Origin of the sequence: Marinobacter salarius, from assembly GCF_032922745.1 — a bacterium.
In the GTDB taxonomy this organism is placed as follows: domain Bacteria; phylum Pseudomonadota; class Gammaproteobacteria; order Pseudomonadales; family Oleiphilaceae; genus Marinobacter.
On the sequence record NZ_CP136693.1, the window covers coordinates 4,532,907 to 4,632,059 of the forward strand.

At 56.3% G+C, this 99,153-nt stretch carries 99 protein-coding genes, 5 tRNA genes, 1 pseudogene and 1 riboswitch (1 of these 106 cut by a window edge); of the genes and pseudogenes, 22 read left to right on the plus strand and 83 right to left on the minus strand.

Translation table 11 applies throughout. From position 1 onward, the window contains the following. The 7 genes from R1T46_RS21045 to thiC all read right to left on the minus strand — a co-directional run. Nucleotides 1-727 carry the start of a hypothetical protein gene (locus R1T46_RS21045; protein ID WP_036203528.1) on the minus strand. 1,865 nt of this gene lie to the left of the window's left edge, so the window shows 727 of its 2,592 coding nt (coding positions 1-727); the start codon lies at nt 725-727; its stop codon lies off the left edge, out of view. Beyond that, nucleotides 711-1,580 carry a DUF4123 domain-containing protein gene (locus tag R1T46_RS21050; protein WP_317306933.1) on the minus strand — a complete coding sequence of 290 codons (870 nt, stop codon included), beginning with the start codon at nt 1,578-1,580 and terminating at the stop codon, nt 711-713. The genes R1T46_RS21045 and R1T46_RS21050 overlap by 17 nt, the downstream gene beginning before the upstream one ends. After that, nucleotides 1,543-3,651, minus strand: a complete 2,109-nt coding sequence (locus R1T46_RS21055; RefSeq protein WP_317306934.1) for a type VI secretion system Vgr family protein — start codon at nt 3,649-3,651, stop codon at nt 1,543-1,545. Before R1T46_RS21055 ends, R1T46_RS21050 begins: the two co-directional genes overlap by 38 nt. 108 nt (nt 3,652-3,759) lie before the next feature. Next, the gene (cpdA, locus tag R1T46_RS21060; RefSeq protein WP_036203523.1) at nt 3,760-4,566 is read right to left on the minus strand and encodes a 3',5'-cyclic-AMP phosphodiesterase; all 807 of its coding nucleotides are present in this window, start codon (nt 4,564-4,566) and stop codon (nt 3,760-3,762) included. 195 nt (nt 4,567-4,761) lie between these two features. Then, entirely contained in the window at nt 4,762-5,247 is a 486-nt protein-coding gene (locus R1T46_RS21065) for a DUF1249 domain-containing protein (protein WP_036203520.1), read from the minus strand. Nucleotide 5,248: 1 nt separating this feature from the next. After that, a complete protein-coding gene (locus R1T46_RS21070; protein WP_036203517.1) occupies nt 5,249-5,866 on the minus strand; it encodes an NUDIX domain-containing protein in 618 nt (205 codons plus the stop codon). 410 nt (nt 5,867-6,276) lie between these two features. After that, nucleotides 6,277-8,154, minus strand: a complete 1,878-nt coding sequence (gene thiC, locus R1T46_RS21075) for a phosphomethylpyrimidine synthase ThiC (protein WP_317306935.1) — start codon at nt 8,152-8,154, stop codon at nt 6,277-6,279. Nucleotides 8,155-8,228: 74 nt separating this feature from the next. Next, nucleotides 8,229-8,343, minus strand: a riboswitch (TPP riboswitch). 158 nt (nt 8,344-8,501) lie between these two features. On the opposite strand from thiC, the gene R1T46_RS21080 reads away from it, so the two are divergent. Continuing rightward, a complete protein-coding gene (locus R1T46_RS21080) occupies nt 8,502-9,905 on the plus strand; it encodes a TolC family outer membrane protein (protein WP_036203512.1) in 1,404 nt (467 codons plus the stop codon). 62 nt (nt 9,906-9,967) lie between these two features. Here R1T46_RS21080 and waaA read toward each other — a convergent pair whose 3' ends face one another. After that, nucleotides 9,968-11,236, minus strand: coding sequence for a lipid IV(A) 3-deoxy-D-manno-octulosonic acid transferase (gene waaA, locus R1T46_RS21085; RefSeq protein WP_041336137.1), 1,269 nt, complete (start codon nt 11,234-11,236; stop codon nt 9,968-9,970). A gap of 172 nt (nt 11,237-11,408) precedes the next feature. Between waaA and lpxL the strand changes: the two genes are divergently transcribed. The 4 genes from lpxL to R1T46_RS21105 are packed head-to-tail and all read left to right on the plus strand — an operon-like array spanning nt 11,409 to nt 15,474. Beyond that, on the plus strand, nt 11,409-12,359 hold the full coding sequence (gene lpxL, locus R1T46_RS21090; protein ID WP_075195814.1) for an LpxL/LpxP family Kdo(2)-lipid IV(A) lauroyl/palmitoleoyl acyltransferase: 951 nt from the start codon (nt 11,409-11,411) through the stop codon (nt 12,357-12,359). Next, nucleotides 12,360-13,307 carry a mitochondrial fission ELM1 family protein gene (locus tag R1T46_RS21095; protein ID WP_036203502.1) on the plus strand — a complete coding sequence of 316 codons (948 nt, stop codon included), beginning with the start codon at nt 12,360-12,362 and terminating at the stop codon, nt 13,305-13,307. Next, nucleotides 13,304-14,419 (plus strand): glycosyltransferase family 4 protein, encoded by a 1,116-nt coding sequence (locus R1T46_RS21100; RefSeq protein ID WP_136634094.1) that lies wholly within the window; start codon nt 13,304-13,306, stop codon nt 14,417-14,419. The genes R1T46_RS21095 and R1T46_RS21100 overlap by 4 nt, the downstream gene beginning before the upstream one ends. Beyond that, complete coding sequence (locus R1T46_RS21105) at nt 14,416-15,474, plus strand: glycosyltransferase (protein WP_041336132.1); 1,059 nt, start codon at nt 14,416-14,418, stop codon at nt 15,472-15,474. Before R1T46_RS21100 ends, R1T46_RS21105 begins: the two co-directional genes overlap by 4 nt. Here R1T46_RS21105 and R1T46_RS21110 read toward each other — a convergent pair. Beyond that, nucleotides 15,398-16,108, minus strand: a complete 711-nt coding sequence (locus R1T46_RS21110) for an SGNH/GDSL hydrolase family protein (protein WP_041336130.1) — start codon at nt 16,106-16,108, stop codon at nt 15,398-15,400. The two genes, R1T46_RS21105 and R1T46_RS21110, sit on opposite strands and share 77 nt — an antisense overlap. Nucleotides 16,109-16,168: 60 nt before the next feature. Here R1T46_RS21110 and R1T46_RS21115 point away from each other — a divergent pair, with 60 nt between their 5' ends. The 8 genes from R1T46_RS21115 (at nt 16,169) to R1T46_RS21150 (ending at nt 23,273) form a co-directional block, all read left to right on the plus strand. Beyond that, nucleotides 16,169-16,837, plus strand: coding sequence for a YrbL family protein (locus R1T46_RS21115; protein ID WP_317306936.1), 669 nt, complete (start codon nt 16,169-16,171; stop codon nt 16,835-16,837). A 91-nt stretch (nt 16,838-16,928) separates the two neighbouring features. Further along, on the plus strand, nt 16,929-17,837 hold the full coding sequence (locus R1T46_RS21120; RefSeq protein WP_317306937.1) for a lysophospholipid acyltransferase family protein: 909 nt from the start codon (nt 16,929-16,931) through the stop codon (nt 17,835-17,837). Nucleotides 17,838-17,946: 109 nt separating this feature from the next. Next, entirely contained in the window at nt 17,947-18,786 is an 840-nt protein-coding gene (locus R1T46_RS21125) for a glycosyltransferase family 2 protein (protein WP_317306938.1), read from the plus strand. A 36-nt stretch (nt 18,787-18,822) separates the two neighbouring features. After that, entirely contained in the window at nt 18,823-19,641 is an 819-nt protein-coding gene (locus R1T46_RS21130; protein WP_317306939.1) for a glycosyltransferase, read from the plus strand. A 72-nt stretch (nt 19,642-19,713) separates the two neighbouring features. Further along, on the plus strand, nt 19,714-20,469 hold the full coding sequence (locus tag R1T46_RS21135) for a hypothetical protein (protein WP_317306940.1): 756 nt from the start codon (nt 19,714-19,716) through the stop codon (nt 20,467-20,469). A 101-nt stretch (nt 20,470-20,570) separates the two neighbouring features. Beyond that, nucleotides 20,571-21,461 carry a glycosyltransferase family A protein gene (locus R1T46_RS21140; RefSeq protein WP_317306941.1) on the plus strand — a complete coding sequence of 297 codons (891 nt, stop codon included), beginning with the start codon at nt 20,571-20,573 and terminating at the stop codon, nt 21,459-21,461. A gap of 309 nt (nt 21,462-21,770) precedes the next feature. Continuing rightward, a complete protein-coding gene (locus R1T46_RS21145) occupies nt 21,771-22,454 on the plus strand; it encodes a sulfotransferase family 2 domain-containing protein (protein ID WP_317306942.1) in 684 nt (227 codons plus the stop codon). A gap of 30 nt (nt 22,455-22,484) precedes the next feature. Next, a complete protein-coding gene (locus R1T46_RS21150) occupies nt 22,485-23,273 on the plus strand; it encodes a glycosyltransferase family 25 protein (protein ID WP_317306943.1) in 789 nt (262 codons plus the stop codon). A 15-nt stretch (nt 23,274-23,288) separates the two neighbouring features. On the opposite strand, the gene R1T46_RS21155 is transcribed toward R1T46_RS21150, so the two are convergent. From R1T46_RS21155 to R1T46_RS21165, 3 genes are read right to left on the minus strand one after another with little or no spacing between them, the layout of a single operon-like run. Further along, on the minus strand, nt 23,289-24,653 hold the full coding sequence (locus R1T46_RS21155) for an O-antigen ligase family protein (RefSeq protein ID WP_317306944.1): 1,365 nt from the start codon (nt 24,651-24,653) through the stop codon (nt 23,289-23,291). A 52-nt stretch (nt 24,654-24,705) separates the two neighbouring features. After that, a complete protein-coding gene (locus R1T46_RS21160; protein WP_317306945.1) occupies nt 24,706-25,389 on the minus strand; it encodes a hypothetical protein in 684 nt (227 codons plus the stop codon). Between the two features lie 27 nt (nt 25,390-25,416). Continuing rightward, a complete protein-coding gene (locus R1T46_RS21165; protein WP_317306946.1) occupies nt 25,417-26,079 on the minus strand; it encodes a 3-deoxy-D-manno-octulosonic acid kinase in 663 nt (220 codons plus the stop codon). 218 nt (nt 26,080-26,297) lie between these two features. Here R1T46_RS21165 and R1T46_RS21170 point away from each other — a divergent pair, with 218 nt between their 5' ends. Then, nucleotides 26,298-27,326, plus strand: coding sequence for a glycosyltransferase family 9 protein (locus R1T46_RS21170; protein WP_317308348.1), 1,029 nt, complete (start codon nt 26,298-26,300; stop codon nt 27,324-27,326). Nucleotides 27,327-27,391: 65 nt separating this feature from the next. Here R1T46_RS21170 and R1T46_RS21175 read toward each other — a convergent pair whose 3' ends face one another. The 3 genes from R1T46_RS21175 to glnE form a co-directional block, all read right to left on the minus strand. Further along, complete coding sequence (locus R1T46_RS21175) at nt 27,392-27,796, minus strand: DUF6165 family protein (protein WP_317306947.1); 405 nt, start codon at nt 27,794-27,796, stop codon at nt 27,392-27,394. A gap of 37 nt (nt 27,797-27,833) precedes the next feature. Beyond that, nucleotides 27,834-28,760: a branched-chain amino acid transaminase gene (locus R1T46_RS21180; protein WP_317306948.1), complete on the minus strand. Its 927-nt coding sequence runs from the start codon at nt 28,758-28,760 to the stop codon at nt 27,834-27,836. Nucleotides 28,761-28,847: 87 nt separating this feature from the next. Further along, nucleotides 28,848-31,754 carry a bifunctional [glutamate--ammonia ligase]-adenylyl-L-tyrosine phosphorylase/[glutamate--ammonia-ligase] adenylyltransferase gene (gene glnE / locus R1T46_RS21185; RefSeq protein WP_317306949.1) on the minus strand — a complete coding sequence of 969 codons (2,907 nt, stop codon included), beginning with the start codon at nt 31,752-31,754 and terminating at the stop codon, nt 28,848-28,850. An 81-nt stretch (nt 31,755-31,835) separates the two neighbouring features. Between glnE and R1T46_RS21190 the strand changes: the two genes are divergently transcribed. Beyond that, nucleotides 31,836-33,014, plus strand: coding sequence for a potassium channel family protein (locus tag R1T46_RS21190; protein WP_286810606.1), 1,179 nt, complete (start codon nt 31,836-31,838; stop codon nt 33,012-33,014). Nucleotide 33,015: 1 nt separating this feature from the next. On the opposite strand, the gene R1T46_RS21195 is transcribed toward R1T46_RS21190, so the two are convergent. Continuing rightward, the gene (locus R1T46_RS21195; protein ID WP_286810607.1) at nt 33,016-33,873 is read right to left on the minus strand and encodes a CYTH domain-containing protein; all 858 of its coding nucleotides are present in this window, start codon (nt 33,871-33,873) and stop codon (nt 33,016-33,018) included. Nucleotides 33,874-34,260: 387 nt separating this feature from the next. Then, nucleotides 34,261-34,467 (minus strand): annotated as a pseudogene (locus R1T46_RS21200) (group II intron reverse transcriptase/maturase); the annotation flags it as partial. Nucleotides 34,468-34,564: 97 nt separating this feature from the next. Here R1T46_RS21200 and R1T46_RS21205 point away from each other — a divergent pair. Then, a complete protein-coding gene (locus R1T46_RS21205; RefSeq protein ID WP_156105454.1) occupies nt 34,565-34,720 on the plus strand; it encodes a hypothetical protein in 156 nt (51 codons plus the stop codon). A 382-nt stretch (nt 34,721-35,102) separates the two neighbouring features. On the opposite strand, the gene dtd is transcribed toward R1T46_RS21205, so the two are convergent. From dtd to typA, 6 genes are all read right to left on the minus strand, one after another. After that, complete coding sequence (gene dtd, locus R1T46_RS21210) at nt 35,103-35,567, minus strand: D-aminoacyl-tRNA deacylase (RefSeq protein WP_091644475.1); 465 nt, start codon at nt 35,565-35,567, stop codon at nt 35,103-35,105. Nucleotides 35,568-35,648: 81 nt separating this feature from the next. Further along, nucleotides 35,649-36,611, minus strand: coding sequence for a prolyl aminopeptidase (pip, locus tag R1T46_RS21215; RefSeq protein WP_317306950.1), 963 nt, complete (start codon nt 36,609-36,611; stop codon nt 35,649-35,651). 124 nt (nt 36,612-36,735) lie between these two features. Continuing rightward, nucleotides 36,736-37,347 carry a group II intron maturase-specific domain-containing protein gene (locus tag R1T46_RS21220; protein ID WP_317308266.1) on the minus strand — a complete coding sequence of 204 codons (612 nt, stop codon included), beginning with the start codon at nt 37,345-37,347 and terminating at the stop codon, nt 36,736-36,738. Then, complete coding sequence (locus tag R1T46_RS21225; protein ID WP_317306951.1) at nt 37,235-38,014, minus strand: reverse transcriptase domain-containing protein; 780 nt, start codon at nt 38,012-38,014, stop codon at nt 37,235-37,237. Before R1T46_RS21225 ends, R1T46_RS21220 begins: the two co-directional genes overlap by 113 nt. Nucleotides 38,015-38,814: 800 nt before the next feature. After that, nucleotides 38,815-40,206 (minus strand): group II intron reverse transcriptase/maturase, encoded by a 1,392-nt coding sequence (gene ltrA / locus R1T46_RS21230; RefSeq protein WP_127401912.1) that lies wholly within the window; start codon nt 40,204-40,206, stop codon nt 38,815-38,817. 520 nt (nt 40,207-40,726) lie between these two features. Beyond that, entirely contained in the window at nt 40,727-42,538 is a 1,812-nt protein-coding gene (gene typA / locus R1T46_RS21235) for a translational GTPase TypA (RefSeq protein ID WP_317306952.1), read from the minus strand. A gap of 558 nt (nt 42,539-43,096) precedes the next feature. Here typA and glnA point away from each other — a divergent pair. The 4 genes from glnA (at nt 43,097) to ntrC (ending at nt 48,047) form a co-directional block, all read left to right on the plus strand. Then, nucleotides 43,097-44,500, plus strand: coding sequence for a glutamate--ammonia ligase (glnA, locus tag R1T46_RS21240; protein WP_036203429.1), 1,404 nt, complete (start codon nt 43,097-43,099; stop codon nt 44,498-44,500). 175 nt (nt 44,501-44,675) lie between these two features. Further along, nucleotides 44,676-45,206 carry a DUF4124 domain-containing protein gene (locus R1T46_RS21245; RefSeq protein WP_075195668.1) on the plus strand — a complete coding sequence of 177 codons (531 nt, stop codon included), beginning with the start codon at nt 44,676-44,678 and terminating at the stop codon, nt 45,204-45,206. A gap of 328 nt (nt 45,207-45,534) precedes the next feature. Beyond that, nucleotides 45,535-46,617: a nitrogen regulation protein NR(II) gene (gene glnL / locus R1T46_RS21250; protein ID WP_036203423.1), complete on the plus strand. Its 1,083-nt coding sequence runs from the start codon at nt 45,535-45,537 to the stop codon at nt 46,615-46,617. Further along, complete coding sequence (gene ntrC / locus R1T46_RS21255; protein WP_317306953.1) at nt 46,614-48,047, plus strand: nitrogen regulation protein NR(I); 1,434 nt, start codon at nt 46,614-46,616, stop codon at nt 48,045-48,047. Before glnL ends, ntrC begins: the two co-directional genes overlap by 4 nt. Before the next feature lie 7 nt (nt 48,048-48,054). On the opposite strand, the gene R1T46_RS21260 is transcribed toward ntrC, so the two are convergent. The 6 genes from R1T46_RS21260 to R1T46_RS21285 form a co-directional block, all read right to left on the minus strand. Next, entirely contained in the window at nt 48,055-48,717 is a 663-nt protein-coding gene (locus R1T46_RS21260) for a response regulator transcription factor (protein ID WP_317306954.1), read from the minus strand. A 175-nt stretch (nt 48,718-48,892) separates the two neighbouring features. Beyond that, nucleotides 48,893-51,007 (minus strand): TonB-dependent receptor family protein, encoded by a 2,115-nt coding sequence (locus R1T46_RS21265; RefSeq protein WP_317306955.1) that lies wholly within the window; start codon nt 51,005-51,007, stop codon nt 48,893-48,895. Between the two features lie 141 nt (nt 51,008-51,148). Next, the gene (locus R1T46_RS21270) at nt 51,149-51,958 is read right to left on the minus strand and encodes an energy transducer TonB (RefSeq protein WP_317306956.1); all 810 of its coding nucleotides are present in this window, start codon (nt 51,956-51,958) and stop codon (nt 51,149-51,151) included. After that, nucleotides 51,958-52,377 carry an ExbD/TolR family protein gene (locus tag R1T46_RS21275; protein ID WP_286815799.1) on the minus strand — a complete coding sequence of 140 codons (420 nt, stop codon included), beginning with the start codon at nt 52,375-52,377 and terminating at the stop codon, nt 51,958-51,960. Before R1T46_RS21275 ends, R1T46_RS21270 begins: the two co-directional genes overlap by 1 nt. Further along, nucleotides 52,374-52,772 (minus strand): biopolymer transporter ExbD, encoded by a 399-nt coding sequence (locus R1T46_RS21280; protein ID WP_317306957.1) that lies wholly within the window; start codon nt 52,770-52,772, stop codon nt 52,374-52,376. The genes R1T46_RS21275 and R1T46_RS21280 overlap by 4 nt, the downstream gene beginning before the upstream one ends. Then, nucleotides 52,762-53,505 carry a MotA/TolQ/ExbB proton channel family protein gene (locus tag R1T46_RS21285; RefSeq protein ID WP_317306958.1) on the minus strand — a complete coding sequence of 248 codons (744 nt, stop codon included), beginning with the start codon at nt 53,503-53,505 and terminating at the stop codon, nt 52,762-52,764. The genes R1T46_RS21280 and R1T46_RS21285 overlap by 11 nt, the downstream gene beginning before the upstream one ends. Nucleotides 53,506-53,685: 180 nt before the next feature. On the opposite strand from R1T46_RS21285, the gene R1T46_RS21290 reads away from it, so the two are divergent. Next, complete coding sequence (locus R1T46_RS21290; RefSeq protein ID WP_317306959.1) at nt 53,686-54,132, plus strand: hypothetical protein; 447 nt, start codon at nt 53,686-53,688, stop codon at nt 54,130-54,132. 13 nt (nt 54,133-54,145) lie between these two features. On the opposite strand, the gene R1T46_RS21295 is transcribed toward R1T46_RS21290, so the two are convergent. The 5 genes from R1T46_RS21295 to R1T46_RS21315 form a co-directional block, all read right to left on the minus strand. Then, nucleotides 54,146-56,809 carry a DUF6701 domain-containing protein gene (locus tag R1T46_RS21295; RefSeq protein ID WP_317306960.1) on the minus strand — a complete coding sequence of 888 codons (2,664 nt, stop codon included), beginning with the start codon at nt 56,807-56,809 and terminating at the stop codon, nt 54,146-54,148. 35 nt (nt 56,810-56,844) lie between these two features. After that, nucleotides 56,845-57,030: a hypothetical protein gene (locus tag R1T46_RS21300; protein ID WP_317306961.1), complete on the minus strand. Its 186-nt coding sequence runs from the start codon at nt 57,028-57,030 to the stop codon at nt 56,845-56,847. A 566-nt stretch (nt 57,031-57,596) separates the two neighbouring features. After that, nucleotides 57,597-58,964: a group II intron reverse transcriptase/maturase gene (ltrA, locus tag R1T46_RS21305; protein ID WP_317306471.1), complete on the minus strand. Its 1,368-nt coding sequence runs from the start codon at nt 58,962-58,964 to the stop codon at nt 57,597-57,599. A gap of 416 nt (nt 58,965-59,380) precedes the next feature. Continuing rightward, the gene (gene ssb, locus R1T46_RS21310) at nt 59,381-59,923 is read right to left on the minus strand and encodes a single-stranded DNA-binding protein (protein ID WP_022989938.1); all 543 of its coding nucleotides are present in this window, start codon (nt 59,921-59,923) and stop codon (nt 59,381-59,383) included. Between the two features lie 57 nt (nt 59,924-59,980). After that, complete coding sequence (locus tag R1T46_RS21315) at nt 59,981-61,351, minus strand: MFS transporter (RefSeq protein WP_317306962.1); 1,371 nt, start codon at nt 61,349-61,351, stop codon at nt 59,981-59,983. A 212-nt stretch (nt 61,352-61,563) separates the two neighbouring features. On the opposite strand from R1T46_RS21315, the gene uvrA reads away from it, so the two are divergent. Beyond that, nucleotides 61,564-64,386: an excinuclease ABC subunit UvrA gene (uvrA, locus tag R1T46_RS21320; RefSeq protein WP_317306963.1), complete on the plus strand. Its 2,823-nt coding sequence runs from the start codon at nt 61,564-61,566 to the stop codon at nt 64,384-64,386. 72 nt (nt 64,387-64,458) lie between these two features. Here the strand turns inward: uvrA and rplQ are convergent, their stop codons facing one another. From rplQ to R1T46_RS21565, 49 genes are all read right to left on the minus strand, one after another. Then, complete coding sequence (gene rplQ / locus R1T46_RS21325; protein WP_317306964.1) at nt 64,459-64,854, minus strand: 50S ribosomal protein L17; 396 nt, start codon at nt 64,852-64,854, stop codon at nt 64,459-64,461. 33 nt (nt 64,855-64,887) lie between these two features. Next, complete coding sequence (locus tag R1T46_RS21330; protein ID WP_036203352.1) at nt 64,888-65,892, minus strand: DNA-directed RNA polymerase subunit alpha; 1,005 nt, start codon at nt 65,890-65,892, stop codon at nt 64,888-64,890. A gap of 35 nt (nt 65,893-65,927) precedes the next feature. After that, entirely contained in the window at nt 65,928-66,548 is a 621-nt protein-coding gene (gene rpsD / locus R1T46_RS21335; RefSeq protein ID WP_007153991.1) for a 30S ribosomal protein S4, read from the minus strand. 18 nt (nt 66,549-66,566) lie between these two features. Continuing rightward, complete coding sequence (gene rpsK / locus R1T46_RS21340; RefSeq protein WP_007153992.1) at nt 66,567-66,956, minus strand: 30S ribosomal protein S11; 390 nt, start codon at nt 66,954-66,956, stop codon at nt 66,567-66,569. A 13-nt stretch (nt 66,957-66,969) separates the two neighbouring features. After that, entirely contained in the window at nt 66,970-67,326 is a 357-nt protein-coding gene (gene rpsM / locus R1T46_RS21345; RefSeq protein WP_007153993.1) for a 30S ribosomal protein S13, read from the minus strand. Between the two features lie 141 nt (nt 67,327-67,467). Beyond that, the gene (gene rpmJ / locus R1T46_RS21350; RefSeq protein ID WP_008174902.1) at nt 67,468-67,581 is read right to left on the minus strand and encodes a 50S ribosomal protein L36; all 114 of its coding nucleotides are present in this window, start codon (nt 67,579-67,581) and stop codon (nt 67,468-67,470) included. A 30-nt stretch (nt 67,582-67,611) separates the two neighbouring features. After that, the gene (secY, locus tag R1T46_RS21355; RefSeq protein ID WP_007153995.1) at nt 67,612-68,934 is read right to left on the minus strand and encodes a preprotein translocase subunit SecY; all 1,323 of its coding nucleotides are present in this window, start codon (nt 68,932-68,934) and stop codon (nt 67,612-67,614) included. A 17-nt stretch (nt 68,935-68,951) separates the two neighbouring features. Continuing rightward, nucleotides 68,952-69,386, minus strand: a complete 435-nt coding sequence (gene rplO, locus R1T46_RS21360) for a 50S ribosomal protein L15 (RefSeq protein ID WP_273065612.1) — start codon at nt 69,384-69,386, stop codon at nt 68,952-68,954. 1 nt (nt 69,387) lies between these two features. Further along, a complete protein-coding gene (gene rpmD, locus R1T46_RS21365) occupies nt 69,388-69,576 on the minus strand; it encodes a 50S ribosomal protein L30 (protein ID WP_007153997.1) in 189 nt (62 codons plus the stop codon). A gap of 4 nt (nt 69,577-69,580) precedes the next feature. Next, nucleotides 69,581-70,081 carry a 30S ribosomal protein S5 gene (rpsE, locus tag R1T46_RS21370; protein ID WP_007153998.1) on the minus strand — a complete coding sequence of 167 codons (501 nt, stop codon included), beginning with the start codon at nt 70,079-70,081 and terminating at the stop codon, nt 69,581-69,583. Nucleotides 70,082-70,093: 12 nt separating this feature from the next. Next, nucleotides 70,094-70,441 (minus strand): 50S ribosomal protein L18, encoded by a 348-nt coding sequence (gene rplR / locus R1T46_RS21375; protein WP_317306965.1) that lies wholly within the window; start codon nt 70,439-70,441, stop codon nt 70,094-70,096. Nucleotides 70,442-70,450: 9 nt separating this feature from the next. Continuing rightward, nucleotides 70,451-70,984 (minus strand): 50S ribosomal protein L6, encoded by a 534-nt coding sequence (gene rplF, locus R1T46_RS21380; RefSeq protein ID WP_317306966.1) that lies wholly within the window; start codon nt 70,982-70,984, stop codon nt 70,451-70,453. A gap of 9 nt (nt 70,985-70,993) precedes the next feature. After that, nucleotides 70,994-71,386 (minus strand): 30S ribosomal protein S8, encoded by a 393-nt coding sequence (gene rpsH, locus R1T46_RS21385; RefSeq protein ID WP_317306967.1) that lies wholly within the window; start codon nt 71,384-71,386, stop codon nt 70,994-70,996. Between the two features lie 89 nt (nt 71,387-71,475). After that, entirely contained in the window at nt 71,476-71,781 is a 306-nt protein-coding gene (gene rpsN, locus R1T46_RS21390) for a 30S ribosomal protein S14 (protein ID WP_007154002.1), read from the minus strand. A gap of 12 nt (nt 71,782-71,793) precedes the next feature. Then, the gene (gene rplE / locus R1T46_RS21395; protein WP_317306968.1) at nt 71,794-72,333 is read right to left on the minus strand and encodes a 50S ribosomal protein L5; all 540 of its coding nucleotides are present in this window, start codon (nt 72,331-72,333) and stop codon (nt 71,794-71,796) included. A 15-nt stretch (nt 72,334-72,348) separates the two neighbouring features. After that, nucleotides 72,349-72,669, minus strand: a complete 321-nt coding sequence (rplX, locus tag R1T46_RS21400; RefSeq protein ID WP_007154004.1) for a 50S ribosomal protein L24 — start codon at nt 72,667-72,669, stop codon at nt 72,349-72,351. A 16-nt stretch (nt 72,670-72,685) separates the two neighbouring features. Then, the gene (gene rplN / locus R1T46_RS21405; protein ID WP_114335795.1) at nt 72,686-73,054 is read right to left on the minus strand and encodes a 50S ribosomal protein L14; all 369 of its coding nucleotides are present in this window, start codon (nt 73,052-73,054) and stop codon (nt 72,686-72,688) included. 58 nt (nt 73,055-73,112) lie between these two features. Further along, complete coding sequence (gene rpsQ / locus R1T46_RS21410) at nt 73,113-73,379, minus strand: 30S ribosomal protein S17 (RefSeq protein WP_007154006.1); 267 nt, start codon at nt 73,377-73,379, stop codon at nt 73,113-73,115. Nucleotide 73,380: 1 nt separating this feature from the next. Next, nucleotides 73,381-73,572: a 50S ribosomal protein L29 gene (gene rpmC, locus R1T46_RS21415; RefSeq protein ID WP_007154007.1), complete on the minus strand. Its 192-nt coding sequence runs from the start codon at nt 73,570-73,572 to the stop codon at nt 73,381-73,383. Further along, entirely contained in the window at nt 73,572-73,985 is a 414-nt protein-coding gene (rplP, locus tag R1T46_RS21420; RefSeq protein ID WP_007154008.1) for a 50S ribosomal protein L16, read from the minus strand. Before rplP ends, rpmC begins: the two co-directional genes overlap by 1 nt. Before the next feature lie 12 nt (nt 73,986-73,997). Further along, the gene (gene rpsC, locus R1T46_RS21425) at nt 73,998-74,681 is read right to left on the minus strand and encodes a 30S ribosomal protein S3 (RefSeq protein WP_007154009.1); all 684 of its coding nucleotides are present in this window, start codon (nt 74,679-74,681) and stop codon (nt 73,998-74,000) included. Nucleotides 74,682-74,692: 11 nt separating this feature from the next. Then, nucleotides 74,693-75,025 carry a 50S ribosomal protein L22 gene (gene rplV / locus R1T46_RS21430; RefSeq protein WP_007154010.1) on the minus strand — a complete coding sequence of 111 codons (333 nt, stop codon included), beginning with the start codon at nt 75,023-75,025 and terminating at the stop codon, nt 74,693-74,695. A 16-nt stretch (nt 75,026-75,041) separates the two neighbouring features. Continuing rightward, complete coding sequence (rpsS, locus tag R1T46_RS21435; protein WP_007154011.1) at nt 75,042-75,317, minus strand: 30S ribosomal protein S19; 276 nt, start codon at nt 75,315-75,317, stop codon at nt 75,042-75,044. Between the two features lie 23 nt (nt 75,318-75,340). Then, a complete protein-coding gene (gene rplB / locus R1T46_RS21440) occupies nt 75,341-76,168 on the minus strand; it encodes a 50S ribosomal protein L2 (protein WP_007154012.1) in 828 nt (275 codons plus the stop codon). 17 nt (nt 76,169-76,185) lie between these two features. Further along, a complete protein-coding gene (gene rplW, locus R1T46_RS21445) occupies nt 76,186-76,479 on the minus strand; it encodes a 50S ribosomal protein L23 (protein ID WP_007154014.1) in 294 nt (97 codons plus the stop codon). Further along, nucleotides 76,476-77,081 carry a 50S ribosomal protein L4 gene (gene rplD / locus R1T46_RS21450; protein ID WP_007154015.1) on the minus strand — a complete coding sequence of 202 codons (606 nt, stop codon included), beginning with the start codon at nt 77,079-77,081 and terminating at the stop codon, nt 76,476-76,478. The genes rplW and rplD overlap by 4 nt, the downstream gene beginning before the upstream one ends. Before the next feature lie 11 nt (nt 77,082-77,092). Then, nucleotides 77,093-77,731 carry a 50S ribosomal protein L3 gene (rplC, locus tag R1T46_RS21455; RefSeq protein ID WP_007154017.1) on the minus strand — a complete coding sequence of 213 codons (639 nt, stop codon included), beginning with the start codon at nt 77,729-77,731 and terminating at the stop codon, nt 77,093-77,095. A gap of 73 nt (nt 77,732-77,804) precedes the next feature. Continuing rightward, on the minus strand, nt 77,805-78,116 hold the full coding sequence (rpsJ, locus tag R1T46_RS21460; RefSeq protein ID WP_004580743.1) for a 30S ribosomal protein S10: 312 nt from the start codon (nt 78,114-78,116) through the stop codon (nt 77,805-77,807). A 187-nt stretch (nt 78,117-78,303) separates the two neighbouring features. Beyond that, on the minus strand, nt 78,304-79,500 hold the full coding sequence (tuf, locus tag R1T46_RS21465; RefSeq protein WP_007154018.1) for an elongation factor Tu: 1,197 nt from the start codon (nt 79,498-79,500) through the stop codon (nt 78,304-78,306). 35 nt (nt 79,501-79,535) lie between these two features. Continuing rightward, entirely contained in the window at nt 79,536-81,641 is a 2,106-nt protein-coding gene (gene fusA / locus R1T46_RS21470) for an elongation factor G (protein WP_036203343.1), read from the minus strand. Nucleotides 81,642-81,659: 18 nt separating this feature from the next. Then, complete coding sequence (gene rpsG / locus R1T46_RS21475) at nt 81,660-82,130, minus strand: 30S ribosomal protein S7 (protein WP_036203340.1); 471 nt, start codon at nt 82,128-82,130, stop codon at nt 81,660-81,662. 113 nt (nt 82,131-82,243) lie between these two features. Further along, the gene (gene rpsL, locus R1T46_RS21480; RefSeq protein ID WP_007154021.1) at nt 82,244-82,618 is read right to left on the minus strand and encodes a 30S ribosomal protein S12; all 375 of its coding nucleotides are present in this window, start codon (nt 82,616-82,618) and stop codon (nt 82,244-82,246) included. Between the two features lie 168 nt (nt 82,619-82,786). Continuing rightward, nucleotides 82,787-87,001, minus strand: a complete 4,215-nt coding sequence (rpoC, locus tag R1T46_RS21485; protein WP_317306969.1) for a DNA-directed RNA polymerase subunit beta' — start codon at nt 86,999-87,001, stop codon at nt 82,787-82,789. A 77-nt stretch (nt 87,002-87,078) separates the two neighbouring features. Beyond that, complete coding sequence (rpoB, locus tag R1T46_RS21490) at nt 87,079-91,155, minus strand: DNA-directed RNA polymerase subunit beta (protein ID WP_317306970.1); 4,077 nt, start codon at nt 91,153-91,155, stop codon at nt 87,079-87,081. A gap of 242 nt (nt 91,156-91,397) precedes the next feature. Continuing rightward, nucleotides 91,398-91,775 (minus strand): 50S ribosomal protein L7/L12, encoded by a 378-nt coding sequence (gene rplL, locus R1T46_RS21495; protein ID WP_007154024.1) that lies wholly within the window; start codon nt 91,773-91,775, stop codon nt 91,398-91,400. A gap of 39 nt (nt 91,776-91,814) precedes the next feature. Beyond that, nucleotides 91,815-92,345, minus strand: coding sequence for a 50S ribosomal protein L10 (gene rplJ / locus R1T46_RS21500; RefSeq protein WP_007154025.1), 531 nt, complete (start codon nt 92,343-92,345; stop codon nt 91,815-91,817). A gap of 226 nt (nt 92,346-92,571) precedes the next feature. Continuing rightward, complete coding sequence (rplA, locus tag R1T46_RS21505; protein WP_317306971.1) at nt 92,572-93,270, minus strand: 50S ribosomal protein L1; 699 nt, start codon at nt 93,268-93,270, stop codon at nt 92,572-92,574. A gap of 1 nt (nt 93,271) precedes the next feature. Continuing rightward, nucleotides 93,272-93,703, minus strand: a complete 432-nt coding sequence (rplK, locus tag R1T46_RS21510) for a 50S ribosomal protein L11 (RefSeq protein WP_007154027.1) — start codon at nt 93,701-93,703, stop codon at nt 93,272-93,274. A 119-nt stretch (nt 93,704-93,822) separates the two neighbouring features. After that, nucleotides 93,823-94,356 (minus strand): transcription termination/antitermination protein NusG, encoded by a 534-nt coding sequence (gene nusG / locus R1T46_RS21515; protein WP_036203331.1) that lies wholly within the window; start codon nt 94,354-94,356, stop codon nt 93,823-93,825. Between the two features lie 12 nt (nt 94,357-94,368). Further along, nucleotides 94,369-94,737, minus strand: a complete 369-nt coding sequence (gene secE, locus R1T46_RS21520; RefSeq protein ID WP_007154029.1) for a preprotein translocase subunit SecE — start codon at nt 94,735-94,737, stop codon at nt 94,369-94,371. Between the two features lie 33 nt (nt 94,738-94,770). Continuing rightward, a tRNA-Trp gene (locus R1T46_RS21525) sits at nt 94,771-94,846 on the minus strand. Nucleotides 94,847-94,898: 52 nt separating this feature from the next. Then, complete coding sequence (tuf, locus tag R1T46_RS21530) at nt 94,899-96,095, minus strand: elongation factor Tu (protein ID WP_007154018.1); 1,197 nt, start codon at nt 96,093-96,095, stop codon at nt 94,899-94,901. A 50-nt stretch (nt 96,096-96,145) separates the two neighbouring features. Then, nucleotides 96,146-96,221: transfer RNA gene (locus R1T46_RS21535), tRNA-Thr, on the minus strand. Between the two features lie 18 nt (nt 96,222-96,239). Continuing rightward, nucleotides 96,240-96,314 (minus strand) — tRNA-Gly (locus R1T46_RS21540). Nucleotides 96,315-96,324: 10 nt separating this feature from the next. After that, nucleotides 96,325-96,408 (minus strand) — tRNA-Tyr (locus tag R1T46_RS21545). A 40-nt stretch (nt 96,409-96,448) separates the two neighbouring features. Continuing rightward, a tRNA-Thr gene (locus R1T46_RS21550) sits at nt 96,449-96,524 on the minus strand. 31 nt (nt 96,525-96,555) lie between these two features. Then, nucleotides 96,556-97,290: a hypothetical protein gene (locus R1T46_RS21555; protein ID WP_227517803.1), complete on the minus strand. Its 735-nt coding sequence runs from the start codon at nt 97,288-97,290 to the stop codon at nt 96,556-96,558. Continuing rightward, complete coding sequence (locus R1T46_RS21560; RefSeq protein ID WP_041336247.1) at nt 97,287-98,021, minus strand: type III pantothenate kinase; 735 nt, start codon at nt 98,019-98,021, stop codon at nt 97,287-97,289. The genes R1T46_RS21555 and R1T46_RS21560 overlap by 4 nt, the downstream gene beginning before the upstream one ends. Beyond that, nucleotides 98,018-98,980, minus strand: coding sequence for a biotin--[acetyl-CoA-carboxylase] ligase (locus R1T46_RS21565; protein WP_317306972.1), 963 nt, complete (start codon nt 98,978-98,980; stop codon nt 98,018-98,020). Before R1T46_RS21565 ends, R1T46_RS21560 begins: the two co-directional genes overlap by 4 nt. Between the last annotated feature and the right edge of the window lie 173 nt (nt 98,981-99,153).

Genomic DNA, 99,153 nt, shown 5'->3' on the forward strand with positions numbered 1-99,153 from the left:
CATGGGCCAATTGGGCCAGGGTTTCGTCACTAGCGTTACCGGAAGCCCGCTCAACACGGTACGCAATCTCCGCCTCTAGCCCCGCTCGAAGGTATTCCATCCGCTCATCCAGTGTTTCAAAGGCTTGCTGCTGTCTTACAACACTGTTTCGGTGAGCATTCAGAACGGTTTCGATATCCGGCAATGTCCGTTCCAGTTCGTGAGAGAGTCTGATAAACATTCGAAGAGTCAGTTGATCCTTCGGCTCATTCGTTGGGCGCCGATACATCGGGCTCAAGACCTCACGTCGAAGTTGTTCCACCTCTCTGCGGATACGAGCACGTCGGCGCTCCTGCCGATCAAGGCGTTGTTGCGCGTGCTGCCATCGCCCCCGATATTCCTGGAGCAGTTCTCCAGCGGAATTGCTTGTAGACGTCGGCGGCAAGGCATCAAGCTCTTTCAATTCCCGCCAGACTTCTGCCTTGGCTTCGGGAATACGGTTCTGGGATTTACCTTCCGCCTGTTGAAGCTTTTGCAATGGCGCCCGAAGTTCGTTGATCGCATGGCTCAACTCATTGCACTGTCTCTCGGTCAGTGCATGTACCACATCCGCTTCACCAGTAATGTGGAGTAACTCGACAAACTCGACCTGACAATCGGCGCAAGAGGCCTCGGTGGAACTTGAATCATTTGCGGCTCGTGGCGGAGCCAAGTTATTTCCTGGCTGTACGTCATGCTGTTGCGACATAGTCCGACTTCCTTATGCTTTCCATAGCTGTCAGCCTTTCACTAGCTGACCATTGTTCCTGTTTTAGAATTTCCCGGTACTCCCTGATTTCCGGAAAGTCATCACCATGCACTATGGCCAATCGTAACCAGCGTTCCTGGTCCGACACTTTTGTCATCCCTGCCCTATGCGCTTCCAACAACCGGTCCAAAACCCAAACAGAGGGATCTTTGTGCGAAATGAGGTTACTTTCGTAATAGCTGGCGAAATCCTGGGCCTGGGCGGCGAGCCGGTAATGGGATGCTTGTCGAAGCTGATCCTCACTGACAGGGGATAGGGGCTCTTCATTTAGCACAGCATTATCGGTAACTGCCGCTATGTGCGTTCGCCAAACCCCGCCATCGTGCCAGGTCCACTGTTCCCCCGGAGGCACAAACTGATGCCGCTGCGCGTCCCCCATGACGCACAATAGCGGCCCGAGCATCCTGGGTTCATGAAAGCGCAGTAGCCGCGAACTTTCCGAGCCAAGTAACCACTTCTGACAACGATCCCGCAGGTTTGTCGGCTCCAACGATGTATGGATCAGGACACCCAGGGGGCGGGCCTCCATGTCTTCCGTAAGCTGCTGTGTAAGCGAATGGCTGTTTCGCAGGTCCACCAGGATTGGACCACTAGACCAATTTGGTTGCCATTCACTGCCTTCAAACAAACTCCACCACGCAACGGTTTCGTTGGCCATTACATTGTAGAGCTGTTTCAGGAAGTCGTGAGCTATGGCCAGGTCGATAATCGCATAAGAAGCAACCTGAGGTTTGTCACTCTTAGGAGACATCTCCTCAAGTGTGGTTATGTAATATGCAGCGTCCATGCTCATCATACTCACAGTTGGCAATAGCCAGGTTGCCTGAATCCGCAGCCTCCTTCAGCAGGCTAGCTCTTGAAGGATCAGGGCTGGCGTTAGATCTCTGATTCGTGCCGCCCAGCACCGCTTGATCGTTATTTGGCGCAACACCTTCCGATAAAAGCTGAGGTACTTCTGGAACCTGGGCCGAAGCGCCGGCCCCACTTCCAGGCTCACCCCCGGAATTCATCTTCACCATGGGCCCGGACACGGTCACACCGCTGGGGTCCACCTTCACAAAGCTACCACCGGCTTTCAGGGTTACTTCCGCACCCGCTTCGATCACGATTTTCATACCGGCCTTGTGGTGGATTTCGCTGCCGGCTTCAATGAGCTGGTTCTTGCCCTGTTTGCTGTGGTAGCTGCCGTTGACGGTGAGGCTTGAGTCACCGCCGATGGATTCCCGTTTCTCACCATCCACGGTGGCGTGGTCATTGCCCTTGATGTGGGCCTTTCGGTGGTTGTCCACGGTCAGGTGGCTGTCATTTTTGATGACTTCGGTGCGGTTGTTTTCCGTCAGCAGGTCCAGGTCTTTCTGGGCGTGGACGTAGATCTGTTCCTTGTCCGCTTCATCCTCGAATCGCAGTTCGTTGCTGCCCTCACCCTTGTGGGTCTGGGTCTTGAGAGTGGTTCTGGTCTTGTGCTCCGGCAGCGCGTACGGCGGGGTGTTGGTGGCGTGGTAGGTTCTTCCGGTAATGATCGGCTGGTCCGGGTCGCCGTCCAGGAAGCTGACGATGACTTCGTTGCCGATTCTCGGCAGCGCCATGAAGCCATACTGGCCACCGGCCCAGCCTTGGCTGACTCTGAGCCAGGCGCTGCTGTGTTCGTCGTTTTTACTGTAACGGTCCCACGGGAATCGGACTTTGACGCGTCCGTGTTCGTCGCAGTGGATCTCTTCGCCTTTGGGGCCGGTGACAATGGCAACCTGGGGGCCGTCCATCAACGGGCGATGCTCGACCTGGGGCCGCCAGGTGCGGTCCGCGGGGATGGCGTTGAAGGCGTTGTGGTAGGTGGTGGCGCCGTTGTTGCCATCCTCTTCCAGGGCCTGGGGTTGTTCTCCGGTGTGGGTGATGCTGGTGAACAGCCATTCCCGGTTCAGGCGTGGGTTGTCGTGGTCGGTGAGTTCGACTTTGGCACCCACGGTGAAGTCGGGGCGGTTGCTCTGGCCATCGGCGATGGCGGCGTCGTTCCTGAGGGCATCGAGACGGCTTTCGGTAAAGGGCTGGCCGCTGGCATCCTGCTTGAAGCGGCCGGGGTAGTCGTAATGCTGGTAGTCTTCCCGCTGGCCGTCCAGTTTGTCGGCCTGATGTTCGTGCATCAGGGCGTAGGCGGGATTCTTGAAGGTGTAGTCCTTCATGGCCACGGAGGCGGCTTTCACCCGTTCCCGGTAGCGGAACTGGAAGACGGTACTCTGGCGGGTGCTGCCGCCAGCCTTGGCGTTGTATTCCACCGGCTCGAGCCGGGGGGCATCGCCGTGGTGGTCGGCGATGATCAGGGCGGGTTGGTCGTTGCCTTCCACATCGCCGTGGTAATAACGGTAGTGCCAGCCTTCTTCGGCGGCCAAGCGCTCGACAAAGGCCAGGTCGCTTTCCCGGTGCTGGACGCAGTATTCCCGTTCTTCGGGGGTGCGTTTCAAATCAAACACGGTATCGATAAGGCCCCGCTCTTCCAGCAGGGTGCGCACGATGGCGTCGGTGGCCTGGGTCTGGAAGATGCGGCTGTTGTGCATCAGGTCGAGGCGCCACAGGGGTGGCTGGACGATGACGTCGTAACGGGTGCGGCGGTGGCCGGAGTCGCCCCGGACGAATTCGTTGACCACGCCGGTAAAGCGCCGCAGCGGAACGCCATCCTGCCACATCACCAGTTCCACGGGCTGTTCCAGCACGTCTTCGGGGGCAATATCGGGCGAGGTACTGGCCAGTTCCAGCTTGCAATGGCACAGCCTGGAAAGGTGCTCGGTCAGCTCGAAACGGGCGACCACGAACAGGTCTTTGGGGAGTTGGCCAAGGGTGGCCGTGAACTGCAGTCCGGTTGCCTGGGGCATGTCTTCGATCCCTGAAGAAGTGAATGTCTCTTGCTCGTCCTGAGCGAAGCCTGAATTATATACGCAATAAGGTGGCCATTAACAGGCCGCCTACCGATCAGCAACCCGCTAATATCCGGTGCTGTTGCTATCCAGCTCGAACACAAAATCCGTCGCCCGGCTGACTTCAGTGGAAAACTCACCCGACGGCAACAATTCGAACCACCGATAGCCCGGCGCCTTATCCTCCACCGAAAACTCCACGGAGCCGGCTGTAAACTGTATGCAGGTCGACGGCGTCGCCAGCAGGCGCGCACTCTTGCGGGTTTGATCCAGTTCCTGATGGATATGGCCCCAGAGGACGATTTTTACCTGCGGGAAACGATCGATCACCTGCCAGAACGCGTCACGATTGCGAAGCCCGATCGGTGACATCCAGCGGGTATCGATTTCAACCGGATGGTGGTGAAGAGCGACCAGTGCTGGCAGGTCGGGATTCTCACTCAGGGTCTTCTCCAGGAACGCCAGCTCAGGCTCCGAAAGCTCACCGAACACCTTCCCGGGAACCGAGGTGTCCAGCAGCACAAACTGCCACCCACCCTGGATAATATGGCGCTGATTGGCTCCTCGCTCGGCGGCGATACGGGATAGCAGTGGCGAATCGTCATGATTGCCGGCCATCCAGGCCGTGTCACACTGAAAGACCTCCAACTTGTCGCCAAACAGGCGGTAGGCTTCTTCGCTTGCATCCTGGGCAATATCACCCGTGGCGAGGATAAGGTCCGGCTGGCCATGGTCCCGGAAAACCTGAGCAATCACGGCATCCAGGCTGTCCCTCGTATTGACACCCAGCAGCCCACCCGCCGGATCGGCCATCAGGTGCGGGTCAGTCAGTTGTAGCACCCGGAGGGCACGCTGGTTGTCGTTCTCTGTCATGGCACTCGTGGTTCTTGCGTTTGCGCAACACACACCGGTGAAGCAGACCTACTGGCAGGTTATTGAGTTTTTCCGCCTGCATCCAGAATATTCATCACATTCTGCTCAGGCTTTCCCAGGCAATTGCCGGTTTTGACAACTCTCGCACAGTCTACGCGCACTCTATGCCATTGGATGCAGAGCAGACATACAACCTTAGTCCACGCCCTCTCCGGCGGACCAGGCGGCATGTTCCATCGGCAAGTGGCCGAAACGCAGGCAGTAATCCAGCCAGTCGGCCAGGAAACTGTTGACCTGAACTTTTTCGTCAGGGTGGTGCATGAAACGGTTCGGGTAGTCGTTCACCGGCGCAATCTGTCGATCGCGGTAACAACTGATAACCTCGGCCATGGTTGCATCGTGATAGACCCGAACCGTCAACTGGGGATTATTCAGCCAGCGCCCGGAGTTGTGCACCTGTTCAAGCAGCAGGGTTTCCGTAAACTTTGTGGTTTGCAGCACTTCGATGCGAACACGGCCCAGGTACTGGTCCTCACGATGAAGCTCGAATTCACAAATGGGGCGGCCCTTGGCTTCAAGCCTCCGCAGGCGGTGAAGCCGCATGTAATTGCCATCACACAGCGCGCCGAAACGTCTTAGATCCGGTACATAACGCCGGGGTTTCATTACCCACTCTGTCATATCAGCTCCAACCTTCCCGCAAACGCGGGCGATTCAACTGCAACCACTGCAGCGCGATGATCGCGGCAGCGTTATTGATACGTCCATCATAAATCATTGCGATGGCTTCGTCGGCGCTGAATACATGAGCACGGATATCTTCGTGTTCATGCTCCATGCCAAACAAACCGCCGGCGGATTTGGTGCTGATGCGACCGCAGTATAGGTGGATCAGCTCTGTGCTCCCGCCGGGAGACACAAGATAGTCGCAGATTTTGTCCAGCGGTTTAAACGTCAGGCCGGCTTCTTCCTGGCCTTCTCGCTGGGCAACATCTTCGGGCGACTCACCCTCCTCGTTCATGCCAGCCACGAGTTCCAGTAACCAGGGAGACTGCTTCCGACCTAAAGCGCCGAGGCGGAATTGTTCGAGAAGAACAACTTCGTCACGATCGGGATCGTAAGGTAATACGCAGGTAGCGTCGCCGCGGATGAAGAGTTCGCGGGTGAATGTTGGCATTTGCCCGCCGTCAAAGCGCGGGTGCGTCAGCCAGAGCTTGTCCATGCGGAAGAAGCCATGGAACACGGTTTCGCGTTTTTCGATTTTTACGTCACGGTCTTTAAACTGGAACGGTTCGGTCATTACTGGTTTCAGATCCGTTTGTGAGAACGATTCTGAACGATAGCCGGATTTACGGGGCTACTGCAAGCTCGGGCCCCAGCCTTAAATCACGGGGAGGCAGCAATTGGGAACCCCTTTTCCAAAACACGCTCAAGCCCGTCCCTGGGGCGCTTGAGCTCCGCCATCCATGGCTCCGCACAGTTTTGGAAAAGGGGTTCCCAATAACTGCTTCGAGCATTTGTGCAATCCTCAAAAAGCGACCAACGAGGCGATGACTGCCAATACCAGATTGAGCCAGGGTGGTGGCCCCGTTCAGAAACGTGCGGAGCCAGGGATGGCGGAGCCCGAGACGCACAGGGACGTCTCGAGTCGTTTTCTGAACGGGGCCACCACCCTGGCTCACACTCCGAACCAAGCAGTCTTACAAAAGGTCAAACCTTGTCATAAAGCTTGGACCCAGCCTCCACAAACTCCCGGGATTTCTCCTTCATGCCGGCATCCACCGCAGACACCTCGTCTAGGCCATTCTCCTTGGCATACTCCCGAACTTCCTGGGAAATCTGCATGGAACAGAACTTCGGGCCACACATGGAGCAGAAGTGAGCCACCTTCGCGGAGTCCTTGGGCAGGGTTTCGTCGTGGAAGGCACGAGCGGTGTCCGGGTCGAGGCCGAGGTTGAACTGATCTTCCCAGCGGAACTCGAAGCGGGCTTTGGACAGCGCGTTGTCGCGGATCTGGGCACCGGGGTGGCCTTTTGCCAGATCAGCGGCATGAGCTGCGATTTTGTAGGTAATGATGCCGGTCTTTACATCGTCCTTGTTGGGCAGGCCCAGATGCTCCTTCGGGGTAACGTAGCAAAGCATGGCGCAGCCGTACCAGCCGATCATTGCCGCGCCGATACCGGACGTAATGTGGTCGTAGCCAGGGGCAATGTCCGTGGTCAGTGGCCCGAGGGTGTAGAACGGTGCCTCATCACAGCATTCCAGCTGCTTGTCCATGTTTTCCTTGATCAGCTGCATGGGCACATGGCCCGGCCCTTCGATCATTACCTGAACATCGTGCTTCCAGGCAATCTTGGTGAGCTCACCCAGGGTTTCGAGCTCGCCGAACTGGGCTTCGTCGTTGGCATCGGCAATGGAGCCGGGACGCAGGCCGTCGCCGAGACTGAAGGCCACGTCGTAGGCTTTCATAATTTCGCAGATGTCTTCGAAGTGCTCGTATAGGAAGCTTTCCTGATGATGGGCCAAACACCACTTGGCCATGATGGAGCCGCCACGGGACACAATGCCGGTGGTACGCTTGGCCGTCATAGGCACATGATGCAGGCGCACGCCAGCGTGGATGGTGAAGTAGTCGACGCCCTGCTCTGCTTGTTCAATCAGCGTGTCACGGAAAATCTCCCAGGTCAGGTCTTCGGCAGCGCCGCCGACTTTTTCCAATGCCTGGTAGATGGGCACGGTGCCGATGGGAACCGGCGAGTTGCGGATAATCCATTCACGGGTTTCATGGATATTCTTGCCGGTAGACAGATCCATGATGGTGTCAGAGCCCCAACGGGTGCCCCAGGTAAGCTTTTCGACTTCTTCCTCGATGGAAGAGCTGACCGCTGAGTTGCCGATGTTGCCGTTGATCTTCACCAGGAAGTTGCGGCCGATGATCATCGGTTCTGTTTCCGGGTGGTTGATGTTATTGGGAATGATCGCTCGGCCCCGAGCAACTTCGTCCCGTACAAACTCAGGGGTAATTTCCTGCGGCAGAGACGCTCCGAATGACTGGCCCGGATGCTGATCTTTCAGGAGCCCCTGTTCCCGGGCTTCCTGCAGCTTCATATTCTCGCGAATGGCGATGAATTCCATTTCCGGCGTGATGATCCCCTGGCGGGCATAGTGCATCTGGCTGACGTTCTTGCCGAGCTTGGCCTTCAGCGGCTTGCGCTCGTCCATAAAACGGAGTGGGTCCAGCAGGGGGTCTTTCATCCGGCGACGCGTGAATTCAGAGGTGTAATCGGATAGCTGCTCTACATCTCCGCGCTCCTCAATCCAGGCCGAACGGATGGGCTTGAGCCCCTTTCGCAGGTCAATAGTGGCTTCAGGGTCGCTGTACGGACCGGAGGTGTCATAAACGGCGACGGGCGCATTTTTCTCGCCACCCATGTCGGTCGGCGTGTCGCCCACAGTAATTTCCCTCATGGGCACCCGAATATCAGGTCGGCTACCCTGTACGTAGATTTTTCGGGACTGGGGCAGCGGCTTGATGGCTGCAGAATCGACTTTTGCTGAATCGCTAAGATAGGAAGGTATTGTTGTCATAGTGCGTCCCCGGGTTGATTAGGTATACGGGTCGCGCATGACGGGCAGTGATCACAGAACGGTTCTGTGTCGTTGCAGCATATTGTCTCAAATCCCTACGCCGATATTATCCGGATCAGGTTGCGGGTTCTGCATGGCAATCTCAGCCGGCGGTCAGATGTTCTGACGCCAGCACCCCGTCAAGACGCGAAATCAATGTAATTGACACTTACAATCAGTGCCGACTGCAAGTGTAGAGCTCAGGCCGATTATTGTCCATAATGGCGAGCCTGAAACGCTCAATGGTTATCTGAACATATGTGGCCAGGTATTCCAACACGCCGGGTGATTCACTAACAGGAGACATCATGAAGAAACGACTGCTTTCCGGGCTGATTGGACTGCTCGCAGCCCAGCCTGCACTATCCATGGATCTGGTTGAGACGTACGAGAAAGCACTCTCCTATGATTCCGGCATTGCATCGGCTCAGGCTCAGTTCCAGGCGCAGCAAGCTGCCGTTGACGTCAGTAAAAGCTCCCTGCTGCCGCAAATCACGGCAACAGGGTCAGTAAACCACACAGATTTTGAGCCCCATAACGCATTCAGCGGCTCAGGGAACGATGAGTTGGCGCGACAGTTTTTTTCGGGTGACAGCTACAAGGCTTATCGTTACGGCGTTGAGTTGAGCCAACCTATATTCCAGGCCAGCGACTGGTTTACATACGAAGCCAGCCAATTCCAAACAAAGGCTGCTGAAGCCCAATACAACCTGTCCCAACAACAACTGATTCTCGATGCAGCAACCGCCTATTTCAATGTTTTGCGGGCTCAGGATACAGTTACCACCGCGAGAGCAACTGAAGCTGCCATTCAGCGCCAATATGATCAGGCCCAGGAACGCTTTGAAGTGGGCCTTATCGCCATAACCGAAGTATACGAAGCGCGGGCCAGCTATGACGATGCCAGAAGCCAACGCATCGCTGCTGAAAATCAACTGAACATTGCAAAAGAACAACTGGCGCGACTAACCGGCGATTACCCTACCGCTCTGGAAAACCTTCGGCAGAACTTCCCTCTTAGGCGCCCTGAACCGGCAAACCCAGCATCCTGGGAGTCAAGAGCCCTCAAAAACAACTGGTCTCTTCAAACGACCCTTTTCCAGCTTAACGCAAGTCAGTCCGACCTGAAAGCGGCCAAGTCAGGCCATTTGCCAACGCTTGAGCTTACCGCCTCCTATCGTGAAACTCGTCTCGACAACGCCTTATCAACAACGCAAGAAGGCACTGAGGGCGTCATTGGCCTGTCCCTCAATATTCCTCTATATACAGGAGGAGGAACGAAGGCTAGCGTGCGTCAACAGCGCTCGCTGGTGACGGCTGCCGAACATGACCTGAATACAGCGCGCCGCGATGTACGTGTAAACACGCGCAGCCTGTTCCTGACCATTGACAACAACATTGAGGCCGCCAATGCACTTGAACAGACCATCATTTCCCGCCGCAGTGCATTGGATGCCACCCGTGCCGGTTACGAAGTGGGTACACGGAACATCGTGGAAGTGCTGGATGCGGAACGGAACTATTACGTGGCACTGCGTGACTTCGCCAATGCCCGTTACGACTACGTGATTAACACCCTGAACCTGAAACAGGCAGCTGGCACCCTAAGCCCTCAGGATCTGGTTGACCTGAACAATTGGCTGAGCGCATCAGCGCCGGGGATTGAAGCCATGGCTAACGAACAGGAAACCATCGACAACCCCTCTCAGTAAACTGATGCAAACCAGGCCGGGGCACCATGCCCCGGCCAATAACAAAACGCCGGCATCACACCTTAGACCCGCTTAACAATCCCATCGACCACTTTTTCGAGCGCACCACGGTTGGCATTCACAACCGCCAGCGCGTTGTGCCCCGCCTTTTGAGCAGAAGATTTATCCGAAAAGAGATGAACGACGCACTGGGCAAGAGACTCCGCCGAATCCGTAATAAACAGCCCCTGCCCTGAATCAAGGCGGTCGTAAATGGTTTCGAAATTGAATATGTGCGGCCCGGAAACAACAGGTATTCCCCAAGCGGCTGGCTCCAGCGGGTTGTGGCCGCCGCGCTCAATCAGCGAACCGCCCACAAAGGCCACATCGGAGGCGCCGTACAGCATTAACAATTCACCCATAGTGTCACCAAGATACACCTCGCTCCCCACCTTTCCGCCCCCGTCACTTCCTGACTGGGACCGACGGACAAGAGAGAGCCCCATGGCGTCAATGAGCCTGGCCACATCATCAAAACGCTCTGGATGCCGCGGCACAATCATCAGCAATGCGTTCGGGAAATGCTCGAGGATTTGTTGGTGAGCTTCCAATATCTGGCGATCCTCACCGTCGTGGGTACTGGCTGCGATCCAAACCGGACGGTCAGCGCCCAGCGCCGCCCTCAGCCCCGAAGATTCGGCGCGCACTTCGTCCGAGACCTCAACATCAAACTTGATACTGCCGGTCACCGACACCGACTCCGGCGTGGCCCCAATACGCAGGAACCGGCCAGCGTCTTCCTCTGCTTGCGCGGCTATCCAGCTAATACTGCGGAGCAGCGGGCGAACCAGTGACGCCACCCGCTCATATCCCCGCGCGGAACGGCTGGAAAGGCGCGCATTAATGAGAAAAATGGGCACCTCGCGTTGGCGGCTAAGAGCAATCATATTGGGCCAAAGCTCAGTTTCCATAATCACAAGCGCCCGGGGCCTTACGCGGCCAACAAAACGGCGCACCGCACCGGGTGTGTCATAAGGTGAGAAAGCATAGTGGACCCGGTCACCGAACAAAGCCCTGGCTCGGGCCGAGCCGGTCGGTGTCATCGCGGTCATCAATATGGGGATATCAGGATTACGCCTCAGCAAGGCTTTCACCAGGGGGGCTGCGGCAATGGTTTCACCCACCGATACGGCATGAACCCATATGACCGGCTCATCGAAGGCCTCCACGTACCCCAGGCGCTCCTGCCAGCGCACGAACGCTTCAGGATTGGTACGCCCGATCCACCACAACCGCAGCAACACAAACGGCAGCGCGATGCGGAAAAAAAGGGAGTAGAAAAAATGAAGCATGGTAACTCCGGCCGGGTCGATGCGGCGGTCATTCTACATAAAGCGGTGGCCGGCGTCTGCGACCTGGAATTCATGATTTTCCGCAACTTGCGGATATTGCGGCTTTAGCCGGAGATAATGGCCCTGCTAAACTCCGGTTCTTGCCGTTAAAAATCATCAGGGACTGACACGAGTGAAGACCGCTAAACAGAGAACTCGCGACACCCGCTATACCAGCTACCTTCATCCGCGCTGGTGGCCAACCTGGATCGGGGTCGCCGCCATGTGGCTGGGTGCCCAATTGCCACTGAAGTTACAATGGTGGCTGGGCAAACGGGTTGGTGACATAGCCTATCGCTTTGCCGGCCGTCGCAAGCAAATCACCGATGTGAATATTCGCCTGTGCTTTCCAGAGTTATCCGAAACGGAAAAGCAGGCACTGGTGAAGGCGTCTTTCCGCGCCAACGGCATCGGTGTCATGGAGATTGGGCTGGCCTGGTTCCGCAGTCCCACCAGCTTCATGCCCATTACAGAAGTCCACGGCCTTGAACATGTCGACGCTGCCCTTGCCAGAGGCAAGGGCATCCTGTTGCTGGGCGGTCACTACAGCACTCTTGACCTGGGGGGCGCCCTGGTCACCGAATACATCGAGGCCGACGTGATGCAGCGCGACCATAACAACCCATTGATGAACGCGGTGATGACCCGCGCCAGGGAGCGTCGTTATGGGGTGGCACTGGACAGCCGGAACCTGCGCGGCCTGCTCAAACAGCTCAAAAACAACCGTATCGTCTGGTACGCCACAGATCAGGACTACGGCCGCAAAGGCATCGTTTTTGCCCCATTTTTCGGAGTACCTGCGGGGTCCATCACCGCCACCTCGCGCATAGCCGACCGTAGCGGCTGTGCCGTGGTGCCCTTCAGCCATTTCCGACGGGAACACGCTCCAGGGTACGATATCTACTTCCATCCTCCACTGGAGAACTTTCCTTCCGGAGATGACATGGCGGACGCCACATTGGTGAACAAGACCATCGAAAACGAAATCCGAAAACACCCGGACCAGTACCTCTGGATGCATCGCCGCTTCAAGACCCGTCCTTCCAGGGAAGATCCGAACCTGTACAGCAAGGACGCAAACTGAATGCGCTCCCACACCGGCTCCCCCGCCCCGGTTGTCTGGCTACTGACCGATAATAAGCCTGGCCATCACAACCAGCTGAAAGGGTTGGGCAACCGCCTTCGGGTGCTGGCTGGCGCCAGCGTGAGTGAAATCGATGCGACCGAAGCGCCCCCGCCCTTGTGGCGGGCGCTGCTTGGCGTTGCGCCGGCCATGGATAAAGCCCTGGGAAGACCAAACCTGATTATCGCAGCCGGCAGCGGTACCCACCGCCTGTTGCTATCCCTGCGGCGGCTCCGAAAGGTAAAAACCGTGGTTTTAATGAAACCGGGCTTCCCTCTCAACTGGGTCGATGCGGCCATCATTCCAGAACACGATAAGGTCCCCCCAGCCAGACATGTCCTTGCCACCGAAGGTGTCATAAATGCAATCACGCCCCTGGCCAGAATTACCGACAAACCCGAAGGCCTTGTTCTCGTAGGCGGCCCCTCCCCCCATTTCGACTGGGATGACGACGTTATTCTCGGACAGTTATCCCAGCTAATGGGTCGCTACCCGGAATGGCGCTGGACGATCAGCGGCTCTCGCCGTACGCCCGAAAACCTGTTGATGCGACTGAACGACCTGGCAGGCCCGAAGGTCACGGTCGTGGATCCCAGGCGAACGCACGCCAGCTGGCTTCCCCATCAACTCGCCGCCTCCCGCGCGGTGTGGGTCACACCAGACAGCGCCTCCATGGCCTGCGAAGCTGCCACCTCCGGCGTGCCTACGGGTCTGTTTGAGCTCGCGCCCAAGAATAACAGCCGGGTCGCCCGGGGCATGGCCAGCCTGGTAGAGAAAGGGTACGTCGCGCACTGGAGTGACCATGCCTCGGTTATGGCTGGAAAATTGCGCGGATCGCAGGAGCTTTGGGAGGCTGATAGGGCCGCAAGGTGGCTGATTGAACACTTTTTAAGGGGAGGCAAACGTTGAGGATTCTGCAGGCGTTACCCGCGCTATACAGTGGCGGGGTGGAACGAGGCACCGTGGAGTTCGCCGCCGACCTGGTGAAACGTGGGCACGAGTCCTATGTGGTTTCGAAAGGCGGGCCCATGGCGGAGCAGCTTCGCGGGCAAGGCTCTGAACACATATTCATGCCAATACACCGGAAGAACCCGGCGTCGTTCGGGCAAATCCTGCCCATGCGCAAGCTGCTTCTGGAGCTGAAACCGGACATCATACATGTCCGCTCCCGCATGCCCGCCTGGATCATCTTCCTGGCCCTGAAGACCATTCCAGCCAACCAGCGCCCGGCCGTCGTCTCAACCTTTCACGGCATGTATTCCGTGACCCCCTACAGCGCCATCATGACCCGGGCTGATCACATCATCGCCGTGTCCGGTTGTGTTCGGGATTATGTGCTGAACAAATACCCGGTGCCGGAAGAAAAACTGACCGTCATCCAACGGGGCGTGGACGTGAGTGCTTTTCGACAACGGGAGCTCAGCCCACAATGGCTGGACCGCTGGTTCCGACAGTACCCACAATTGGCCCAGAAAAAGATCATCATGATGCCCGGGCGCATTTCCCGCTGGAAAGGCCAACTGGACTTTCTGGCCATGATGGCGCAGCTGGTGCAAAAACGACCGGACTGCCACGGCATCATTGTCGGCGGCGCTGAACCTGGCAAGGAGCAGTTTCTGGAGGAGCTGGAAAAGGAACGTGCCCGCCTGAACCTGACCGACAAGGTTAGTTTCCTCGGCCAGCGCAACGATATGACCACCCTCTACCTTCTGGCGGACGTGGTCTGCCACATGTCCACGAAACCAGAACCTTTCGGCCGCACCGTTACCGAAGCCCTGGCCTCCGGCACACCGGTGGCCGCCTTTGACCGAGGTGGCGCAGCCGAAACACTGCGCGCCTGTTTCTCCGACGGACTGGTACCGCCAGACAATATAGAAGCGTTTGCCCAGACCGCGCTCGCCCTCCTCGACAATCCCCGACCTGAGATAGAGATACCGTGGCGATTCCAACTGGAAGCACAGACCGAAACCACGCTGAAGGTCTATGAGAACCTTCTTGCGCGGAGGCCTGCGCACCAATGAATGCGCAAGGCCCGCTGACAATCGCGCTGATTATCGCCACGCCCGGCACGGGCTGGGGCGGTATGGAAACGCACACAGCCGACCTCGCGAACGCCCTCTCGACAAGAGGCCACACCGTTCACGTTCTGGCACACAGCCACTACAGCGAACGCTTCGCCTCGCCGGTTTGTTTCCATCCACTGCCCGTTCAGCTCGGCCGACGCAACCCATGGCTGCACTACCGCCTGCGGCGACTGCTTCGCTCCATCCACCCGGACATCGTTCATGCCCAGGGTAACAAGGCCGCAAACCTGATCAGTTCAGCCCGTCATCTGAACAGTGCAACAGTGGGCACGCTTCATGGCACCAAGCGCTCCCATAAGGGGTTTGAGCGGCTGGATGGCGTGATTGGTGTCAGCCGTGATATTACCGACACCATTGCCCACGCCAATGCTCGGCTGATCCACAATGGCTTACCGCCTGTGGACACCTCCGGCGAAGAAAAGACGGAGGCCCCGACCTTCGAAATTCCTGCAGATCGCCCTCTCCTGTTAGCCGCAGGCCGTCTGGAACCAGTCAAACAGTTCGACCGGCTGATTCGCGCCTGGGCCAGGGCCGACTGCGGTGGCAGTCTGGTTATCCTGGGTGATGGTAGCCAGCGTGCTCAACTAGGTACCCTGATTCAGGAGCTGGACGTCTCAGACCACGTACTGCTTCCAGGCCATGAGCTCCATATGAAGCCCTGGCTCCAAGCCGCCACCGCCTGCATCATCAGCTCCAGCCGCGAAGGTTTTCCTTATATCATGGTGGAAGCGCTGATGGCGGGTTGCCCGGTACTGTCAACGCCAGTCAGCGGAGTGGGGGAATTTCTGCCAGAACAGAGTATTGCCGCGTCTGACCGCGTTGAGGATATCGCCACACTGGTTCGCACCAATCTCCGCAGCCCGATGGTTATGAGAGATTCCCAAAACGGCAGTTTCCTGTGGGCCCGGGAGCAACTCAGCCTTGAGGCGATGGTATCGAAGACTGAGGCTTTTTATCGGGACCTGTTGGCCAGTATGTCGACAGCGCGCTGATCACCGTATCCGCCAGGAGTCGATGCCCTGTTTCGGTAAGGTGGGTTCCGTCTGCCATCAAGGACTCGGCTTTCCGCTGCCATAATGGGTGGTAGGCATCGGCAAAAAATGCATTTGGCTCTCGTATGGCTAACTCTCGCAGGCCCTCATTGTAGCGCTCAATGCGCGGGTTCCGGGGCTCGTCGAGGTTCGGCGGCGTGGACACCAACGCGAACAGGGTGTCGGGGGCCGAGCGCAACACACGCTCAATATTGCCCAGATACTCATCCAGCGGCACCTGCTCCACCGCGCCCCAACGATCCTGCAGGTGGAGACGCCGGGCCCATTTCTTCAGCTTTTTGACGAGCTTTCGGGCAAGCTTCCTGCGGGGGCTGTCCGGGTAATAAAGCACATAGGGCGCACCACGAAAGGTGAGCCAGGAATCAACGAGCCCGTACTGAATAAACGCCAATTGATAGTTCCTGGGCGGGAAGGCCTCAGCATACTGAAGCAGCTCACGGGTTGTGCTCATGGTATGACCACAATTGGTGAGCGAAAGACCCAATTGCTTCGCAACGATCTGCGGCCAGACCGGTTCATGATAGTCTTTCAGGCCCTCGGTATTACAATCACCGTAGGCAATACAACCGTTCATAACGTGGCTTCCCGAGGCTTCCGTTGCACAAGGCAATAAAACGAGATTCGGATACGATCCATGATTGACCTGTCAGGCATTGAGCCATTCGCCTCTGGCTACAACCGACACTGCTACCGGCATCCGGATGATTCGGCATTGTGTCTCAAAGTACTGCGGCCTGAAAACATCGAAGCACGGTTCCAGCGACAAGCCTGGCCAAAGAAAATGCTCGGCAGAGCGAGGATTGATGACAACCGCCAGGAACTCCGGGCGCATCAACAGCAGGCCATCCGGGCACTGATCAAAGACGGCCACAACGAATTGGTTTGGGCACACCTGCCGCAATTTCATGGCGCGGTGGAAACCTCACTCGGCCTGGCAAACATGAGTGAGCTCCTCATCGACCACGACGGCGTACCGGGCGAAACGCTCGAACACTACCTGAAACACCGAGGGTTTGACCAACCGATTCAGGACGCCGCAGACCGCTTCTGCAACTGGTTGCTCGAAACCGGCATTCTCACCCGGAACCTGCTGCCCCACAACCTGGTTATCGCCGACAGGGGCGGGCAACCGGAGCTATTCCTGGTTGACGGGCTCGGCGCCCCCGCCATCCCGGACAAACTGGCCACTCTTCCCGCTTGGCGACAGCGATACATTGGCCGTCGTATCCGGCGCTTTTACCTGAGGATTGGCTGGGAAACCGGCGACCGAAGCACGAGCTGGGAAGCCTCGCAGAAGCTGTAATCGCCAGCGGTGACATTCACCAACCTTGCCGCCCACGCCGGATGGTGGTAGCTTCCGCTCATCCTGTTTCCTGTTGATAGTCCTCTGGATTATGGCGCTTTCCAAAGCAACGTTTCTGATTACCGCTCTCCGGCTTGCCGGCAAACTCCCCCTGCGTGGCGCCCAGCTTATCGGGCGTTTCCTTGGCATGATCAGTTGGATGTCCAAATCCCAGTACCGCACGGTTACCGACATCAACCTGAAAATCTGCCTGCCGGAGCTGACGGACGACCAGCATGACCGGATGGTGCGCTCCAGCCTGCGGCACACCGGCCAGACCATGATGGAAATCCCCCTGATGTGGGAATGGCCAGTGGAACGCTGCCTGGGCCTGATCCGTGAGATCGAAGGCGAAGAACTGCTCGCAGAGGCGAAAAAGGACGGCCGGGGGCTGTTGCTGCTGGCACCGCATCTCGGCAACTGGGAGCTCACCGGGCTTTATTTTTCCTCGCGATACCGCATGGCGGCCCTCTACAGCCCACCCCATATCCGGGAATTCGAGGATTACATGATCCAGGTTCGCGGGCGCATGGGTTCGGAGCTGGTTCGTGGTGACCGTCGCGGGCTGGCAAGACTGATCACTCTGTTGCGGGAAGGCGAGGTCGCCGGCATCCTCCCGGACCAGAGTCCAAGGGGCAAAGGCAACGCGTACGCGCCTTTCTTCGGCATCGAGGTGCGCACCATGACGTTGGTCTCGAAGCTGCTGCAGAAGTCCGGCGCCAAACCCCTGGTCACCTACTCCGAACGCCTGAAAGATGGCGAAGGTTTCCGGCTGGTGATCCGCGAATGCGAACCAGGCATTGCCGACCCGGACCCGGTGACTGCCACAACCGCGCTGAATAAATCCATCGAGAATGTGGTACGGGAGGTGCCGGAACAGTACCAGTGGGAATACAAACGCTTTCGCCATCGCCCACCGGGCCTGCCCCACCCTTACCGACCCGGCAGAGTGTGTAAGTAAATCCCGCTTACACAGCCGGTGCCCGCCAGGGCCTAAAACTGTATAATCCGGGTACCAAAACAGTTTCCACGACTGTCTGTTTTCCCTGAATAAAGGCCGGGCCGGATCCATGTCACCAAAACGCATTGGCGTTGTCATCACCACCTACAATTCCCCGTTATGGCTAAGCAAGGTTCTGACGGGTTATGAAAACCAGAGCCAGCCGGACTTTCGGGTAATCATTGCTGATGACGGGTCAACCGACGAGACCCGCACCCTGATCGACCAGTTCAGCGAACGCAGCATCCTGCGGATCGATCATGTCTGGCACGAGGACCATGGCTTTCGCAAGTGCCAGATCCTCAACAAGGCCATCCGGGAAACCGACTGCGACTACCTGATCTTCACGGACGGCGACTGCATCCCGGAACCAGACTTCATCGCCACCCATCAACGACTGGCCGAGCCGGGCGTGTTCCTGTCGGGCGGCTACATCAAACTCACCATGCCAGTTTCGGAAGCGATTTCCGACGACGATATCCGCAACGGTGTCATCTTTTACCCCCGGTGGCTGATCAGCAAGGGCCAACCGAAGAACCACAAGCTCTGGAAGCTGTCCAGCTCGTCCCTGAAGAAGACACTCCTGAATGCCGTCACACCCGCAGCCGCCAGCTGGAACGGCATGAACAGCTCCACCTGGACCAAAGACCTGATTGCCGTTAATGGCTTCAACGAAGACATGCAATACGGTGGCCTGGACCGCGAACTTGGCGAGCGCCTCTGGAACTTTGGTCACAAATCCCGGCAGATTCGCTACAGCACCGTTTGCCTGCACCTGGACCACGCTCGGGGTTACTCGAAGCCTGAGATCTGGGCGAAGAATCGGGCCATCCGAAAATCCGTGAAACAGAATGGAACCTTCTGGGCAGTAAATGGCATCGATAAACGAGAGAATACTCAGCCGTCCTGACGTGTTGAACTCTCATTACTGCTGAAGGAGCGAACCATGAAAGTTAAAGAGTATCCGCCGTCACTGGCGCGCATGATATATCTGAACTCCCTGAATACCGCGGGGTTACACGATCCATCCAGAGGTGACGAGCTCCCGGTCATTGTTTCACTCACATCCATTGAGTCACGACTTAAGTGTGTGCATCTGGCCGTTCGCAGTGTGCTGAGGCAATCACAACCGCCGAAGAAGATCATCCTTTGGCTAGGAAATGACTGCGAAAACAAGATCCCGGAAAAGTTGCATCGCCTGCAAGGACAGCGCTTTGAAATAAAATTCAGGCCCGATGTTGGTCCACACACGAAACTGATTTACTGCCTCAAAGAAAACCCCTCGGAAACGATCGTGACCTGTGATGACGACCTTATGTATCCCCAGGGATGGCTGCAATCTCTTTACCATGCCCACACAAAAAATCCGGATGAGATCATAGGCCACCAGTGCCGAAGAATTCGCTACTCGGAAGCAAGATCTCCGGCGCCGTATCGCCAATGGACCTATGAGACCCCAGACAGCTCTGACACATACACTATGCCATTAGGTTACGGTGGCGTGCTCTATCCGCCGGGGTCCCTGTCAGAGATGTCTACGTCGAGTGACTTGTTCTTGAAGCTATCCCCCAAAGCAGATGATCTTTGGTTCAAGGCAATGAGCCTCCTGGCGGGAACTTCTTCTCGAAATACGACGAAAACGGAACGCAAACCCTACCCGATTCCATTCTCGCAAGGCGTTGCTCTGAAGAAGTCCAATGTCAGAGAAGACGCGAACAGAGATCAGTGGATGGAGCTCGCGGAACACTTTGACCTCCATCCTTAACGCCAGCCAAAACTGATGAAATATCTATATCATCCAGATTATCAAGCACTCACTCTCTCGGAGCGGACCGTCTTGTTCGCAAAAGACACGATTGGTGCTGCTTCAGCGTCGGAAAATTCCTGGCAACAGGAAATTTGTCGAATGCTCGACTCCGAAGAACCAAAATTGACAACATCGTTGGCCAGTCATAACCCTCCGCTGTTGCTGAAAACAAACACACTTAAATATTTCAGCCAAAGGGTTCGGGCACGCTTTGGAATTCAGCGACAAGGACGCTTCGAGTGGGCGACTGCAGAACTCGACACTGCCCTTCGCATGCAGGGCAAGCCATACATACCAGAGATCTACGCCTACGGTTGGCGGGTTGATGGTTTTGGGCTTCCCGAGCAGACGTTCTCGGTGACGGAAAACTTGAGTAATACTGTTACTCTGGAAGAGTACATCCTAAAGCAACCTGAGCGCTCCACAGACGCAATGAAGCTGGCGTTCGATACGCTGCTGACTGCAATGAAAGATGGTTTGCTGCACCTTGATCCCTGGGCCGGCAATTTTTTACTTTGCCCAGACCTCAGCCAATGTTGGCTTATCGATCTTGAGTTTTCGAAGATAAATTCTCCCGCTCCTCTGGAGAAACAGCTTGGATTTGCGTTCGGTTTTTTCTACCGCAACAAATTTGAGAAACACTGTTCACGGACAAGTTATCTTTCGTTCGTTGAAGGCTGGCTTTCGGCGTCTGCTCCTGAGCTCAGTTTTGAAGACTTTCAGGAGCATTTTCGGTTTTATCTGGATAACCACGTGAAACGCAAGAAACGCTTTGCAGCTTTCTAGATATATGCTTTCACTTGGGGTTAGGTAGGCAATTATCATGCGGCTAGCATTTACTGGTTGGCCTGTTTTTAGTTCGCACTTGGGCTGAGCATATCTTCACTATGACAACATCGATCGCCGTTATCATTACTACGAAAAACCGCCCCATCTATGTTGCGGAGGCTATTGAGTCTGTCGTCAATCAGACAAAGCCGGCCAGTTCGATCATTATTGTCGATGACGGAAGCGACATCCCCATCGCAGACCAGCTCGACCCAAGGCTTACCGAACGCTGCACCGTAATTCGAAACGAAAATAGCGCTGGAGTATCTGCCGCTCGCAATCAAGGCGTTAAAGCCGCTACTGCAGAGTGGATTGTGTTTCTTGATGACGACGACTGGATAGATCCAAATTTCGTTCAGTCGATTGATCTCACAATTAACGAACAGTGCGCAGCCAGAATCTTCTGGCCTTCCCGTTTGATGGTTAACGAGACGACAGGTGAAACCAAATCCAGAAAAACACCGGCAGTAGCTTCGGGCACTGAAACACTCAGCACGGAGTTAATGGTCAGTCTGATGGAAACCGGCTGTTCCGGCACAACCGTTCGCAAATCTGCCTTTGATAAAGCCGGAGGTTTCGACGAATCACTCGTTGTTTCCGAGGATCGCGATCTGACGTTCCGCCTGCTGGCAGCCGGTTTCCTTGCGCTTCCTGTTCAGCACGCCGTGATCAACATACGAGTGCATGAGGGCCCGCGCCTCAGCAGCCACGAAAAAGGTGAACTTCAGGTCAAATCAGATTTGAAAGCGATTGAAAAGAATTTGGATTTCTTGAAAACGCACCCTGTTCTCGCGGAAAAGTTCATGGGCAGGGCCGCGAAGCGTTTGTGGGAACGCAATCACCAACGCGAAGCGCTATACGTCATCAAACTGTTGGCCAAGATTTGCCCCTACTCCATTCGCGTGCGTCAAAGACAGCTAAAGTGGCTGGTCGCTTCAGCCTTTTCCTAGTAACTGAAGAGCGCGCCAGATACCGTTATATTTGGCTTAAGGACTTGGCAGCTCTGCAACGTTCCTAACAATAGGCATCCTTCGGAAACGAGCCCTCAAGTCTTTCTTTATTCTCATTGAATCGTTTTACAGAAGCCAGACCCCCGATTGACTCCAGACAAGCGCCCAATTCCTTCTCGTCCGTTATGCGAACGAGATACAACCAGAACCAGATGCCCGCCACTATAAATTCTCTGGTGTACGGTATTGTTTTGAAGTGCAGCGGCTGGGATCATTGGCCACGAACTGCCTAAAGCAACGAGAGCCGCCATGTCGCGACAGAAAAGCAAAGCAAAAATTCAGATCAAACACTTTCTTAATCTCAGGTACCACCGGGCGTTACAGAGCTCATATCGCCTAGAAAAATTCAACGAATACAACATGATATTCATTCACATCCCAAAGGCAGCAGGGACGGCCATCAATCAAGGTCTTTTCGGGCGTTTAGCGGGACTGGGCCACGCTTCATGCCAGAAGTACCTACAGATATACGGCAGCGCCAAGTTCAACTCAATGTTCAAGTTCACCTTCACACGCAATCCCTATGATCGCTTTGTTTCAGCCTACGAATACCTGAAAACCGGTGGAAACAATTCCCACGACGCCCTATTTAAAAGAGAATTTATCGATAAATATCGGAGTTTTGATGACTTTGTGCTGAATGGCTTCTCGAAAAACGACGATATACGAAAGCATATTCACTTCAGGAAGCAAGCCGACTTTATTTTTATCGACGACAAACTTGCCGTTGATTTCGTTGGCCGCCACGAGAATATTCAGGATGACTACCAGTATATTGCGAGTATGATTCATGACGCCAAGGATCTTAAAACCAAGAACGCAAGTACTCGGGAGAAAAGCTTCGAAGACTATTTTCAGACTGACTCCATAAGAAGCGTCATCAATGAATTCTACGAACCAGACTTCAGATTGCTGAAGTACGATTTCCAATAATCCAAGACATCTACTGAAGGTCTGAATTTAATGAACCCTGGCACCTATCCGATCTATCTCGTTTCTCTGGATCAGGACTCGGAAAAACGGGAAACGCTCAAGAATCGATTCCCCCGCTACTCAGCCACGATGACAAGAATCAATGCGGTAGATGGCAGAAAACTCCCTGCAAAGGAGTTTTTTGATCATATAGCAACGCCACTGGCACTAGGTCATCGACTGATGCTTCCCGGCGAGGTTGGGTGCAGCTTAAGCCATGTGCACGCACTCGAGTCCTTCCTGAGTTCGGGTGAAAACTACGCATTGATCCTTGAGGATGATGTTATCGGCGGTGATGACGATATAGATGCCATTATGACGTTGGTCTCAGCCCTACCGCCGGAATCATTGCTGATCTGCGGAGGGCAGCAAGGGATGCCTGCGCGAAAATATGTCTTCGGAAAGACAGCCGGCGCAGAAGGATTGTTTCGTCTTGCACGATACTCGAACAACCATATATTTCGCACATGTTGCTACGTGGTTACGCCAGTGAGCGCCAAGCAAATCCTCGACATGCAAAGCGAGTCTCTAACGCTCGCAGACGCTTGGGGAACATTTTTCCGAGGATCAGGAACCAATATCTACTACACAGACAAACTCGCACATCCTAAAGAACTGTCTGGCAGCCACCTCGAACAAGAGCGCTCCAGGTTGGGATATGAATCGATGTTTGGTATCCGTAAAATCATCGCTCTGGCACAGCGACGATTGTCCCGTATTGCACGTAAACTCGGGGCTTTATTGTGTTTACTGCAAGGATACCGCCGGGTGGTCAAATGACCTCCCCGGATTCATTCAGCTCTTCAAGGAATCTGGTGGCAGGCGCTCAACTCTCTGCGCCTGGAGGCCCTTAAAAATAAATGAAACAGGGATTCCCAGCAATAGAGTCATGACGTGCAACCCATATACGTCGTCAAAGAAAAGGCCATAAAAATTTGCGGTAAGCATAAACAGAGCAACCGAAGTGAACGTAAAGTTTCTCAGCTCCTTCGACATGCTCCCCCGCTTACACGCTTGATTAGACTGATACAACACCCAGCCAAACAAAGAGAGCATGATAAAAAGCCCACCGAGCCCATAGCGAACTGTCAATTCGAGATATGAGTTATGTAACTGGCGATAATGTTTAAACTGTTTATTTGTCCTGGACTCTTGCTCAAGAACATATCGTCCAGCCCGATAGCCCCAGCCAGCCAATGGCCTCTCGCTGATCCACTTCACACCGACCACCCAAAACTGCGCTCTCAGCCCCCAACTGCTATTTGGCAGATCCTCCAGATCTCCGTCCAGGATTGTGTCGACCGTTGATAATTCTCGACTAAATTTCTCATAATTCGTACCCGCCAAATCGGTCTGAGCCCCTACAAGCAGCAACAGAAGAAAAGCCAACAAGCTTAGCCCGGCACGAAACTTGTTTCGAAGAAAAATCTTTCGCTTGCGCAATACTCCATACAATCCAAAGACCAGAATAACCAACACCAGACACGCCAGAACGCCTCTCGTCTGCGTCATCAAAAGTGTACCGATGGATAAAAGAAAGAGGGTCATCCAGATCAACGTACCAAAAGACAGGATAGTGTTGATCCCAAAAAAACGTTTTCTGAAGGCGAGAAGACCAAGCACAATGAGCGACAGATACAGGGCTGTTCTGATAGGGTTCAGGCCCAGGCCTTCCCTGCCCCCCCGCAAACCATGAAAGAAATCATCCACCCCGCCTCCCAGAACCCAAGGAATCATGAATATCAGTGCAGCCACTAGGAAAACCAGAGCAGTTAGATTCCTGGACTTTCCCCCAAGGGCAATTGCTACAATCAAAAAGGCAAACTTGTCCAGATAGTCCTCAAGCGAAGGACCACTTCTAGCAATCTCCGGGTGGTCAATTAGCAATGCAATCCAAGTGAACGTCATTTGCACGATCACGAATAACATCAACCAAACCGGATAAGATGACCTGGCAACCGGAGAAAACCGAAACAAAACGAAAGCACCGAAGAGATAAAACGGAATCTTCAATGAGTCAAACCAATCGACAGAAAGCAACGGGGTCGCCACGAAACCCAGTGCGCACAATAGTAGGAGCCACCGATAAAGTACGGGCGCGTTAACCAATGGGTTTTCCACAGCTTTACCTAGCCGCATGATTCTTTCTGGCGGGCTCATTCATGCTCCAAAAACAAATGATATCGTGATTCGAAACCTGACCATTATGTAGTCAATCAAACTGCCTGGGCTGGATATTTCGGCTCGCCCGCTTGGCGTCCAGCATCGACCTCCAGCCTTTGACGCTCGCCCAGAACGCACCTTCATCCCACTCAGAACCTTTCCCGACGAAGGTCATGTCCAGATAGGCGGTCAGCAGAGTTGCGACCATTTCCTCATCTGGCAAACGAGCCGCTACATTAGCCAGGTTGGAGACCGCAACCCCCAGAGGAAGCATTTGAGAGTAGATGCGGATATCGTCCTCATCGACCATGCAAATAGTGTCGTCCGCACCCATCAGAAAGTTGGTCAGATTTCCGTCTGGCTGCTCGATACCTCGCTTGTGTACGTCCGCCATTGTCTGGCCCAACAGGCGAATTATCTGGAGCTGCCTCGAGCGGGATGACTCATCCATCAGAATGGCCCTAAGAGGGCGGAACCCTTCCAGAAACGCAGTGCCATACCCAAAACAGCGCTCCGACGGCAACCACCCTGAAAAGATGATTGGCGGCACAGGCCCACCAGCGCTCCTTATTTTCTTTCCCCGACGAATAGCCCTTATCCAGTGAATCAGTCCGAAAAGCGGTTTTCGATAACACTTGATCGCAACGGGCTGCCCATCAACCTTCCCCCGATAGGTGATTCGGGTTCTACGGGTATTGGAATGGAGTTCTTCCTCAAGTCTGACGATGGTCATCAAGGTTGGCCGGGCATGAAGGTAAGTTTAGCCCGCGGGCTGATGGTGGTATGCCTGCAGCAATTGTTGCCAGAGCTTCTCCCGCTGGGAAGCGGATAAACTCGGACACCTTTTTCTGACAGAACGCTGAAGCCGTTCAAGGTTTCTTCGCTTCCATGCTGAATGCGCTTCATTATTGCTCTCAGATACCAGTTTGCAGCGATCAAAATCGATCAGATAAAGCTGATCCTCTGCCACTAGTATGTTGTCGCAGTTCAAATCAACATGGTCTAACCCATTATCGTGAAAACGGCGAATGACCTGTCCCAGCTGAGCCCAAAGCGCTTCGTCGACCAATCGGGCGCTGTCGCTAAACGTGACAGAATTCGGTATCCGCCGTACCAGTATAGCGGCGCGATACCAGAATAGCCGGTACTTCCAGGCAACGGCTGCTACCGGAACGGGCACCGGCAACCCCAGTGACTTCAGCTTTACCAACAATCGGAATTCCGCCAGAGACCTAGCCTTGTCAAAGCCAATAAACAGATAGGTCTTTTCCGCAAATCGGGCCATAAGGCCACCTCGCCGGTAATGACGAAGTACCATCCCCGACGGTTCCATATCGATAAACCAGGCACCACCGCGACCTCCCGAAGTAACCGGCGTTGCCCGATTTTTCCAGAAGCCAGGGGAAAACCAGGACGAAGTCACCCCTTCATACTCCGGCGAAACTAGGAGTAATGACTTTCCGGAACCTGAATAATCATCCGCAGCCAGTGTCAAAAGATCGGTACCCTCGCCCCGGCATACCTTAAGCCGCCGGGTAAAGACGTTAAAAGCCCAGTAGGCTAGAATGGCGCACAGTTTACCAACGAGCCACGTCAGGCTCCACATCCGGCGATGAAAGATTGGAAACGGACCGTAACTTGATTAACTCCATCTGTATATTGCGTCTGTCCGCCATTGGCGACGTCACTCATGTCATCCCCGTGGTATTAAGCCTTCAGGAACAGTTACCAGGCGTTAAGATCACCTGGGTGATCGGCAAGATTGAAGCCAAGCTGATTGGTGATCTGCCCGGCGTCGAGTTCGTTATCTTCGACAAAAAAGCCGGGCGCAAAGGGTACGCTGATTTGCGCAACACCCTTAAAGCCAGGAAGTTTGATGCGTTGCTCCACATGCAGGTAGCCTTCAGAGCCAATCTGGCAGCAGCGATGATTCCGGCCAGGGTGAAGGTTGGCTATGACAAGGCGCGCAGCAAAGACCTACACAGTTTGTTTATTAACCGGCGGATTGCCCCCGCAGCACAACAACACGTGCGAGATTGCCTGGCAAGCTTCCTGGAGCCACTTGGCCTGGAACCCGCCGCACCAAAATGGGTCATCCCACTGACCTCCGAAGACCATGAGTTCGCTGGGCAACACCTCGTCGCGGACCGCAGGAACCTCGTGATCAGCCCCTGTGCCAGCCACACGCTTCGCAATTGGCCTGCCGAGCGCTATGCGCATCTGGCGGATCACGCCATCCGCACTCACGGCATGAAAGTGATCCTCGTGGGCAGCCCCGCGCCTTTTGAGGCGGAATTTTGCACAGCGATTGAAAGCTCCATGGAGGAGCAAGCGCACAATATCTGTGGCAAGGATACGCTGAAGCAGCTTACCGCCCTGCTGGGCAAGGCCGACCTGGTGGTCGCGCCTGATACCGGCCCCGCGCATATTGCCAGTGCTATGGGGACCGATGTGCTTGGTATTTATGCGGCCAGCAATCCCTACCGTTCCGGGCCCTACAATTCGCTGAAATGGTGTGTGAATCGGTATCCAGAGGCACTGGAGCGGTTTGCTGGGAAAACAGTTGAGGACGCTCGCTGGGGTGCCAAAGCGGAGTTTGAGGGGGCTATGGAAATGGTGACGGTGGAGGAAGTGACGAAAATGCTGGATCGGTGGGTTGAGCAGCACTGATCAATACAGCCCTCTCTCCCGCTAGGGGAGAGGGGATGGAGGCTTCAGCGCCGAAGTAGGCTATTTTACTTGCGGGCGGTGTAATCCTGGTAGGACTTTTCTTCCACAAATCGTGAACCCAGGGCCAGGTTAACGTCCTTCTTGATGGAGGCGCGCTTGTCGTTGGTGACATAAACGGCGCGAGCCAGCTCAATAAACTTTGCGCCGAAATCCTGAGCAGCTTCCTGATCACGAATGTCGTCTTCGATTTCCCAGAGCGCCTCGTTCACTTCTTTAAGCTGCTTGCGCAGATCTGCGATGGCGGCCTGATCCTGAACTGCCTCGTTCCAGGTGGCGCTCAGTTCGTCCAGCTCGAGCCGAACATTTTTGACCTTTTCCGCGTCTGCAATGCGTTCAGACTTGATCTCCAGAATGGTGATCTTGTCCAGCACTTCGCCGAAGGAGACCGGCACTTTGATAACGTCTGCCATTTGCTCTTCCTGCAGGTGTTGTTAGTGGAACACGGCGTTAACCGTTGACCGCTGTCAGCCAGTGTGAATGCGCAGCGCTCTTGCCCTTCACGGCATCGAAATACATACCCTGCAACTTTTCGGTCAGCGGGCCGCGCTTGCCTGCGCCAATCAAACGGCCATCCAGTTCACGGATCGGCAGTACTTCTGCAGCGGTGCCGGTGAAGAAGGCTTCATCCGCGATGTAGACCTCGTCCCGGGTGATACGGCGCTCTTTTACCGGAATGTTCAGCTCTTTCGCGAAATCGAGGATGGTCTGGCGGGTGATGCCTTCCAGGCAGGACGTCAGTTCCGGCGTATGGAGCACACCATCTCGCATAATGAAGATGTTTTCGCCGGAACCCTCAGCCACGTAGCCTTCGTTGTCCAGCAACAGGGCTTCTTCACAGCCACTGGCGATGGCTTCGTTCAGGGCCAGCATGGAGTTGATGTAATTACCGTTGGCCTTGGCCTTACACATGGTGATGTTGACGTGATGCCGCGTGTAGGAAGAGGTGCGAACCTTGATGCCCAACTCTTTCGCTTCCGGTGACATGTAGGATGGCCAGCTCCAGGCGGCGACCATGACATGAACCTTGAGGTTGTCGGCACGCAGCCCCATACCTTCAGAGCCGAGAAATACCATCGGGCGCAGGTAGGCTTCGTCCAGGTTATTCTCCCGTACTGCAGCGATCTGCGCCGCATTCAACTCATCCTTGCTGAACGGCATGGTCATGTTGAGGATATGCGCGGAGCGGAAAAGACGATTGGTGTGATCTTCCAGCCGAAAAATCGCAGCACCCTTTTCAGTGCTGTAGGCGCGGACACCCTCGAAACAACCCAGGCCGTAGTGCAGGGTGTGGGTCAGCACGTGAGTTTTGGCTTCCCGCCAGGGAACCATTTCACCATCCAGCCAGATCAGGCCATCGCGATCAGCCATCGACATTGTTTCTGCTCCTAAAGCACTCTATTCGGGAAACCGGCATTCTAGCAGGAAAACTCGGGGTTACGAAGGGGCGCAATCACTCTTCCATCAACCCAACATAACCCGTTTCCACATACTTTGGATGTAATCACGTTCTTCGGGAAACGCGTCACCCGCCACCTGGCTGTTCAGGTTCTGCAGTGCCCGCCGGTGTATCGTGGAGCGCAGGGTGATGAACGTTTCCCTGAGTTTCTCGGTGTCTTCCACCGGCAAAACCCCCGCCCGGCCCAGCTCCTCCATCTGGCGAATATTATCGGACCACTGCGTCAATTCCGGATGCTCGGAACAACAGGCCAGCATCAGGTACTGCACCATGAACTCGATATCGATAATACCGCCATAGTCGTGTTTGATATGGAAAACCTCAGGCACCTTGCCTTCGATTTGCGGGGTGCCCAGAGCGGTGCGCATTTTCTCGCGCATGCTGATCACTTCTTCTTTTAGCTTGCCCTGGTCCCTTTGTTGGCACAGGATGTCGGCGCGCAGCTTTTCAAACGCTTCCAACGTTTCCCGGCAGCCTGCCACACCACGAGCACGGGCCAGCGCTTGGTGCTCCCAGGTCCAGGCGTCCTTACGCTGGTACTTCTCAAAAGCAGACAGGGTACTGACCAGCAACCCCGAACTCCCTGATGGTCGCAGGCGCATATCCACTTCGTAGAGTTGGCCAGACGGCGTCTGGGTGTTGAGAATGTGTACGATGCGCTGCCCGAGCCGAGTGTAGAAAACGGCGTTATCGATGGGCTTGTCACCATCCGTTGACTGTTCCGGATCGGCATTGTGGATAAAGACCAGGTCGAGGTCCGAGGTATAGCCAAGTTCGATACCGCCCAGCTTGCCGTAGCCAACGACGGCGAAATCGGTGTCACAGGCAGAGCCATCCTTGCGCCGGGGGTAACCATGGCGGCTGACCAGGTTAGCGAACGCCACGTCGACTACATGGTCCAACACCACTTCGGCAATCCACGTCAGGTAGTCACTGACCTTCATTAACGGCAGGGTTTCCCGTATTTCCGAGGCGGCCACCCGCAATATGTGAGCCTTTTTGAAGTGTCGCAGAGTTTCCATCTGCTCCTCGAGATCTTCGTAGGGAATCCGCAGCATTTGCTGGCGCAGGTCATCCTGGAGCTCGGTTTTTGCGGGCGGACTGTACAGGCTCTCTGCGTTCAGCAGCTCATCGAGCAGCAAGGGCGTTTCCGCCAGTTGGCTTGCGATCCAGGGACTCTCACTGCACAGGCGGACCAGTTGGGTCCTGGCTCCCGGATTCTCCAGCAGCAACACCATGTAGGCGGTTCTGCGCAGGATCGCCTCTACCAGTTGGAGAACCCGCGCCAGCGTCTGGGACGGCCTCTCCACGTGAGTAAGCGCTTCCAACAGTACCGGCATGAATTTGTTCAACCGCTGCCGACCTTGAGTTTGCAACGTTTGCAGGGTGCGGGTCCCACGCAGGTCGCTGAGGGCGGAATAGCTGCCTTCGGCGTCCTCAAAACCATGTTCATCGAGCCAGACGGTCGCCGCCTCCTCGTCCATTTCACCCAGCCAAAGTTCCTGCCAGCCGTCATCAAGCGACGCCACCTCGTGCTCTTCATCTTCGATGGCGATGATATCCGCAAAATGCGTGGCCACCCGTCCGCGATGCTTCTCCAGTTCCGCAATGCAGGCCGCCCAATCATCAAACCCCATGATCAGCGCTACACGAGCTCGGGACAGATCGTCTTCCGGCAGCAGTTGGGTTTGCTTGTCTTCCATGCCCTGAAGGGCATGTTCAAGATTGCGAAGGAACACATAGGCCTCCTTCAGCTCCTTCACCACTGCTGACGGCAGCAGCTCCAGCTCTTCCAGCTCCTTCAGGATCACCAGAAGTTCCCGTTGCTGTAATTCCCGCTCCCGGCCGCCCCGGATTAACTGGAAAGCCTGCACCACGAATTCAATCTCGCGGATACCTCCGTTGCCGAGCTTGATATTATTTTCCAGCCCCTTACGGCGCACTTCCCGGCTGATCATGGACTTCATGGCACGCAGGGACTCAAACGCACTGAAGTCGATGTATTTGCGATAAACGAAAGGTTTCAAGCTATCCATCAGGACTTGTCCCGCTTGCTGATCACCAGCCACAACCCGCGCCTTTACCATCGCATAGCGCTCCCAGTCCCGCCCCTGGTCCTGGTAATAGGTTTCCAGCGCAGCAAAACTTAACGCCAGCGCCCCACTCTGGCCATAGGGGCGCAGGCGCATATCCACGCGGAACACAAAGCCGTCTGCGGTGATCTGGTCCAGCGCCTGGATCAGCCTCTGGCCCAGGCGTATGAAAAACTGCTGGTTATCAATCGATCGGCGCCCGCCACGGGTTTCGCCCTTCCCGGGGAACGCGAAGATGAGATCAATGTCTGACGACACGTTGAGCTCGTGCCCGCCCAGTTTCCCCATTCCCAGAACAATCAAGGGTTGCGGGCCTTCCTTTCCCGTCGCCGGATTTACTCCCCACGGCGTTCCTGATTGCTCGCAGGTGTCTTCGTACAACCAGTCCAGGGCACCCTGGATACAGGTGTCGGCGAAGTCACTTGTGGCCGCCATGGTTTCGGCAAGGTCTGCCCAGCGCATCAGGTCCCGCCAGATAATCCGGAACTGTATTTCCGTCCGGAATTGCCGCAACGACGCGTGGAGACTGCCTTCATCAACCACGTCTGACAGGAATTCCTGCCAGCGCTGGCGCAGGTAATCCGCAGTGGTGCGCTCAGTCAGCGGGCGCGAGTGACATAGTGCCGCGACCTGTTCCAGATGGCGTTCAAGGGTGCGCCTGACAAAAGGGCTGCGAGCGACGGCCTGGGCCACATCCTCATCGGATACGCCACCCTGAGTGCCCAGAAAACTGGGCATGCCCTCGGAAAATACCGAAGACCAGGCACCGCCAACCTCATCTGCCAGACTCTTCGGTAAGGAGCGCCACGGCTCGGACATAATGCAAACCCCTGTGTCTCTGTTATATTTCCCGTACTGTATAACGAACTCTCCCCCGACAGAACCGTTGTAAGGACACCGATGCAGAGGAATCGCCGGCCGCTGAACCCGGAACATCAGCTTTCCCACCTGCCTATGTCCGGGATTATCCGGTCACGCATCAAGCGGCTTTTCACCATTCTTGGCGGGCTGCTGGTCACTCAGGTGGTGATCATATGGGCGGCAGAGGACCTCACGCTGTTCGAGTCTGCGTGGATGACCATGACAACGCTGGTTACCGTGGGCTACGGTGATTTTGCGCCGCAGACCATCATCGGACGACTCAGCACCGTTTTGCTGATGTTCATTGCCGCCATCACGCTGTTGACGCTTATCGTCAGTGATTATATTGAATACCGGTTCTACCGCCGGGAACGTATCTTAACCGGACGCTGGATATACGCCATGAAAGACCACATCGTTATCGTCAACACACCGCAGACGGGCGGAGAACAGTATTTTTCTCGCTTTGCCTCCCAAATGCGGGCCGTGCCCGGTTATGAAACCGTTCCCATCATCATATTGACCAGTCAGTTTCCCAACGGGCTTCCGCCCGAACTGGCGGACAATGGCCTGGTTCACTTTCATGGCTCCGGTAGTGACCCGGAAGCTCTCAAGGCGGTGCACGCTGGTTCAGCCCGACATATTGTTGTATTAGCCGCTGACGAATCCGACCCGACCTCCGACAGCCTGACCTTTGATATTGCCCACAGGCTGAGTGAGTCCAACCTTGGCCAGAAAGTTACAGCGGAGTGCGTGCGGGATGAAAATCGTGATCGCTTTACATCAGTTGGTGTCCGTACCGTTATCCGGCCGGTTAGAACCTACCCGGAGATCATGGTGCGCTCGGTCATCGCACCAGGGTCAGAGAAAGTCCTTGAGGATTTGTTTAACTATCAACACGACCACCCCCACCGCTACGAAATTGAACTGGACGACCTGAACTGGGCGGATATCGTCAGTGCGCTGATTCGGCACGGTATCGGCACCGCTCTCGCCTACATTGACAACAGCGACGAAGTCGTTTGCCATCCGCCCACCGATAAGGAAATCGAAGGTAAGGGCCTGATCGTTCTCGTGAAATCCAGTGAGACGCCGGACGTGGAAGTAGTGAAAGAGGCCCTGTCCCACTATCGCGATTTTATTAACAAATGGCACAACCTGCAGAAAAAGGCCTCCCAAGAGGATAGCAGCGCCGCCAAAGCGGCCGACAAGTCGTAAACTATGCCGCCGCGATGGCCAGTTGTAGTTGGCCAAGCTCCCGACTGGCTACCATCTCACCAATGCTCGTCCCCTCTGCCAGCGAACGGAACACGTGCTGATAGAGATCCTGGACTCCGCGCTCGCCAGCCATCCGACCTATCGCCCCAAAATTGTCTCTATCTGCGGGAACGGGCTGCCCGGTGAGCCATGACACGCTGAGGAGAAAGAGGAATTCATTCACCGATAACTCAGTATGCTGCACTGCTTTCGGAACCGGGTTATAAAGCCCCGCGAGGTAATACCCCTGCTCCGCTTTGCTGACAAGGTTCAGAAACACCGGCACTTCATCCGCCAGACGTCGCGCCCACGTTAGTAACAGTGAGGCGTCCCCGGCCTTAAGTTCAAATTCAATTTCACTGAGCGGGCGAGACTGCTCGCCTGCTACAATCTCTCCGGAATCAATGGCCACTTCAACCAGGCTTTCCCCTTGCTCGATCATGACCACACGACGCTGAAAGTTGGTCTCAAATACCGGCTGCAGTTTGGCAAGGTTCACGCTCTGCCCCACAGGTGTGTCGGCAATTAGTCCCATATTGAGCGTGGTACCGATCAGCGGCCACTCCCACTCCTGGCGACGATGAGCACCGTCAACGAACTCACCACGGGTCTTCAGGGTCTGGATGTGTCTGTCACCCACCTTACGGATTCGCAGGGCAATCTTATGGCGGTTGAGATCCCCATCGGGCGTGTCGTAGTAGGTGTTCCCCAGTTGCAGGGTCTCGGACTCATAAGTGTTTGGCTGACCCAACAGCCAGTCAACGGCTCGATCCAGATCAGGCTGCGCCACGCTGAGCTTGATTTCCAGTTCCTGGGCCATCGCCCCTCCTGCCTTGGGAAATTTGATATCAGCATAATCGAGTAGGAGGGGGAGTCACCTCCCCCGCCCTCTCACACCACCGTACATACGGTTCCGTATACGGCGGTTCATGGCTGACTCTGAAGCCGGGCCATCGTATCCAGCAAGCGTACCAGAGACAAGCCGTTGAACACCTTCTTAGGCAGCGCCGCATTCATGTGAGAGGCGCCGCTAGCAGGGGGCGCAGTTTGGCCCTAAAAACCTTCAGGCTCTCGGGTGCAATCCTTAGTTGGACCTGTCATTTATGCCAGCTCACGCTGTAACCCAGAAAGCTCCGACGCCAGGGGCGATCCACAGCGCTCTTCGCCGTGTTTACCGTTAGGCGCAGGTGCGTTTCCAGGTAGTGGCTGATACTGGCATCTGATCGACACCTGCCGCGCCTTTGTTAGACACCACCCGCTGATACGCACGCATCAGGTTCTGGCGCTCAAGCACCTGCTCCATCAGCGTGTTCGGCTCCGCGTTCGTCCACGAGTGAGCCTCCGTGTCTGCCTCGACACGGGCTTCAGTCTCTGCCGGATACCGTCCGGCGCCTCTCTGAATGCCCTGACCCATCCGGGTCGCTTCTGTCTTCATAAGCACACTACGAGAACTCGTCGCCTACTAGCGGCCAACCATGTTCGGTCCTTCAGTGCGCGGTGACGCACCTACTATGACCTCAGCTGAGTTCTGGCTCCCCATCCCCACCCCTCACGAGGTGAGTAGCACCATGGCAGAGAACCAGACTTCCCAGGGTAAGACGCGTGACCTTCACACTTATGCCCGCCGCATCTACGTCCACACCTTCCGTGCAAGTATCGGGCTTTGACGATAGTGGCCGCCTTACCCGGTGTGACCGCCTCATGCGATTCCTGTTCGTCGGGCCAGTGTTTTGCCTGCGGCTTCCTTCAGATTCCACCTCGCGATGGACACCCTTGCCGTCCGGCTAATGGTTCCCCTTACCGGGCCCATAGGGGACTTGCACCCCCAAGTCATCCGGCCAGCACCACCTGCACCGGAACAGCGCCGTCAAGGCGCTACGCGCCATGCCTGGCGCACCATAAAAAAACCGGCAGCCCGAAGGCTGCCGGTTTTCGACTACTTGATAGATTAGCTGGTTAGCTGATCAGAAGTAGTAAACACCACCAACGGCCAGCGCAGCACCAGAAAGGACCACCGACCGTTGCAATGCCTCGCAATAGGGCGACACCTCAACCCCGCCCCGGCACACCTCCAACCTCCAGAAGAAACGTGACCGGCCCATCGTTTACCAAGGCCACCTTCATGTCCGCGCCGAACCGCCCCTGGCCAACCCGAGCTGCGCCCAACTGCGACCCACACGAGGCCACGAATTCATGAAACAGTGTTTCGGCAGATTCCGGGCCCGCTGCTACCGAAAATCCCGGACGGGATCCGGACCGGGTATCAGCAGCAAGCGTAAACTGGGGAACAACGAGGAGGGAGCCGCCCGTATCGAGCAGGCTGCGATTCATCCGTCCCTGGTCGTCGGGAAATACCCGGTAGGCGAGTAATTTTCGACACAGTTCCCGCACCGTGCTGGAGTCGTCTGACTTCTCCACACCGAGCAACAACAAAAGCCCCGAACCAATCTCGGAGATGATCTCATTGTCGACGGTGACGCTGGCGTGGGTAACCCGCTGTATCAGCCCTTTCATCAAGCTCCCTGCGCAAGGACTCAAAATTCGGAAGGAAGTTTATCCACGCACCAGGCTCGCCGCAACCTTCTTCATGTGACTTTACGTATCCCTACCTTCAAGCTTCGCAGCGACCTCATCGACACCACGCATCAGGGCATCAATGATGGCGGGCTCGGACGCCGAGTGCCCTGCATCCCGTATGATCCTCAAGTCTGCTTCCGGCCAGGCCTGGCTCAAAGCCAGAGCATTGTCCAGCGGACAAACCATATCGTAACGGCCATGGACAATGATGCCTGGAATATCCTTGAGCAACGCCGCGTCACGTACGATCTGATCATCTTCCAGAAACGCATTATTCATGAAGTAATGGCATTCGATTCGGGCCAGGGCAATGGCCACATGGGGATGCCCAAAGTGCTCAACCACACGCGGATTCGGGTGCAGGGTCGCACACCGTCCCTCCCAGATGGACCACGCCTTGGCAGCCTGTATCTGTTCCAGTTCGTTGCTGCTCGTCAGGCGACGGTAATAGGCCGCGACGAGATCGCCACGCTCACCCTCCGGAATGGGCGCCAGGAAATCCCGCCAGTAATCGGGAAACACGCGGCTTGCGCCTTCCTGGTAAAACCAGTGAATATCCCTGGGCCGACAAAGAAAAATCCCCCTTAGCACCAGGCCAAGCACCCTGTCCGGGTGCGACTGGGCATACACCAGGCTCAGCGTAGACCCCCAACTGCCGCCAAACAGTATCCATCGGTCCACCCCGAGAAAGGTCCGCACCGTTTCTATATCGTCCACAAGATTTTGCGTAGTGTTTCCAACAAACTCCGCTAGAGGCCTCGAACGGCCTGCACCACGCTGATCCATCAGAATAATCCGGTAGCGCTCGGCATCGAAAAAACGGCGGTGATAGTCCTCGCACCCACCACCCGGCCCACCATGGACGACCAGAACAGGAATGCCATCCGGATTGCCGCTTTCTTCAACAAAAAGCTCATGAGGGGGATCAACTGCGATGCGATGTTGGGCGTTGGGCTTGATATCTGGGAACAGGGTGAGCATGGGGCGCTCCGGAAAGAGGATTTAACCGGAGTTTAGCTGAAGAGAACATCGAGTAGGGTGAGGCGACACCGCCTCATCCCTCTCACAGAACCGTACATACGGGCCACGTATACGGCTCATGCCATTAACTTACCCCGAACTCGGGAACAGTGATGCCGGTTTTGACCTTCGTAAGATCCATCAACTTCAGGTCATTGTGCAAGTAGGTGTTGGGCAGGGCCAGACTGGCCAGTGGGGACGCCGCATTGCGCCAGCTTTGCATCTTGATGTGCCGGAACGGGGGCTTGTAGCCCAACTGTTTCAGCCTCCGATGCAGCCGGCTCGGCTTCTTCCACTGCTTGAGCTGGATGCAGCGCAGTCGCCGCCTTAACCAGCTCATCACCTGCTTCAGCACCCGCGCGCAGTTTGCCACCCGGAAGTAGCTGGCAAAGCCCCGTAGCACCGGGTTCAGCTCGCGGATGATCGCCGCAAGCCCGATGCCCCGGTTTCGCTTCGTCAGCGCTTTCAGCGTCTGCTTGAGCTTCACCACCTTCTTGTCCTGGATGCGGGTGTAGTTCATGTGGATCACCACGCCCAGGAACTTCACCCCCTCATCGCTGTGGGCGATGTGGGTTTTGGTGGCGTTAACCGTCAGCTTCAGCTTCCCTTCCAGGTAGCTTTGGGCCACCCGTAACGCATTCTCCGCGCCCGCTCGTGAACCGCACAGGATCAGGATGTCGTCCGCATAGCGGACGATCCGGTGACCCCGCGCCTTCATGAACTGGTCGAAGGCGTCCAGATAGAACGTTCGCAATCAGCGGACTGATCACGCCGCCCTGCGGGCTTCCCAGCTCCGTGTCTTCAAGGTGGTACCCCACCATCACCCCGCTTTCCAGACACTGGCGCAACAGTGACAGAACACTGCCGTCCGTGATCCGTTGGCGGAACTGGCGGATGATCAGATCGTGGTTTAACGTGTCGAAGCATTTCGACAGGTCCATATCCACAACCCAGTCACGACGGTAGCGGCGGATGAACCGCTCCGCCTTGCCAATGGCATGGTGACCACTGCGTCCCGGACGGTACCCGTAGCTCGACGGGTGGAAGTCCGGCTCGAAGATCGGTTCGATGATGCTGCGCAACGCCTGTTGCACCACCCGGTCCCGAACCGTCGGAATGCCCAGCAGACGCTCACCGCCGTCATCCTTGGCGATGGCTACGCGTCTGACTGGCTGCGCCCGATAGCGCTTTTCCTTCAGCTCGAGCAACAGGCACGACAGCTCCACCTCCAGATCCGCCTCAAACGCACTCAGGCTCTGCCCATCGATTCCGGCCGCGCCCTTGTTGCGTTTGATGTGTCTGAAGGCTTCATACAGGCGCTGTTTTGACAGCAATTGCCCGTACAGACTGTAGTATTTCCTCATGCCTGCTCATCTCTGTGGTGACGGCTTCGAGGATCGGTCTGGCTGCCGGTCTGTTTCAAGCAATCCGTCCGGGTACTAGCACTCTGGCAATCTGCCGCCACGGTATCGCTTTACTCCCTTGCCCGGAGAACACCGAAGCCACTACGTTCCCGCAGCACCTCAATGCACGTCCCTGCCCCGTCGGGCAGCTTGTGAGCGCAGCGTCCACCTGTTCGCTCGTCGTCCGTCACTCTCGTTAATGACTTCCGCCCTTCGCATCCGACCAGAGCTTTTGACCCTGGCCGGTCCGCTGAACCTCCGTCAGCGGTCGTTCCGGTTTTGTCCTCCACGCTGTTACCAGGCTTCTCAGGCCGGAACTTCCTCACTACTACGGCATCATCTGCCACCTCGCACCGACTGCGGCCTCGGCTTTCGCCTTGCGCCACAGCCTCCGGCGTCGCCGGATTCGGTGTCAGGCTTCCCCGGTTACTGCACCGGCTCCCTGTTAACGATGCCACCCTCAAGCACAGCCCAGGTCTGACTGAGTATCGGGCTTCGCGTTATTTTGCACGCTGACCCACCTGGACTGCCGAAACAGGTTCACTTGCGTTGTGTACCGTTAACTTCCTATGGCTTCCTTCAGACCCCACCGTTGGCCAGTGACGCCCTTGCCAGTCGGATTGTCTTCCCCTCAGTCGGGGTGACGCCACCTTCTTTCAGATGGCCGGGTTTGCCGGCTTCGCCGGGCAATCGAGTAGGAGGGGGAGTTACCTCCCCCGTCCTCTCACACCACCGGGCATACGGTTCCGTACCACGGCGGTTCATGGTCGGCTCTGAAGCCGAGTCATCGTATCCAGCAAGCTTACCAGAGACAGACGGTCGAATACCCTCTTAGGCAGGGCCGCGTTCATATGAGTCGCGCCACTGTTCCACCAGGGTCCACGACCATTGGTCGCGCTCCTCCAAGCCCTTATCTCAGTCAAGCCTAGCCGTACCAGGTTGCGGGCCCGCGTGCGGGTCCGCTTCCACTGCTGCCACAGGATCAGGCGAAGCCGCCGTCTTATCCAGCCATCCAGGGCTTCGACCGAACGCTTCGAGGCGGTCAGGCGATAGTAATTTGCCCAGCCTCTCAGCACCGGGTTCAGGTTCCGGATGGTGGTCGTCAACGACTGTCCCCGTGACCGTTTCAGCAGGGGGCGAAGCTTGGCCATGAAGGCCTTCAGGCTTTTGGGCGCGACTCTCAACCGGACCTGACGTTTATGCCAGCTCACGCTGTAACCCAGAAAGCTCCGACGCCAGGGGCGGTCCACGGCGCTTTTCACCGTATTCACCTTCAGGCGCAAGCGCGTTTCCAGGAAGTGGGTAATACTGGCCATCACCCGTTCGCCGGATCTTTTGCTGCTGACGTAAATGTTGCAGTCGTCCGCATAGCGGCAGAACCGGTGTCCCCGCCGCTCCAGCTCCCGATCCAGTTCGGTCAGGAGCACGTTAGAGAGCAAGGGCGACAGGGGGCCGCCTTGCGGCGTGCCTTCCCGTCTCGGGCTGACCAGTCCTCCTTCGAGCATGCCGGCTTGCAGGTAACGCCGGATCAGGGTGAGTATCCGCCGGTCGGCTATGCGACAAGCCAGCAGGCTCATCAGCACATCGTGGTTGACCCGGTCAAAGAACTGGGCCAGATCCAGATCGACCACCCAGCGGTGGCCGTCGTTGATGTGTTGCTGCATCGCCTTGACCGCCTGGTGGGCACTTCGACCGGGGCGGAACCCATAGCTGTGATCCGAGAAGGTCGGTTCCAGCGTCGGGCTCAGCACCTGGTGAAGGGCTTGTTGGATCAGGCGGTCCTGCACCGTTGGGATACCCAGTGTCCGCTCCCCGCCTTGCGGCTTGGGGATACTGACCCGGCGGACCGGTTGAGGATGGTAGTCTCCGGCCAACAGCCGCTCGCGCAGCGTTGGCCAATGCTGTTGCAGGTGGCCCTTCAGGGCCATCACCGGCATCTGATCGACACCGGCGGCACCCTTATTGGATACCACCCGCTGATACGCACGCATCAGGTTCGGGCGCTCAAGCACCTGTTCCATCAGCGTGTTCGGCTCCGCGTTCGTCCACGAGTGAGCCCCCGCGTCTGCCTCGACACGGACTTCAGTCTCTGCCGGATACCGTCCAGCGCCTTCCTGAATGCCCTGCCCCATCCGGGTCGCTTCTGTCTTCATAAGCACACTACGAGAACTCATCGCCTACTAACGGCCAACCATGTTCGGCCCTTCCGTACGCGGTGACGCACCTACTATGGCCTCGGCTGAGTTCTGGCTCCCCATCCCCACCTCTCGCGAAGTGAGTAGCACAGCGGCAGAGAACCAGACTTCCCAGGGTAAGACGCGTGACCTTCACACTTATGCCCGCCGCATTTACGTCCACACCTTCCGTGCAAGTACAGGGCTTTGACGATAGTTGACGCCTTACCCGGTGTGACCGCCTCATATGCGATTTCTGTTCGTCAGGCCAGTGCTTTGCCTGCGGCTTCCTTCAGATTCCATCTCACGATGGACACCCTTGCCGTCCGGCTAGTGGTTCCCCTTGCCGGGTCCACAGGGGACTTGCACCCCCAAGTCATCCGGCCAGCACCACCTGTACCGGAACAGCGCCCGTCAAGGCGCTACGCGCCATGCCTGGCGCACAACAAAAAAGGGGCGGGCCACATTGGCACCGCCCCTTGATATCACTTACTGACGATTACTTCTTATGAGCGCGCTTACGCTCATTCTCAGTCAGAAGCTTCTTGCGCAGCCGGATCGACTTGGGCGTCACTTCCACCAATTCGTCTTCATCGATGAACTCCAGAGCCTGCTCAAGAGTATGCTTGATCGGTGGCACCAGGCCGATAACCTCGTCCTTGCCAGACGCGCGCATGTTGTCCAGCTTTTTCCCCTTGGTGGGGTTAATCACCAGATCGTTGTCGCGGCTGTGAATACCACATAACTGGCCTTCATAGATTTCCTGGCCGGGATCCAGGAACAGCTTGCCTCGGCTCTGCAGTGTTTCCAGCGAGTAAGTCAACGCCGCACCCGTAGCCATTGACACCAGCACACCGTTCTGACGACTGGTCACATCACCGCTCTTGATAGGGCCGTAATGGCTGAAGGTTGAAGTCAAAATACCCGAACCGGAGGTCATGGTCAGGAAGGCGTTACGGAAACCGATCAGCCCGCGCGCCGGAATCGTATACTCAAGACGCATACGGCCCTTTCCGTCCGGCACCATGTTGGTCATTTCACCCTTGCGGAGCCCCATCTGATCCATAAGCGCACCCTGGTGCTGCTCTTCGATGTCGATGATGACGTTTTCGTACGGCTCCTGTTTAACACCATCGATCTCACGGATAACCACTTCCGGACGACCCACGGCGAGCTCAAAGTTCTCGCGACGCATGTTTTCGATCAACACTGAGAGGTGCAGCTCGCCACGGCCGGATACCTTGAACTTATCTGCCGACTCACCTTCTTCAACTCGCAGAGCAACGTTGTGCAGCAGCTCTTTTTCCAAACGCTCTTTGATGTTGCGGCTGGTGACAAACTTACCTTCCTTGCCACAAAACGGTGAGTCGTTGACCTGGAACGTCATGGAAACCGTCGGCTCATCCACCGTCAACGGCGGCAAGGCTTCAACATTGGCCTGGTCACACAAGGTGTCAGAGATGTACAGCTCATCCATGCCGCTGACGCAAATAATGTCGCCCGCCTGCGCTTCGTCGACTTCAACACGCTGCAGCCCGGAATGGCCCATGATCTTGAGAATACGGCCCTGGCGCTTTTTGCCGTTGGCACCAATGGCCGTAACCGGAGAGTTGGTTTTAATCTTGCCGCGCATAATGCGGCCGATGCCAATAACGCCCAGGAAGCTGTTGTAGTCCAACTGAGAAATCTGCATCTGGAACGGACCGTCCCGGTCGACGTTGGGGGCAGGCACGTGATCAACGATGGCCTGGAAAACCGCGTCCATGTTGTCGTCCAGCTTTTCGTGATCCATTCCGGCAATGCCGTTCAGGGCGCTGGCATAGACAATCGGAAAGTCCAGCTGCTCATCGCTGGCTCCAAGGTTGTCGAACAAATCAAACACCTGATCCACCACCCAATCCGGGCGAGCTCCAGGGCGGTCAATTTTGTTCACGACGACAATCGGGTGCAAGCCCGCGTCGAACGCTTTCTGGGTCACGAACCGGGTTTGCGGCATCGGGCCGTCAATGGAGTCAACCACCAGCAACACGCAATCGACCATGCTCATGACACGCTCGACTTCACCGCCGAAATCGGCGTGACCCGGAGTGTCCACGATATTGATGTCGTAGTCGTGCCATTTCAGCGCCGTATTCTTGGCCAGAATGGTAATGCCACGCTCTTTTTCCTGATCATTGGAGTCCATGACACGCTCGTTTTCGAGCTCTTTACGGTCCAGCGTGCCGGACTGACGAAGAAGCTGGTCAACCAGCGTGGTCTTGCCATGGTCGACGTGGGCGATGATGGCGATATTACGAAGTTTATCAATCACAACTATAATCCTGCAGCATGCACCGAATGACCTGAGAGGTCTTCAGTAAGCGCAAAGCCCCTTACATGCCGTCTCAAATCCGTAAAATGAATTTCATTTGTCGGGCCGGGAAGCCCGAATACCCCCTGAAGAAACTCAGCGTCTGTGCTGAATACCTGAGGCAAAAATGAAGTGGCGCGCAGTATATAGCAAACTCACTTGCGTTTATATGAAGAAAAACGCCTATCGAAGCAACAACCCATCTGCATCATTTTGGTGCATTATTTCAGCTATCGCACCGTTTTAACGCACCACGAAAGAGCGATAGGGCCACCCAATCAGCACATATCGCTCCAAAACAGCCCGAACGCCTTGGTATTGCGCACTTGTGGCGCATGCATCAAAAACTGGCAAGGCTATTGCTAAACCTTAAGCAGCCGAATTTGCAGGTAACTCGCAACAGCTTTTGTTAAGCTGCCCTACCTGAAAGAAAGATCGGGAGTCAGCACTGCTGAACGATCCGGCAACAATGTACACAGAAATCGCCCGCACGGCGGGATAACAGACGGAGCATGCACAATGTCCAAGACGATTGATCTGATCAAGGAACACGAAGTCAAATGGATCGACCTGAGATTCACTGACAGCCGTGGCAAAGAACAACACGTAACGCTGCCGGCCACCGAGGTGGACGAGGACTTTTTCAGCGACGGCAAGATGTTCGACGGCTCTTCAATCTCCGGCTGGAAAGGCATCAATGAATCCGACATGATTCTGATGCCGGACGACAGCACCTCCGTGCTGGACCCGTTCACCGAAGAAACCACACTGAACATTACCTGTGACATCGTAGAGCCTTCCACCATGCAGGGCTATGAGCGTGACCCACGCTCCGTTGCCCGCCGTGCGGAAGAGTACCTCAAGTCCACGGGCATCGCTGACGGTGCCCTGTTTGGTCCGGAACCTGAGTTCTTTGTTTTCGATTCTGTTAAATGGAATGTGGATATGCAGGGCGCTTCCTACCACATCCACTCTGAAGAAGCCGCCTGGGTATCCGGCGAAGACTTCGATCGCAACAACATCGGTCACCGCCCGGGTGTTAAAGGTGGTTACTTCCCGGTTCCGCCAGTGGATAGCCTGCACGACCTGCGTGGCGCCATGTGTGCCGCTATGGAATCCATGGGCCTGGAAATTGAGGTTCATCACCACGAAGTCGGCACCGCTGGCCAGTGTGAAATCGGCGTTGGCGCCAACACCCTGACCCGCAAGGCTGACGAAGTGCAGATTCTCAAGTACTGCGTACACAACGTGGCCCACGCCTACGGTAAAACCGCCACCTTCATGCCCAAGCCTGTGGTTGGTGATAACGGCTCCGGCATGCACGTACACATGTCCCTGAGCAAAGACGGCAAGAACCTGTTCGCAGGTGACAGCTATGCCGGCCTGAGCGAAGCAGCGCTTTACTATATCGGTGGTGTCGTCAAGCACGCCAAGGCCATCAACGCCTTTACCAACCCTGCAACCAATAGCTACAAGCGTCTGGTTCCGGGCTACGAAGCACCGGTTATGCTGGCCTACTCCGCCCGTAACCGTTCGGCCTCCATCCGTATTCCATACGTGAACAGCCCGAAAGCACGTCGTATCGAAGTGCGTTTCCCTGACCCGGCGGCCAACCCGTACCTGGCGTTCGCTGCATTGATGATGGCCGGCCTGGATGGTATCCAGAACAAGATCCACCCGGGCGATGCCATGGACAAGGATCTGTACGACCTGCCGAAGGAAGAAGCGCTGAACATTCCGAAGGTTGCTGAAACCCTGTCCGAAGCTCTGGATTGCCTGGCTGAAGATCATGAATTCCTGACCCGCGGCGGCGTGTTCACCGAGGACATGATTGCCGGCTACATCGATCTGAAGCGCGGTGAAGTTGAGAAACTGAACATGACCACGCATCCGGTCGAGTTCCAGCTCTACTACTCCTGCTGATCCGTTCGTAAGGATCAGCAACCCAGAGAAGCCCCGCCTTGCGCGGGGCTTTTTTGTGTACGGCCGCACATTTCGACCAGCCTTAACGGAATGTAACCAAGCTGCCGGGTAATGGCGTTGAAATACTCATGACTGGCGCTGATAATCGGGTAAAACAATCAGACAGGTTGTCTCTATGAACGCACGGCTTGCACTACTCTCTGGCATTGTCGCTCTTGCGGCGCTTCCGGTTTCCGCCGAGGTCTATCGTCAGGTGGATGCTCAGGGCAACGTTACCTATACCGACGAGCCCTCGGAAGGCACCCCTGCTGAGGAGATCAAGGTAAAACCGGTCACCACGGTCACTCTGCCAAAACTCGAAGCGGTTCGGGAGCCAGAGCGGTTGCGGGAAAAAGTGCAACAGGAAGGCTCCGTCTACGACAGCGTCCGCTTCCTCGCGCCGGGTGATGACCAGGCCTTCCACAGTGGCAGCGGCGACGTGGAATTCCGCGTGACCAGTTCACCTGGCCTTCGGGGCAGCCACAAGTACGAAGTAACTCTCGACGGCCAACCGGTTGGCCAGAGCGCTTCCGGGACAGTGATGGTGCGCAATGTGTTTCGCGGCACCCACGATGCAGGCGTCAATATCGTCGACAGCAACGGTGTTACCGTCAAGAGCGGCGAAACCATTACCTTCACCATCCACCGGCCCAGCGTCAACAACTGATGCACCCTTCCGGGGCCCCGACCGTTTCGGGCCGGGGCGCCATACAAACGCAGACCTGTAGCGGTTAGCGAACCACCACGCCATTCCTGCTTGCCCCATTTTAGTGCGGTCGCACCATAAAAAAGCCATACTCTGACCATTCCCAGGGCGGATATCCGCGGGCAGGCTTTACGCAATGATATTTCTGCACTACACCACGCCGTGTTCACAGGCCTGTAACCCGCATGCCCGCTAAATGCGCACTGTCATCGCCACGAACAGCCAATGTGGTTCGTTTTTTGCAAAACTGCCTTAGCAACCCGCAAGGCCCATCAAAAGGGACAAACGAATGGCAATACCGGCCGGATACAAAAGCATACTGGACAGCCTGACCACAGCCGTACTGGTGCTGAGTGACGGGTTAAGAGTCCAGTACCTGAATCCGGCGGCCGAAAGTCTGTTTGAAACCAGCGTAACCAGAAGTAAGGGAGCCCCGATCAACGACATCCTGATCGACTCTGAAGATGCCCTGCAAACACTGTATGCAGCAGCCGAGAATGGCCAGTCGTACACCAGACGCGAAGCGGAATTCATACTGACAAGCGGGTTGCGGCTGACGGTTGATTATTCGGTGTCCCCCATAAGCCTTGAGCCAACGGAACTGTTGATCGAAATCCAGCCCAGGGACCGCTTGCTAAGGATCAGCCGGGAAGAAGACATTATCTCCCAGCAGGAAACCACCCGGATACTGGTCCGGGGCATGGCCCATGAAATCAAAAACCCTCTTGGAGGTATTCGCGGGGCGGCCCAGTTGCTGGACCGCGAACTGCACAACGAAGACCAGAAAGAATACACCCAGGTGATCATTGCAGAAGCGGACCGCCTGCGAACCCTGGTGGACCGCATGCTCGGCCCGAACAAAGCCCCAAAAATGGCGTCCACCAATATTCATGAGGTTCTGGAGCGCGTCAAAACCCTTTTGGAAGCTGAGAGCCGCGGCCGCCTGAACTTCCGGAGAGATTACGATCCCAGCCTGCCCGAGTTCCAGGGCGACAAGGAACAGCTGATTCAGGCTTTCCTTAACATCGCCCGCAACGCCATGGAAGCCGCGTTCGAGAACCAGGCGGAGATGACCGGCGACGAACAGCCGACGATCACCTTCCGCACACGCGCATTGCGACAGTTCACCATCGGCCACAAACGCCATCGCCTGGTGTGCCGTGTGGATGTGATTGATAACGGCCCGGGCATACCACCGGATCTGTTGCAAAATGTTTTCTACCCGATGATCAGTGGGCGAGCCAGCGGCACGGGCCTCGGCCTCTCCATCACCCAAAGCATCATCGGGCAACATCACGGGCTTGTTGAATGCGAGAGCGAGCCCGGAAAAACCGACTTCATCATCTTCCTGCCCCTGGAGGAAAACCAATGAGCCAACCGGCAAACGTCTGGATAATTGACGACGATCGCAGTATACGTTGGGTGCTGGAGCGCGCCCTGAACCAGGCCGGTATGCAGCCCCGGGTGTTTGAAAGTGGCGAAAGCATCATGATGAGGCTGGAGCACGAACAGCCCGATGCCATCATCAGCGACATCCGTATGCCCGGCGTCGACGGCATCACCTTGCTCTCACAGATTGTTGACTCACACCCGGATCTGCCGGTGATCATCATGACCGCCCATTCCGACCTGGAAAGCGCGGTGACCAGCTACCAGACGGGCGCCTTCGAGTATCTTCCGAAACCGTTTGATGTGGATGACGCCGTTGCTTTGGTGAAGCGGGCCGTGGCTCACAGCCACGAACGCCGTGCCACCTCAGAGCCGCAGGCCGAAAGCACACAGAGAAATGCCGAAATCATCGGTGAAGCACCTGCGATGCAGGAAGTGTTCAGGGCCATCGGCCGACTGTCCCACTCCAACATTACCGTACTGATCAACGGTGAAAGCGGTACCGGTAAGGAACTGGTCGCCCAGGCCCTGCACAACCACAGCCCTCGGGCGAGCCACCCCTTCATCGCACTCAATATGGCTGCGATTCCCAAGGACCTGATTGAGTCCGAACTGTTTGGCCATGAAAAAGGCGCATTCACAGGCGCAGCGGCGGCAAGGCAGGGCCGCTTTGAGCAATCCAATGGCGGCACCCTGTTTCTGGACGAAATCGGCGACATGCCCGCCGACACCCAGACCCGACTGCTGCGGGTACTGGCCGATGGCGAATTCTACCGGGTGGGCGGCACCACCCCCATCAAAGTGGATGTGCGCATCATCGCCGCCACGCACCAGGACCTGGAAAAACTGGTGCAGGCCGGCAGCTTCCGCGAAGACTTGTTCCACCGCCTGAACGTAATTCGCGTACACCTGCCCAAACTGGCTGAACGCCGGGAAGACATCCCCAAACTGATGCAGCACTTCCTGAAACGGGCCGCCAAGGAACTGTCGGTAGAAGCGAAAATACTGCGGCCAGATGCCGAAGAATACCTGACCACCCTGCCCTGGCCCGGCAACGTGCGCCAGCTGGAAAACACCTGCCGCTGGCTGACCGTAATGGCCAGCGGCCGGGAAATCCACGTAGACGACCTGCCCCCGGAACTGCTGCACCAGGCGGAAAGTGAGCACAGCGCCACTGGCCAGACCTGGCAGGAAGGCCTGAAAAACTGGGCAGAACAGGAACTGAAGCGCGGCAAGAAGTCGATCCTGGACACCGCCGTACCGGAGTTCGAGAAGATTATGATTGAGGTGGCCCTGAAGCACACCGGCGGGCGCCGCCGGGATGCGTCCGTGCTGCTTGGCTGGGGCAGGAATACGCTGACCCGGAAGATTAACGAACTGAAAATCGATTCTGCTGAGGACGCGGAAGACTAAGCAGCCGTTACTCCTGGGAAACGGATGCCGCTGGCTGCGTGCAGATTTGAACCAGCCCGGCATCAATGGCGAAGAAGACCAGCTTCGCCATCGACTCGATTCCAAGGCTGCTCTTAATGGCGGTCACCGTATTGGCCACGGTTTTCTTTTCGATTGCCAGGGCATGGGCAATTTCATCATTGCTTAACCCGCGAGCCAGCATGGAAAACACTTCAAACTGGCGGCGCGTCAACTGCTGCAATTTTGCGGACTCGGAGGCCTGATCGTTGAACGACGACTTCATAATCAGATCGTACTCGACAAAAATTTCACCTTCGGCAACGCGCTGAACCGCCTTGATCAGGGTATCGGTGTCGCAGGACTTGGTGATATAGCCCATGGCGCCCACCTGAAGGGCACGTTTAACGATAGGCACTTCGTTGTACATACTGAAGAAGAGTATTCGGGCGTCTTTCTGGGCTTCCAGAATTCGGGCCGCTGCTTCTATGCCGCTGATGCCCGGCAAGCCTACGTCCATAATAATCAGATCCGGCTGATGCCTCCTGCTGAAGTCGCAGGCTTCCTCCCCAGATGCCGCCTCCATAATTTCGCAGGGTTCCAAGGCCATCGATAACAGGCTGGCATAACCCTGTCGCACCACCGCATGATCATCCGCAATCAGAATTTTCATCTCGGACTCTTTTGTTGTTGGTATTCACCCGCCAAGATTATCACAACCCCCTCGGGCGTTTGTTCCCCCCTGACACGAAAAAAGCTCCGGCCGCAGAGCGGCCGGAGCATCGGAAGAAAAATGCCGGGAAAAGGAAGGAAACCCGGCCAAGCGATATGACTAACCGAGGGTCATATCAAAACCTCACTGTTGCGCCAGCAACAACCGTTCTCGGAGCGCCGGGGCGGATGCCGTCCTGCACATCCGAGATATACAGCTTGTCTGACAGGTTGCGCCCCTGAACCCACAAGGTTGCATCCGTGGTGGTTGGCAACTTGTAGCTTGCCCGTGCCGAGAACAGGGTACGGCTCGGCACCTTGCCCGCCTCGCCGTCGGAGGTCAGCTCACGGGTATTTTCGATATCACTGTAGAAGGACCCCAGATGGCTGACAGTGGCGCTCAAGTGCCAGCCGGCCATGTGATCCATCCCAACGGTGAAGCTGCCTGCCCGGGTCGGGATTTCAGGTACCCGATTGTCGTCCAGGGGTCCGGTGGTGAAACGGGCATCGGTGTAATTCAGCGCAGCTTCGGCGAACAGGTTGTAATCCGCCAGATAGAAGGCAGAGGAATCGATTCTGGCGCCGACATCGACGCCGGTACTGCGCGAATCCGCTGCGTTTACAAACAACGCATCGCCGAATTCGTCCACATCATCACGAATCAACGTGTCCTTGATGCGATTGTGGAACACAGCTGCATCGAGGCTGACGCCTTTGATTGCGCTGGTACGGACACCCAACTGGCTGTTCACGCCGGTTTCCGGGGTGAGCGGAAACTCATCCGAGCGAGCCGAGGCAGGCGCATAACCGCGATGGATGCCGGCGTAGATCTCTGATTGCGCAAACCCTGTGTAAAGCAGGCTGATCCCAGGCAGGAACAATGAGTTGGAATCCTTTTCCCGAACACCTTCGTCACTGCTACCAGGGCGAAACACCGTGTCTTTGTATTGGTTGTAGGTTTCATAACGAAGGCCCGGGGTCACCGTCCAATCACCAAAGCTCATGCTATTCTGGATATATCCGGAAACCGCCTCGGCATCGTATTCCACCAGGCGCCCGTCACGGGTGTAACCGTCCTCGCCAGAGACCGCCAACAAACGGCCGCGGTTGCCCTCATCCAGCTTCTCACCCGGCAGGCCAACAGGGCGGCGGTCCTCAAAGTTATGGTTTTCGTAGCGTACGCCGGTCTGGATACGATGGGTCAGCCCAAGCGCTTCAATGTTGGCCCACTCCAGTCGGCTCTCAACCCCCAGGTTCTCATAACGGCGATCCCGGCCTTCCATCACGCCGCCGTCTGCAGGTGCCGTGCCGCGAGTCTGGAAACGCGGGCGGTCCAGGTCTGTAAAGAAGACTTTACTGGACACGCTGACATCGTCCGTCACCTGCAGGTTATGGGTCAGGTCGTACTTCAGGTAGTTCACCGAAATGTTGTTATCTTCGCGCCCCTCATCGAAACGGCTCTTGTTGCGGGGCGCGTCACGATACTCCTGCAGGGAAAGGTTCGCTTCGTCGTAACCATCGCTGCGCTCACGCAAGTAGGTCACAGACGCCGCCAGCTGGTTGCGTTCATTAACCTGCCATTCCAGGCCAGTGTAGAAATCGTCGTACTGCTGCTCTTCCACATCAAAGGTTCCGTCAGCACGCTTGCCGGTGTAGGAGAACACCATGCCGACATCGCCTTCAGTGCGGCGATGGTGAATATGCTGCTGGATGGTGTCCTGGTTGCCCACGCCCACTTCGATGACGGTTTCCGGCACCGGGGTAGGTTTCAGGTTACGGAAATTGACGATGCCGTTGTTGTTCAGAGGGCCGTGGACAATCTGCCCTGCGCCCTTGTAAACCTCAACGCGCTCCAGGCGCTCCAACGGTGGGGTGTAATGCGCACCGGAATCGAGGTATGCACTGTTGTTGATCGGCGTGCCGTCTTCGAGCAAGAGCACCTTACGGGAACGGCGCGGAGGTGCACCGCGAACACCAATACCGGAGCGCCGGCCGAGGACATCGTCGTCGATGGTGCGCACGCCCGGCACAAAATCCAGGGCATCATGCAGGGTGTAGGGCTTATACACATCGATCTGGTCACGGGTCAGCACGCTCGCGGCACCCGGCATGCCCTCAACAGACGTGGGCACCAGGCTACGCACATCCAGTGCCGGCAGATACACTGCCTCGCCTGTCTGCTGGGCCATCACAATGCCCGGAACGGAAGCCAGAACGGCGAAACGCACCGCGCGGATTATTGGTTTCAACATCAAACTCATCGTATTCCCCTTAGCACAGGTTTTTATTGCTGTTGGGGTAACCTTAGAGTGGGGAGCGATTCGGGAGAACTGAACGATGGAACCTGAGGAGGCCTACTTTGGGTCGGGACATTTTCCCGTTAAAGCCGGGCGTTACCGCAGGGAGAAGGCGACGGGCAAGGTCACCGTCAACTCGGGCCGGCCATAATCCGCAGGCACTCCGGGTAACGGTACCGCCCTGGACAACATATCCCGCACCTCGTCATCCAGGGGGCGAAAGCCCGCACTCTTTACCACCCGGGCGTCTGCCACCTGGCCTTGCCGGTTAACCGTAAAGGTCACCTCGACCACACCTTCCCGACGCATGCGGCGGGCAGAATCGGGGTAACGTTTATAGCGGTTCAGGTGGCCCAGTAACGCTTGCAGATAACGGGCTTCATCGTTCACCACACCACCGGTATCTGCCTGTGTCGCGGGGGTTGCCGAGGCATCTTCGGCGGGGGCCAAGTTAGGCTCTGCGGTGGGTGCCGGGTCGGCGCCACTGATTTCGGGCACCTCCTGCTCCTCTACGTCCCTATCGGGTTCTGACGTTGTCGATACTGGCTCGACAGGCTCCGGCTCTGGCTCTGGCGTTGGTTGTGGCTTGAGCTCTGGTTCTGGCAGGGGTTCTGGCTTTGTTTCTGGCGACGGCGCGGGCATGGGGGCCTGCAAGGAATCAGGCTTCTGCAGGGGCTCCTCTTTCGGGGTGGCCTGTACCGGCTCCGGATCAGTATCAGAAGGATTTTCAGCAGGCGACATGTCAGCACTCGCCAGCGTCACAAAAACACCATCGGCCCCTTCATCCGCGGCCACATCCAGCACCGGCTGGTGCGCCAATACACCCTGCACGACCAGAAAGGCTCCGGCATGAAACGCCAGTGCACAGAGCGCACCCGCAAACAGATACCGACGCTTCAAGCCCATCACGGGCTCCGCCGCGTGGACAGGTGCACCGATTCAAACCCTGCTTCCGACACCCAGGCCAACACCGGCTGCCATTGCTCTGCCGTTAACGTCTGATCAATCTTGACCAGCACCGGGGATTGGGAGCGCGCCGCTCCCTCCACACCCCAGCCATCCGCCAATGCCCTCGAGAGCTCGTCGTGCTGGACCGGGGTGCCATTGAGAAAAACCTCACCACCTTCCGTCATCAGAATCTCGACCTGCGCTGACACCTCCGGTTCGCCGGAGTCCATGGCTGGCGGAACAAACGGCAAACCATCAGACGCCCGAATCTGACCGGCCAGCATGAAGAAGATCAGCATCAGAAAGACCACGTTGATCAGCGGTATCAGATGATCGTCATTACTGGCCGCCGGAGCGCTGCCACGTTTGATGTTCATTCTGCCGCCCCAGTGTTCACCGAGACGCTGGCTGCACCCAATCCCCCTACCTTATCGAGCAACCAGACCACCTGTTGTATTGAACTCGCTGGATGGGGTGTGAGGATCACGGTTCGGTCGCCTCCTGCGAGCAGGTCACTCAGCTGCCTGTCATCCAGAAACACGAGCGGCTCATCCGGCAGGATTGGTCGGCCATCCGGTGCCATCCCCAGCATCAATGGTGGCTCACCGGAGACCTCTGAGCCCTCGCCCGTCGACATCGTCAAGTCGAGACTCTGCCACTGGATAAACGAGGAGGTCAGCATGAAAAACAGCAGCAGAATGAACACCACATCAATCAGTGGTGTCAGACCAATCAGCTTTCGGGAGGGTGCCGCAGGGCGATCAAGCTGCATGGCCCCGCCGCTCATCACTGGCGTTAAGAGGATTAGCCGCCGGCTCAGACACATTCACCGCGCCGGAAGTATTGCCAACCAAGGGTCCGGTAAATACCGCGGTCAGCGCATCTTCCATATCATCCACCAGGCGGTCCGTTTTACGCTCAAGGTAGCTGTGCAACATGACCACGGGAATGGCCACAATCAGGCCCGCAGCCGTGGTCAGCAGCGCCTGCCAGATCCCTCCCGACAGCACCGACGGGTCCACCTGGTTACCCGCCGCCTCCATCTGCTGGAACGCCAGAATCATCCCCATTACCGTACCCAGAAGGCCCAGCAATGGGCTTAGCGTGGCTATGACTTCCAACGGTTTCAGATAACTCTTGAGCGATGCCGAGTGCCGGGACGCCTGGCGAGCCAGCTCCTCCCGAACCAGCGGCGCGTCACCATGGCGCATCACCGAGGCCATGGCACTGGCCACCAATGCCGGCACCGGCTGTTGGCTGGTCATCAAGAGACTGTGGGCGTCACGCACTTGGCCATCCCGCCACAAAGATAGACTGTTCGAAACTTTTGTTTTGGATTGCCAGGTGACTAAAAGCAACTGCAGGGATTTGCCAACAATCAACGTAACGGCAACCATGGAGAATACCAACAAGATCGCCACCACCGGCCCGCCAATACCCAGCAGTTCCACCAACCCGAGCGTCAACACACCCATTTCCACCAACGGACTCAACCACTCAGACATCACGTCACCCAATCCCGCGCAAATGGCACTGATTCAACCTGAGCGTGACACAATGCCAGGACCGCATGAACCGCCCTTTGGTCGCCACTTCCCCAACTTTGGTCGTACTACGGAAAGACGCTAGGTGTCCCGACTTTTCCGCTGATACTGTCAAGGAAAGTGGATGAGGAGAACGACAAGATGAAACTCTGGATGACGGCACTGGTGGCAGGCATCACCTTGTCATTTCAGGCTCACAGTGAAGGCGACCTGACCAGGCAAATGCCGATCGTAGTGGAAGTCGAACTGGGCACAACTGAGGGTGAGATGCGATTCAGCCCCTCACATCTTGAGTTCGAGACCGGAAAGCTTTACCGGCTGGTACTGAAAAACAACAGCCCCCACCCACACTACTTCTCCTCAATGGGTATGGCGCGCTCGGTGTTTACCCGCAAGGCACAAACCTACACCGCGGATGGCCAGCGCACAGCCGAAATCAAAGGGCACATCCATGAAATTGAGGTGTTTCCGGGACACCAGGCAGACTGGTGGTTTGTGCCCGTGCAAACCGGTGAGTTCAACGACCTGACCTGCCCGGTAGCCGGTCATCAGGAGGCAGGAATGACCGGCAGCATACGCATCTATTGATGATGCCGGAGGCTCAGTTGGCGGGCACTTCCCGCCAGTAGATGATGCGGTCGTTGCCTCGGTAGACGCCGAAGGTGGCGGTGGCGCGGGGGTTCACCAGAGTATCTTCCTGATTCCAGTCATCCTGCAGCCATACCGGAACGTCCCACTCCAGGGTGGCTTCGCCCCGATTACCCGTTGGCACCAGCTCCAGCGGCGTAGCTGAACCCTGTTCGAGCTCACCGGACAAATCCGCCAGCTCAGCCATTACTCCGTCCTGATCGGTCACAGTGATATCGCTGGTGGCCCAGGACGAACAGCTGTCATCGGTGTTGGTTACAAACCGGCTGCCATCCCAGTAGGTGGCGCGGAACGGCATTAACAGGGGGTCGCCGGTTTCAGGGCCGTAGAGGTTTTCTAACTCCAGCCGGCCATAGCGGATTTTGAAACCCGCAGCAGGTTCAGGCGTTAGCGCCAACCCACGGGCCGGTATTCCTTCCACCGGAATGTTGTCCAGGTCAGACAACGGCTTTAACAAAAACTCCAGATCCGGATCAAAAGGTGTAATTCGACTGCCAGGCCACTTCGGATACACAAACTGCTCATCCGGCCGAAGTACATAGCGGGCTACACCTGCTGATTGCTCCTCTACCACCCCCGTCGCCAGAAATTCTGCTGAAGAATCCGTGCGGAAAGGCACCGGAGTTTCTGCTTCATCGTTCCATTTTTCGGTGCCGTCAGCCTCCGGAACCTCAACGATGAAACGCCCGGCAGGCAGCTGGCCCAGAACATCTTCGTGGGTGTAGTTGGCGGTAAGCGCTGGTGTCGCGCTACCATTCCAGGCTTCTACCAGCACGACCGGATTGAAGTCCTGCTGCCAGCCAAAGTTCTGGCCCGTGTATGCAAACCCTGAACACTCCGTAGCGGAATCCAGCACCCCATGCTCTGCAACAGACGCCTCTAGTCTGGCCGGAATCATCCGCGCCGTAGTCGCAGGATCCGATGCGGGAATATCGCGCCCCAGATAGCCTCCCTCAACGGCCTCGGTCTGAATCTCGAAGACACCAACTTCTGTCAACGTCAGGTTTTGTTGGCCTGCACCATAGCTAAGCGTTGATTCCAGTAGAGTGCCTGGCTGGCCGCCCTCGGGAAATAACAATTGGTGAGCGACCGGAACATCGCCCAGAGCAAACGACGGCGCAGGGAGCTTGTTGTTACAACTGAGTGCATCTACGCCTGAGCTATAACGATAGGCTTTGGGCGTAACATCAAAGGGTGTTCCGGCTATGTGCGTGTCAGAACAGGTAAGATCGGCAATTCCACACTGCGCCTCTGAAATCAGGCAAAGACCGTAGGGTGTGGACACGTAGTTTGAAGAGCCCTGAATAATCAAAGTGCCTCCGTCTGGCTGATCTTCCTCAACATAACGGGCGGTTAGGTTGTTTTGACCTGCGTCGTCGTAACGGATGCGTACTCCCTCGGCCATCCCGTTCTCATCAAAGGTGACCTCCACCCTTGTCAGGTTCGTCCCATCCGATGCCACGGGTGTGTTATTGATGACGGTAGAGAAAGACTCGGCCCTGTTCTCGGGGCCGGGAGTAAGGTAGGTAGTGCCGAACTCAATGGTTCGGGTTTCCCCTGCAAAAAGGGCAGCACAGTCGCCGGTTCCCTCCACGGTTTCCACGGCGGCGATAGAGAAGCTATTCTCCTCCCCCGCCACCAAATCCGGCACATCCAATAGCAAGCCTGAATTCCGGAAAGTCATGTCACAACTGCCAGACCCGTCTGGAGCAATGCACTCCAAGCCCGACGACGGGCCGCTCAGACCAAGGGTCACAGTTTCCTCGCTAGAGCGTTGAAACTGCAGATCAGCAGCACCAGAGATCGTTACATTTTGAGACGGAAGCCAACCAGCGGGCTGCAGGTTTAGTGCCACCGGGTCTGAGTAAAGGCTGGAGCACTCCGAATTTGCACAAGCCAGCACCTGCACACTTGCAGGCTGACATGTCAAACCCCAGCCGGGGTGCACGATACGAATGTGATCAAGCTCTGACGCAGGCGGCTCCTCCTGCAAACAGGAGCCGCCGAAGTCGACACTTTCGACTGCCTCTGGGTCATAAGTCACCGGATCCTGGGTATTAGCCCGGTCTAGGATTTGCCCCTTCAAAGCCAGCGCACCAACGACAACCATATTGTTGCCAAAGCTAACGTTTCCGGTAACGTAAATAACCGCGTTAATTTTGACGTTGGGCTTGGAGATAACCAGGTCACCGTCCACGATCAGCACCAAGTCACTCGCGGCACCATCAAGGTTCATCGCAAAATTGGAGGAATCAATTGTCAAATTGCCGTCGACTAGAACCCGGGCCCTGCCAGCCACGGTATAACCGCTCACGTTATTACCAAACGTCTCGCTCTGGTAGACATGACTGCCCGCCGGTATCACATTATTACTCGGCCATTGCTGGGGAGCACGGGGGTCAAAAACACTTAAATCCAACCGTTGCTCGACCGGCACCGACTCTGTAATGCCATCGCTCGGATCGAAAATAGCAGAGCACTGGGGCAGCGGTAACACCTCATACGTCAGGCGGATCTGGCCGTCGCCTCCTGCACCACCGCTTTGGAAGCTTCCACCGCCGCCTCCGCCGCCGCCAGGGATTGCACCGGGCTCTCCATCACCCCCAAAAACAATCAAGGCAGTGCCACCCTCATCACCTCCATCGCCACCGTCTACTGGAGCATCGGCTCCTTGGCCGCCAATGGCGTCCGCGCCGCGCTTATTAGAACCTGCTGAAGATCCACCGCCACCACCTCCAGTGGCAAAAACACCATCAGCACCATTCCCTCCCCGATAACGCACTGCTCCGGCCCCGTCTTGCGCACTTCCACCGTCAGCTCCTGTGCGACCGCTGGCACTATTCCCGCCTTTTGCGAGTATCAGCGAACGGCTACCGAACCAACTATCACCACCGGGGCCATCACTACCCGCCGGTGCTCCGCCCCCCACCTGATACGTGAAGCTGTCTCCAGGGCTCACCTCCAGGGTCTGACGCGAATAAGCGCCACCACCACCTCCTCCTCTGTTAGTACCCTCTCCACTACCACCAGCCCCCCAGGTCTCGACAGTAATTTCATACACTCTCGACGGAACTGTGAAAGTGTTCCCACCCGGCGTAGTAATAGTCTCGACCTCCTGAGCCTTTAGTAGGGCAGGCAGCGAAAGCATCACCAGTAAGAGCGCTCCAAAACACCTTGAAAAAATTGCCAAGTGCAGGCAACAGGCCTGAATGTTCAAAAATTCGGCGAATTTTACACAGCCTTACATGATAGATGAGAAGTTGAACCTAACTCCACGGTTTGCGGAAGATTTCACGGAAATTTTGCAAGTCGGTAAATCGGGATAGGGGGGAACCAGCAGGTTCCGCCCCTCCCACACCACCCGGCAAGCGGGTCCGCACCGGGCGGTTCGAGAAGTTGAGGTATCACGAGAGGCGCGGCACACCCAACCGGTCGAAGTAGGCAGTCGTCAGCACATTGTGAATGGCGGAGCGACTGTTATGCCACCAGCGGTGGCTCAGAGCCGCCACGGATTCCGCCACCCAGGGACTTGCGCCCAAGCGCAACAGCTCCCGGTAGATGGTCTTGCCCCGCCGCCACTGTTTAAGATGCAGGGCTCTCAGGCGACGACGTATCCACTCATCCAGCGATCGCCAGATGCGAGGCGTTTGCGCCAGTCTGAAGTACCCTTTCCATCCGAGCAGGTAGCTGCGGAGCTTTTCCACCACTTGTGAGATGCTGCGACCACCTGACCCTCGGGTCAGTTGCCTGATCCTCAGCTTGAACGCCTGTAACGCTTTTGTTGATACGGCGCGCCGGACGTCTCCATCCTTTGTCTGCCATAGGGCATAACCGAGGAACTTACGGCCGAACACGCTGGTGACTGCACTTTTGGATGCGTTGATCACCAAGTGCAATTTGTCGTAACAACGGTGTAGCAACCGCATCACCCGCTCTCCCGCTTTATGACTGCGAACGTAGACGTTGCAGTCGTCGGCATAACGAGCGAAGCAGTGCCCCCGGCGTTCCAGTTCCCGATCCACCTCATCCAGCAGAACATTCGCCAGCAGTGGCGACAGTGGCCCGCCTTGCGGCGTGCCCTCGTATCGTTCTATAACTACGCCACCGTCCATGATGCCCGCATTCAGATACGCACGAACCAGCCGGATGACTCCGGGGTCGTTCACGCGCTTCCTCAGGCGGTCGATCAGGATGTCGTGATTAACCCGGTCGAAGAACTTCGACAGGTCAACGTCCACAACGATGTGGCAGCCCTGCTGGGCGTAGCGTTGCGCAGCCAGAACCGCATCCTGGGCCCGACGACCCGGACGGAAGCCATGGCTGTGTTCGCTGAAGGTGGGATCAATCAGAGGTTGCAGCGCTTGCAACAGTGCCTGTTGAATCAGACGGTCGGTGACGGTAGGGATACCCAGTTCCCGTTCACTGCCGTCCGGCTTCGGGATGCCTACCCGACGGACAGGCTGTGGCCGATAGGAGCCCTCCAGCAGTTGCTGCCGGAGCGCCGGCCACGTCCATCTCAGGTGTTCGGCGGTCTGGGCAATGTCCAGTCCATCAACACCCGCAGATCCCTTGTTGGCCTTCACGCGCTTCCATGCCCGCTGCATGTTCTCTCGTGCGAACGCCTGCTCCAGCAGGTGTCGCCCTGCGCCTTCCGATTCTTGTCGCGGGAGTCCTGTTTCATCGCGGGTCACGTCCGGCAAGGCTTCACCTTCCCGTCCTGCAACCCGCTCCGCTGACGCGGACATCTGATGCTGTACAGTACTCATCGACAAGGCGTTTGACGCTCCTTCTCGTTCAGCCCTTCACCCTGAATAAGCGGCTACTATGGCCTCTGCTGACTTCTCGCTCCGTGTTACCACGTCGCCCTTTCAGGCATGAGGCGAGATCTCCCCGGGTAAGAACACACTCCTTCACCGCACAACCGCCGGATTTACACCACCTCGCCTTGGCCACAAGAGCTTCGCGGCTTTTGGCCCGCTCACCCTGCTCGGCAATGCCTCATATCCGATTCTTGTTCATCGGCTCACGGTTTACGCTCCACGCTTCCTCTCCACGGTCGGTCACCCTTCCGCAGTTGCGCTTCACTTCGTTCGCTGTGGCCAGCTCACGGGAGGACTTCCACCTCCAGGAGTGCGCCCGTGCCGGGCGCACCAAAAAGCCCGCGCAGAGCGCGGGCCTTTGATCTGGGTCAGAACGGAATATCATCGTCGAAGTCGTCAATCGGCTCCGGCATGCCGCCGCCCTGCTGCTGGGGCGGCTGGTTGCTGTATCCGCCACCCTGGTTACCCTGGCCACCCTGCTGCTGTTGCGGGGGCGGGTTGTTGTAGCTGGCCGCTTGCTGGGGCCGGCCCTGGGGCGCGCCCTGGTTCATGCCGCCTTCGCCACCACGGCTGTCGAGCATCTGCATCTGGCCGTTGATATCCACCACGATCTCGGTGGTGTAACGGTCCTGGCCGTCCTGCCCCTGCCATTTGCGGGTTTGCAGGCGCCCTTCGATATACACCTTGGAACCTTTGCGCAGGTACTGCCCCGCCACTTCAGCCACCTTGCCGAACAACACCACCCGGTGCCACTCGGTTTTCGGTACCAGCTGGCCGGATTGACGATCCTTGTAGCTTTCATCGGTCGCCAGGTTGAGGTTTACCACCGCGTTGCCGTTCGGGGTGTAACGGGTATCCGGATCCTGGCCCAGATTACCGATAAGAATTACCTTGTTTACGCCTCGTGCCATTGTATGCTCCTGGTCTCTTTTGCTGAACGCCTGCGTTCCATGCAGGCATCCTGTGTTTTAAGTAGTGCTACCCTGCCGCACAAATTCAAAGTGCGCAAGCTGCTCTTCCCGAAAATGCTGACGGTCTACCTTCAGGTACGCCATGGCGGCCTCTTCCACGATCACCACGTCTTCCACGCCCGGCAGTTTTCGCAGGTTCTGGTCGATCTCGTCAAAACTGATACTCACGGCGTTTTTCAGCTGTACCACAAAACTGGTGGTGTAACCCGGTGCAGGCATGGTTAACGCCACCAGCAGCCAAACCACCAGCGCTGCGGCCATCAGCCAGAGCACACCGTCCAGGCCAGCGGTCTGCAACAGCCCGCCACCCAGTGCGCCGCCCAGAAACGCGCCGAAGAACTGGGAAGTGGAATACACGCCCATGGCCGTGCCCTTGGCCGCGGCTGGGGCTTCTTTGCTGATCAGCGACGGCAAGCTGGCTTCCAGCAGGTTGAACGCCATAAAGAAGAAGAATAGCACAGCCCACGCCAGCCACAGGCTCTGGCCAACACCGGTCATCGACGCAGCCGCCAATGCCAGCAAGGCGATGGCACCGCACAGCACCGGTTTCATTTTGCGTTTCTTCTCGCCAATGATAATGAAAGGCACCATGGCGAAGAACGAAGTAATCATAACGCTGAGATAGAACCACCAGTGGGAACTGGCCTTCAGACCCAACTGGTCCTGCAACATGGTGGGGAACACCAGGAACAGCGCGGTCAGCACAAAGTGCAGGATGAAAATGCCGAAATCGAGCCGCAGCAGCCGGCCATCAGCCAGGACACGGCTGACCATTTCCCGGGCCGGATGGGTGTCGGCACTGACCTTGTGCTGGTGCGGCGTGGGCACAACCCGGGCAACCACCACCAACGCCAGAACCGCCAGTACCGCGGTGGTATAGAAAATCCCCGACAGCCCCCAGGCCGCACCCAGCAGCGGACCCATAACCAGGGAGACCGAAAACGACAGGCCAATGGAAATGCCCACGGTGGCCATGGCCTTGGTGCGCTGCTCCTCCCGGGTGAGATCACTGAGCAACGCCATCAGTACGCTGGCAATCGCGCCGGCGCCCTGAAGAATCCGCCCGGCAATAACTACGTATATGGAATCGGTAGCGCCTGCCAGCACACTACCGGCTGCGAACAGAATCAGGCCGATGTAGATCATCCGTTTGCGGCCAACCCGGTCTGACAGCAAACCGAACGGAATCTGCAGCAGTGCCTGGCTCAGGCCGTAGGCACCAATCGCGAAACCGATCAGCGCGGGCGTCGCGCCTTCGAGGTCGCTGCCCAGCAAAACGAAGACCGGCATTACCATGAACAGGCCCAGCATACGCATGGCGTATACCGATGCCAGAGCTACTACTGAGCGTTTTTCAAGCGCGTTCATGCTAACCCGTGCCGGACTGGTTGAATGTATAGGCGCAGCCTGTCACTGCGAGCGGCGCATTGTACCAGAAGCGCTATGCAGACGGGACTACTCACAACGGGGTGGCAGAAAGCGGCTGCGGGCGGCCTAGAGCAGCCAGAGGAATCTGTACACGGTTTAGCCGGCGCCACCCGAAAACGATATAATCGACGTTTTTACCCAAGCGAGGTGTTATGGACCATATCCAGATCAAGGGTGCACGCACCCACAACCTGAAGAACATCGACCTGGATATGCCGCGGGACAAGCTGATTGTCATCACAGGCCTTTCCGGTTCCGGTAAATCTTCCCTGGCGTTCGATACGCTCTATGCCGAAGGCCAGCGCCGGTACGTGGAATCGTTGTCCACCTATGCCCGCCAGTTCCTGTCGATGATGGAAAAACCCGATGTGGACCACATCGAAGGCCTTTCCCCGGCCATTTCCATCGAGCAGAAGTCCACCTCACACAACCCGCGCTCCACTGTGGGTACCATTACCGAGATATACGACTACCTGCGCCTGCTGTTCGCCCGCGCCGGCGAACCCCGCTGCCCGGACCACGGCCAGCCGCTGGAAGCCCAGACCGTGAGCCAGATGGTGGACCAGGTGATGGCCATGCCGGAAGGCAGCAAACTGATGATCCTGGCGCCGGTCATCCGGGATCGCAAAGGCGAACACCTGCAGGTGATCGACACCATGCGCAGCCAGGGCTTTATTCGCTTGCGGGTCGACGGCACCGTTTACGATATCGACGATGTACCGGCGCTGGATAAAAAGCGCAAACACCAGATTGATGTGGTGGTCGACCGGTTCAAGGTGAAGGAAGGCCTGGAGCAGCGGTTGGCCGAGAGCTTTGAAACCGCCCTGGAACTGGCCGACGGCATTGCCCTGGTCGCGCCCATGACCGGCGAAGGCGAGGAACACACCTTCTCAGCCCGCTACGCCTGTACCCAATGCGGCTACGCCCTGAGCGAACTGGAACCCAAGCTGTTCTCTTTCAACAACCCGGCCGGCGCCTGCCCCACCTGTGACGGCCTGGGCGTGCGCCAGTTTTTCGACGCCGAAAAGGTTATCCAGAGCCCGGAAGCCACCCTGGCCTCCGGCGCCATCAAAGGCTGGGACCGCCGCGCCGTGTACTACTTCCAGATGCTCACCAGCGTGGCGGAGCACTACGGTATTGATCTTGAAACACCCTGGGAAGAGCTCCCGGAGAACTTCCAGCAGGCCCTGCTGTATGGTTCCGGCGATGAAGACATCACCTTCCGGTATGTGAATTCCCGCGGCCATATCATGGAAAAGGCGCACCCGTTCGAGGGCATACTGCCCAACCTGGAACGCCGCTACCGGGAAACCGACTCCCAGAGCATGCGGGAAGAACTGGCCCGCAACCTCAGCACCCAGCCCTGTAAGGATTGTGGCGGCTCACGCTTGCGCCGCAGCGCCCGCCATGTGTTTATCGAAGAGCGTACCCTGCCGGAAATCACCCGACTGCCTGTCGGCGACGCCCATCGTTACGTGAGCGAACTGGCCCTGCCCGGCCGCAAAGGTGAAATTGCCGAGAAAATCCTCAAGGAAGTACGCGAACGCCTGCAATTCCTGGTTAACGTCGGGCTGGAATACCTCACACTGGAACGCAGCGCCGACACCCTGTCCGGCGGTGAAGCCCAACGCATCCGCCTGGCCAGCCAGATAGGCGCGGGCCTGGTGGGCGTCATGTACATACTGGATGAGCCATCCATCGGCCTGCACCAGCGTGACAACGACCGCCTGCTGGCAACCCTCACTCACCTCCGGGACCTGGGCAACACCGTGATCGTGGTGGAGCACGACGAAGACGCCATCCGCGCCGCCGACTACGTCATCGACATCGGCCCGGGCGCCGGCGTACACGGCGGCGAAATCGTCGCCCGCGGCACCCCCGCCGAGATCATCGCCAACCCGGCCTCCATGACCGGCCAGTATCTCAGTGGCGAAATGGAAATTGCCGTTCCCAAAGCCCGAAACAAAGGCAACGGCAAAAAACTGGTGCTATCCGGCGCCTCCGGAAACAACCTGCAGAACGTCACCCTGAACCTGCCACTGGGCGTGATGACTTGCATCACCGGCGTATCCGGCTCCGGCAAATCCACCCTGATCAACGCCACCCTTTATCCGGTAGCGGCAGCCAAGCTGAACAAAGCCACCAGCCTGAGCCACGCCCCCTACAAAAACCTCAAGGGCCTGGACCACCTGGACAAGGTCATCGACATAGACCAGAGCCCCATCGGCCGAACCCCCAGATCCAACCCGGCTACCTACACCGGCCTGTTCACCCCCATCCGTGAACTCTTCGCCGGCACCCAGGAGGCCCGGTCCAGAGGCTACAAACCCGGCCGATTCTCATTCAACGTCAAAGGCGGCCGCTGCGAAGCCTGCCAGGGCGATGGCGTAATCAAAGTAGAAATGCACTTCCTGCCCGACGTGTACGTGCCCTGCGACATCTGCAAAGGCAAACGCTACAACCGCGAAACCCTGGAAGTCCGCTACAAAGGCAAAAACATCAACGAAGTGCTGGAAATGACCGTTGAAGAAGGCCGTGAATTCTTCGACGCCGTGCCCTTCATCGCCCGAAAACTGCAAACCCTGATCGACGTGGGCTTGTCCTACATCCGCCTCGGCCAAAGCGCCGTCACATTGTCCGGCGGAGAAGCCCAGCGGGTAAAACTGGCCAAGGAACTGTCCAAGCGCGATACCGGTAAAACCCTGTACATCCTCGACGAGCCGACCACCGGCCTGCACTTCTACGACATCCAACAATTGCTGAACGTACTGGAGCGACTGCGGGACCATGGCAACACCATTGTAGTGATCGAGCACAACCTGGATGTGATTAAAACGGCGGACTGGATTGTGGACCTCGGACCCGAGGGTGGTTCTGGTGGCGGGCAGATTATTGCCGAGGGAACTCCGGAGGAGGTGGCGGACAATCCGGCGTCCCACACAGGACGCTACCTGAAACCAATGCACATCAAATAGCCCGCCGGAGGAGCGGGCACAAAAAAACCGGGAACCTCACGGAACCCGGTTTTTTTATGGACTCGGAAGAACTTACTCTTCGTCGTCCACTTCTTCAGCTTCGATGTCCAGCGGACGACCAACCAGCTCTACAAATGCCATGGGGGCATTGTCGCCGGCACGGAAGCCACACTTCAGGATACGAAGGTAACCACCCGGACGCTCGTTGTAACGGGGACCAAGCTCATTGAACAGCTTGGCAACCGCCGCATCGTCACGCAGGCGAGAAAACGCCAGACGACGATTCGCGACCGAATCATTCTTTGACAGCGTGATCAAAGGCTCCGCTACCCGGCGAAGTTCTTTCGCTTTCGGGAGCGTAGTTTTGATCAGCTCGTGTTCAACCAGTGACGCAGTCATGTTACGGAACATGGCCTTGCGATGCGCACTGGTCCTGCTGAACTTACGACCACTCTTACGATGACGCATTGCTCTGATTCCTTACCTTAAACTAATCGGCGATTAACCGCCCAGGACCCGGTCGTCGCCACGAAGGCTAGCCGGCGGCCAGTTATCAAGACGCATACCCAGTGACAGACCGCGGGACGCGAGCACGTCCTTGATCTCAGTAAGCGACTTTTTACCAAGGTTAGGCGTCTTCAGCAGCTCAACTTCAGTGCGCTGGATCAGATCGCCGATGTAGTAAATATTCTCAGCCTTCAAGCAGTTAGCTGAACGCACTGTCAATTCCAGATCATCAACCGGACGCAGGAGGATCGGATCGATTTCTTCCTCTTCCTCAACACGCTCGGGCTCTTTCTCGTGATCGAAATCAACAAACACGGCCAGTTGTTGCTGGAGGATGGTCGCGGCCCGGCGAATCGCTTCTTCCGGGTCGATCGTACCATTGGTTTCCAGATCAATAACCAGCTTGTCCAGGTCGGTGCGCTGTTCTACCCGTGCACTTTCCACGGCGTAGGCAACACGGCGGACCGGACTGAAAGTTGCGTCCAGTTGCAGGCGTCCAATGGCGCGAGTTTCGTCCTCGTCCAGACCCCGCTGATCAGCAGGCTCATAGCCGCGACCACGGGCAACCTTAAGACGCATGTTCACTTCACCATTGGCACTCAGGTGACAGATCACATGTTCCGGGTTGGTGATCTCGACATCGTGATCCAGCTTGATATCACCGGCAGTGACGACGCCCGGGCCTTTCTTGCTGAGGGTTACCTCGGCATCGTCCCGGCCGCCCATTTTCACGGCCACGCCTTTAAGATTCAGAAGAATCTCAATGACGTCTTCCTGAACACCTTCGATCGCGCTGTACTCGTGCAACACGCCGTCGATCTGCGCCTCGGTAATGGCACAGCCCGGCATGGAGGACAAGAGTATCCGACGCAGTGCGCTACCAAGAGTATGACCGAAGCCCCTTTCCAGAGGCTCCAAGGTCACTTTGGCGCGCATGGCGCTTGATTCTTTCACGTCAATGGTACGAGGTGTCAATAACTCATGTACTGAACGCTGCATAGACGCCCCTAATTGCTCTCGTTGCTAACTGGGCTTTACTTGGAGTAAAGCTCGACGATGAGGTTCTCGTTGATGTCGGCCGGCAATTCAGTGCGCTCGGGCACTGACCTGTAAACGCCGGACATCTTGCTGGCGTCGACCTCTACCCAGCTCACCGGTGCGCGGCTGGAAGACAGGTCCAGCGCGCCTTTAACGCGAAGCTGGTTTTTTGCCTTCTCACGCACGCTCACAACATCCCCTGGACGCACCTGATAAGACGGGATATTCACCAGCTTATCGTTGACCAGGATCGCTTTGTGAGAAACGAGCTGACGGGACTCAGCACGGGTAGAACCAAAACCCATGCGATAGACAACGTTATCAAGACGGCCTTCCAGCAGCTGCAACAGGTTCTCACCGGTTGCACCCTTGATGCGGGCGGCCTCTTTGTAATAGTTGCGGAATTGCTTCTCCAGTACGCCGTAGATACGACGGACTTTCTGTTTTTCACGAAGCTGTACGCCATATTCGGACAGACGACCGCGACGCGCGCCGTGCATACCCGGCGGAGTCTCGATGTTGCACTTGGAATCGAGCGCGCGAACACCGCTCTTCAGAAAAAGATCTGTCCCTTCACGACGAGACAGCTTGCACTTCGGGCCTATGTAACGAGCCATAATTCACTGTCTCCTGTGTTAGACGCGGCGCTTTTTGGGCGGACGACAACCGTTATGGGGAATCGGCGTCACATCAGTGATGTTAGTGATCTTGTAGCCGCACGCGTTCAGCGCACGAACCGCAGATTCACGTCCGGGCCCCGGACCTTTAACCTCTACGTCCAGGTTTTTAAGGCCGTATTCAGCAGCCGCATTACCGGCTCTTTCAGCTGCTACCTGCGCAGCAAAAGGTGTACTCTTGCGCGACCCACGGAAACCAGAACCACCAGAGGTGGCCCAGGACAATACGTTGCCCTGACGGTCGGAAATGGTCACGATAGTGTTGTTGAAGGACGCGTGAATGTGCGCGACGCCATCAACAACCGTCTTTTTCACCTTTTTACGGGTACGTGTACCTGGCTTTGCCATGTTTGCCTACCTGTTACTTACGAATAGGTTTGCGAGGACCTTTACGGGTGCGGGCGTTGGTCTTTGTGCGCTGGCCACGGACAGGAAGTCCATGACGGTGGCGCAGACCACGGTGGCAACCGAGATCCTTCAAACGCTTAATGTTCATCTGAACTTCACGACGCAGATCGCCTTCGACAGCCAGCTTGCCTACTTCGGTACGAAGTGATTCAAGCTGCTCGTCGGACAGGTCCTTGACCTTGACGTCCGGCTTAACACCGGTTGCATCGCAAAGCTTCTGGGCTGCTGTCTTACCGACTCCAAAAATGTAAGTCAGAGAGATAACAGCATGTTTGTGATCGGGTATATTGACACCGGCTATACGTGCCATCCAAATTACTCCGCGTTCAAAGCTTTGCTGTGTGAATTTTCCGCCACTATAAAAGGGCGCGAAATAATAGCGCCTGACCCCACCCGAGGTCAAGCGCCATTAATCGTACCCTTTACAATGTCAGTGTTGAATCCGTAAGGATTAACCCTGACGCTGCTTGTGGCGAGGCTCCGAGCAAATGACTCGTACTGAGCCATTGCGACGAATTACTTTGCAGTTACGGCAAATTTTCTTTACCGAAGCGCGTACTTTCATTGTCGACTCCAGTTTTCAAGGGGAACGGGATTATCCGTTCCGACCATAGCCCTTGAGATTGGACTTCTTCATCAACGAATCATATTGATGAGACATCAGGTGCGACTGAACCTGAGCCATGAAATCCATCACCACGACTACAACAATCAGCAGAGACGTGCCGCCCAGGTAGAACGGCACATTCCCGGCAACCATCAGAAACTGAGGGAACAGGGACACTGCTGCAATGTACATTGCACCGAACAGAGTCAGGCGGGTCAGCACACCATCAATATACTTGGCAGTCTGATCGCCCGGACGAATGCCCGGAATAAACGCGCCTGAGCGCTTGAGGTTATCCGCAACTTCTTTCGGGTTATACATCAACGCTGTATAGAAGAAGCAGAAGAAAACGACTGCTGCTGCAAACAGAATGATGTATAGAGGCTGACTAGGTGCCAATGCCTGAGAAATATCACTCAGCCATTCCATGCCCTCGCCCTGGCCGAACCACTGACCCAGCGACGCCGGAAACAGCAGAATGGAGGAAGCGAAGATCGGCGGAATGACGCCAGCCATATTCACTTTTAGCGGCAAATGGCTGGACTGTTGAGCAAATACCCGCCGGCCTTGCTGGCGCTTGGCGTAATTGATGGTCAGTCGACGCTGACCACGCTCCATAAACACCACGAAGCCAATTACCGCAACCGCCAGGATGCCAATACCCAGAACCACTAACAGACTCATCTCGCCGTTGCGAGCTTGCTCCAGGGTCTGCCCTATGGCACCCGGAAGGCCAGCAACAATACCGGCGAAAATCAGTAGGGAAATCCCGTTACCGACGCCGCGCTCGGTGATCTGCTCACCCAACCACATCATGAACACGGCACCACTGACAAAGGATACCACGGCCACAAAGTGGAAGCTGAAGCTGTCGTTGAAGGTTACACCCTGGGATGCCAGCCCGACAGAAATACCGAAGCCCTGAACCAGAGCCAGGATAACCGTACCATACCGCGTGTACTGACTGATCTTGCGACGGCCAGCTTCACCCTCTTTCTTCAGCTGCTCCAGCGTCGGACTGACCGCTGTCATCAGCTGCATAATAATAGAGGCTGAAATGTACGGCATGATACCAAGTGCGAAGATACTCATTCGCTCAAGCGCACCACCGGAAAACATGTTGAACATGCTCAGGATTGTGCCCTGGTTCTGTTCAAACAGTGCTGCCAGACGGTCGGGGTTGATACCCGGCACCGGGATGTGGGCACCGATCCGGTACACCAGCAATGCCAGGAAGACAAACCAGAGCCGCGATCGCAGCTCTGCCAGTCCTTTACCCGCGCCCGCAGGCAATGATGCGTTCTTGGCCATTTAGTCCTCGACTCGCCTTAGTCTTCGACTTTACCGCCCGCGGCAGTGATCGCCTCGCGTGCGCCTTTGGTCACCTTCAGACCCTTGACAGTCACTGCGCGGCTCAGTTCGCCGGACAGAATAACCTTCGCTTCACGAATTTCTTCGCGAACGATGTCAGCCTTCTTCAGGGCTTCAAGATCGGCTACGTCACCGTCAACTTTCGCCAGTTCGTTCAGACGAATTTCAGCCACATAGCGCTGCTGGCGCGATGTGAAACCGAATTTCGGCAGACGACGGGCCAACGGCTGCTGACCACCTTCGAAACCAGGTGCAACACTGCCGCCGGAACGAGCTTTCAGACCCTTGTGACCACGACCACCGGTCTTGCCGATACCGCTACCGATACCGCGACCCACGCGCTTGGCGGCGGGACGTGAACCAGGCTCCGGACTAAGTTCGTTTAGACGCATCTTAGTTCTCCTCTACCTGCACCAGGTAGTTAACCCGGTTGATCATACCGCGGATGGAAGGTGTATCTTCCACTTCCACGGTGTGACCGATTTTACGAAGACCCAAGCCCTTGACGCACAGCTTGTGCTTGGGCTGACAGCCGATGGGGCTGCGGGTCAGTGTTACTTTGATCGTTTTTGCGTTCGCCATGACTTCAACCCAGAATCTCTTCCACGGATTTACCGCGCTTGGCTGCAATATCTTCAGGCGCTTGAGTTGCCTGGAGACCCTTGATGGTGGAACGTACCACGTTCACCGGGTTAGTAGACCCGTAACACTTGGACAGTACGTTCTGCACACCCGCTACTTCCAGTACCGCACGCATCGCGCCACCGGCGATGATACCGGTACCTTCTGATGCAGGCTGCATGTAAACCTTGGAGCCACCATGCTGCGCTTTAACCGCATACTGCAGGGTATTTCCGTCAAGCGGGATGTCGACCATGTTCTTGCGTGCAGCTTCCATCGCTTTCTGGATCGCAACCGGCACTTCACGCGCCTTGCCACGACCGAAACCAACGCGTCCTTTACCATCACCCACTACAGTCAGTGCAGTGAAGGCAAAAATACGACCGCCCTTAACAACCTTGGCGACGCGATTGACCTGAACCAGCTTCTCCTGGAGCTCAGGCGCCTTCTGTTCGTTAACGCTCATCTTCTCCACCTCTTAGAATTGCAAGCCAGCTTCACGGGCTGCGTCGGCCAGAGCCTGGACGCGACCATGATAACGGTAACCGGAGCGGTCAAAAGCGACCTGCTCTACACCTGCTGCCTTGGCACGCTCAGCAATCAGCTGACCGACCTTTTTGGCAGCGTCCACGTTACCGGTTGCACCCTGGCGCAGGTCCTTATCCAACGTGGAGGCAGCCGCCAGCACCTTGCTGCCGTCTGCAGTCGTAACCTGGGCGTACATGTGCCGAGGTGTACGATGTACACACAGGCGGTTGCTGCCCAGCTTACGGATCTTCATGCGCACTTTGCGTGCGCGACGCAATCTTTCGTTATTCGCGCTCATAGTCCCGCCTTATTTCTTCTTGGCTTCTTTGCGTCTGACCTGCTCATCCGCATAACGCACACCCTTGCCTTTGTAAGGCTCTGGCGGACGGAATGCGCGGACTTCTGCAGCGACCTGGCCAACCTGTTGCTTGTCGATTCCGCGAATCACAACTTCCGTATTGGACGGAGTTTCAGCGGTAATCCCCTCGGGCAGCTCATATTCAACCGGGTGTGAAAAACCCAGTGTCAGATTGAGCTTCTTACCTTGCGCCTGGGCACGGTAGCCTACGCCCGTCAGCGCGAGCTTGCGCTCAAAGCCTGCAGACACACCGGTCACCATATTGTTGACCAATGCGCGGGTAGTACCAGCAAGAGCGCGGGACTGTTTGGCTCCATCACGGGGTGCGAAGCGCAGAACACTTTCTTCCTGCGTAACCTCTACCACATGGTGGATGGTGAATTGAAGCGATCCCTTGGACCCCTTCACATTAATTTCCTGTCCGTTCAGCTTAACCTCAACACCGGAAGGCAGCACGACAGGATTATTGGCAACCCTGGACATGTGTATCTCCTAAAATACGGTGCAGATGACTTCGCCACCCACGCCGGCAGCACGTGCAGCGCGGTCTGTCATTACGCCCTTGGACGTAGAGACAATCGCGACTCCCAGACCACCGGATACCTTCGGCAGCTCCCCAGCGCCCTTGTACTGGCGCAGACTCGGACGGCTGACCCGCTTGATTTCCTCAATAACCGGCTTGCCACCGAAATACTTGAGGTTAATGGTCAGCTCGGGTTTCGCGTCAGCTGAGACGGAAAAATCGGCTACGTAACCTTCGTCCTTAAGGACCTGGGCTACGGAGATCTTCATCTTTGAAGATGGCATGGCCACATCGACCTTCTGTGCCATCTGGGCATTACGGATACGGGTAAACATATCCGCAAGCGTATCTTGCATACTCATTGGTATGAGACTCCTGATCTTTTTAGTTGTGCAGCGGCGCGCCGCACCGCTTACCAACGGGCACCTGACCTGCGGTCAGAGTACCTGCCTTACCAGCTTGCTTTGGTCAGGCCCGGGACATCACCGCGCATGCCAGCTTCACGCAACTTGATACGTGACAACTTGAACTTGCGCAGAACGCCATGGGGACGACCTGTAACCTGGCAACGATTACGAAGACGCGAGGGAGACGCATCACGAGGAAGCTGTTGCAGCTTCATCTGTGCATCCCAACGGTCATCATCGCTGGTATTCGGGTTCTTGATAATCGCCTTGAGTTCTGCGCGCTTCGCTGCGTACTTCGCAACGGTTTTTTCACGCTTGAACTCGCGGTTCTTCATGGAAACCTTAGCCATTACACTCGTTCCTTATTTCTTGAACGGAAAGCCGAAGGCTTTCAACAGTTCGCGACCTTCATCGTCGGTACCGGCAGTGGTGGTAATGGTGATATCAAGTCCGCGGATCTTGTCGACTCTGTCGTACTCGATCTCGGGGAAAATGATCTGCTCACGCACACCCATGCTGTAGTTACCGCGACCATCGAAGGACTTGGGATTCAGACCGCGGAAGTCACGAATGCGGGGTACCGCAATGTGAACCAGACGATCAAAGAAATCCCACATACGCTCACCGCGCAGGGTAACTTTACAACCGATCGGCCAACCTTCACGGATTTTAAAGCCCGCTACGGATTTACGTGCCAAAGTGACAACCGCTTTTTGACCTGCCAGGCGTTCTAGATCCGCCACAGCATTTTCAATCAGCTTCTTGTCACCGACCGCTTCGCCGACACCCATATTCAGGGTGATCTTTTCGATACACGGCACCTGCATGATGTTCTTGTAGCTGAACTCTTTCTGCAGGGCGGGTACCACTTCCTTACTGTACTGCTCTTTCATGTTAAGCATCGTAACCACCACCGCTTACTGGTTATCGACGACTTCTTTCGTGGACTTAAAGATCCGCACTTTAGCGCCGTCTTCCTTGATCTGGAAGCCTACGCGATCGGCTTTGCCGGTCTGCGGATTAAAAATAGCCACGTTGGAAGCCTGGATAGGTGCTTCTTTTTCGACGATGCCACCTGGGGTGCCGAGCATCGGGTTTGGCTTGGTGTGTTTCTTGATCATATTGATCCCAGAAACAACAACCCGGCCATCGTCCTGAACCTTCAGGACTTTACCACGTTTGCCTTGGTCTTTCCCCGTAGTGACGATTACTTCGTCATCTCGTTTGATCTTTTTCATAACCGGCCTCTGGTCCTTAAAGTACTTCGGGTGCCAGTGAAATAATTTTCATGAACTTCTCATTTCGCAGTTCACGGGTAACCGGTCCGAAGATACGGGTACCAATGGGTGCGTCCTGAGTGTTCAGAAGTACTGCCGCGTTTCCGTCGAAACGAATAAGCGACCCGTCGGGACGACGCACACCTTTACGGGTACGTACAACAACAGCTTTCAGGACCTGGCCTTTTTTCACTTTACCGCGGGGGATGGCTTCCTTAACGGTTACCTTGATGATATCCCCAACGCTGGCATAACGCCGATGTGAACCGCCCAGGACCTTGATGCACATAACCTGACGTGCACCGCTGTTGTCCGCGACTTCAAGCATTGTTTGAGTCTGAATCATGGTTATTCTCCAGCAGAAACCACTTTGCCGTTACGACAAGACTCACCGTCCGGGCGAGTTACACCTTCGATGCGCGTTCGGTGACTTCCACCAGAGCCCAGCTTTTGGTCTTAGAGACCGGGCGGGTTTCCTGGATTGTAACGGTGTCACCGATGTTGCACTGATTGCTCTCGTCGTGAGCATGAATTTTGGATGAACGCTTCATGTACTTACCGTACAGAGGATGCTTAACCTGGCGCTCAACCAGAACCACAATGGATTTCTCCATTTTGTTGCTCACGACCTTGCCGCTCAGGGTTCTGGCAGTTTGGGTAGCTTCAGTCATGTTACTGTCCTGCCTTTTCATTCATAACTGTTTTCACGCGAGCAATGTCACGCTTCACCTTCGGAAGAAGATGAGACTGATTCAGCTGACCTGTCGCCTTACGCATGCGCAGGTTGAACTGCTCCTTCAGGAGGTCGATCAGCTCTTTGTTCAGCTCCTCGACTGACTTGTCACGCAGCTCTGTTGCTTTCATCACATCACCGTCCTCGTTACAAAGGTGGTCTGTACGGGCAGCTTGGCCGCAGCAAGAGTGAACGCATCACGAGCGATTTCCTCGGAAACACCTTCCATCTCATACAGCATCCGGCCTGGCTGAATTTCAGCCACCCAGTACTCGACAGAACCCTTACCTTTACCCATTCGTACTTCGAGCGGCTTGCTGGAGATCGGCTTGTCCGGGAAAATCCGGATCCAGATCTTACCGCCCCGCTTGATGCGGCGAGTCATGGTACGACGCGCTGCCTCAATCTGGCGCGCAGTTATACGTCCACGGCTTGTCGCCTTCAATCCGTATTCACCGAAGCTCACCTTGTTAGCACGGTGCGCAAGACCGGTGTTACGGCCTTTCATTACCTTGCGAAATTTGGTGCGTTTTGGTTGCAGCATTTGAGTGCCCCTTTACTTAGAACCTTTCTTCCCAGAGGCTTTCTTGTCAGCACGGACCTGCTCCATACCACCAAGAATCTCACCTTTGAAGATCCATACCTTGACGCCGATAATGCCGTAAGTGGTTTTCGCTTCGTAGGTCGAGTAATCAATGTCTGCACGCAGTGTGTGCAGCGGTACACGACCTTCGCGATACCACTCGGAACGGGCAATTTCAGCACCCCCGAGACGACCGCCTACCTGAATCTTGATGCCTTTCGCACCCTGGCGCATGGCGTTCTGTACCGCACGCTTCATAGCGCGACGGAACATCACACGACGCTCCAGCTGACCGGCAACGTTCTGCGCGACCAAGCGGGCATCCAGGTCCGGCTTGCGGACTTCTTCGATGTTGATGTGCACGGGCACACCCATCATGTCGCTGACTTCGCGACGCAGACGGTCAACATCTTCACCCTTCTTACCGATAACAATACCGGGACGGGCTGTATGGATCGTGATACGGGCGTTCTGAGCAGGGCGCTCGATCACAATCTTGCTGACAGACGCCTTTACCAGACGCTTGTCCAGGAATTCGCGAACCTGAATATCGTTCAACAGGTTGTTCGCGTATTCCGCCTTTTCGGCATACCACACTGAGTTGTGCTCTTTGATCACACCCAGGCGCATGCCGGTTGGATTTACTTTATGACCCATCTGAGCATCTCCTACTTGTCGGCGACCTTGACGGTGATATGACAGGTGCGCTTGAAAATCCGGTCAGCGCGCCCCTTGGCTCGAGCTTTGATTCGCTTGAGCGTCGGACCCTCATCCACCATAACGGTGGAAACCCGCAAATCATCTACGTCCAGACCTTCGTTGTGCTCAGCGTTAGCGATGGCAGACTCAAGGGCTTTCTTGAGAATGACCGCCGCCTTCTTCGGGCTGAAAGTCAGAATGTTCAGGGCGTCCTCAACAGCCTTGCCGCGCACTTGGTCAGCGACAAGACGGGCTTTCTGAGCTGAGAGGCGAGCGCCCTTGTACTTGGCTGCTACTTCCATTTCTATTACCTCACAATCAGCGTTTAGCTTTCTTGTCGGCCGCATGACCACGATAAGTACGCGTCGCCGCGAACTCACCCAGCTTATGCCCGACCATATCTTCGGTGACATAAACCGGCACGTGCTGCTTGCCGTTGTGGACTGCAATGGTCAGGCCTACCATCTCCGGAAACACTGTCGACCGGCGGGACCAGGTTTTGATCGGCCGCTTGTCGTTAGCTTCCAGAGCTGCCTCGACCTTCTTCAACAGATGCAGGTCTATAAAAGGACCTTTCTTCAAAGAACGTGGCACAGCATTTACCTCTATGTAGTCGTTTACTTGGCTGAACGACGACGTACTATCATCTTATCAGTACGTTTGTTCTTACGAGTCTTATGCCCTTTGGTCGGAACACCCCACGGAGTAACCGGGTGACGCCCGCCAGAGGTACGCCCTTCACCACCACCATGTGGGTGGTCAACTGGGTTCATAGCAACACCACGTACTGTTGGACGTTTACCGCGCCAACGTGATGCACCCGCTTTACCAAGCTGCTTGAGGCTGTGTTCGCTGTTGGACACTTCGCCCAACGTTGCGCGACAGTCAACAAGCACCTTACGCATTTCACCTGAGCGCAGGCGGATGGTGGCATAAGCCCCTTCCCGAGCAACCAGCTGTACGGATGCGCCCGCAGAGCGAGCCAGCTGAGCACCTTTGCCAGGCTTGATTTCGACGCAGTGAATCACGGAACCGACCGGAATATTCCGGAGCGGAAGCGTGCTTCCTACTTTAATCGGCGCGTCGATGCCGGAGCGCACAGGGTCACCAATCTGCATACCTTTGGGAGCGATAATGTAGCGACGCTCGCCATCGGCGTACTTGATCAGCGCGATGTGCGCAGAGCGGTTAGGATCGTATTCCAGGCGCTCGATAGTCGCCGGGATACCATCTTTGGTCCGCTTAAAGTCAATGACACGGTAGTGTTTTTTATGTCCACCACCAATGTGACGGGTAGTGATGCGACCAAAATGGTTACGACCACCCGATTTACTCAGAGTTTCTACCAACGGCTCGTAAGGGCGCCCCTTGTGAAGATCAGGGTTAAAGAGCTTAACAACGTGACGGCGGCCGGCAGATGTTGGCTTGGTTTTGACGATCGGCATTTTACGACCCCTTTACCTTATTCCACATCCAGAAAATCAATGTCCTGACCGTCCGCAAGCTTAACGTAAGCCTTACGAATGTCAGCACGCTTGCCGAAGCCGCGAACGGTACGCTTGAGCTTACCCTTACGGTTCAGAACCTGAACACCTTCGACGGTGACGTTGAACAGCTGCTCAACGGCTTTCTTGATCTCGGGCTTGGTTGCGTCAGGGGCTACACGGAATACCACCTGACCACTTTCCGCGACCAGAGAGGCTTTCTCTGATACGTGAGGCCCAAGAAGAACCTTGTAAATACGTTCCTGATTCATCCCAGCATCTCCTCGATTTTCTTCAGAGCGGGAACAGTCACAACCACTTTGTCGAAGGCGACAAGGCTAACCGGGTCAAGGCCGGCGACATCACGCACATCAACGTGCGGGATATTGCGCGAGGCCAGGTGCAGGTTCTGCTCGACGTTGTCGGACAGAATCAGCGCGTTACTGACACCGATATCGCTCAGCTTGGCAGTGAAGGCCTTGGTCTTGGGCGTTTCGACATTCATGTCGTCGACCACAACCAGGCGCTCCTGACGGACCAGCTCGGAAAAAATGGAGCGCATCGCTGCGCGGTACATTTTGCGGTTTACCTTCTGCTCAAAACTCTGAGGCTTGGCAGCGAAGGTAACACCACCGGACCGCCACAGCGGACTGCGGATGGTACCGGCACGGGCACGACCCGTACCCTTCTGACGCCAGGGCTTCTTACCACCACCAGCGACTTCCGAACGTGTTTTCTGAGCACGGGTACCCTGGCGCGCACCGGACATATACGCGGTGACAACCTGGTGAACCAGTGACTCATTAAAATCTTTGGCGAATGCAGCGTCGGAAACCGAGATTCCCTTGCCGCTACCTGTAATAGTCAATTCCATCGCACCGCTCCTCAGGCTTTAACTGCAGGCTTGATGACAACATTTCCGCCGGTCGCGCCCGGAACGGCACCACGAATCAGCAGAAGGTTGCGCTCGGCGTCGACACGGACGACTTGCAGGTTCTGCACGGTCACCTGCGCATTGCCCATCTGGCCCGCCATCTTTTTGCCCTTGAATACCTTGCCCGGAGTCTGGTTCTGACCGATGGAACCCGGAGCACGATGAGAAAGGGAGTTACCGTGTGTGGCGTCCTGCATGGAGAAGTTCCAGCGCTTTACGCCGCCCTGGAAACCTTTACCCTTGGACTGACCAACAGCATCAACGACCTGGCCATCTTCAAAGATGGAAGCGGTAATCTCTCCGCCTGCAGCCAGCTCTTCGCCTTCGCCATCAGCGAGACGGAATTCCCACAGACCACGACCAGCCTCGACTCCGGCTTTGGCGTAATGGCCCGCTTCGCTTTTAGTCACACGAGAGGAACGACGCTTACCAACGGTTACCTGAACCGCGCGATAGCCATCGCTTTCAAGAGTTTTCAGCTGGGTAATGCGGTTGGGCTCAACCTCAATTACCGTTACGGACACTGCTTGCCCGTCTTCCGTAAAAATACGGGTCATACCGGCCTTGCGACCGACAATTCCAATTGCCATGTTTCACCTCTTAAGTGTACGGGGCTCTCACCCTCTATGGCCTTATGACAGTTACACAGACTAACGCTTGGCGTTAGCCGAGGCTGATCTGAACGTCTACACCTGCTGCCAGATCCAGCTTCATCAAAGCATCTACTGTCTTTTCCGTCGGCTCGACGATATCCAGCAAACGCTTGTGTGTACGAATCTCGTACTGATCGCGCGCGTCTTTGTTGACGTGCGGTGAAATCAGAACGGTGTACTTTTCCTTCCGCGTCGGCAGAGGGATTGGTCCACGCACTTGAGCGCCGGTCCGCTTCGCGGTATCGACAATCTCCTGCGTTGACTGGTCGATCAGGCGATAATCAAACGCCTTCAACCGGATTCGAATTTTTTGGCTTTGCATGATGCACCAAACTCCACTCGTAGCAGCTACTAGTTAGCCGACCTTCAAAAAAAGGAGCCGCATTGTATGCATAATACCCAGCAGTGTCAACTGCGATGAGCAGCGACTCTACCAGGTCAGATTGTGCGGCTGAAACAGAAAAAGGGGCTGACTTTCAGCCCCTTTTTCCTTAGATCATTCGAATAATTTATTCGATGATCTTTGAGACTACGCCGGCACCAACGGTACGGCCACCTTCACGAATCGCGAAGCGCAGACCATCTTCCATGGCGATCGGAGCAATCAGGGTAACACTCATCTTCACGTTGTCACCCGGCATAACCATTTCCACACCTTCCGGCAGCTCACAGGAACCTGTGACGTCGGTGGTACGGAAGTAAAACTGCGGACGGTAACCCTTAAAGAACGGGGTATGACGACCACCTTCTTCTTTGCTCAGCACGTACACTTCGCACTCGAACTTGGTGTGCGGCTTGATGGAGCCCGGCACACACAGAACCTGACCACGCTCAACGTCGTCACGCTTGGTACCACGCAGCAGAACACCAACGTTCTCACCAGCACGACCTTCGTCCAGCAGCTTGCGGAACATCTCAACACCGGTACAAACGGTCTTCACGGTATCTTTGATACCGACGATTTCCACTTCGTCACCAACCTTGATGATGCCACGCTCTACACGACCGGTTACAACCGTACCGCGACCAGAGATGGAGAACACGTCCTCGATCGGCATCAGGAACGGCTGATCAATCGCACGCTCCGGATCCGGGATGTACTCGTCCAGGGCTTCTACCAGCTTCTTAACAGCGGTAGTACCCATTTCGTTGTCATCCTTACCTTCCAGCGCCATCAGCGCGGAACCGGTAACGATCGGCGTGTCGTCGCCCGGGAAGTCGTACTGGCTCAGCAGTTCGCGAACTTCCATCTCGACCAGCTCCAGCAGCTCCTCGTCATCAACCATGTCCGCCTTGTTCAGGAACACAACGATGAAAGGAACGCCAACCTGGCGGGACAGCAGGATGTGCTCGCGAGTCTGCGGCATAGGGCCGTCAGCTGCGGAACAAACCAGGATCGCGCCGTCCATCTGCGCCGCACCCGTGATCATGTTCTTCACGTAGTCAGCGTGGCCCGGGCAGTCAACGTGCGCATAGTGACGCGCCGGCGAATCGTACTCAACGTGAGAGGTCGCGATGGTGATACCACGCGCCTTCTCTTCCGGTGCGTTATCGATCTGGTCGAATGCGCTTGCACTACCAGTACCCCACACTTCGTGACACACACGAGTCAGCGCGGCTGTCAGCGTGGTCTTGCCATGGTCTACGTGACCAATGGTGCCCACGTTTACGTGCGGCTTATTACGCTCAAATTTTGCTTTAGACACGGTTACACCTCTTCCTGTTTCTTAAGTCCTGGGGATCAACCCTTTTTAATGATCGCTTCGGCAATGTTCGAGGGAGCTTCCATATAGCGGGAGAACTCCATCGCATAAGACGCCCGACCCTGCGTTGCAGAACGCAGATCGGTGGCGTAACCGAACATCTCCGACAACGGAACCTCGGCACGGATTGTCTTGCCCGATGGGCCGTCTTCCATACCCTGAACCAGACCACGACGGCGGTTCAGATCACCAACGACGTCACCCATATACTCTTCAGGGGTAACGCACTCGACCTTCATGAGCGGCTCAAGAAGGGCCGGACTAGCCTCCAACGCGCCTTTCTTCATCGCCATGGATCCGGCGACCTTGAACGCCATCTCGTTGGAGTCAACGTCATGGTAGGAACCATCGTACAGCGTGGCCTTGATCCGCAGCAGAGGATAACCGGCCAGACAGCCGTTCTTCATCTGCTCTTCAATGCCCTGCTGAACAGCGGGAATGTATTCCTTGGGAACCACACCACCAACGATTTCGTTTACGAAGATGAAGTTCTCGCCATCCTCCTCGTCGAGAGGCAGCGGCTCAAGCTTGAGCTTGACATGACCATACTGACCACGACCGCCAGACTGACGTACGAACTTACCTTCCACATCCACGTTCTTACGGATGCATTCACGATAAGCCACCTGCGGCTTACCAATGTTCGCTTCAACCTTGAACTCGCGACGCATTCGGTCAACGATGATGTCCAGGTGAAGCTCACCCATACCGGAGATGATGGTCTGGCCAGATTCTTCATCAGTACGAACCTGGAAAGACGGATCTTCCTGAGCAAGCTTGCCCAGAGCAACACCCATTTTCTCCTGGTCAGCCTTGGACTTCGGCTCAACGGCTACAGAAATAACCGGCTCAGGGAACTCCATGCGTTCCAGGATAATTTTATGATTCTCATCACAAAGGGTATCACCGGTGGTGACACTCTTCAGGCCGATTGCCGCAGCAATATCACCCGCGAGAACTTCCTTGATCTCCTGACGCTCTTTGGAGTGCATCTGAACCATACGGCCGACGCGTTCCTTCTTGCTCTTTACGGAGTTGTAGACTGCATTACCAGATTCGAGCTTACCGGAGTAAACCCGGAAGAAGGTTAGCGTGCCAACAAACGGATCGGTGGCGATTTTGAACGCGAGAGCCGAGAAAGGCGCGTCGTCGTCAGCCTGACGGGTTTCTTCAGTACCGTCTTCATCGACCTCACCACGGATGGCTTTGACTTCGTCCGGAGCCGGCAGGAATTCGATCACCGAATCCAGCACCGCCTGAACACCCTTGTTCTTAAAGGCAGAACCACATGTCGCGACAACAATCTCGTTGGCGAGCGTACGGATACGCAGACCTTTCTTGATGTCTTCAATGCTGAGCTCGCCCTCTTCAAGGTAGCGCTCCATCAGCTCTTCATTAGCTTCAGCAGCCGCTTCCATCATTTCTTCGCGGTACTTCGCTACTTCGTCAGCCATTTCGGCAGGAACGTCGCGCTGGTCATAGGTAGCACCGGCATCATCTTCGTTCCAGTAAATCGCCTTGTTACGAATCAGGTCAACCAGACCAGCGAACTCGTCTTCGGCACCGATCGGCAACTGAATGGGAACGGCAGTCGCACCCAGACGGTTCTTAATCTGATTCACAACGCGAAGGAAGTTGGCACCGGCACGGTCCATCTTGTTGACGAACACCATGCGGGGCACTTCGTACTTGTTGGCCTGACGCCAAACAGTCTCAGACTGCGGCTCAACACCTGAGGAGCCACAGAACACGACAACCGCACCGTCGAGCACACGCAGGGAACGCTCTACCTCGATGGTAAAGTCGACGTGCCCCGGGGTGTCGATGATATTGATGCGGTGTTCGGGATACTGCTTATCCATGCCCTGCCAGAAACAGGTGGTTGCAGCAGACGTGATGGTAATACCACGCTCCTGCTCCTGCTCCATCCAGTCCATGGTCGCCGCGCCATCATGAACCTCACCGATTTTGTGGGAAATGCCTGTGTAGAACAGAACCCGCTCGGTGGTTGTGGTCTTGCCCGCATCAACGTGCGCACAAATACCAATGTTTCTGTATCTCTTGATCGGAGTCTTGCGTGCCACTGTATGAACCTCGGCTGATTAGAAACGGAAGTGAGAGAACGCCTTGTTGGCTTCCGCCATGCGATGAACGTCTTCGCGCTTCTTAACAGCGGAGCCCTTGCTATCAGCGGCATCCAGAATCTCACCTGCCAGACGCTGCGCCATGGACTTTTCACCACGCTTCCGTGAAAATTCTACGAGCCAGCGCATGGCCAGCGCGTTCTGACGGGAAGGCCGTACTTCGACAGGCACCTGGTAGGTAGCACCACCCACACGACGGGATTTAACTTCGACCATCGGCTGGATGTTTTCCAGGGCCTTCTCGAACATGTCGATCGGCTCTTCCTTGGACTTGTCGGCAACGATATCGAGCGCGCCATAAACAATGCGCTCAGCAACAGCTTTTTTGCCGCTTTCCATCACATGGTTGATGAACTTGGCCAGCCGTGCACTGCCGAATTTGGGATCCGGGATAATTTCCCGTTTTGCTGCAACTCTTCTTCTAGGCATCGATAAGCCCTTATCTATTAAAAGGTCTTCAGGAACCCCTGAGATAGCATCAGCTACTCAGCCTTACTCTTACCGTTCTACGTAGCAACGATAAAAGACACCCGTGTGGGACATCAGGACTTGGGTCGTTTTGCACCGTACTTGGAGCGGCCCTGCTTACGGTTCTGCACACCCTGGGTGTCCAGTGTTCCGCGAACAGTGTGATAGCGCACACCCGGAAGGTCTTTTACTCGACCGCCACGGATCAGCACAACACTGTGCTCCTGAAGGTTGTGACCTTCACCACCAATGTATGAGGAAACCTCGTAGCCGTTGGTCAGGCGAACACGGCACACTTTACGCAGTGCTGAGTTCGGCTTCTTCGGCGTTGTGGTGTACACACGAGTACAAACACCACGGCGCTGCGGGCAAGCCTGCAGAGCAGGAACGTCGCTCTTGGCCGCTTTGCGTTTACGAGGCTTACGCACCAACTGATTAATCGTTGCCATGTAAGCAAACTCCAAAAAACCGTATCAATGAAACTTACCCCCGACAGGCGGGGGTAAAATTTGAGGGTCGCAAGTTTAAGCCTGCGCCCTTGAACAGTCAAGATGACTGATCTCTTTTTAACCACCCGCCGAGTAAGTAACTACCGGCGGGTGGCGTTACCGGCCAACTCAACTTTCGCGGTTGAGCTCGGCGCTCAGAGCTTCTTCGACATCCGCTGCCGTTACGCCCTGCTCTTCCAGGTCACGCTTGCGGCGGCGTTCGGCGTGGTATGCCAGACCGGTGCCAGCCGGAATCAAGCGACCAACGACCACGTTTTCCTTCAGGCCACGGAGGTAATCCCGCTTGCCGGTGACGGCGCCTTCGGTCAGAACCCGTGTGGTTTCCTGGAACGATGCCGCGGAAATGAACGACTCTGTCGCCAGAGAAGCCTTGGTGATACCCAACAGCAAGCGCTCGCAACGCGCGGTTTCCTTGTCCGCCGCTTCCGCTTTTTCGTTCTCTTCCATGAACTGGGTGATTTCCACCTGATCGCCAGCCAGCAGGCTGGTATCACCGGCATCCGTGATCTCTACCTTACGGAGCATCTGTCGAACGATAACCTCAATATGCTTATCGTTGATGACAACACCCTGTAGACGGTAAACGTCCTGGATTTCGTTGGTGATGTACTTGGCCAACGCAACCACACCCAGAAGACGAAGGATATCGTGCGGGTTGGACGGGCCATCAGAGATAACCTCACCCTTCTCGACCGTTTCACCCTCGAACACGTTCATCTGGCGATGCTTGGGAATCAGCACCTCATATGGGTCCGCATCCTTCGGCGTGATCACCAGGCGCTTCTTGCCCTTGGTTTCCTTGCCGAAGGACACCACACCACTGACTTCGGCCAGGATGGACGACTCTTTCGGGCGACGGGCCTCGAACAGGTCGGCGACCCGCGGCAGACCACCGGTGATATCCCGGGTCTTCGAGCTTTCCTGCGGAATACGGGCAACCACGTCACCCAGCTCGATCTTGGCGCCATTGGCCATGGTCACCAGCGCGTTGGCTGGCAGGAAGAAGATCGCGGTACCACCGCCTGGCAACTCGACATCGTTACCCTTGTCGTCGATCAGCTGTATCGCAGGACGGATGTCCTTACCAGCGGCCGGACGCTCTTTCGGGTCGATGACCTCCATCGTGGAAAGACCTGTCAGTTCATCGGTCTGGGTGCGGACGGTAATGCCCTGATCCATGTTGACGAACTTGGCAGTACCTTCCGCTTCGGCGATGATCGGGTGCGTGTGCGGGTCCCACTTGGCAACGGCAACTCCAGCTTCCACGGTGTCACCGTGCTTGACGGACAGCACCGCACCATAGGGCAGCTTGTACCACTCACGCTCACGACCCTGCTCATCGGCAATGGCCAGCGCTGACGAACGCGACACAACAACCAGAGTGCCGTCGCTCTTCTCGATCGATTTCAGGTTGTGCAGACGAACGGTGCCGCCGTGCTTGACCTGAATGTTGTCGACCGCGGACGCCCGGCTTGCAGCACCACCGATGTGGAACGTACGCATGGTCAGCTGGGTACCCGGCTCACCGATGGACTGTGCGGCGATAACACCGACAGCCTCACCCACATTGACCTCGTGGCCACGGGCCAGGTCACGGCCATAACACTTGGAGCAGATACCGTGGCGAGTCTCACAGGTGATCGCAGAGCGAACCCAGACTTCGTCCACACCGGCACGCTCAAGGGATTCAACCGCTTTCTCGTCCAGCAGGACGCCGGCCTCGACAACGGCATTGTCCTTGTCCGTTGGCGTAAAGGCTGCACGAGCCGTAACACGACCAAGCACACGATCACCCAGCGGTACAACAACGTCGCCACCCTCGATGTGCGGCGTCATCAGCAGACCTTCTTCGGTACCACAGTCGGTTTCGGTAACGACCAGATCCTGGGAAACGTTTACCAGACGGCGAGTCAGGTAACCTGAGTTCGCGGTCTTCAGCGCCGTATCCGCCAGACCCTTACGGGCACCATGGGTGGATATGAAGTACTGGAGTACGTTCAGACCCTCGCGGAAGTTCGCAGTGATCGGCGTCTCGATGATGGAGCCGTCCGGCTTCGCCATCAGGCCACGCATACCAGCCAGCTGGCGAATCTGAGCCGCGGAACCCCGGGCACCGGAATCAGCCATCATGTAGACCGAGTTGAACGACTCCTGCATCAGGTCTTCGCCGTCCTCACCCTTAACCGGTTTGCCGTCTGGTCCGATAACCTGCTCCTTCGAGAGCCGATCCATCATCGCCTTCGACACCTTGTCGTTGGCACGGGACCAGATATCGATAACCTTGTTGTACTTCTCACCCTGGGTCAGCAGACCGGATGCGTACTGGGTTTCGATGTCCTTGACTTCTTCGGAGGCAGCATCCACCAGCTCGTATTTCTCCGGAGGAATCTCGAAGTCGTTGAAGCCGATCGAGATACCGGAAACCGTCGCATAGTGGTAGCCCATGTACATGAGCTGGTCAGCAAAGATAACGGTATCCTTGAGGCCGGCATCACGGTAACAGGTGTTGATCAGATTCGAGATCGACTTCTTGACCATCGGCTTGTTGACCAGCTCATAGGACAGGCCGTCAGGAACGATATCGAACAACAGCGCACGACCGACCGTGGTGTCAACGATCTTGTACTCTTCGGTACGCTCGCCGTCTTCCTGGATCGTGACTTCCTTGACCCGGACCCTGACGATCGCCTGAAGGTCAACCTTGCCAGCACCATAGGCACGGTGCGCTTCTTTAACATCGGCAAACACCATGCCTTCACCGACGGCACTCTTGCGCTCGCGGGTCATGTAGTAAAGACCCAGTACCACATCCTGGGACGGCACGATGATCGGCTCGCCGTTGGCCGGCGACAGCACGTTGTTGGTGGACATCATCAACGCACGGGCTTCGAGCTGGGCTTCCAGGGTCAGCGGTACGTGTACCGCCATCTGGTCACCGTCGAAGTCGGCGTTGTAGGCCGCACACACCAGCGGATGCAGCTGAATGGCCTTGCCTTCGATAAGTACCGGCTCGAACGCCTGGATACCCAGACGGTGAAGAGTCGGTGCCCGGTTCAGCATGATCGGATGCTCACGGATGACCTCGTCCAGGATATCCCAGACCACGCCTTCCTCACGCTCGACCATCTTCTTGGCGGCCTTGATGGTGGTCGCCAAGCCACGATGCTCAAGCTTCGAGAAGATGAACGGCTTGAACAGCTCCAAAGCCATCTTCTTGGGCAGACCACACTGGTGCAGACGCAGGTACGGACCAACCACGATCACAGAACGACCGGAGTAGTCCACACGCTTACCGAGCAGGTTCTGACGGAAGCGACCTTGCTTACCCTTGATCATGTCGGCCAGGGACTTCAGCGGACGCTTGTTGGTGCCAGTGATGGCGCGACCACGACGGCCGTTATCCAACAGCGCATCAACCGCTTCCTGTAGCATCCGCTTCTCGTTGCGCACAATAATGTCCGGAGCATTCAGCTCCAACAGGCGCTTGAGGCGGTTGTTACGGTTGATCACCCGGCGATACAGGTCGTTCAGGTCAGAGGTGGCAAAACGGCCACCATCCAGCGGCACCAGCGGACGAAGATCCGGCGGCAGAACCGGCAGAACGGTCATGACCATGTCGCCCGGCTTATTGCCGGAATACAGGAAAGCCTCAAGAATCTTCAGGCGCTTGCTGAACTTCTTGATCTTGGTCTCGGAGTTGGTCTGGGGAATCTCTTCCCGCAAGGCCTCAACCTCGGCCTGCAGATCAATACCTTCCAGCAGCTCCTGGACGGCTTCGGCACCCATGCGGGCATCGAATTCGTCACCGAACTCTTCAAGGGCTTCGTAATACTGCTCGTCGTTCAGCAATTGACCGCGCTCAAGCGTCGTCATGCCCGGCTCGATCACGATGAACGACTCAAAATACAGGACCCGCTCGATATCGCGCAGGGTCATGTCCAGCATCAGGCCGATGCGGGACGGCAGTGATTTCAGGAACCAGATGTGGGCGACCGGGCTGGCGAGCTCGATGTGACCCATGCGCTCACGGCGCACACTGGCCAGTGCCACTTCAACACCGCACTTCTCGCAGATGACACCACGATGCTTGAGCCGCTTGTACTTGCCGCACAGGCACTCGTAATCCTTGATCGGGCCGAAGATCTTGGCACAGAAAAGACCGTCACGCTCAGGCTTGAACGTACGGTAGTTGATGGTCTCAGGCTTTTTGACCTCACCAAAAGACCATGAACGGATCATGTCAGGCGACGCCAGGCCAATACGGATGGCGTCAAATTCCTGCTTCTGGTTCTGGTTTTTGAGAAGATTCAGCAAATCTTTCATCAGTAACAGCTCCGGATGGCGTTATTCTCGGGCGGGTACCGACCGGTACCCGCTCACGCTGCCAAAAACAATTCGGCTCAGTCGGATTCCAGCTCGATGTCGATACCCAGCGAGCGGATTTCCTTGACCAGAACATTGAAGGACTCGGGCATGCCCGGCTCCATACGATGATCGCCATCGACAATGTTCTTGTACATCTTGGTCCGACCATTCACATCATCAGACTTCACGGTAAGCATTTCCTGCAGCGTATACGCCGCACCGTAGGCCTCGAGTGCCCACACTTCCATCTCACCGAAGCGCTGACCACCGAACTGCGCCTTACCACCCAGCGGCTGCTGGGTAACCAGGCTGTACGAACCGGTGGAACGAGCGTGCATCTTGTCGTCGATCAAGTGGTTCAGCTTGAGGATGTACATGTAGCCAACCGTTACCGGGCGGTCAAATTCATCACCCGTACGGCCGTCATACAACACAGTCTGGCCAGTCGTACTCAGACCTGCCAGCTCAAGCATACGCTTGACCTCTGCTTCCTTGGCACCGTCGAAGACCGGCGTTGCCATGGGGACACCTGTGCGCAGATTGTTAGCCAGGGCCAGGATCTCTTTGTCACTCAGCGAATCCAGGTCCACCTTGGTGACCTCGTCCGAGTGGTTATAGATCTCGTCCAGCAAATTGCGGAGCTCAGCGATCTTACGCTGCTCATCCAGCATCTGGCTGATGCGCTCACCCAGCCCTTTGGCTGCTGCACCCAGGTGCGTTTCAAGAACCTGACCGACGTTCATCCGCGACGGAACACCCAAGGGGTTGAGAACCACGTCAACTGTGTTGCCATGTTCATCATAAGGCATGTCCTCAATCGGCATGACCGATGAAATAACACCCTTGTTACCATGACGTCCGGCCATCTTGTCGCCCGGCTGAATCCGACGCTTGATCGCGAGGTACACCTTGACGATCTTGAGAACACCCGGGGCAAGGTCATCACCCTGCTGAAGCTTGCCTTTCTTATCGTCAAAGCGCGCTTCGTGCTCTTTTTTGCGATCTTCAAGACCCTGCTCGGATTTTTCAAGCAGCTCATTCAGCGCCTCATCTTTCATCCGTAGCTTGAACCAGTCGTCGCGCGGCAACTCTGCCAGGTACGATTCGTCCAACTTGGCGCCTTTCTTGAGACCAGGACCACTGATGACTTCCTGCCCCTTGAGGGCATTGGTCAAACGCTCGAAGGTGGCACCTTCTACAATGCGATACTCGTCCTTCAGGTCCTTGCGATACTCGTCCAACTGCTCTTTTTCGATGGACTGGGCACGCGTGTCCTTTTCGATGCCGTCACGGGTAAAGACCTGAACGTCGATAACCGTGCCACGGGTGCCAGTGGGCACACGTGAGGACGTGTCCTTCACGTCCGAAGCCTTCTCGCCGAAGATGGCCCTCAGCAGCTTCTCCTCCGGGGTCAACTGGGTTTCACCTTTCGGTGTTACCTTGCCAACCAGGATATCGCCAGGACCTACTTCCGCACCGATATACACGATGCCGGACTCATCCAGCTTGGACAGCGCACTTTCACCAACGTTCGGAATATCCGCGGTGATTTCCTCGCTACCCAGTTTGGTATCCCGAGCCACACAGGTCAGTTCCTGAATGTGGATGGTAGTCAGGCGGTCTTCCTGAACCACTTTCTCGGAAATGAGGATCGAGTCCTCAAAGTTGTAACCGTTCCAGGGCATGAACGCGATACGCATGTTCTGCCCCAGAGCCAGCTCACCCAGATCCACGGACGGGCCGTCAGCCAGCACGTCACCACGGGCAATTTCATCGCCCTGGTTAACAATGGAGCGCTGGTTGATACAGGTGTTCTGGTTCGAACGGGTGTACTTGGTGAGGTTGTAGATATCCACACCAGCATCACCGGCTTCAGTCTCATCGTCGTTGACACGTACCACGATACGGGCCGCATCGACGCTCTCGATCACACCACCGCGACGAGCGGTTACGCAAACGCCAGAGTCCTGGGCCACGGTACGCTCAACACCAGTACCTACCAAGGGCACCTGCGAACGCAACGTCGGAACCGCCTGGCGCTGCATGTTGGAGCCCATCAGTGCACGGTTGGCGTCGTCGTGTTCCAGGAACGGAATCAGCGAGGCTGCTACCGACACTACCTGGCGCGGTGAAACGTCCATGAAGTTGACGTTTTCCGGCGGCGTTACCGTGAACTCGTTCTGATGACGAACCGTTACCAGCTCATCAGACAGACGCTTGTTCTCGTCCATTGCCGCACTGGCCTGGGCGATGATGTAGTTGCTCTCTTCAATGGCCGACAGATAAACCACTTCATCGGTCACCTCGCCGTCAACCACCTTCCGGTACGGACTCTCAAGGAAACCGTAAGAGTTGGAGCGGGCGTAGGTTGCCAGCGAGTTGATCAGACCGATGTTCGGGCCTTCCGGCGTCTCGATCGGACACACACGACCATAGTGAGTCGGATGTACGTCACGAACCTCAAAGCCGGCACGCTCACGGGTCAGACCACCTGGACCGAGAGCGGAGATACGACGCTTGTGAGTCACTTCCGACAGCGGGTTGTTCTGGTCCATGAACTGGGACAGCTGGCTGGAGCCAAAGAATTCCTTCACCGCAGCCGCTACCGGCTTGGCGTTGATCAGATCCTGAGGCATCAGGCCTTCGCTTTCCGCCAGACTCAAACGCTCGCGCACAGCACGCTCAACACGCACCAGGCCAACGCGGAACTGGTTCTCCGCCATCTCACCCACACAACGAACTCGACGGTTGCCCAGGTTATCAATGTCGTCGACATTGCCCTGACCGTTACGAATATCGATCAGCGTCTTGAGGACGTCGATGATGTCGTCATGGGTCAACGTGCCTTCGCCGGTGCTTTCTTCGCGACGCAGGCGACGGTTCAGCTTCATTCGGCCAACGGAGGACAGGTCATACCGCTCTTCAGAGAAGAACAGGTTGTTGAACAGGTTCTCGGCCGACTCTTTGGTGGGCGGCTCACCCGGGCGCATCATGCGATAGATCTCAACCAGCGCCTCGAGGGGCGTGCGGGTTGGGTCGATGCGCAGCGTATCCGACATGAACGGACCACAATCCAAGTCGTTGGTGTACAGAGTTTCAATTTCTGTAACGCCAGCGTCGAGAATCTTGGTGACAACTTCTTCGGTCAGCTCGGTATTACACTCAACCAGAACCTCTCCGGACTTGGTGTCCACCATGTCTTTCGAGAGTACACGGCCGTAAAGGTATTCCGTCGGCACTTCCAGCTCGGTCAAGCCCGCTTTTTCAAGCTGCTTGATATGACGAGCGGTGATCCGGCGACCCTCTTCAACGATGACGGAGCCCTTCTTGTCCTTGATGTCGAACGTCGCAATGTCACCGCGCAGGCGACTTGGAACCAGCTCGAGCTTGCACACCTCAGGACCGATACTGAACTTACTGGTATCAAAGAACATCTCCAGCATCTGCTCTGAGTTATAACCCAGGGCACGCAGGAGAATAAACGCGGGCAGCTTGCGGCGACGGTCGATACGGACAAAGACCGAGTCCTTGGCGTCGAACTCGAAGTCCAGCCAGGAACCACGGTAAGGAATCACCCGCGCCGAATACAACAGCTTACCTGACGAGTGGGTCTTACCCTTGTCATGATCGAAGAACACACCGGGTGAACGGTGGAGCTGGGAAACGATAACACGCTCGGTACCGTTGATAACGAAGGTACCGTTCTCGGTCATCAGGGGCATTTCGCCCATGTAGACTTCCTGCTCTTTAATATCCTTGATCGCCTTGTTGGACGATTCCTTATCATAAATGATAAGTCTTACTTTCACCCGCAGCGGTGCTGCGTAGGTGACGCCCCTAAGCTGGCATTCCTTGACGTCAAATACCGGCTCGCCGATGCGGTAACTCACGTATTCGAGTGCGGCGTTGCCAGAATAACTGACAATCGGGAATACGGATTTGAATGCTGCGTGGAGACCGGTTTCCCAACGATTTTCGGGCGCGGCTTCACTTTGGAGGAAGTCCCGGAACGAATCCAGCTGTATAGACAGCAAATAGGGAACATCCATCACGGACGGCAATTTACTAAAATCTTTGCGAATCCGCTTTTTCTCAGTATAGGAGTAAGTCATCTGCATTCCCCAGCTTTAGACCTGATACCTGGTATCAAGAAGCAACCATTTTCATGCTTCGGGGCCGAATTGCTCGGCTTACTGCGCCGTCTTGAACAAGACTCTCGCTGTAGGTTATAGATTCTGACAGCACCACTGAATCGGCGTTCAGAGTCTATAGCATATACAACAGAAAAAGGCCGGTGGCACATGGCCACCAGCCTGTCCATGCTTAACGCACGGTTTCGATCAAAAGCCAACTCTTACTTGAGCTCAACAGAAGCGCCTGCTTCCTCAAGCTTCTTCTTGGCTTCTTCAGCGTCGTCTTTGCTCGCCGCTTCCTTGATAACGGAAGGAGCGCTGTCGACCATTTCTTTCGCTTCTTTCAGACCCAGGCCAGTCAGTTCACGAACGGCCTTGATGACGTTAACTTTCTTCTCACCAGGACCGGTAAGAACAACGTCAAATTCAGTCTGCTCTTCAGCAGCAGCGGCTTCGCCACCGGCGGCAGCCGGAGCAGCAGCTACAGCAGCAGCGGCGGATACGCCGAATTTTTCTTCCATTGCTTCAACCAGCGCAACAACGTCCATTACGCTCATTTCGGCAATTGCGTTCAAAATGTCTTCGTTAGACAGAGCCATGACTTTCTCCCAAAAATATAAAAATGGTGTTCAACAGAATCAAGCAGCTTCTTGCTTCTGGTCTCGAACTGCCGCAACAGCACGGGTCACTTTCGTTGGAACTTCGTTCAGTGTCCGCGCAAGCTTGGTGATCGGTGCCTGTGTTACAGCGGCCAGCATCGTCAACGCCTCGTGGCGTGTCGGTAGCTTGGCAAGGCGATCAATCTGGTCTGCGCCCATCAGCTCACCGCCGACAGCCAGGCCCTTGATCTCGAATGCCTCTTTCTCTTTGGCAAAATCCTTCAGCAGGCGCGCAGCCGCACCCGGATCTTCCATAGAGAACGCCAGAATTGTCGGGCCGACCAGCGCCGCATCAATACACTCGAACTCAGTACCGCGGATTGCGATCTTCGCCAGGTTGTTACGAACAACCTTTAGATGAACGCTTTCAGCGCGGGCCTTCGCTCGCAGCGCCGTCATATCACCTGAGGTGATACCACGGTAGTCAGCCAGAACAACAGACAGAGCACCACCGGCAGTCTCGTTGACTTCAGCGACGATCGCTTTCTTGTCTTCGAGTCTAATTGCCACTGGATTTCTCCTCGATTTCGCCGGGCATATTCCCGGCAAACCCACATATACCCCTCGCGGGGCTCCCAACGGTGTTTGGGTTCAGAGAGAACGTCTTCACACCGTCTGCGCAGGCGTTGCTTTAACCCTTCCAGCATCTCTTCTATAAAAAGAGCGCTTCGGGGGCCTGCGGTCTTTGACAGCCTTGGCTTCCGCCCAGACTACAAAGTAACTACCGAACAAAGCCTCAGATGCTCAGAGCGCTCTGATCGATAGTCAGGCCAGGACCCATCGTCGACGACAGGGTTACCTTCTTGAGGTAAACACCTTTCGAAGAAGACGGCTTGGCCTTTTTCAGGTCCGCGATCAGAGCTTCAAGGTTTTCCTTGATGTTCTGCGCAGAGAATTCCACATTACCCATCGGCGCATGGATGATACCGTTCTTATCAGTACGGTAACGCACCTGACCTGCCTTGGCGTTCTTTACAGCAGTCTCAACATCCGGGGTAACAGTGCCGACTTTCGGGTTCGGCATCAGGCCGCGGGGACCAAGGATCTGGCCCAGCTGACCGACAACACGCATAGCGTCCGGAGTGGCGATAACCACGTCGAAATCCATGTTGCCTTTTTTGACGTCTTCCGCCAGATCATCCATACCGACAATATCCGCACCAGCAGCGGTTGCCTTTTCGGCGTTGGCGCCCTGGGTAAATACCGCCACGCGAACGGTCTTGCCGGTACCGTGAGGCAGAACCGTGCTGCTACGCACAACCTGGTCTGATTTACGCGCATCGACGCCCAGATTAACGGCAACATCTACGGATTCCTTGAACTTGACGTTACCGCCCAGCTCGACCAACAACGCAACCGCTTCGTCAACGGAATAAGCGCGAGTGGAATCGACTTTTTCACGAATCAGCTTCTGACGCTTGCTAAGCTTTGCCATGTTACAGGCCCTCCACGTTCAGGCCCATGCTACGGGCAGTTCCGGCAATGGTACGAACCGCAGCATCCATATCAGCTGCAGTCAGATCCGGCTCTTTGGTCTTGGCAATCTCTTCCAACTGGTCACGGGTTACCGTGCCGACCTTGTCCGTGTTGGGACGACCAGAGCCGCTCTTAATACCGGCTGCTTTCTTCAGCAGCACCGGTGCGGGCGGAGTCTTGGTGATAAAGGTAAAGCTGCGATCACTGTAAACGGTGATAACAGTAGGAATCGGCAGGCCCGGCTCCATATCCTGGGTCTGTGCGTTGAACGCTTTACAGAACTCCATGATGTTTACGCCACGCTGACCCAGTGCGGGACCAACGGGGGGACTCGGGTTGGCCTTGCCGGCAGCAACCTGAAGCTTGATGTACGCTTCAATCTTCTTAGCCATGATATTTCTCCTGTGGGTGCGAACGCCTCTCGGCTCCCCTGTTTTTACAACTGCCAGTAGCAGACACAAAAAGCCCGCGTCGCCATAGCGCGCGAGCTCTCAGCATGTAAGGCTGCCGCTTAGTCTTTTTCGACTTGCCCGAACTCCAGCTCTACCGGAGTTGAACGACCGAAAATCAACACAGCAACCTTGACCCGACTCTTGTCGTAGTCAACTTCTTCCACCACGCCATTGAAGTCCGCAAACGGCCCTTCTGTGACGCGAACAATCTCGCCCGGCTCGAACAGAGTCTTCGGCTTGGGCTTGTCAGCACCGCTTTCAACACGGCGAAGAATGGCCTCTGCCTCACGCTCTGTAATTGGGGCTGGCTTATCCTTGGTACCACCAATGAAACCAAGAACCCTGGGCGTATTCTTGACCAGGTGCCAGGTGCCGTCATCCATTTCCATCTGCACCAGAACGTAGCCGGGATAGAACTTGCGCTCACTCTTGCGCTTCTTCCCGTCACGCATCTCAACGACTTCTTCAGTCGGCACAAGAATTTCGCCGAACTTCTCTTCCAAGTCATTGAGAGCAACACGCTCCCTGAGAGTGCGCATCACGTGCTTTTCAAAGCCAGAATACGCATGAACGACGTACCAGCGCTTAGCCATTGCCCACTCCTGTTACCCGATAACTCCGGAGACCAGCCAACTGATCAACGAATCCATACCCCACAGCATCAATGCCACAACCAACACAAACACAACAACGATGGCTGTGGTCTGGATCAGCTCCGGCCTGGTGGGCCATACAACCTTCCGGATTTCAACCCTGGCTTCCTTGAGCAAAGTCGCAAAACGCCGACCACGCTCAGTTTGGAGCGCCACAAAAGCAGCGACCAGAGCAAGAGCTACAAGAGCCAGCACCCGATACAGCAGTGACTCGGCATTAAAATACTGATTGCCAACGACGCCCGCTGCAATCAGAACAAATACGACCAGCCACTTTACTGCATCGAAGCTACTGGTCGAACGATCGGCTTTTGACTCCATAGGAATCAGCTTATGTATCCGGATGTTAAAAAATGGCAGGCCAGGAGGGAATCGAACCCCCAACCTGCGGTTTTGGAGACCGCTGCTCTGCCAATTGAGCTACTGGCCTGCACCGAAACAACTCAGCGCACTTACTTCAAGTTCTTACTCAAAAAGAGCAATTACTCGATGATCTTTGAGACTACGCCGGCACCAACGGTACGACCACCTTCACGAATCGCGAAGCGCAGGCCATCTTCCATGGCGATCGGAGCAATCAGGGTAACACTCATCTTCACGTTGTCACCCGGCATAACCATTTCCACACCTTCCGGCAGCTCACAGGAACCTGTGACGTCGGTGGTACGGAAGTAAAACTGCGGACGGTAACCCTTAAAGAACGGGGTATGACGACCACCTTCTTCTTTGCTCAGCACGTACACTTCGCACTCGAACTTGGTGTGCGGCTTGATGGAGCCCGGCACACACAGAACCTGACCACGCTCAACGTCGTCACGCTTGGTACCACGCAGCAGAACACCAACGTTCTCACCAGCACGACCTTCGTCCAGCAGCTTGCGGAACATCTCAACACCGGTACAAACGGTCTTCACGGTATCTTTGATACCGACGATTTCCACTTCGTCACCAACCTTGATGATGCCACGCTCTACACGACCGGTTACAACCGTACCGCGACCAGAGATGGAGAACACGTCCTCGATCGGCATCAGGAACGGCTGATCAATCGCACGCTCCGGATCCGGGATGTACTCGTCCAGGGCTTCTACCAGCTTCTTAACAGCGGTAGTACCCATTTCGTTATCATCCTTACCTTCCAGCGCCATCAGCGCGGAACCGGTAACGATCGGCGTGTCGTCGCCCGGGAAGTCATACTGGCTCAGCAGTTCGCGAACTTCCATCTCGACCAGCTCCAGCAGCTCCTCGTCATCAACCATGTCCGCCTTGTTCAGGAACACAACGATGAAAGGAACGCCAACCTGGCGGGACAGCAGGATGTGCTCGCGAGTCTGCGGCATGGGGCCGTCAGCTGCGGAACAAACCAGGATCGCGCCGTCCATCTGCGCCGCACCCGTGATCATGTTCTTCACGTAGTCAGCGTGGCCCGGGCAGTCAACGTGCGCATAGTGACGCGCCGGCGAATCGTACTCAACGTGAGAGGTCGCGATGGTGATACCACGCGCCTTCTCTTCCGGTGCGTTATCGATCTGGTCGAATGCGCTTGCACTACCAGTACCCCACACTTCGTGACACACACGAGTCAGCGCGGCTGTCAGCGTGGTCTTGCCATGGTCTACGTGACCAATGGTGCCCACGTTTACGTGCGGCTTATTACGCTCAAATTTTGCTTTAGACATTCGACCTATCTCCCTAATCAACTGGACCGTAACGTTGACCGGACAAATAATGGAGCTCATGACCGGAATTGAACCGGTGACCTCATCCTTACCAAGGATGTGCTCTACCGACTGAGCTACATGAGCGCTTTCAACACTACAAATTGGAGCGGGCAGCGGGAATCGAACCCGCGTCATCAGCTTGGAAGGCTGAGGTAATAGCCACTATACGATGCCCGCGAGCAATAAGTGGTGGAGGGGGCAGGATTCGAACCTGCGAAGCTTTCGCGTCAGATTTACAGTCTGATCCCTTTGGCCACTCGGGAACCCCTCCGAGTCAGGCATGCCAACGGCAAACCTGCCTAAACTTAAAGTGGAGCTGGCGGACGGAATCGAACCCCCGACCTGCTGATTACAAGTCAGCTGCTCTACCAACTGAGCTACGCCAGCTCACATTCGCCTCTTCAGCGAGGGCGGTATACTACGGATTTTCAGAACGCGTTGCAACACCTTCACAACGCCTGATTTCGACCATGTCGAAATTCTCACTGTAATCCGTTTCCGCCGCCCCAACCGCACCGGAATCCGGTACCAGTTGGTCTTCAAAAACGAGCGCGTAGCTTAGCTGATTTCGGGGGAAGTTGGCCAGTATTGCATTGAGATTCTGGCGTTTTTTTTCAGCCAGGACATTTTCGGCGGCCTGTCGGGACTCGAACAGCCCAAGAGAAATGGCATTTTTATTCTCGCCCCGGGTTACCAGGTAGGAGTCGATCCCCCTCTGCTGGAGATCGCGAAACAGATCCAGTGCCCGATCTTCCGGTTGAGGAGGTATGATCACCCAATGCAGTGGCGCCAGTTCCCGCTCTTCCTCAGCAACGTCATAGTCGGTTCCAGGCCGCCCCAGGGAACGATAAGCCTGCCGCGCACTCTGCTCCGAGTCGAACCACCCCAACCGAACGCAGAAACTCAGGGGAACCGCTTCCCTCTCTGGCGGAGCCTCAACATCAACGGCTGGCTGAGTGGCTTCGCCCTCGGCCAGCGTCACATCATCCCTGGCGGCTTCGGGTTCAACCTCTGGCGACAGCGGTTTCAGATCAGCCACCCGCGGCAATGCCTGGCGTTCAGTTACAACGGCAACGGGCTTTGGTCCGAGCTTGTCCCCGTATAACCAAAGCGCCCCATTGATCAGAATCAGGGCAACAGCAAACCACCTCATTCGCGTTCACTCTCCCCATCAACAGCCGCAAGCCCCTTGAGCACCAATGAAGGCTCGTGGTGGGCCGAAAGCCCGGCATCAAGCAGGCCTTCGGCGTCGCCTCCCGTCACCAGGACGCGACCAAGACCAAGACGACGGCAATCCGCCTCAATCCGTGCAGCCATTGATGCCCAGAGCCAGACCAGTCCATGCTGGACGCATTCGGTTGTCGACGCCCCAGGCTCCGCAGCCTGCACATCACTGGCATCAAAACCAATTCTCGCAGCGTCCTGTCTCAAGGACCTGAGCATCATCTGCTTACCCGGGAGAATATAGCCGCCCAGGTGCGCCCCCGTATCGGCAACATAATCAATCGTAATAGCACTGCCGGCATCAACAACGGCAAAACCACCCTCATCGGCCTGCCATGCAGCGTACATGGCGTGCCAGCGATCGGCCCCCATCCTGTCGGTTTCGGTGTAGGCATTCACCAAACCACCTCGACGGGGCTCAGCCCAATGAAACACAATCGGAGCACGACAGAACGCTTCCAACTGCACCTGCAAATGTTGGCGCCTTTCTTCCGAGATCACAGTGGATACTGCAACTCGCCTGATATGGGCGGACTGACAACGGATGTCGCAGAATGGGTCGTCGGCGTCCAGAATGGCGGAACCGGTGCCAACCAAATGACCATCGCCGACCAGCAGCCACTTCAGCCGGGTATTCCCGGCATCCACCAATAGCTTCATGGGCGGACCCGCAGGCTTATCTCGCCGGCACGAACCCTGACCAACTCTTTGCCGTCGTCGATCAGGTAATTACCGGTATCGTCGATCCCATACCCGTTGCCAGCGAGACTACCCTGGCTGGCAACCAGGGCCTTACCGGAAAAAATATCACGGCGCTGCCAGCGTGAACGGAACCCGACAAAACCCTGACTGGCGAACTCATCCACGGAGCCGAGGACGGAATTAACGAGCGACGCCGCAAGTTCGCTACGACTCCAGCGCCGTTCAGGCATAGCTATGTCAAGACTGCTCCAGGATTGATCCACACCGGAGGCCTCTTTCATATGCACATTCAGGCCAATACCTGCGACGACCTGCACCACCCCCTCTTCAAGTTCGCCCTGGAGCTCAACCAGAATGCCAGCCAGCTTGCTACCACCAAGAAAAATATCGTTGGGCCACTTTAGCCCGACACCGGCAACACCATGCTGCTCCAGGGCTTCTGCGACCGCCACACCCAGAACCAGGCTTAACCCATCCAGCATGGCGAAGCTGCCACGAAACGTCAGCCCAAGGCTCAGGTAAAGGTTCTGCCCCTGCGGACTCTGCCAAGGCCGGCCGCGCCTGCCACGACCTGCGGTCTGACAATCGGCGATGCACACGGGAACGCGACCGGAACCCGCACGGCGTCGCACAATTTCGGCATTGGTCGAATCCACTTCATCCAGTACGGTCAGCTCGATCCTGGAGCGACAGTCTGGCGCCAGGCTCTGCGTTATCTGTTCCGCCTCGAGCAAGTCCATATCGCTCAACAGGCGATAACCCTTGCCACGAATGGTTTCTATACGGACCCCCTCCTCCGCTGCACGACGGACCTGCTTCCAGATTGCCGTGCGACTGATGCCAAGACTGCTGGCAAGGAACTCACCGGAATGGAACTGGCCGTCTGCCAGGAGGCCAAGAAGTGCTTTGGATTTCATCAAGGAACGCCCGCGTATTTGAATGGGATCAGGGCGGGATTAAACAACACGTCGAAGCAAAAGACAAAGGACGACGCCAAGGTATTTCCAAAGTTTGCCGCCTCAGACCTCAGGGTAACTGAGCAATCTGGGCGGCACCGCACCACTATGGCTTACTATTCATTACTTTTTTG

Excerpts from the sequence above, each read along its gene's own strand:
- R1T46_RS21270 (WP_317306956.1), bottom strand. The coding sequence starts at position 51,958 with ATGGGCTTGAAGCGTCGGTATCTGTTTGCGGGTGCGCTCTGTGCACTG.
- nusG (WP_036203331.1), bottom strand. The coding sequence starts at position 94,356 with ATGGCTAAGCGCTGGTACGTCGTTCATGCGTATTCTGGCTTTGAAAAG.
- ssb (WP_022989938.1), bottom strand. The coding sequence starts at position 59,923 with ATGGCACGAGGCGTAAACAAGGTAATTCTTATCGGTAATCTGGGCCAG.
- rpsM (WP_007153993.1), bottom strand. The coding sequence starts at position 67,326 with ATGGCACGTATAGCCGGTGTCAATATACCCGATCACAAACATGCTGTT.
- waaA (WP_041336137.1), bottom strand. The coding sequence starts at position 11,236 with ATGCTTCATTTTTTCTACTCCCTTTTTTTCCGCATCGCGCTGCCGTTT.
- rpsJ (WP_004580743.1), bottom strand. The coding sequence starts at position 78,116 with ATGCAAAGCCAAAAAATTCGAATCCGGTTGAAGGCGTTTGATTATCGC.
- rpsH (WP_317306967.1), bottom strand. The coding sequence starts at position 71,386 with ATGAGTATGCAAGATACGCTTGCGGATATGTTTACCCGTATCCGTAAT.
- R1T46_RS21130 (WP_317306939.1), top strand. The coding sequence starts at position 18,823 with ATGAAAGTTAAAGAGTATCCGCCGTCACTGGCGCGCATGATATATCTG.
- rpsK (WP_007153992.1), bottom strand. The coding sequence starts at position 66,956 with ATGGCAAAGCCAGGTACACGTACCCGTAAAAAGGTGAAAAAGACGGTT.
- R1T46_RS21145 (WP_317306942.1), top strand. The coding sequence starts at position 21,771 with ATGTCGCGACAGAAAAGCAAAGCAAAAATTCAGATCAAACACTTTCTT.
- R1T46_RS21260 (WP_317306954.1), bottom strand. The coding sequence starts at position 48,717 with ATGAAAATTCTGATTGCGGATGATCATGCGGTGGTGCGACAGGGTTAT.
- rplE (WP_317306968.1), bottom strand. The coding sequence starts at position 72,333 with ATGCTTAACATGAAAGAGCAGTACAGTAAGGAAGTGGTACCCGCCCTG.
- R1T46_RS21280 (WP_317306957.1), bottom strand. The coding sequence starts at position 52,772 with ATGCAGCTTGATCGCCCTGCGGCACCCTCCCGAAAGCTGATTGGTCTG.
- R1T46_RS21555 (WP_227517803.1), bottom strand. The coding sequence starts at position 97,290 with ATGAGGTGGTTTGCTGTTGCCCTGATTCTGATCAATGGGGCGCTTTGG.
- rpsL (WP_007154021.1), bottom strand. The coding sequence starts at position 82,618 with ATGGCAACGATTAATCAGTTGGTGCGTAAGCCTCGTAAACGCAAAGCG.
- R1T46_RS21205 (WP_156105454.1), top strand. The coding sequence starts at position 34,565 with ATGACCTCAGCTGAGTTCTGGCTCCCCATCCCCACCCCTCACGAGGTG.
- rplN (WP_114335795.1), bottom strand. The coding sequence starts at position 73,054 with ATGATTCAGACTCAAACAATGCTTGAAGTCGCGGACAACAGCGGTGCA.
- R1T46_RS21265 (WP_317306955.1), bottom strand. The coding sequence starts at position 51,007 with ATGTTGAAACCAATAATCCGCGCGGTGCGTTTCGCCGTTCTGGCTTCC.
- glnA (WP_036203429.1), top strand. The coding sequence starts at position 43,097 with ATGTCCAAGACGATTGATCTGATCAAGGAACACGAAGTCAAATGGATC.
- R1T46_RS21070 (WP_036203517.1), bottom strand. The coding sequence starts at position 5,866 with ATGACCGAACCGTTCCAGTTTAAAGACCGTGACGTAAAAATCGAAAAA.
- rplB (WP_007154012.1), bottom strand. The coding sequence starts at position 76,168 with ATGCCGATCGTCAAAACCAAGCCAACATCTGCCGGCCGCCGTCACGTT.
- ntrC (WP_317306953.1), top strand. The coding sequence starts at position 46,614 with ATGAGCCAACCGGCAAACGTCTGGATAATTGACGACGATCGCAGTATA.
- rplP (WP_007154008.1), bottom strand. The coding sequence starts at position 73,985 with ATGCTGCAACCAAAACGCACCAAATTTCGCAAGGTAATGAAAGGCCGT.
- glnL (WP_036203423.1), top strand. The coding sequence starts at position 45,535 with ATGGCAATACCGGCCGGATACAAAAGCATACTGGACAGCCTGACCACA.
- rplA (WP_317306971.1), bottom strand. The coding sequence starts at position 93,270 with ATGGCAAAGCTTAGCAAGCGTCAGAAGCTGATTCGTGAAAAAGTCGAT.
- R1T46_RS21050 (WP_317306933.1), bottom strand. The coding sequence starts at position 1,580 with ATGAGCATGGACGCTGCATATTACATAACCACACTTGAGGAGATGTCT.
- R1T46_RS21315 (WP_317306962.1), bottom strand. The coding sequence starts at position 61,351 with ATGAACGCGCTTGAAAAACGCTCAGTAGTAGCTCTGGCATCGGTATAC.
- cpdA (WP_036203523.1), bottom strand. The coding sequence starts at position 4,566 with ATGACAGAGAACGACAACCAGCGTGCCCTCCGGGTGCTACAACTGACT.
- rpmJ (WP_008174902.1), bottom strand. The coding sequence starts at position 67,581 with ATGAAAGTACGCGCTTCGGTAAAGAAAATTTGCCGTAACTGCAAAGTA.
- R1T46_RS21330 (WP_036203352.1), bottom strand. The coding sequence starts at position 65,892 with ATGCAGCGTTCAGTACATGAGTTATTGACACCTCGTACCATTGACGTG.
- rplL (WP_007154024.1), bottom strand. The coding sequence starts at position 91,775 with ATGGCTCTGTCTAACGAAGACATTTTGAACGCAATTGCCGAAATGAGC.
- rpoC (WP_317306969.1), bottom strand. The coding sequence starts at position 87,001 with ATGAAAGATTTGCTGAATCTTCTCAAAAACCAGAACCAGAAGCAGGAA.
- rpsG (WP_036203340.1), bottom strand. The coding sequence starts at position 82,130 with ATGCCTAGAAGAAGAGTTGCAGCAAAACGGGAAATTATCCCGGATCCC.
- R1T46_RS21055 (WP_317306934.1), bottom strand. The coding sequence starts at position 3,651 with ATGCCCCAGGCAACCGGACTGCAGTTCACGGCCACCCTTGGCCAACTC.
- rpsQ (WP_007154006.1), bottom strand. The coding sequence starts at position 73,379 with ATGACTGAAGCTACCCAAACTGCCAGAACCCTGAGCGGCAAGGTCGTG.
- R1T46_RS21560 (WP_041336247.1), bottom strand. The coding sequence starts at position 98,021 with ATGAAGCTATTGGTGGATGCCGGGAATACCCGGCTGAAGTGGCTGCTG.
- rpsD (WP_007153991.1), bottom strand. The coding sequence starts at position 66,548 with ATGGCTCGTTACATAGGCCCGAAGTGCAAGCTGTCTCGTCGTGAAGGG.
- rplW (WP_007154014.1), bottom strand. The coding sequence starts at position 76,479 with ATGAATCAGGAACGTATTTACAAGGTTCTTCTTGGGCCTCACGTATCA.
- R1T46_RS21245 (WP_075195668.1), top strand. The coding sequence starts at position 44,676 with ATGAACGCACGGCTTGCACTACTCTCTGGCATTGTCGCTCTTGCGGCG.
- tuf (WP_007154018.1), bottom strand. The coding sequence starts at position 96,095 with ATGTCTAAAGCAAAATTTGAGCGTAATAAGCCGCACGTAAACGTGGGC.
- R1T46_RS21160 (WP_317306945.1), bottom strand. The coding sequence starts at position 25,389 with ATGACCATCGTCAGACTTGAGGAAGAACTCCATTCCAATACCCGTAGA.
- R1T46_RS21140 (WP_317306941.1), top strand. The coding sequence starts at position 20,571 with ATGACAACATCGATCGCCGTTATCATTACTACGAAAAACCGCCCCATC.
- secY (WP_007153995.1), bottom strand. The coding sequence starts at position 68,934 with ATGGCCAAGAACGCATCATTGCCTGCGGGCGCGGGTAAAGGACTGGCA.
- rplO (WP_273065612.1), bottom strand. The coding sequence starts at position 69,386 with ATGCGTCTAAACGAACTTAGTCCGGAGCCTGGTTCACGTCCCGCCGCC.
- rpsN (WP_007154002.1), bottom strand. The coding sequence starts at position 71,781 with ATGGCTAAGGTTTCCATGAAGAACCGCGAGTTCAAGCGTGAAAAAACC.
- pip (WP_317306950.1), bottom strand. The coding sequence starts at position 36,611 with ATGCTCACCCTGTTCCCAGATATCAAGCCCAACGCCCAACATCGCATC.
- rpmD (WP_007153997.1), bottom strand. The coding sequence starts at position 69,576 with ATGGCGAACGCAAAAACGATCAAAGTAACACTGACCCGCAGCCCCATC.
- R1T46_RS21285 (WP_317306958.1), bottom strand. The coding sequence starts at position 53,505 with ATGTCTGAGTGGTTGAGTCCGTTGGTGGAAATGGGTGTGTTGACGCTC.
- R1T46_RS21125 (WP_317306938.1), top strand. The coding sequence starts at position 17,947 with ATGTCACCAAAACGCATTGGCGTTGTCATCACCACCTACAATTCCCCG.
- R1T46_RS21110 (WP_041336130.1), bottom strand. The coding sequence starts at position 16,108 with ATGAACGGTTGTATTGCCTACGGTGATTGTAATACCGAGGGCCTGAAA.
- rpoB (WP_317306970.1), bottom strand. The coding sequence starts at position 91,155 with ATGACTTACTCCTATACTGAGAAAAAGCGGATTCGCAAAGATTTTAGT.
- ltrA (WP_127401912.1), bottom strand. The coding sequence starts at position 40,206 with ATGAAGACAGAAGCGACCCGGATGGGGCAGGGCATTCAGGAAGGCGCT.
- glnE (WP_317306949.1), bottom strand. The coding sequence starts at position 31,754 with ATGTCCGAGCCGTGGCGCTCCTTACCGAAGAGTCTGGCAGATGAGGTT.
- R1T46_RS21155 (WP_317306944.1), bottom strand. The coding sequence starts at position 24,653 with ATGAGCCCGCCAGAAAGAATCATGCGGCTAGGTAAAGCTGTGGAAAAC.
- R1T46_RS21065 (WP_036203520.1), bottom strand. The coding sequence starts at position 5,247 with ATGACAGAGTGGGTAATGAAACCCCGGCGTTATGTACCGGATCTAAGA.
- R1T46_RS21565 (WP_317306972.1), bottom strand. The coding sequence starts at position 98,980 with ATGAAATCCAAAGCACTTCTTGGCCTCCTGGCAGACGGCCAGTTCCAT.
- R1T46_RS21180 (WP_317306948.1), bottom strand. The coding sequence starts at position 28,760 with ATGTCGATGGCTGATCGCGATGGCCTGATCTGGCTGGATGGTGAAATG.
- R1T46_RS21120 (WP_317306937.1), top strand. The coding sequence starts at position 16,929 with ATGGCGCTTTCCAAAGCAACGTTTCTGATTACCGCTCTCCGGCTTGCC.
- R1T46_RS21115 (WP_317306936.1), top strand. The coding sequence starts at position 16,169 with ATGATTGACCTGTCAGGCATTGAGCCATTCGCCTCTGGCTACAACCGA.
- R1T46_RS21095 (WP_036203502.1), top strand. The coding sequence starts at position 12,360 with ATGCGCTCCCACACCGGCTCCCCCGCCCCGGTTGTCTGGCTACTGACC.
- R1T46_RS21190 (WP_286810606.1), top strand. The coding sequence starts at position 31,836 with ATGCAGAGGAATCGCCGGCCGCTGAACCCGGAACATCAGCTTTCCCAC.
- thiC (WP_317306935.1), bottom strand. The coding sequence starts at position 8,154 with ATGACAACAATACCTTCCTATCTTAGCGATTCAGCAAAAGTCGATTCT.
- rpmC (WP_007154007.1), bottom strand. The coding sequence starts at position 73,572 with ATGAAAGCAACAGAGCTGCGTGACAAGTCAGTCGAGGAGCTGAACAAA.
- rplV (WP_007154010.1), bottom strand. The coding sequence starts at position 75,025 with ATGGAAGTAGCAGCCAAGTACAAGGGCGCTCGCCTCTCAGCTCAGAAA.
- dtd (WP_091644475.1), bottom strand. The coding sequence starts at position 35,567 with ATGAAAGGGCTGATACAGCGGGTTACCCACGCCAGCGTCACCGTCGAC.
- rplD (WP_007154015.1), bottom strand. The coding sequence starts at position 77,081 with ATGGAATTGACTATTACAGGTAGCGGCAAGGGAATCTCGGTTTCCGAC.
- rplR (WP_317306965.1), bottom strand. The coding sequence starts at position 70,441 with ATGAGCGCGAATAACGAAAGATTGCGTCGCGCACGCAAAGTGCGCATG.
- R1T46_RS21290 (WP_317306959.1), top strand. The coding sequence starts at position 53,686 with ATGAAACTCTGGATGACGGCACTGGTGGCAGGCATCACCTTGTCATTT.
- rpsE (WP_007153998.1), bottom strand. The coding sequence starts at position 70,081 with ATGAGCGTTAACGAACAGAAGGCGCCTGAGCTCCAGGAGAAGCTGGTT.
- R1T46_RS21105 (WP_041336132.1), top strand. The coding sequence starts at position 14,416 with ATGAATGCGCAAGGCCCGCTGACAATCGCGCTGATTATCGCCACGCCC.
- R1T46_RS21225 (WP_317306951.1), bottom strand. The coding sequence starts at position 38,014 with ATGAGGAAATACTACAGTCTGTACGGGCAATTGCTGTCAAAACAGCGC.
- R1T46_RS21150 (WP_317306943.1), top strand. The coding sequence starts at position 22,485 with ATGAACCCTGGCACCTATCCGATCTATCTCGTTTCTCTGGATCAGGAC.
- R1T46_RS21195 (WP_286810607.1), bottom strand. The coding sequence starts at position 33,873 with ATGGCCCAGGAACTGGAAATCAAGCTCAGCGTGGCGCAGCCTGATCTG.
- rpsC (WP_007154009.1), bottom strand. The coding sequence starts at position 74,681 with ATGGGTCATAAAGTAAATCCAACCGGCATGCGCCTGGGTGTGATCAAA.
- rplX (WP_007154004.1), bottom strand. The coding sequence starts at position 72,669 with ATGAAAAAGATCAAACGAGATGACGAAGTAATCGTCACTACGGGGAAA.
- R1T46_RS21175 (WP_317306947.1), bottom strand. The coding sequence starts at position 27,796 with ATGGCAGACGTTATCAAAGTGCCGGTCTCCTTCGGCGAAGTGCTGGAC.
- uvrA (WP_317306963.1), top strand. The coding sequence starts at position 61,564 with ATGGACCATATCCAGATCAAGGGTGCACGCACCCACAACCTGAAGAAC.
- rplK (WP_007154027.1), bottom strand. The coding sequence starts at position 93,703 with ATGGCTAAGAAGATTGAAGCGTACATCAAGCTTCAGGTTGCTGCCGGC.
- secE (WP_007154029.1), bottom strand. The coding sequence starts at position 94,737 with ATGGAGTCAAAAGCCGATCGTTCGACCAGTAGCTTCGATGCAGTAAAG.
- rplF (WP_317306966.1), bottom strand. The coding sequence starts at position 70,984 with ATGTCCAGGGTTGCCAATAATCCTGTCGTGCTGCCTTCCGGTGTTGAG.
- R1T46_RS21275 (WP_286815799.1), bottom strand. The coding sequence starts at position 52,377 with ATGAACATCAAACGTGGCAGCGCTCCGGCGGCCAGTAATGACGATCAT.
- rplC (WP_007154017.1), bottom strand. The coding sequence starts at position 77,731 with ATGGCAATTGGAATTGTCGGTCGCAAGGCCGGTATGACCCGTATTTTT.
- R1T46_RS21080 (WP_036203512.1), top strand. The coding sequence starts at position 8,502 with ATGAAGAAACGACTGCTTTCCGGGCTGATTGGACTGCTCGCAGCCCAG.
- rplQ (WP_317306964.1), bottom strand. The coding sequence starts at position 64,854 with ATGCGTCATCGTAAGAGTGGTCGTAAGTTCAGCAGGACCAGTGCGCAT.